Annotated in this window: 111 protein-coding genes, 1 tRNA gene and 1 pseudogene (1 of these 113 cut by a window edge); 53 read left to right on the forward strand and 60 right to left on the reverse strand. The window is 71.5% G+C overall.

Features of this window, described 5'->3' with window-relative positions; genetic code table 11:
* Positions 1-38: 38 nt before the first annotated feature.
* From PT931_RS19250 to recO, 3 genes are all read right to left on the reverse strand, one after another.
* Entirely contained in the window at positions 39-2447 is a 2409-nt protein-coding gene (locus PT931_RS19250) for a penicillin-binding protein (RefSeq protein ID WP_456247120.1), read from the reverse strand.
* Positions 2448-2527: 80 nt separating this feature from the next.
* Entirely contained in the window at positions 2528-3316 is a 789-nt protein-coding gene (locus PT931_RS19255; RefSeq protein WP_456247121.1) for an isoprenyl transferase, read from the reverse strand.
* Positions 3313-4224, reverse strand: a complete 912-nt coding sequence (gene recO, locus PT931_RS19260) for a DNA repair protein RecO (protein ID WP_456247122.1) — start codon at positions 4222-4224, stop codon at positions 3313-3315. Before recO ends, PT931_RS19255 begins: the two co-directional genes overlap by 4 nt.
* A gap of 133 nt (positions 4225-4357) precedes the next feature.
* Here recO and PT931_RS19265 point away from each other — a divergent pair, with 133 nt between their 5' ends.
* Entirely contained in the window at positions 4358-5050 is a 693-nt protein-coding gene (locus PT931_RS19265) for a hypothetical protein (RefSeq protein ID WP_456247123.1), read from the forward strand.
* A 132-nt stretch (positions 5051-5182) separates the two neighbouring features.
* Complete coding sequence (locus tag PT931_RS19270) at positions 5183-5860, forward strand: hypothetical protein (RefSeq protein WP_456247124.1); 678 nt, start codon at positions 5183-5185, stop codon at positions 5858-5860.
* 24 nt (positions 5861-5884) lie between these two features.
* On the opposite strand, the gene PT931_RS19275 is transcribed toward PT931_RS19270, so the two are convergent.
* Together PT931_RS19275 and PT931_RS19280 are read right to left on the reverse strand one after the other, a co-directional pair.
* Positions 5885-6373 (reverse strand): N-acetyltransferase family protein, encoded by a 489-nt coding sequence (locus PT931_RS19275; protein WP_456247125.1) that lies wholly within the window; start codon positions 6371-6373, stop codon positions 5885-5887.
* A 50-nt stretch (positions 6374-6423) separates the two neighbouring features.
* On the reverse strand, positions 6424-6867 hold the full coding sequence (locus PT931_RS19280; RefSeq protein WP_363728851.1) for an HNH endonuclease: 444 nt from the start codon (positions 6865-6867) through the stop codon (positions 6424-6426).
* A gap of 269 nt (positions 6868-7136) precedes the next feature.
* Here PT931_RS19280 and PT931_RS19285 point away from each other — a divergent pair, with 269 nt between their 5' ends.
* Entirely contained in the window at positions 7137-7331 is a 195-nt protein-coding gene (locus PT931_RS19285) for a hypothetical protein (protein WP_456247126.1), read from the forward strand.
* On the opposite strand, the gene PT931_RS19290 is transcribed toward PT931_RS19285, so the two are convergent.
* The 13 genes from PT931_RS19290 to hrcA all read right to left on the reverse strand — a co-directional run bounded on the left by PT931_RS19290 (position 7328) and on the right by hrcA (position 20687).
* Positions 7328-7861: an AAA family ATPase gene (locus tag PT931_RS19290; protein WP_456247127.1), complete on the reverse strand. Its 534-nt coding sequence runs from the start codon at positions 7859-7861 to the stop codon at positions 7328-7330. The two genes, PT931_RS19285 and PT931_RS19290, sit on opposite strands and share 4 nt — an antisense overlap.
* Positions 7862-7970: 109 nt before the next feature.
* Positions 7971-10490, reverse strand: coding sequence for a tetratricopeptide repeat protein (locus PT931_RS19295; protein WP_456247128.1), 2520 nt, complete (start codon positions 10488-10490; stop codon positions 7971-7973).
* Positions 10491-10672: 182 nt separating this feature from the next.
* Positions 10673-11146, reverse strand: coding sequence for a hypothetical protein (locus tag PT931_RS19300; RefSeq protein WP_456247129.1), 474 nt, complete (start codon positions 11144-11146; stop codon positions 10673-10675).
* A 154-nt stretch (positions 11147-11300) separates the two neighbouring features.
* Positions 11301-12194 carry a GTPase Era gene (gene era / locus PT931_RS19305; protein WP_456247391.1) on the reverse strand — a complete coding sequence of 298 codons (894 nt, stop codon included), beginning with the start codon at positions 12192-12194 and terminating at the stop codon, positions 11301-11303.
* Positions 12195-12598: 404 nt separating this feature from the next.
* Positions 12599-12931, reverse strand: coding sequence for a cytidine deaminase (locus PT931_RS19310; RefSeq protein ID WP_456247130.1), 333 nt, complete (start codon positions 12929-12931; stop codon positions 12599-12601).
* The gene (locus PT931_RS19315) at positions 12924-14210 is read right to left on the reverse strand and encodes a hemolysin family protein (protein ID WP_456247131.1); all 1287 of its coding nucleotides are present in this window, start codon (positions 14208-14210) and stop codon (positions 12924-12926) included. Before PT931_RS19315 ends, PT931_RS19310 begins: the two co-directional genes overlap by 8 nt.
* Positions 14189-14656 (reverse strand): rRNA maturation RNase YbeY, encoded by a 468-nt coding sequence (gene ybeY, locus PT931_RS19320; RefSeq protein ID WP_456247132.1) that lies wholly within the window; start codon positions 14654-14656, stop codon positions 14189-14191. The genes PT931_RS19315 and ybeY overlap by 22 nt, the downstream gene beginning before the upstream one ends.
* Before the next feature lie 22 nt (positions 14657-14678).
* Entirely contained in the window at positions 14679-15713 is a 1035-nt protein-coding gene (locus PT931_RS19325; protein ID WP_456247133.1) for a PhoH family protein, read from the reverse strand.
* 124 nt (positions 15714-15837) lie between these two features.
* The gene (locus tag PT931_RS19330) at positions 15838-17184 is read right to left on the reverse strand and encodes a serine hydrolase domain-containing protein (RefSeq protein WP_456247134.1); all 1347 of its coding nucleotides are present in this window, start codon (positions 17182-17184) and stop codon (positions 15838-15840) included.
* Positions 17185-17232: 48 nt separating this feature from the next.
* Positions 17233-17571, reverse strand: a complete 339-nt coding sequence (locus tag PT931_RS19335) for a histidine triad nucleotide-binding protein (RefSeq protein ID WP_456247135.1) — start codon at positions 17569-17571, stop codon at positions 17233-17235.
* A gap of 84 nt (positions 17572-17655) precedes the next feature.
* The gene (locus PT931_RS19340; protein WP_456247136.1) at positions 17656-18360 is read right to left on the reverse strand and encodes a 16S rRNA (uracil(1498)-N(3))-methyltransferase; all 705 of its coding nucleotides are present in this window, start codon (positions 18358-18360) and stop codon (positions 17656-17658) included.
* 164 nt (positions 18361-18524) lie between these two features.
* A complete protein-coding gene (gene dnaJ / locus PT931_RS19345) occupies positions 18525-19643 on the reverse strand; it encodes a molecular chaperone DnaJ (protein WP_363728863.1) in 1119 nt (372 codons plus the stop codon).
* Positions 19644-19655: 12 nt separating this feature from the next.
* Positions 19656-20687 (reverse strand): heat-inducible transcriptional repressor HrcA, encoded by a 1032-nt coding sequence (hrcA, locus tag PT931_RS19350; RefSeq protein WP_363728864.1) that lies wholly within the window; start codon positions 20685-20687, stop codon positions 19656-19658.
* A 131-nt stretch (positions 20688-20818) separates the two neighbouring features.
* Here hrcA and PT931_RS19355 point away from each other — a divergent pair, with 131 nt between their 5' ends.
* Together PT931_RS19355 and PT931_RS19360 are read left to right on the forward strand one after the other, a co-directional pair.
* On the forward strand, positions 20819-21250 hold the full coding sequence (locus PT931_RS19355; protein ID WP_456247137.1) for a DUF4870 domain-containing protein: 432 nt from the start codon (positions 20819-20821) through the stop codon (positions 21248-21250).
* A 53-nt stretch (positions 21251-21303) separates the two neighbouring features.
* Positions 21304-21843, forward strand: a complete 540-nt coding sequence (locus PT931_RS19360) for a DUF4870 domain-containing protein (RefSeq protein WP_456247138.1) — start codon at positions 21304-21306, stop codon at positions 21841-21843.
* Here PT931_RS19360 and PT931_RS19365 read toward each other — a convergent pair.
* Together PT931_RS19365 and PT931_RS19370 are read right to left on the reverse strand one after the other, a co-directional pair.
* On the reverse strand, positions 21833-22672 hold the full coding sequence (locus PT931_RS19365; RefSeq protein ID WP_456247139.1) for a hypothetical protein: 840 nt from the start codon (positions 22670-22672) through the stop codon (positions 21833-21835). The two genes, PT931_RS19360 and PT931_RS19365, sit on opposite strands and share 11 nt — an antisense overlap.
* A gap of 11 nt (positions 22673-22683) precedes the next feature.
* Positions 22684-23460, reverse strand: a complete 777-nt coding sequence (locus tag PT931_RS19370; RefSeq protein WP_456247140.1) for an enoyl-CoA hydratase-related protein — start codon at positions 23458-23460, stop codon at positions 22684-22686.
* 18 nt (positions 23461-23478) lie between these two features.
* On the opposite strand from PT931_RS19370, the gene hemW reads away from it, so the two are divergent.
* Positions 23479-24672, forward strand: a complete 1194-nt coding sequence (gene hemW / locus PT931_RS19375; protein ID WP_363728869.1) for a radical SAM family heme chaperone HemW — start codon at positions 23479-23481, stop codon at positions 24670-24672.
* Positions 24673-24801: 129 nt separating this feature from the next.
* On the opposite strand, the gene PT931_RS19380 is transcribed toward hemW, so the two are convergent.
* Positions 24802-25881, reverse strand: a complete 1080-nt coding sequence (locus PT931_RS19380; RefSeq protein WP_456247141.1) for an NADH:flavin oxidoreductase/NADH oxidase — start codon at positions 25879-25881, stop codon at positions 24802-24804.
* Between the two features lie 75 nt (positions 25882-25956).
* Between PT931_RS19380 and PT931_RS19385 the strand changes: the two genes are divergently transcribed.
* Positions 25957-26301, forward strand: coding sequence for an ArsR/SmtB family transcription factor (locus tag PT931_RS19385; protein ID WP_456247142.1), 345 nt, complete (start codon positions 25957-25959; stop codon positions 26299-26301).
* A gap of 111 nt (positions 26302-26412) precedes the next feature.
* Here the strand turns inward: PT931_RS19385 and PT931_RS19390 are convergent, their stop codons facing one another.
* Positions 26413-27405 carry a coiled-coil domain-containing protein gene (locus PT931_RS19390; protein WP_456247143.1) on the reverse strand — a complete coding sequence of 331 codons (993 nt, stop codon included), beginning with the start codon at positions 27403-27405 and terminating at the stop codon, positions 26413-26415.
* 3 nt (positions 27406-27408) lie between these two features.
* Positions 27409-29271 carry a translation elongation factor 4 gene (lepA, locus tag PT931_RS19395; RefSeq protein WP_456247144.1) on the reverse strand — a complete coding sequence of 621 codons (1863 nt, stop codon included), beginning with the start codon at positions 29269-29271 and terminating at the stop codon, positions 27409-27411.
* Between the two features lie 90 nt (positions 29272-29361).
* Between lepA and PT931_RS19400 the strand changes: the two genes are divergently transcribed.
* The 4 genes from PT931_RS19400 to PT931_RS19415 all read left to right on the forward strand — a co-directional run bounded on the left by PT931_RS19400 (position 29362) and on the right by PT931_RS19415 (position 32721).
* The gene (locus PT931_RS19400) at positions 29362-30333 is read left to right on the forward strand and encodes an aminoglycoside phosphotransferase family protein (protein ID WP_456247145.1); all 972 of its coding nucleotides are present in this window, start codon (positions 29362-29364) and stop codon (positions 30331-30333) included.
* Between the two features lie 255 nt (positions 30334-30588).
* Positions 30589-30855 carry a 30S ribosomal protein S20 gene (gene rpsT / locus PT931_RS19405; RefSeq protein ID WP_363728877.1) on the forward strand — a complete coding sequence of 89 codons (267 nt, stop codon included), beginning with the start codon at positions 30589-30591 and terminating at the stop codon, positions 30853-30855.
* Positions 30856-31957: 1102 nt separating this feature from the next.
* Positions 31958-32602 (forward strand): DUF3105 domain-containing protein, encoded by a 645-nt coding sequence (locus PT931_RS19410; protein WP_456247146.1) that lies wholly within the window; start codon positions 31958-31960, stop codon positions 32600-32602.
* 44 nt (positions 32603-32646) lie between these two features.
* A tRNA-Arg gene (locus PT931_RS19415) sits at positions 32647-32721 on the forward strand.
* A gap of 136 nt (positions 32722-32857) precedes the next feature.
* Here the strand turns inward: PT931_RS19415 and PT931_RS19420 are convergent.
* Entirely contained in the window at positions 32858-33376 is a 519-nt protein-coding gene (locus PT931_RS19420; protein ID WP_456247147.1) for a hypothetical protein, read from the reverse strand.
* Between the two features lie 988 nt (positions 33377-34364).
* Here PT931_RS19420 and PT931_RS19425 point away from each other — a divergent pair.
* Genes PT931_RS19425 through PT931_RS19435 form a run of 3 tightly spaced genes read left to right on the forward strand, consistent with a single transcriptional unit; the run spans position 34365 to position 37014 of the window.
* Positions 34365-35741: a hypothetical protein gene (locus PT931_RS19425; RefSeq protein ID WP_456247148.1), complete on the forward strand. Its 1377-nt coding sequence runs from the start codon at positions 34365-34367 to the stop codon at positions 35739-35741.
* Between the two features lie 32 nt (positions 35742-35773).
* Positions 35774-36028, forward strand: a complete 255-nt coding sequence (locus PT931_RS19430) for a hypothetical protein (RefSeq protein ID WP_456247149.1) — start codon at positions 35774-35776, stop codon at positions 36026-36028.
* A gap of 53 nt (positions 36029-36081) precedes the next feature.
* On the forward strand, positions 36082-37014 hold the full coding sequence (locus PT931_RS19435; RefSeq protein WP_456247150.1) for a phosphotransferase: 933 nt from the start codon (positions 36082-36084) through the stop codon (positions 37012-37014).
* A gap of 43 nt (positions 37015-37057) precedes the next feature.
* Here the strand turns inward: PT931_RS19435 and PT931_RS19440 are convergent, their stop codons facing one another.
* The 3 genes from PT931_RS19440 to PT931_RS19450 all read right to left on the reverse strand — a co-directional run bounded on the left by PT931_RS19440 (position 37058) and on the right by PT931_RS19450 (position 42433).
* Positions 37058-38011, reverse strand: coding sequence for a restriction endonuclease (locus tag PT931_RS19440; RefSeq protein WP_456247151.1), 954 nt, complete (start codon positions 38009-38011; stop codon positions 37058-37060).
* Between the two features lie 18 nt (positions 38012-38029).
* Entirely contained in the window at positions 38030-39565 is a 1536-nt protein-coding gene (locus PT931_RS19445) for an AlbA family DNA-binding domain-containing protein (protein ID WP_456247152.1), read from the reverse strand.
* A gap of 519 nt (positions 39566-40084) precedes the next feature.
* A complete protein-coding gene (locus PT931_RS19450) occupies positions 40085-42433 on the reverse strand; it encodes an ATP-binding protein (protein WP_456247153.1) in 2349 nt (782 codons plus the stop codon).
* Positions 42434-42598: 165 nt separating this feature from the next.
* On the opposite strand from PT931_RS19450, the gene PT931_RS19455 reads away from it, so the two are divergent.
* Complete coding sequence (locus tag PT931_RS19455) at positions 42599-43750, forward strand: epoxide hydrolase family protein (RefSeq protein ID WP_456247154.1); 1152 nt, start codon at positions 42599-42601, stop codon at positions 43748-43750.
* A gap of 107 nt (positions 43751-43857) precedes the next feature.
* On the opposite strand, the gene PT931_RS19460 is transcribed toward PT931_RS19455, so the two are convergent.
* The 4 genes from PT931_RS19460 to PT931_RS19475 form a co-directional block, all read right to left on the reverse strand.
* Positions 43858-46425, reverse strand: a complete 2568-nt coding sequence (locus tag PT931_RS19460) for an FtsX-like permease family protein (RefSeq protein ID WP_456247155.1) — start codon at positions 46423-46425, stop codon at positions 43858-43860.
* Positions 46422-47126, reverse strand: a complete 705-nt coding sequence (locus PT931_RS19465; protein ID WP_456247156.1) for an ABC transporter ATP-binding protein — start codon at positions 47124-47126, stop codon at positions 46422-46424. The genes PT931_RS19460 and PT931_RS19465 overlap by 4 nt, the downstream gene beginning before the upstream one ends.
* 114 nt (positions 47127-47240) lie before the next feature.
* On the reverse strand, positions 47241-47564 hold the full coding sequence (locus PT931_RS19470; RefSeq protein WP_456247157.1) for a hypothetical protein: 324 nt from the start codon (positions 47562-47564) through the stop codon (positions 47241-47243).
* 10 nt (positions 47565-47574) lie between these two features.
* Complete coding sequence (locus PT931_RS19475; RefSeq protein WP_456247158.1) at positions 47575-48042, reverse strand: helix-turn-helix domain-containing protein; 468 nt, start codon at positions 48040-48042, stop codon at positions 47575-47577.
* 347 nt (positions 48043-48389) lie between these two features.
* Between PT931_RS19475 and PT931_RS19480 the strand changes: the two genes are divergently transcribed.
* The 3 genes from PT931_RS19480 to PT931_RS19490 all read left to right on the forward strand — a co-directional run bounded on the left by PT931_RS19480 (position 48390) and on the right by PT931_RS19490 (position 50617).
* Positions 48390-48875 (forward strand): NUDIX domain-containing protein, encoded by a 486-nt coding sequence (locus tag PT931_RS19480; protein ID WP_456247159.1) that lies wholly within the window; start codon positions 48390-48392, stop codon positions 48873-48875.
* A gap of 328 nt (positions 48876-49203) precedes the next feature.
* On the forward strand, positions 49204-50160 hold the full coding sequence (locus PT931_RS19485; protein ID WP_456247160.1) for an inositol-3-phosphate synthase: 957 nt from the start codon (positions 49204-49206) through the stop codon (positions 50158-50160).
* A gap of 10 nt (positions 50161-50170) precedes the next feature.
* Entirely contained in the window at positions 50171-50617 is a 447-nt protein-coding gene (locus tag PT931_RS19490; RefSeq protein ID WP_456247161.1) for an immunity 22 family protein, read from the forward strand.
* A gap of 74 nt (positions 50618-50691) precedes the next feature.
* On the opposite strand, the gene PT931_RS19495 is transcribed toward PT931_RS19490, so the two are convergent.
* The 5 genes from PT931_RS19495 to PT931_RS19515 all read right to left on the reverse strand — a co-directional run bounded on the left by PT931_RS19495 (position 50692) and on the right by PT931_RS19515 (position 54151).
* On the reverse strand, positions 50692-51105 hold the full coding sequence (locus tag PT931_RS19495) for a hypothetical protein (RefSeq protein WP_456247162.1): 414 nt from the start codon (positions 51103-51105) through the stop codon (positions 50692-50694).
* An 85-nt stretch (positions 51106-51190) separates the two neighbouring features.
* Positions 51191-52036 (reverse strand): DUF4253 domain-containing protein, encoded by an 846-nt coding sequence (locus tag PT931_RS19500; protein ID WP_456247163.1) that lies wholly within the window; start codon positions 52034-52036, stop codon positions 51191-51193.
* A gap of 88 nt (positions 52037-52124) precedes the next feature.
* Positions 52125-52445: a hypothetical protein gene (locus PT931_RS19505; protein WP_456247164.1), complete on the reverse strand. Its 321-nt coding sequence runs from the start codon at positions 52443-52445 to the stop codon at positions 52125-52127.
* A 147-nt stretch (positions 52446-52592) separates the two neighbouring features.
* Positions 52593-53042, reverse strand: coding sequence for a MarR family transcriptional regulator (locus PT931_RS19510; RefSeq protein WP_456247165.1), 450 nt, complete (start codon positions 53040-53042; stop codon positions 52593-52595).
* A 143-nt stretch (positions 53043-53185) separates the two neighbouring features.
* Entirely contained in the window at positions 53186-54151 is a 966-nt protein-coding gene (locus PT931_RS19515; protein ID WP_456247166.1) for an NAD-dependent epimerase/dehydratase family protein, read from the reverse strand.
* Positions 54152-54221: 70 nt separating this feature from the next.
* Here PT931_RS19515 and PT931_RS19520 point away from each other — a divergent pair, with 70 nt between their 5' ends.
* Positions 54222-55169: a LysR family transcriptional regulator gene (locus PT931_RS19520; RefSeq protein ID WP_456247167.1), complete on the forward strand. Its 948-nt coding sequence runs from the start codon at positions 54222-54224 to the stop codon at positions 55167-55169.
* A gap of 24 nt (positions 55170-55193) precedes the next feature.
* Here the strand turns inward: PT931_RS19520 and PT931_RS19525 are convergent, their stop codons facing one another.
* Both PT931_RS19525 and PT931_RS19530 read right to left on the reverse strand, forming a co-directional pair.
* The gene (locus PT931_RS19525) at positions 55194-55640 is read right to left on the reverse strand and encodes a nuclear transport factor 2 family protein (protein ID WP_456247168.1); all 447 of its coding nucleotides are present in this window, start codon (positions 55638-55640) and stop codon (positions 55194-55196) included.
* A gap of 270 nt (positions 55641-55910) precedes the next feature.
* On the reverse strand, positions 55911-56804 hold the full coding sequence (locus PT931_RS19530) for a LysR family transcriptional regulator (protein ID WP_456247169.1): 894 nt from the start codon (positions 56802-56804) through the stop codon (positions 55911-55913).
* A 79-nt stretch (positions 56805-56883) separates the two neighbouring features.
* Between PT931_RS19530 and PT931_RS19535 the strand changes: the two genes are divergently transcribed.
* Both PT931_RS19535 and PT931_RS19540 read left to right on the forward strand, forming a co-directional pair.
* A complete protein-coding gene (locus tag PT931_RS19535) occupies positions 56884-57690 on the forward strand; it encodes an NAD(P)-dependent oxidoreductase (protein WP_456247170.1) in 807 nt (268 codons plus the stop codon).
* Positions 57691-57766: 76 nt separating this feature from the next.
* Positions 57767-58171 (forward strand): RidA family protein, encoded by a 405-nt coding sequence (locus PT931_RS19540; RefSeq protein ID WP_456247171.1) that lies wholly within the window; start codon positions 57767-57769, stop codon positions 58169-58171.
* A 25-nt stretch (positions 58172-58196) separates the two neighbouring features.
* Here the strand turns inward: PT931_RS19540 and PT931_RS19545 are convergent, their stop codons facing one another.
* From PT931_RS19545 to PT931_RS19555, 3 genes are all read right to left on the reverse strand, one after another.
* Complete coding sequence (locus PT931_RS19545; protein WP_456247172.1) at positions 58197-58571, reverse strand: YchJ family protein; 375 nt, start codon at positions 58569-58571, stop codon at positions 58197-58199.
* 33 nt (positions 58572-58604) lie between these two features.
* Positions 58605-58805 (reverse strand): hypothetical protein, encoded by a 201-nt coding sequence (locus tag PT931_RS19550; protein ID WP_456247173.1) that lies wholly within the window; start codon positions 58803-58805, stop codon positions 58605-58607.
* 761 nt (positions 58806-59566) lie between these two features.
* Positions 59567-60175 carry a TetR/AcrR family transcriptional regulator gene (locus PT931_RS19555; protein WP_456247174.1) on the reverse strand — a complete coding sequence of 203 codons (609 nt, stop codon included), beginning with the start codon at positions 60173-60175 and terminating at the stop codon, positions 59567-59569.
* A 112-nt stretch (positions 60176-60287) separates the two neighbouring features.
* Between PT931_RS19555 and PT931_RS19560 the strand changes: the two genes are divergently transcribed.
* Positions 60288-61115 (forward strand): SDR family oxidoreductase, encoded by an 828-nt coding sequence (locus PT931_RS19560; protein WP_456247175.1) that lies wholly within the window; start codon positions 60288-60290, stop codon positions 61113-61115.
* 159 nt (positions 61116-61274) lie between these two features.
* Here the strand turns inward: PT931_RS19560 and PT931_RS19565 are convergent, their stop codons facing one another.
* Positions 61275-62231 (reverse strand): SMP-30/gluconolactonase/LRE family protein, encoded by a 957-nt coding sequence (locus PT931_RS19565; protein WP_456247176.1) that lies wholly within the window; start codon positions 62229-62231, stop codon positions 61275-61277.
* 222 nt (positions 62232-62453) lie between these two features.
* On the opposite strand from PT931_RS19565, the gene PT931_RS19570 reads away from it, so the two are divergent.
* The 3 genes from PT931_RS19570 to PT931_RS19580 all read left to right on the forward strand — a co-directional run bounded on the left by PT931_RS19570 (position 62454) and on the right by PT931_RS19580 (position 65476).
* Entirely contained in the window at positions 62454-63410 is a 957-nt protein-coding gene (locus PT931_RS19570) for an ArsR/SmtB family transcription factor (protein ID WP_456247177.1), read from the forward strand.
* 165 nt (positions 63411-63575) lie between these two features.
* The gene (locus PT931_RS19575; protein WP_456247178.1) at positions 63576-64805 is read left to right on the forward strand and encodes a sensor histidine kinase; all 1230 of its coding nucleotides are present in this window, start codon (positions 63576-63578) and stop codon (positions 64803-64805) included.
* Positions 64802-65476, forward strand: coding sequence for a response regulator (locus PT931_RS19580; RefSeq protein ID WP_456247179.1), 675 nt, complete (start codon positions 64802-64804; stop codon positions 65474-65476). The genes PT931_RS19575 and PT931_RS19580 overlap by 4 nt, the downstream gene beginning before the upstream one ends.
* A gap of 122 nt (positions 65477-65598) precedes the next feature.
* On the opposite strand, the gene PT931_RS19585 is transcribed toward PT931_RS19580, so the two are convergent.
* From PT931_RS19585 to PT931_RS19605, 5 genes are read right to left on the reverse strand one after another with little or no spacing between them, the layout of a single operon-like run.
* The gene (locus PT931_RS19585) at positions 65599-66963 is read right to left on the reverse strand and encodes a M20/M25/M40 family metallo-hydrolase (protein WP_456247180.1); all 1365 of its coding nucleotides are present in this window, start codon (positions 66961-66963) and stop codon (positions 65599-65601) included.
* Positions 66964-66998: 35 nt separating this feature from the next.
* The gene (locus PT931_RS19590; RefSeq protein ID WP_456247181.1) at positions 66999-68342 is read right to left on the reverse strand and encodes an anaerobic C4-dicarboxylate transporter family protein; all 1344 of its coding nucleotides are present in this window, start codon (positions 68340-68342) and stop codon (positions 66999-67001) included.
* Position 68343: 1 nt separating this feature from the next.
* On the reverse strand, positions 68344-69981 hold the full coding sequence (locus tag PT931_RS19595; protein WP_456247182.1) for a bifunctional aspartate transaminase/aspartate 4-decarboxylase: 1638 nt from the start codon (positions 69979-69981) through the stop codon (positions 68344-68346).
* A gap of 4 nt (positions 69982-69985) precedes the next feature.
* A complete protein-coding gene (locus PT931_RS19600; RefSeq protein WP_456247183.1) occupies positions 69986-71314 on the reverse strand; it encodes an anaerobic C4-dicarboxylate transporter family protein in 1329 nt (442 codons plus the stop codon).
* A gap of 36 nt (positions 71315-71350) precedes the next feature.
* Positions 71351-72088 (reverse strand): Type 1 glutamine amidotransferase-like domain-containing protein, encoded by a 738-nt coding sequence (locus tag PT931_RS19605; RefSeq protein ID WP_456247184.1) that lies wholly within the window; start codon positions 72086-72088, stop codon positions 71351-71353.
* Positions 72089-72331: 243 nt separating this feature from the next.
* Here PT931_RS19605 and PT931_RS19610 point away from each other — a divergent pair, with 243 nt between their 5' ends.
* On the forward strand, positions 72332-72718 hold the full coding sequence (locus PT931_RS19610) for an MmcQ/YjbR family DNA-binding protein (protein ID WP_456247185.1): 387 nt from the start codon (positions 72332-72334) through the stop codon (positions 72716-72718).
* Here the strand turns inward: PT931_RS19610 and PT931_RS19615 are convergent.
* Positions 72715-73308, reverse strand: coding sequence for a pentapeptide repeat-containing protein (locus PT931_RS19615; RefSeq protein WP_456247186.1), 594 nt, complete (start codon positions 73306-73308; stop codon positions 72715-72717). The genes PT931_RS19610 and PT931_RS19615 overlap by 4 nt on opposite strands.
* A gap of 59 nt (positions 73309-73367) precedes the next feature.
* Here PT931_RS19615 and PT931_RS19620 point away from each other — a divergent pair, with 59 nt between their 5' ends.
* Complete coding sequence (locus PT931_RS19620; protein ID WP_456247187.1) at positions 73368-74480, forward strand: MBL fold metallo-hydrolase; 1113 nt, start codon at positions 73368-73370, stop codon at positions 74478-74480.
* A 278-nt stretch (positions 74481-74758) separates the two neighbouring features.
* Entirely contained in the window at positions 74759-76012 is a 1254-nt protein-coding gene (locus tag PT931_RS19625) for an APC family permease (protein ID WP_456247188.1), read from the forward strand.
* On the opposite strand, the gene PT931_RS19630 is transcribed toward PT931_RS19625, so the two are convergent.
* Positions 75953-76753 carry a PP2C family protein-serine/threonine phosphatase gene (locus PT931_RS19630; RefSeq protein ID WP_456247189.1) on the reverse strand — a complete coding sequence of 267 codons (801 nt, stop codon included), beginning with the start codon at positions 76751-76753 and terminating at the stop codon, positions 75953-75955. The genes PT931_RS19625 and PT931_RS19630 overlap by 60 nt on opposite strands.
* A gap of 65 nt (positions 76754-76818) precedes the next feature.
* On the opposite strand from PT931_RS19630, the gene PT931_RS19635 reads away from it, so the two are divergent.
* The 5 genes from PT931_RS19635 to PT931_RS19655 all read left to right on the forward strand — a co-directional run bounded on the left by PT931_RS19635 (position 76819) and on the right by PT931_RS19655 (position 84517).
* Positions 76819-78057, forward strand: coding sequence for an AAA family ATPase (locus PT931_RS19635; RefSeq protein ID WP_456247190.1), 1239 nt, complete (start codon positions 76819-76821; stop codon positions 78055-78057).
* Positions 78058-78196: 139 nt separating this feature from the next.
* Positions 78197-80377 carry an MMPL family transporter gene (locus PT931_RS19640; protein ID WP_456247191.1) on the forward strand — a complete coding sequence of 727 codons (2181 nt, stop codon included), beginning with the start codon at positions 78197-78199 and terminating at the stop codon, positions 80375-80377.
* A 142-nt stretch (positions 80378-80519) separates the two neighbouring features.
* The gene (locus PT931_RS19645; RefSeq protein ID WP_456247192.1) at positions 80520-80726 is read left to right on the forward strand and encodes an RNA-binding S4 domain-containing protein; all 207 of its coding nucleotides are present in this window, start codon (positions 80520-80522) and stop codon (positions 80724-80726) included.
* A 103-nt stretch (positions 80727-80829) separates the two neighbouring features.
* Positions 80830-83523, forward strand: coding sequence for an Hsp70 family protein (locus PT931_RS19650; protein ID WP_456247193.1), 2694 nt, complete (start codon positions 80830-80832; stop codon positions 83521-83523).
* Positions 83524-83662: 139 nt separating this feature from the next.
* Positions 83663-84517, forward strand: coding sequence for a DUF4253 domain-containing protein (locus tag PT931_RS19655; RefSeq protein WP_456247194.1), 855 nt, complete (start codon positions 83663-83665; stop codon positions 84515-84517).
* A gap of 72 nt (positions 84518-84589) precedes the next feature.
* On the opposite strand, the gene PT931_RS19660 is transcribed toward PT931_RS19655, so the two are convergent.
* From PT931_RS19660 to PT931_RS19670, 3 genes and pseudogenes are all read right to left on the reverse strand, one after another.
* Complete coding sequence (locus PT931_RS19660) at positions 84590-85519, reverse strand: DMT family transporter (protein ID WP_456247195.1); 930 nt, start codon at positions 85517-85519, stop codon at positions 84590-84592.
* A gap of 149 nt (positions 85520-85668) precedes the next feature.
* Positions 85669-86343, reverse strand: a pseudogene (locus PT931_RS19665) (ABC transporter ATP-binding protein); the annotation flags it as partial.
* 31 nt (positions 86344-86374) lie between these two features.
* Complete coding sequence (locus PT931_RS19670) at positions 86375-89113, reverse strand: FtsX-like permease family protein (RefSeq protein WP_456247196.1); 2739 nt, start codon at positions 89111-89113, stop codon at positions 86375-86377.
* A 153-nt stretch (positions 89114-89266) separates the two neighbouring features.
* On the opposite strand from PT931_RS19670, the gene PT931_RS19675 reads away from it, so the two are divergent.
* From PT931_RS19675 to PT931_RS19690, 4 genes are all read left to right on the forward strand, one after another.
* Positions 89267-90250 carry an NAD-dependent epimerase/dehydratase family protein gene (locus tag PT931_RS19675; RefSeq protein ID WP_456247197.1) on the forward strand — a complete coding sequence of 328 codons (984 nt, stop codon included), beginning with the start codon at positions 89267-89269 and terminating at the stop codon, positions 90248-90250.
* Positions 90251-90461: 211 nt separating this feature from the next.
* Positions 90462-90815, forward strand: coding sequence for a hypothetical protein (locus PT931_RS19680; RefSeq protein WP_456247198.1), 354 nt, complete (start codon positions 90462-90464; stop codon positions 90813-90815).
* 100 nt (positions 90816-90915) lie between these two features.
* Positions 90916-91275 (forward strand): hypothetical protein, encoded by a 360-nt coding sequence (locus PT931_RS19685; RefSeq protein ID WP_456247199.1) that lies wholly within the window; start codon positions 90916-90918, stop codon positions 91273-91275.
* A gap of 121 nt (positions 91276-91396) precedes the next feature.
* On the forward strand, positions 91397-93331 hold the full coding sequence (locus PT931_RS19690; protein WP_456247200.1) for an ABC1 kinase family protein: 1935 nt from the start codon (positions 91397-91399) through the stop codon (positions 93329-93331).
* Between the two features lie 47 nt (positions 93332-93378).
* Here the strand turns inward: PT931_RS19690 and PT931_RS19695 are convergent, their stop codons facing one another.
* Positions 93379-93939 carry a hypothetical protein gene (locus PT931_RS19695; protein ID WP_456247201.1) on the reverse strand — a complete coding sequence of 187 codons (561 nt, stop codon included), beginning with the start codon at positions 93937-93939 and terminating at the stop codon, positions 93379-93381.
* Positions 93940-94182: 243 nt separating this feature from the next.
* Here PT931_RS19695 and PT931_RS19700 point away from each other — a divergent pair, with 243 nt between their 5' ends.
* From PT931_RS19700 to PT931_RS19725, 6 genes are all read left to right on the forward strand, one after another.
* Complete coding sequence (locus PT931_RS19700; protein ID WP_456247202.1) at positions 94183-94707, forward strand: hypothetical protein; 525 nt, start codon at positions 94183-94185, stop codon at positions 94705-94707.
* 204 nt (positions 94708-94911) lie between these two features.
* A complete protein-coding gene (locus PT931_RS19705) occupies positions 94912-95115 on the forward strand; it encodes a hypothetical protein (protein ID WP_456247203.1) in 204 nt (67 codons plus the stop codon).
* A 62-nt stretch (positions 95116-95177) separates the two neighbouring features.
* Positions 95178-95711: a TlpA family protein disulfide reductase gene (locus tag PT931_RS19710; protein WP_456247204.1), complete on the forward strand. Its 534-nt coding sequence runs from the start codon at positions 95178-95180 to the stop codon at positions 95709-95711.
* Positions 95708-97543 (forward strand): ABC transporter ATP-binding protein, encoded by a 1836-nt coding sequence (locus tag PT931_RS19715; protein ID WP_456247205.1) that lies wholly within the window; start codon positions 95708-95710, stop codon positions 97541-97543. The genes PT931_RS19710 and PT931_RS19715 overlap by 4 nt, the downstream gene beginning before the upstream one ends.
* Positions 97540-97956: a signal peptidase I gene (gene lepB / locus PT931_RS19720; protein ID WP_456247206.1), complete on the forward strand. Its 417-nt coding sequence runs from the start codon at positions 97540-97542 to the stop codon at positions 97954-97956. Before PT931_RS19715 ends, lepB begins: the two co-directional genes overlap by 4 nt.
* Before the next feature lie 9 nt (positions 97957-97965).
* On the forward strand, positions 97966-98484 hold the full coding sequence (locus PT931_RS19725) for a MauE/DoxX family redox-associated membrane protein (RefSeq protein WP_456247207.1): 519 nt from the start codon (positions 97966-97968) through the stop codon (positions 98482-98484).
* A gap of 189 nt (positions 98485-98673) precedes the next feature.
* Here the strand turns inward: PT931_RS19725 and PT931_RS19730 are convergent, their stop codons facing one another.
* Positions 98674-99519 (reverse strand): 5'-3' exonuclease, encoded by an 846-nt coding sequence (locus PT931_RS19730; RefSeq protein WP_456247208.1) that lies wholly within the window; start codon positions 99517-99519, stop codon positions 98674-98676.
* Between the two features lie 253 nt (positions 99520-99772).
* Between PT931_RS19730 and PT931_RS19735 the strand changes: the two genes are divergently transcribed.
* On the forward strand, positions 99773-99916 hold the full coding sequence (locus PT931_RS19735; RefSeq protein WP_363719741.1) for a GPGG-motif small membrane protein: 144 nt from the start codon (positions 99773-99775) through the stop codon (positions 99914-99916).
* A 111-nt stretch (positions 99917-100027) separates the two neighbouring features.
* On the opposite strand, the gene PT931_RS19740 is transcribed toward PT931_RS19735, so the two are convergent.
* Complete coding sequence (locus PT931_RS19740) at positions 100028-100435, reverse strand: hypothetical protein (RefSeq protein ID WP_456247209.1); 408 nt, start codon at positions 100433-100435, stop codon at positions 100028-100030.
* A gap of 390 nt (positions 100436-100825) precedes the next feature.
* Between PT931_RS19740 and PT931_RS19745 the strand changes: the two genes are divergently transcribed.
* The gene (locus PT931_RS19745) at positions 100826-101803 is read left to right on the forward strand and encodes an alpha/beta fold hydrolase (RefSeq protein WP_456247210.1); all 978 of its coding nucleotides are present in this window, start codon (positions 100826-100828) and stop codon (positions 101801-101803) included.
* Here the strand turns inward: PT931_RS19745 and PT931_RS19750 are convergent.
* Together PT931_RS19750 and PT931_RS19755 are read right to left on the reverse strand one after the other, a co-directional pair.
* Positions 101797-102219: a toxin-antitoxin system YwqK family antitoxin gene (locus tag PT931_RS19750; RefSeq protein WP_456247211.1), complete on the reverse strand. Its 423-nt coding sequence runs from the start codon at positions 102217-102219 to the stop codon at positions 101797-101799. The two genes, PT931_RS19745 and PT931_RS19750, sit on opposite strands and share 7 nt — an antisense overlap.
* A gap of 88 nt (positions 102220-102307) precedes the next feature.
* Positions 102308-103090 (reverse strand): hypothetical protein, encoded by a 783-nt coding sequence (locus tag PT931_RS19755; RefSeq protein ID WP_456247212.1) that lies wholly within the window; start codon positions 103088-103090, stop codon positions 102308-102310.
* Positions 103091-103618: 528 nt separating this feature from the next.
* On the opposite strand from PT931_RS19755, the gene PT931_RS19760 reads away from it, so the two are divergent.
* From PT931_RS19760 to PT931_RS19795, 8 genes are all read left to right on the forward strand, one after another.
* Entirely contained in the window at positions 103619-103837 is a 219-nt protein-coding gene (locus PT931_RS19760) for a hypothetical protein (RefSeq protein ID WP_456247213.1), read from the forward strand.
* Between the two features lie 5 nt (positions 103838-103842).
* Positions 103843-103992: a hypothetical protein gene (locus PT931_RS19765; RefSeq protein WP_456247214.1), complete on the forward strand. Its 150-nt coding sequence runs from the start codon at positions 103843-103845 to the stop codon at positions 103990-103992.
* Positions 103993-104062: 70 nt separating this feature from the next.
* Entirely contained in the window at positions 104063-105154 is a 1092-nt protein-coding gene (locus PT931_RS19770) for a hypothetical protein (protein ID WP_456247215.1), read from the forward strand.
* A gap of 34 nt (positions 105155-105188) precedes the next feature.
* On the forward strand, positions 105189-106262 hold the full coding sequence (locus PT931_RS19775; protein ID WP_456247216.1) for a hypothetical protein: 1074 nt from the start codon (positions 105189-105191) through the stop codon (positions 106260-106262).
* Between the two features lie 8 nt (positions 106263-106270).
* Complete coding sequence (locus PT931_RS19780) at positions 106271-107128, forward strand: class I SAM-dependent methyltransferase (protein WP_456247217.1); 858 nt, start codon at positions 106271-106273, stop codon at positions 107126-107128.
* An 80-nt stretch (positions 107129-107208) separates the two neighbouring features.
* Positions 107209-108417 (forward strand): MFS transporter, encoded by a 1209-nt coding sequence (locus PT931_RS19785; RefSeq protein WP_456247218.1) that lies wholly within the window; start codon positions 107209-107211, stop codon positions 108415-108417.
* A gap of 1 nt (position 108418) precedes the next feature.
* Entirely contained in the window at positions 108419-109321 is a 903-nt protein-coding gene (locus tag PT931_RS19790) for an aldo/keto reductase (RefSeq protein ID WP_456247219.1), read from the forward strand.
* Positions 109318-110634: a serine hydrolase domain-containing protein gene (locus tag PT931_RS19795; RefSeq protein WP_456247220.1), complete on the forward strand. Its 1317-nt coding sequence runs from the start codon at positions 109318-109320 to the stop codon at positions 110632-110634. The genes PT931_RS19790 and PT931_RS19795 overlap by 4 nt, the downstream gene beginning before the upstream one ends.
* Positions 110635-110696: 62 nt before the next feature.
* Here the strand turns inward: PT931_RS19795 and PT931_RS19800 are convergent, their stop codons facing one another.
* The 3 genes from PT931_RS19800 to PT931_RS19810 all read right to left on the reverse strand — a co-directional run.
* Positions 110697-111893 carry an endonuclease gene (locus PT931_RS19800; RefSeq protein ID WP_456247221.1) on the reverse strand — a complete coding sequence of 399 codons (1197 nt, stop codon included), beginning with the start codon at positions 111891-111893 and terminating at the stop codon, positions 110697-110699.
* A gap of 208 nt (positions 111894-112101) precedes the next feature.
* Positions 112102-112722 carry a hypothetical protein gene (locus tag PT931_RS19805; RefSeq protein WP_456247222.1) on the reverse strand — a complete coding sequence of 207 codons (621 nt, stop codon included), beginning with the start codon at positions 112720-112722 and terminating at the stop codon, positions 112102-112104.
* A 64-nt stretch (positions 112723-112786) separates the two neighbouring features.
* Positions 112787-113512: the 3' portion of an LLM class flavin-dependent oxidoreductase gene (locus tag PT931_RS19810; RefSeq protein WP_456247223.1), read on the reverse strand. The gene runs 309 nt beyond the window's last position; 726 of the gene's 1035 nt are visible here — the last part of the coding sequence; its start codon lies off the right edge, out of view; the stop codon is at positions 112787-112789.

Genomic DNA, 113512 nt, shown 5'->3' on the forward strand with positions numbered 1-113512 from the left:
GGGGGCCGCGCTCCGCGCGGCCCCAGGCCGGACCACCCCTAGAACCGCCGCTTGGTAGGCGTGGGCACCGGTCGCCCGGTGGGCCGCCCCGTGGGCTCCGCGCTCGTCCCGGTACTCGGCGTGGGATCCACCGGCGGCACCGGCCCCTCGCTCACGTACAGGGTGATCGTGGACCCCTTCGGCGCGCTCCCGGTCGGGTACACGTCCCCGACCTGCCCCGCCGGGTACTCCGAGCTGATCCTGTTCGGCGCCACGGTCACGGAGAACCCGGCCCCGCGGAGCTGTGCCGTCGCCTCGGCCACGCTGCGGCCGCGCACGTCGGGGACCCGCACCTCGTCCCCGAAGGCCACCTTGCGGTCGGGGGCGACGAAGTCCTTGCCCGGCGCGTACCCGGCTCCGGCCTTGAGGGTCTTCGCCACGGCCATGTTGACGTTGTTGGCGAAGGAGGCCCCGATGGCGTTGCGCGGGCTGTCGGGGTCCCCGGCGATCCCGGCGGCGGCGAGCCCGGGCGTGAACCCGGCGAACGACTCGGTCTCGTTCCGCTCGGACGACCCGGTCTTGCCGGCCAGCGAACGGCCGACGACGTTGCGCAGCCCACCGGCGGTGCTCCCGTCACACCTGCCGAACGCCGACTTGTCCCCCACCGTGCACCGGGCGGCGTCGGTGGCCGCGCGGGCCACGTCGGGCTCGAAGACCCGCTTGCACTGCGGCTCGGCGACGTCGACGACCGCCCCGCCGGCGTCGGTGATCGAGTTGACCGGCAGCGGCTTGCAGTAGGTGCCCTCGGCCGCGATCGTCGCGTACGCGTTCGCCAGGTCCAGCGGCGACGTGGTCGCGACGCCCAGGGTGAACGCGCCCCAGTTGCTGGCCGCCTCCTGGTTGTCCGCGATCTTCTTGTCGTCGCCCCGGAACGTGATGCCCAGCTTCTTCGCCATCTCGACGGCCTTGTCGGCCCCGACCTGCTCCTCGAGCCAGACGAAGTACGTGTTCACCGAGCGCCCGAACGCGTCCCACATGGCGCGCCGGCCGGCCATCGACGGGTCGGCGTTGCTCGGGCAGTACTTCCCCTCGCAGGTCGCCGGCCCGGGCGCCGCCGGGTACTTGCTCTTGTACTTGTTGGGCGCGTCGAACGTCGTGTTCAGCGGCATCCCGGCCTCCAGGGCCGCGAGCATGGTGAACATCTTGAACGTCGAGCCGGCCTGGAAGCCCGGGGCGGCGTCGCCACCGGCGATCAGCGGCACCGTGGTGTTCGGGTAGCTGCCCTGACCGGGGCCGCCCGTGTTCTTCCCGTTCCGGGAGGCGTCGTTGGAGTAGTTGCGGTTGACGGCCATGGACCGGATCCGGCCGGTACCGGGCTCGACGGTCGCCACGCCCAGCGCGAACGGGCTGTCCTTCTTGATCTGCTCGGCGATGGCCTGCTCGGACGCCTTCTGCACGGCCGGGTCGAGCGAGGTGACGATCGTGTAGCCGCCGCGCTGGAGTTTCGCCTCGCGTTCCTGCGCGGTCGCACCGAAGGCGGGCTGTTCGAGCCACCACTTCTTGAAGTACCCGCAGAAGAAGCCCCAGCCGTTGGAGCCCTCGCCGCGCGACAGGCAGTCGTCGGGGGCCGGCTTGAGCTTCAGCGCGATCGGCGAGGCCTGGGCGGCGGCCCCGGCGGCCGGGTCGGCGTACTTCAGCTCGACCATCTTCTTCAGGATCCAGTTGCGCCGGTCGACGGCCGCGTCCTTGTTCCTCACCGGGTCGTAGTCACCGGGGGCCTGGACGAGGCCGGCGAGCAGGGCGGCCTGCTCGACGGTGAGATCCTTGGGTTCCTTGGAGAAGTACGCCTGGCTGGCCGAGTACACCCCGTACGCGCCGTTGCCGAAGTAGGCGATGTTCAGGTACCGGCGCAGGATCTCGTTCTTGTCGATCTCCTTCTCCAGGGCGAGCGCGTAGCTCATCTCCTTGATCTTGCGGTCGGTCGTCACCTCGGTGGCCGCCTTCTGGCCCTCCTTGGAGTCCGCCGTGTAGAGCAGAACATTCCGGATGTACTGCATCGTCAGCGTCGACGCGCCCTGCGCCACCCCGCCCGAGGTCACGTTGCTGACCAGGGCCCGGAGCACGCCCTTGGCGTCGACCCCGTGGTGCTCGTAGAACCGGTTGTCCTCGGCGGAGACGATCGCGTCCCGCATGACCTGCGGGATCTCGTCGAGGGTGACGTCGCGCCGGTTCTGGTCGTAGAACGACGTGATCAGCGTCTTGCCGTCGGAGGCGTAGACGTAGCTGCTCTGCGGGGTCGGCGGGTTCTTCAACGTCCCCGGCAGGTCGTTGTACTCGCCGCCCAGCACCTGGGTGGCCAGCCCCGCGACCAGGGCGGCCGGCAGCACGACCACCGTGAACACGGCGGCGGCGATCCCACCCACCATGAGCAGGGTCAATGCCTTCGAAAGCTTGCTGCGCGACTTCACCCACCGACATTTACACGGAAGTCCCGCCCCGGCGACCACGGAACCGGAAGCGGGACGACCATCACATGGTACAAAAGCCGCTAAAGGGTCGCAGGGGCCACGGGGTTCGGAATCGCCCCACCGAACCGGCGGTCACGCTGGGCGAACAGCTCACACGCGTACCACAGGTGGCGGCGGTCGAAGTCCGGCCAGAGGACGTCGAGGGAGACGAACTCCGCGTACGCCGCCTGCCAGATCATGAAGCCCGACAGCCGCTGCTCGCCCGAGGACCGCAGCACCAGGTCCACGTCGGGAATGTCCGGACAGTACAGGTACTTCTGAATCGTCTTCTCAGTGATCTTGTCGGGCTTGAGCCGGCCCGCCGCGACCTCCTGCGCGATCCGGGTCACCGCGTCGGTCACCTCCGGCTTGCCGCCGTAGTTCACGCAGAACTGGAGCGTGAGCTTGTCGTTCTTCTTCGACAGCTCCTCCGCGACCTCCAGCTCCTTGATGACGCTCGCCCACAGCTTCGGTCGCCGCCCGGCCCACCGGACCCGCACGCCCATCTCGTTCAGCTCGTCGCGGCGGCGGCGGATCACGTCCCGGTTGAAGCCCATCAGGAAGCGCACCTCCTCCGGCGACCGCTTCCAGTTCTCCGTCGAGAACGCCCACGCGCTGACGTTCTTCACGCCCAACTCCAGCGCGCCCTCGATCACGTCGAACAGCGAGGTCTCGCCCTGCTCGTGACCCGCCGTGCGGGGCAGCCCGCGCTGCTTGGCCCACCGACCGTTGCCGTCCATGATGACGGCGACGTGCTTGGGGACCGCGTCCTTGGGCAGGGCCGGCGGACGCACCCCGGACGGGTGCGGGGTGGGGGCGCGGTAGGTCACGCTCGCTCCTTCGTCAGGCTGTGGACGGGTTGGTCCGCGGCGGTCACGACGCGGACCGGGTCGGGCGCCGTGCGGCCCGCGGGGGTCGCGGCGCCCCGGACGGGGTCGGTCATGGCTTGGTCGGTCATGGCCCGGTCGGTCGTCGCGCGGTCGTTCGCGGTGCGGTCGACCAGCGGCAAGGAGCGTAACGCGCGCTCCAGGTGCCACTGCAGATGCGCCGCCACAAGTCCACTGGCCTCCCGCCGATTCGCCACATCGCTGGCGTCCGCGAGCTTCCAGTCACCGGTGTTCAACGCCGACATCAGGCCGAGGGTCGCCGGGGCCGGCCGGGCGGCCCCGGGCGGCTGGCACGACGAACACACCGACCCGCCGGAGGCCACACTGAACGCCCGGTGCGGCCCGGGCGTCGCGCACACCGCACACTCCACCAGCGCCGGAGCCCACCCCGCCGTCGTCATGGCCCGCAGGAAATAGGCGTCGAGTACGAGCGGGGAGGCGTGCTCCCGCCCCGCCAGCGCCCGCAGCGCCCCCAACGTCAACTGGAACAGCCGCAGCGCCACCTCGCCCTCCTCGGGCGTCAGCCGCTCGGCCGTCTCACACACCGCACTCGCCGCCGTGTACGCCGGATAGTCCTGGGCGATCTTCGCCGCGTACAGCTCCACGGCCTCCACCTGCGACACCGTGTGCAGCCCGTTGCGCCCCTCGGCGAACTGGAACTCCACATGCCCGAACGGCTCCAGCCGCGCCCCGAACTTCGAACTCGTCCGCCGCACCCCGCGCGCCACGGCCCGGATCCGCCCCGTCCGCCGGGTCAGCACCGTCACGATCCGATCGGACTCGCCGAGCTTCTGGACACGGAGCACAACCCCGTCATCCCGGAACAGCCGACTCCGATACCCCTGCGCCACGCCCCCATTGTGCCCGCCCCCTCCGACACGCCCCGGACCGGCGGTACCCAGATGCCGGGTCTGCTGGATCTTCCCGGGGTGGCGGTGGGCGGATAGGTTGGGCGCGGAAACCGGACAAGCCGTGGAGGTCAGTATGAAACTCACCCGACTCGCCGCAGTCGCCGTCATACTCGGCTGCGTGTTCGGCGCGTCCGGGTGCGGCGGCTCCGACAAGCCCCCGGCCAAGGCCGACCCGGGCACGTCGGCCAGCGCCGCCGCGGCCCGCGACCAGCAGGGCAAGCGCCTGGCCGCGATCCTGCTGCCGGAGGACGCCCCGGGCAAGGAGGGCGGACCGACGAAACTCCAGACGGGTACGGCGTTCACCGGCTCGCCGCTCAACGACTGCGACCCGGGCAAGGACCTGAAGTCCGACGCCCAGCTGACCAGCACCCTGCAACGCGGCTGGCAGGGCGGCGGCAGCGAACTGAGCCTGGACAACGGCGTCTTCGGCTACGAGAAGCTGACGGCCGCCGAGGTGCTGGCCGAGGTCAGGGCCCGGGTCAGCGGGGACTGCCGGAACGCGGCCGGGGCCAGCGTGAAGCACGAGTTCCTCCGGGAACGCCAGCTGGTGGAGCTGCCCGGCATCACGATGTCCTATTCGTACTGCACCAAGGTGACCTACGAGGGCTTCCCCACGCCCCAGGCCCAGTGCTCCGTGTACTTCGGGCGGGAGATGGGCTGGGGGGTGCTCACGTGCGTCGTGGTCCACGCGGGGACCGAGACCGCGGCGTGGCAACTCGCCTCCTCGGTCGCCCCGGCGGCGGCCGCCCGCCTGGTGGCCGCCTGAACGACCCGCTGCCGGGGTGGACTCCGCACGTTGCCGGCCACCCCGGGACGTGCCAAACTCATGGCCCGAACGACCCGGCCCCTCGGCCGGGCTCAACGAAACGGGCGGAACATGCGACTACGGTCGATCCTCGTGACAACGGCCGCTCTGGCGTGTCTGGCCGGGTGCGGCGGCCCGGCCGGGACCAAGGATCCGGCGCCCCGCCCGACCCACGGCAGCGGCGCCCCGGTGTCGTCGAGCCCCACACCGTCCCGCGCCGAGCAGCACGAACGCCTGGCCGCCGCCGTACTGCCGGAGAACGCCCCCAACGAGGCGGGCGTTCCGTCGAAGCTCTCGCCCAGCAACACGTTCGTGGGCTCACCGCTGGCGAACTGTGATCCCACCAAGGACATGAAGTCCAACTCCCGGCTCACCGCGACATTCCAACGCTCCTGGGAGGGAGACCTCGGTGGTGTGCACAGCGCCGTCTTCGGCTACGAGAAGCTGACCGCGGCGGAAGTGCTCGCCGAGATCCGCACCAAGGTGACCGGGCAGTGCCGCAATGTCGGCGGCCAGGGCATCGTCTACGACTTCCTGTCGGAACACCAGGTGGCGGCCTCTTCCGGCATCACGCAGTCGTTCGGATACTGCACCCGGTGGACGCTCGCGGACGATGACACCCCACTGGTCGACTGCACGATCTACTTCGGCCGGGAGACGAACTGGGGAGTCGTCGCCTGCGTCGGCGTCGTGAACCTCACCGAGGCGGACGCGTGGCGGCTCGTGTCGAGCCTCGCGCCGAAAGCGGCCGCGCAGCTGGCGAAGGTGTGACGGGCCCCGGCAACCAGGGCTGACCTACAGGGCCCGGTGCATGATGTGCAGCCCCACATAGCCGTGCGTCGGGTGCAGGAAGCCCTCCGGGAGGGTGCCCAGGATCTCGAAGCCGAGGGACTGCCACAGCCCCACCGCCCGGACGTTGGTGGAGACGACCGCGTTGAACTGCATCGCGCGGTACCCCTCGCCCCGGGCCCAGTCCAGCACGTACGCCCCGAGCGCCCGCCCCACCCCGCGACCGGAGAACGCCGGATCGACCATGAAGCTCGCGCTCGCGATGTGCGAGGCGCCGCCCATGTGGTTGGGGTTCATCTTCGCGGTACCCATGACGGTTCCGGTCTCGTCCACCGCCACCACCGTGCGGGCCGGCGCGCCCAGCATCCACATGGACCGGGCCCGGTCCTCGGGGGTGTCCCGGTCGTAGGTGTAGGTCTCCCCCGCCACGATGATCCCGCGCATGAAGGGCCAGATCGCCGGCCAGTCCCCGTCGTTCGCTTCCCTGATGATCATGTCCTCCAGAGTAAGGGGGCCGGCGGGGCCCCGTATCCCCGCCGGCCCGGTCAGCGCGCGTGGAACGATGCCCACAGCGGGACCCTCGGGGTCACCAGCAGGGGCATGCGCGCTTCGGAGGGAGTCCGGTCGCCCTTTCGGCCGTTGCACGCCGAGCAGGCGGCGACGGTGTTCTCCCAGTGGTTCTGCCCACCCCGGGACCGGGGCAGGATGTGGTCGATGGTGCTGGCGGCCTTCCCGCAGTACCCGCAGCGGCGGTTGTCGCGGGTGAGCACGCCCGCCCGGGACCAGGAGGGCCCGCGGCCCCGGCGCCAGCGGGTCACCACGTAGTGCACGAGCCGGACGACCTTCGGCACGGGGAAGACCCCGATCCGCTGGTCGGGCTCGGCCTCGTGGACCTCGGCCACTCTGCGGCAGAGCATCCGCACCGCGTGCTTGAGGGAGACACGGTGCAGGGGTCCGAGGTCGGCGTTGATGACGAGTACGGCGTTCACCGCGTCCTCCTTCGAGTGTTGTGGTGGGAACGAAAAAGCCGCCCGTCCCCGGTGGGGTGGGCGGCGGCGGGACCAGCGGAACGCTAGCCGTGCCACCGACCCGGCTCGGGGAGACCGTGGAGAGCCGCGACCGTCGCGCCGCACGCCATCGGGCGCCGGGCTTCCGTCGAGATACACCACATGTCGGTCTCCGTTGTGATCAGGTTGTCGGGGTGACGGACAGAACCCTACGGCGGGCGGAAACAGCGTCGCAATGCTTTTATGGGTACGTGGACCAGCGACTCTCCTTCGGCGCGGCCGCCGCCGACTACGACTCCCACCGCCCCTCCTACCCGGCGGAGGCCCTCCGCTGGCTGCTCGGCGACCGCCCGCTCCGGGTGGTGGACCTCGGGGCCGGCACGGGCCTGCTGACCCGGGTGCCGGGCCGGTGCACCTGCGGCGGGCCCGACCGGTCGTCCGGCTAGCGGTCAGGGGTGGCCGACTCCAGGAGGGCGCGGGCGTCGGCGTCCGTGGCGACCCGCACGAAACGGAGATCGCCCGGGTTGTCCGCCGCCGCCCGGTAGCGTTCGCGGTATTCGGCGTGTTTGACCCATGCCCAGGCGATCACCGAATGCTCCCGGTTGACGGGCAGCAGGCCCCGCAGCAGCTCCCGGTTGCCGTTCCACAACACCTCGCGGGTGACCGTCCGGCGCAGGCTTCGAAGAACCACCCGCCAGATGACCTGCCATTTCGGCCGGTCGAACCACACGACGGTGTCGGCGCGCGCCCAGACCAGTTCCCGCACCGCGCTGTAGTTCCCGTCGATCACCCAACCGTCCCCGGCGACCACCTCGGCGGCCCGGGCCCGCAGCTCGTCGGCCGGCAACGGTTCCCATCCGGCCTGGTGGAAAACGGAATCCAGCTCCAGGTACGGCACGCCGAGCCGTTCCGCGAGCGCCCTGCCCAGGGTCGTCTTCCCCGAGCCGGGGGTACCCACCATCGAGACTCTGCGCATCCGGCCGAGCCTAGGGCGACCCGCCTGCGGAAGCGACCCGGTTACCTGCTGGGGCCCGCCCGATCGCCGTCGCGGCCGTCACGCGAGTGGTCCCTTCGACAGCGGCCCCTCACTTCTTCCGCTTCTTCCGCTTACCCGGACCATGGGTGAGACTGCGTGCGCCAGACTCTGATGCCATCCTGCGGAACGCCTGGAGGTTCTTCTGGGCCCGCACCGTCTCCGGGTGCCTGCTTCCGAGAACCCGCTCCAGGATCGGAACCGTCCTCTGCGCCTGTCTGATCGCCAGGTCGAACGAGCCCATTTTCGCGTTGACCAACGCCTCGCTCATCCGCGAGGCCAGGGTGTACGGGTGTTCCTCGCCGATGAGCGTCCGACGGAGGGCGAGGACGGCTTGGTGCTCAACCAGCGCTTCTGCGTGACGACCTCCGTTGCTCAGGGCGATGGCGAAGTTGTTGCGGCTGGTCAAGGTGTCGGGATGCTCCTCGCCCAGAACCCGGCGGCAGATCTCCAAATCCACCCGGTGCTCGACGAGCGCCTCCGAATGCCGACCCACGTTGCCCAGGGCGCTGGCAACGTTGTTGCGGCTGATCAGCGTGTCGGGATGCTCCCCACCCAGAACCCGGCGGCGCAGTTCGAAAACAGCCCGGTGCTCGACGAGCGCCTCCGAATGCCGCCCCACGGCCCCCAGCGCGTTGGCGAAGTGCCCCAAGCTGATCAACGTGTCGGGATGCTCCTCACCCGACACCCGACGGCGCAGTTCCAGGACAGCCCGATGCTCGACGAACGCCTCCGCGTAGAGCCCCACCGCCCCGAGCGCATTGGCGAAGTGACCCCAGCTGGTCAACGTCTCAGGATGCTCGCCACCCGACACCCGACGGCGCAGTTCCAGGACGACTCGATGCTCGACCAGCGCCTCCGCATACCGCCCCAGGTTGCTCAGCGCACTGGCGACGTTGCTGCGGCTGATCAACGTTTCAGGATGTTCCTCACCGAACACCCGCCTGCGTATGTCGAAGACAGCCCGGTGCTCGATGAGCGCCTCCGCATACCGCCCCAGGAAATGGTGGGTGAGAGCCGCGTTCCCCCGGGTGGCCAGCGTGTCAGGATGCTCAGCGCCCAGCACACGGAGTCGTGTTTCCAGCGCGGCCTCGAACTCTTCCATCGCGGCCCGGTAGTTTCCCCGGTAGAGCTGGATCAGCGCGTTGCCGTGCAGGGCCGACAGCGTCGCGGGATGCTCGGCGCCCAGCGACGACCGGCAGACCGCCCACATGGAGCCGTACTGTTCCGCGGCCTCCTCGACCGTGCCGCGTACCAGGCTCTGTCGGGCACACAGGTCCACCACATGCGCCACCCGCGCAAGAAGTTCCCCGTCGACGGCCGCCTCTTCCGCGAGTTCCCGCAGCGACTGCAGAGCGTGCGGAGCCAGCGCGCGCCACAGGGGCCAGTTGCGCGGATCCTGAGGTGACTCGTCCGGCTCCTTCCGGACGGCATGGCACAGGAGGCGCGCGGCCAGGTCCCGGTACCCCCCGTCGTTGTTGTCATGGTCGTCATACCGCCGGCTGGCGTCGCGCATCAGTGGATGCAGCAGCAGGGTCGGCGGGTCCTCGTCGGTCGCGGGGCGCGGGAGTTCGAGAAGGTCCATCTGTGCGGCGCTCTTGAGCAGCCCACCGCCCTGGTTGGGGTCCAACAGGGCGAATATCGGCGACGCGGTCAGCAGTTCCCGGTCGAGCAGGAGCCGGTAGGGCACGGGTGCGTCGGCGAACTGGGCCAGCAGCTTCAGGAACGGGCGGGCCAGTGGCAGTCCCCGCTGTTCCAACCGGTGCAGGGACAGGTGCCAGATCCCGTCGATGAGGCGTTGTTCGTCGTCCGCGCCGGCGGCGAGCAGGTCCGCCCGGCCGTCGTCGAGGGCTGCCCGGAAACCGCTGAAGGTCTCCACCGCCTCCGGGCCGGGCCAGGGATCGGTGGCCGCGTCGGCCAGGTAGGAACCGGCAAGGCGCAGAGCCAACGGCAGGCCGCCCAGCCGCACGGACAGCGCCTCCGCCTCGGCCCGGTCGCCACACCGGTCGTCGGCGTGGTCGAGGAGCACGTGCGCGCCCTCCGCCGGACTGAGCTTCTCGACCCTGTGACACACCCACCACGGCCCCCACCTGCGGTGGTCGGCCTCCCGGCTGGTGACCAGGACCAGACCGGGGCCGCCGGCGAGCGGCCGCACCCAGCCCCGGCCTTCGGCGAGCGGCCGCCCCTCGACGTCCAGGATGCCGGGCTGGTCGGCGTTGTCGACGATCAGCAGCCAGGGTGTGGTCCGGGCGCTGAGTCGGCGCCAGAGCAGGTCGGAGGTGTCCTGCTGTCGGAGTTCCTCCTCCGCGATGCCGATCAGCCGGGCCACGAAGTGCATGCCGGAGGTCAGCGACGCGGTGTCGGTGGCCGATACCCACCAGACGTCCGTGCCCCTGGCCAGGCGGGCCAGTTCCAGAGCCAGGGCAGTCTTGCCGGTACCGCCCAGGCCGTGCAGCAGGCGGACCCGGTCACCGTGCTCCGGCCGCTCCAGCAGGTCGGCGAGCTCGGCGAGCAGGGCGTCCCGTCCGTGCAGTGGCCGCGAGGCGTCCCGGAGGGAGAGCGGCGGGGCCACGGCGGCGAGCAGGTCGGCGTCCAGATTGGCCCCGTGGTGGGGCGAAGGGGCCGCGTACCCGTCGGAGGAGCGCTGGAAGCCGCCCGAACCGTCGAGGTGCCCGGCCGCGACGCCCCCGTTCCACGCGAAGTGCGCGGGGCCGGTGACCGTGATCTGGGGCTGCGGGCTTGCGCCGGGTGCGGTCAGCCCTGAGCCGCCCCCGGCGACGGAGGGTTTCCGATGGTGACTCCACCGTGGATCACACCGGCGGCCACCCCGCCGTTCGAGGCCGACACCGATACGTTGCCGCCCGCTGCGAGGCCGTGGTCGCCCGCCGTGACCCCGGCCGTGCCCGGTCGGGCCTCGGCCAGTTCCTTGATGACGGCCCTCAGGTCCTCGGCGGCCTCCGGGTTCTCCTCCAGCAGGTCACGGAGCCGAGTGGTCCAGGTCTGGGCCGCGGCCCGCCGAGCCTGCTCCAGCTCCGGGCCGTCCAGCGGAACCAGCTCGGCGTCCGTCGCGGCCAACCGGCGCTCAGCCCGCTCGGCCTCGCCCGGACCGCCCCTGCCGAACGCCTTTCCGAAGCCGGCCTTCGCCACCGTCCACACGTCGGTGGCCACCGCTTCGGCGAGCGCGGTTCCCCCTGCGGCAGCCAGCGCGATGAGAGCTTGTTCGAGCACAGTTCCTCCTGGACCGGACGGTGCGATACCCGTTCAGGTGTATCGTGCCGATCGTCGCGGTGTCACCCGCCGAACAGTCCGATGTCCGTCTTTCGGGGCGGCGAGGGACGTCCGACGGGTCGGGGCCGCCGCCCGTGGGAGCGGCCCCGTCCGCTCAGAAGCCGAGTTTGCGCAACTGCTTCGGGTCGCGCTGCCACTCCTTGGCCACCCGGATATGCAGATCCAGGAATATCCGGGTACCGAGCAGCTTCTCGATCTCCGCCCGGGACCGCACCCCCACATCCCGCAGCCGGCTGCCCTTGTGCCCGATGATGATGGCCTTCTGCGAGGGCCGCTCGACGTACAGGTCGGCGAAGATCCGGGTCACCCCGTCCTCGACCTGCACCTCCTCGACCATCACCGCGATGGAGTGCGGCAGCTCGTCGCGGACGCCCTCGAGCGCGGCCTCGCGGATCAGCTCGGCGATCAGCACGTTCTCCGGCTCGTCGGTGAGCGCGTCGTCCGGGTAGAGCTGCGGGGACTTGGGCAGCAGCTTGGTCATGACCTGGAGCAGCACGTCGACCTGCTCCCCGGAAACCGCTGATACGGGTACGATCTCCGCGAACGCGCCCAGCTCCGCCACGGCCAGCAGCTGTTCGGCCAGCCGTTCCTTGGTGACCAGGTCCGTCTTGGTGACGACCGCGATGATGGTCGCCTTCAGTTCGCTGATCTCGCTGGTGATGAACGTGTCGCCCTTGCCGATGTCCTCGTCCGCCGGGATGCACAGGCCGATCACGTCGACCTCGCTCCACGTCTGGCGGACCAGGTCGTTGAGGCGCTCGCCCAGCAGGGTGCGCGGCCGGTGCAGGCCGGGGGTGTCGACCAGGATGAGCTGGCCGTCCGGCCGGTGCACGACGCCCCGGATGATGTGCCGGGTGGTCTGCGGCTTGTTGCTCGTGATCGCGATCTTGGCGCCGACCAGGGCGTTCGTCAGCGTGGACTTCCCGGCGTTGGGCCGGCCCACGAAGCAGGCGAACCCGGCCCGGAAGTCCTCGCGTTCCGTGCCGATGCCGGCGGAGCCACCCGCGCCCGTGCTGGGGGTGAGCAGCTGCTTGGCGCCGGCCCTGCGCTGCGGACCCGGATCGCGGGGCACCGGCTTGGCGGGGCCGGACGTGCGGCGCGGGTCACCCTGGGGCCTGCCGCCACTGCGGGCACCGGCCCCGTCGCGGCCACCGGTCGGCTTGCGCCCACCCTGGTCACGGGAGTCGGACGCCCCAGGCTTGGCCGGCCCCGCTGTCCGCCGGGCCCCGGAGTCGGCGCCCGCCGCCTGCGCGGCCGCGTTCCCGGCCGCCCGGGCCCCGGGCCCCCGCTTCCAGACCGGCTTGGTCGACGGGTACCAGTCCTTGCCCTCCTGCTTCGGCTTGTCGTCCTTCTCGGGCTTGTGCCGCCCGGACCCCTTCGAGCCGGCCCTGCTCACGCCGACCCCATCACGGCGCCGGACGGGTCCGCCACGTACAGCGGGGCGTCGGCGGACAGGTCGCGCACGGCTGCCAGCCCGGCACCGTCGACCACGGAGCCCTCGGTCACCACGGCGGCGGCCTCCAGCTTCGAGGCTCCGGCGGCCACGGCCTGGGCCACGGCGCCCTGGAGCGCGGTCAGGGAGAGGTTGGGCAGCGCGACGGTGGCCGCCGCGTACGTCCGGCCGTCGCCGTCGCGGACCGCCGCCCCCTCGGGGGCCCCGATCCGGGCCCTGGCCGACCTGGCCAGCGTCACCAGCTTGCCGTCCTCCGCGTCCAGCTCAGTCATCAGAACCCTCCCCATCTGTCACTTGGCGTACCACCACGGTATCGATCCTGTTCCGCCGGCCGGCGGTGCCCTCGGCGGTGAGCTCTAGCCCGGCCACCTCGGCCTGCGCTCCGGGGATCGGCACCCGGCCCAGCGCCTGGGCGAGCAGGCCGCCCACGGTCTCCACGTCCTCGGCCGGGATCTCCATCCCGAACATCTCGCCGAGGTCCTCGATCGAGAGCCGGGCGAGGACCCGCAGGGAGCCGTCGGGGAGCTTCTCGACCGGGGGGCGCTCGACGTCGTACTCGTCGGTGATCTCGCCCACGATCTCCTCGAGGATGTCCTCGATGGTGACCAGGCCGGCGGTGCCGCCGTACTCGTCCACGACGATCGCGATGTGGATCCTGGCGGCCTGCATCTCGCGGAGCAGGTCGTCCACGGGCTTGGACTCGGGCACGAACTCGGCCGAGCGCATCAGCTCGCGCACGGGCAGGTCCGGGCTCTCCAGCCGGCGGATGATGTCCTTGAGGTAGATCACACCGAGCACGTCGTCGATGCTCTCGCCGATCACCGGGATCCGGGAGAAGCCGCTGCGGATGGCCAGGGCCATGGCCTGGCGGAGCGCCTTGCGTTCCTCGATCCACACCATGTCGGTCCGGGGCACCATGACCTCGCGGGCGATGGTGTCGCCGAGTTCGATCACGGAGTAGATCATCGTGCGCTCGTCGTGGTCGACCGTGCCGCGTTCCTCGGCGAGGTCGACCATCTCGCGCAGTTCGGTGGCGGTGGAGAACGGGCCCTCGCGGAACCCCTTGCCGGGGGTGACCGCGTTGCCGATCAGGATCAGGAGCCGGGCCAGCGGGCCGAGCGCCCGGCCGATCCAGCGGACGAACGGGGCGACGGCCAGCGCCACCGGGTACGCGTGCTGGCGGCCCAGGGTCCTCGGCCCCACCCCGACGATCACGAAGCTGACCACGGTCATCGAGGCGGCCGTGACGGTGGCGGCCTGCCAGCCGGCGGACCACGTGTCGATCGCGACCAGCGCGACGAGGGTGGTGGCCGTCAGCTCGCAGGCGAGCCGGAGCAGGAGGAGCAGGTTGAGGTAGTGCGGCTTGTCGCCGGCGATGATCTCCAGTGAGCGCGCGCCCCGGACCCCGGCCCGGGCGAGCTCGCCGCTCCGGGCCGGTGAGGACACCGTGATGGCCGCGTCGACGGCCGCGAAGACTCCAGCGAAGAGCACCAGCGTGACCGCGACGGCCAGCAGGGTTGTGTCGGGCATCAGGCCGTGCTCGCCCGCCATCCGGTGAGCAGCTTGCCCTGGAGCCCGAACATCTCGCGCTCCTCGTCCGGCTCGGCGTGGTCGTAGCCCAGCAGGTGCAGCACGCCGTGCACGGTGAGCATGTGCAGCTCGTCGTCGGTGGAGTGCCCGGCGGTCTTGGCCTGGGTGGCCGCGACCTCCGGGCACAGCACGATGTCCCCGAGCAGTGCCGGCTCGTCGTGTTCGGTGCCGTTGCCGGGGCCGCGGTCGACGGTCATCTCGTCCATGGGGAACGCGAGCACGTCGGTCGGGCCGTCACCGCCCATCCACCGTTGGTTCAGTTCCGCCATGTACTCGACCTCGACGAGCAGGATCGACAGCTCCGCGAGCGGGTTGATCCCCATCTCGTCGAGGGCGTACCTGGCCACGGCGAGGATCGGGTCCGTGGCGGTCTCGACGCCGGACTCGTTCGCGATCTCGATGGACACGTGTGTTCTGACTCCTGCTTGTCTAGCGCCGACGCCCCTGCTGCCGGTTGGGCAGCGGGTGCGGCCGGGCTTCCTGTCGCGCGTCGTCCCACTTGGCGTACGCGTCGACGATGTCGCCGACCAGCCTATGGCGTACCACGTCGGAGCTCGCGAGCTGGGCGAAGTGCACGTCCTCCACGCCTTCCAGGATCTCCCGGACGACCCGCAGACCGCTGTTCGTCCCGTTGGGGAGGTCGACCTGGGTGACGTCGCCCGTGACCACGATCTTGGAGCCGAAGCCGAGCCGGGTGAGGAACATCTTCATCTGCTCGGGCGTGGTGTTCTGCGCCTCGTCGAGGACGACGAACGCGTCGTTGAGCGTCCGGCCGCGCATGTACGCCAGGGGGGCGACCTCGATCGTGCCGTTCGCCATCAGACGCGGGATCGACTCGGGGTCGATCATGTCGTGCAGCGCGTCGTACAGCGGGCGCAGGTAGGGGTCGATCTTGTCGTAGAGCGTGCCCGGCAGGAAGCCGAGGCGCTCACCGGCCTCGACGGCGGGGCGGGTCAGGATGATCCGGGTGACCTGCTTGGCCTGGAGCGCCTGGACGGCCTTGGCCATCGCCAGGTACGTCTTGCCCGTGCCGGCGGGGCCGATCCCGAACACGATGGTGTGCTCGTCGATCGCGTCCACGTACCGCTTCTGGTTCAGGGTCTTGGGGCGGATGGTCTTGCCGCGCCGGGACAGGATGTTGAGGGTCAGCACCTCCGCCGGCCGCTCCTCACCGCCGCCCTCGATCATGCCGACCGTGCGGCGGACAGCGTCTGCCGTCAAGGGCTCGCCTTTCTCGATGAGCTCCAGCAGCTCGGTGAAGACCCGTTCGGCGAGGGCGTTGTCGGCGGCCTCGCCGGTGAAGGTGATCTCGTTGCCCCGGACGAGCACGTCGCTCTTCAGGGACTTCTCCACGAGTTTGAGCATTTCGTCACGGGGACCCAGCAGCTGCACCATCCAGCTCGGGTCGCTCACGGTGATCTTGGATTGAACCCGCTGCGCCGCGGTAGGGGGTGTTCCGGACATACGTTGGCCCGTAGGGGCCTGTCCCACCTGCTCTCCCTGCCCTGGGCCGACACCGCCGGCCGCCTGCTGATGCACCCATGGTATCGGGAGAACCCCCGGGCGGCCCGCATGATTTTCGCGCCGGTCAGGAAAAAGAGCCCCCGTCGAAGGCCTGCTGGTCACGGCTGAACCGGTACGTCGCCCAGTGCAGGCCGACGACCGTGCCCGACGCGTCGCGGGTCAGGCGGAGCAGCTCGCCGACCTCGCGGCCCGACACGGTGCGCAGCACGTCCGCCGCCTGCGGCTCGAACACCGCCGGGGCGCGGTCCGCGGGCAGGCCGGCCGCGCGGGCGACCAGGTGGCCGTCCTCCCAGCGGAAGATGTGCTCGAAGCCCTCGCCCCACCAACGACCCAGGACAGAGCGGAACTCGTCGGGTACGGACCCGCCCGGCGCCCACGGCGTCACGTCGACCGGGTCGTGCTCCACCGACGCGCCGAGCAGGTCGTGGGTGAGGTCCAGCACCACGGCCCCGTTGCCCGAGGAGCCGAGCACGGCCGCGCCCATGCCCCGCGGGCTGCCCGGACCGCGCCGCCCGTACGCGGCGGCCAGGAAGCCCGGCATCGCCCCGTCGTGGCCCACGTGCACCACCCGGTCGGCCTGCGGCACCATGATCAGCCCGAGCCCGAACGCCGCGCCCCAGACCTCGGCGTCGTTGGTCGTGACCGGCCAGCGCGCCTCCTCCAGGGTCGCCTCGGCCAGCACCGCGCCCGTCGGGTCGACGCTCGCCGGGTCGGTCAGGAACGCCGCCCACCGGGCGAGGTCGCGGGCCGTACCCCACAGCTGGGCGGCCGGCGCGATCCCGCCGCACTCCAGGCGGGGCTCGACGCGGGCGTGGTCGGAGTACGCGTCGACCTGGTAGCCGGTCACCGCCACCTCCGTCGGCTCGCTGGTGACGGAGGTCAGGCCCAGGGGGGTGAGGACGAGGTCGGTGAGGACCTCCTCCCACGTACCGCCGCGCAGGGCCGCCACGGCCTGGCCGACCAGGGCGAGGCCCAGGTTCGAGTAGTGGAACCGGCGGGCGGACGGCAGCACCTGCTCGGCCCGGTGCAGCTCGGCGAGCAGGGCCGCGGTGCCGGGGACCCGCAGGCTGTCCCAGACGTCGCCGTCGGGTTCGCGCTGGATGCCGGAGGTGTGGCTGAGCAGCCGGCGGAACGTGTGCTCGCCGTGCGCGGCCAGCCGCAGGTGCTTGCCCACCGGGTCGTCGAGGTCGAGCAGGCCGGCGTCGCGGGCCTGCAACGCCAGGACGGCCGTGAACGTCTTGGTCACCGAGCCGATCCGGAACTGGCTCGCGTCGTCGAGCGGCCGGTCCGTCCCCGAACCGCCCACCGTGAACGCCCAGTCGGGACGGTCGGCGCGCACCACCGCCGCCTGCACCGCCGGAACCCGGCCCTCCGCCTGCGCACCGCGGACCCGCCGCTCCAGCTCCTTCATGCCGGCGACGCTATCAGCCGCCGGGCGCGCCCCGATAACGGTCAGATCTCAGCCGAGCCGGCCGAGCGCGCGCCCGCCGAGCACGTGCAGGTGGACGTGGAACACGGTCTGACCGGCCTCGGCGCCGATGTTGGTCACCAGCCGCACGGAGTCGCGCCCGTCGGTCTTCGCGACCTCCCCGGCGGCGGCGACCAGCTCGCCCATGAGGGCCGGGTCGGCGGCGGCCAGCTCGACGGCGTTGTCGTAGTGCGCCTTCGGCACGACCACCACGTGCGTGGGGGCCTGCGGGGAGATGTCGCGGAAGGCCAGCACGCGGGCGGTGTCGAGCACGACGGTGGCGGGCAGCTCACCCCGGACGATCCGACAGAACAGGCAGGTATCAGTCACGCGGACAGGATAGACCGGCCACTTGGCCGCGAGCGAAGGTCTAGAGCGTTCAACCGCTGACGGGTACGCGGCGGCTGTCCCCGGTTACCAGCGCCCGAGGCGCGCCGACAGCACCGAGAGCGCGGCCACCCCGGCCGTGGAGGTGCGCAGCACGTTCGGGCCGAGCCGGACGGGGATCGCGCCCCGGTCGGCGAAGTCGAGCACCTCGTTGGAGTCGATGCCGCCCTCCGGCCCGACCACCAGGGTGATGTCCCCGGCCGGCAGCGGCACCGTGGACAGCGCGACGTCGGCCTCCTCGTGCAGGACGAACGTGGGCGTCACCTGCGCCGTGGTCCTCAGCTCGGAGACCGTGGGGAACCAGGCCCGCCGGGACTGCTTGGCCGCCTCCCGGGCCACCGCCCGCCACTTCTCCAGGGACTTCTGGGCCCGCTCGCCCTTCCAGTGCGTGATCGACCGGGACGCCTGCCAGGGCACGATCTCGTCGACGCCGACCTCGGTCATCGCCTGGACGGCCAACTCGGCCCGCTCGCCCTTGGGCAGGCCCTGGACCACGACGAGCCGGGGGTCGGCGGGGGCGGTGTGGAACCGCTCCTCCAGCCGTACCCCGAGACTGCCCTTCGCGACGTCGACCACGACGCACTCGGCGGTGGCCCCCGCGCCGTCACCCAGCAGCAGCCGCTCGCCGACCCGGAGCCGCTGGACGTCGGCGGCGTGCCGGCCCTCGGGGCCGTCCAGGGTGAACCGGTCGCCGGCCGGCAGCTCCGCGACCCAGAACAAGGCCAGACTCACGCGCACTCCTCGCACTCGGGCCGGCCGCCCACCCGGGCGCCCGCGGGCCGTCCGGGGTGCCCCGCGACCACCCGCGAGAATAACCCGCCGGCCGCGCCCGCACCGACGCAACGGGCCCGGGTGCCCCCTGAGGGTCACCCGGGCCCGATCAGCCAGGTGGACGGCTACTTGAGCGCGTCCTTCACGCGGGAGAAGAACCCGCCGCCCTGCTTGGTCACCTCGACCAGTTCCTCGCCCCGGGACCGCGCGAACTCCCGTAGCAGCCGCTCGGAGTCGCCGTCGAGCTTGGTGGGCGTCTTCACGTCCAGGTGCACGTAGATGTCGCCCCGGCCGTTGCCGCGCAGGTGCGGGACGCCCTTGCCGCGCAGCCGCAGGTTGCTCCCCGGCTGGGTGCCGGGCCGGATGTCGATCAGCTCCTCGCTGTCCAGCGTCTTGATGGTCAGCTGGGTGCCGAGCGCCGCCGCCGTCATCGGCACGGACACGGTGCAGTGCAGGTCGTCGCCCTTGCGGGTGTACACCTCGTGCCGGCGCTCGTGGATCTCCACGTACAGGTCGCCGGCCGGACCGCCGCCGGGGCCGACCTCGCCCTGGCCGGAGAGCCGGATCCGCATGCCGTCCTCGACGCCGCCCGGGATCTTCACGGTCAGGTTGCGCCGGGACCGGACCCGGCCGTCGCCGTTGCAGGTGGCGCACGGGTTGGGGATGACGCTGCCGAAGCCCTGGCACGCGGCGCACGGGCGGGCGGTGACGACCTGGCCGAGGAACGTGCGCTGCACGCTCTGCACCTCGCCGCGGCCCTGGCAGACGTCGCAGGTCACCGGGGTGGTGCCGGCCGCGCAACCGCCGCCGTCGCACGTGGCGCAGACGATGGCCGTGTCGACGGTGAGCGGGGCCTCCAGGCCGAACGCGGTCTCGTGCAGGTCCAGTTCGAGGCGCAGGACCGCGTCCGCTCCCGCGCGCACGCGCGAGCGCGGGCCACGGCCGGCCGAGTTGCCGAAGAAGGCGTCCATGATGTCCTGGAAGCCGACGAAGGGGCTGCCGCCGGGGGGCATGCCGCCGCCGTTGGGCGCCAGGGGGTCGCCGCCGAGGTCGACCATCTGGCGCTTCTGCGGGTCGGACAGGACCTCGTACGCCGCGCTGATGTCCTTGAACTGCTCCTGCGCCTCTGGGGCCGGGTTGACGTCCGGGTGGAACTGGCGGGCCAGTTTCCGGTACGCCTTCTTCAACTCGTCCTGGCTGGCGTCCCGGCTCACGCCCAGGATCGCGTAGTAGTCCTTGGCCACTGTCGTCCTAACTCAGTTTTGGGAGTTCTGGGCGAGAATCTCGCCGACATAACGGGCCACCGCGCGGACGGTGGCCATGGTCGAGGGGTAGTCCATCCGGGTGGGGCCGAGGACCCCGAGGCCGCCGACGGCTGTCGTGCCGGGGCCGTAACCGGTGGAGACCACCGAGGTGGAGCGGAGATCGACGAACTCGTTCTCGTCGCCGATCAGGACGCGCACCATGCTGGAGGAGTCGGTCTCGCCGATCAGCTTGAGCAGCACGACCTCCTCCTCGATGGCTTCGAGAATCGGCATCAGCGAGCCGGGGAAGTCCAGCGCGCTGCGGGTCAGGTTCACGGTGCCGGCGAGGGCCAGGCGCTCCTCGCCACGTTCGACCAGGGTCTCCAGGAGAACGGTCGACAGACTGATCATCGCGGGGCGGAGGTCGAAACGCACCTCTTCCACCAGAGCCTGCACCAGGGTCGGCGTGTCGATCAGTTTCTTCCCGACGAGCTTCTCGTTGATCTGCCGGCGGAGCGCCATGATCGACTCTTCGTCGGTCGGGCCCGGCAGCTCGCACAGCCGCTGCTCGACCCGGCCGGTGTCCGTGATCATGACGAGCATGATCCGGGTGGTACTGACCGCGATGAGTTCCAGATGGCGCACGGAACTGCGGGTCAGCGACGGGTACTGCACGACGGCGACCTGCCGGGTCAGCTGCGCGAGCAGCCGCACGGACCGGTGGACCACGTCGTCCAGGTCGACGGAGCCGTCGAGGAAGCGCTGGATGGCCCGCTTCTCCGCCGGGCTCATCGGCTTGATCCGGCTGAGCTTGTCGACGAACAGCCGGTATCCCTTGTCGGTGGGCACCCGGCCGGCGCTGGTGTGCGGCTGGCGGATGTACCCCTCCTCCTCGAGGACGGCCATGTCGTTGCGCACGGTGGCGGAGGACACCCGCAGGTTGTGCCGTTCCACCAGCGCCTTGCTGCCCACCGGCTCCTGGGTGGCGACGTAGTCCTCGACAATCGCGCGCAGAACGTCCAGTTTCCGCTCGTCCATCGGCACGCCCATCACCTCCCTGGCACTCCCGTGGCGTGAGTGCCAGTCTACGACCGCTGACAAGTCATGTGCCGACTCTGCTGTCAGCTTGCTGTCAGCTGACAGACTTCCGTGATCAAGACCACTAGGTTGTCGGCATGACGCAACCCCCTCCCCCGCCTGGCTACGGGTATCCCCCGCCCCCACCAGCCAACTCCGACGAGAAGACCTGGGCACTCGTCGCCACCTTCGGCGCCGCGGTCGGCGCTTTCGTCTCCTGCGGCGTGCTCGGTTTCGTCGGCCCGCTGGTGGCGTTCCTGGCGAAGGGCAAGGAGTCCCCGGCCGTCCGGGCGCACGCGCTCGCCGCCCTGAACTTCCAGGCCCCGCTGAGCGCGGTGGCGTTCCTGTTCGTGATCGCCTACAACTGCTCGGGGATCATCCCCGGCGTCGGCTGGCTGGTCTCGCTCCTCGCGGGCGTCGTCTCCCTGGCCGTGTTCGTGGTCGCGATCCTGTTCGGCGTGCTCGCGGGTGTGAAGGCCAACGACGGGCAGTTCTACAAGTACCCGTTCAACTTCGACCTGATCAAGTAAGTAGGCCGGGCGCAGGGCTCCCCTACCGGGGTGCCCTGGCCTACCCTGACGTCGTGACTGACAACGATCACGACTTCCCTGTCACCGGCCCGCCGTGGAACCCGCCCCGGCCGGCCCCCGGTGGCTACCGGGTGCCCCCGCCCCCGCCGCGGTTCCAGGCCCGGCCGGGCTCCGGCTACGGGCACGGCGGCCCGGGCGACCCCGCGGACCCGGCGTACGCGGGCCCGGCCCCGCACCGCCTGGAGATGTCCGACGCCGCGATGACCCACTACCTGGGCCTGGCCGGCATCCTCGGCCCCATCCTGATGTACGTGATCAAGGGCCCCACCTCGGGCTGGGTCCGGGCGAACGCCGCCGAGGCCCTGAACTTCCACATCTCGATGATCTTCTGGTCCCTGGGCTGGATCCTGGTGTCGTTCGTCGCGGCCTGCGGGCTCGGCGCGATCACGAACGGGGTCGGCTTCTTCGCGGTCTTCCTGCTCGCGTTCGTGCCGCTGGTCGTGTCGATCACGTTCTCGGTGATCGCGGGGGCGGCGGCCAGCCGGGGCCGGTTCTACACGTACCCGTTGACGATCCGGATGATCAAGGGCTGACCTCGGCGGTGACGGTCTCCGTACCCGTCGCGCCCTTCTTCTTCTGCCAGGTGCCGTCGCCCGGGGTCCACTCCATGCCCGCGTAGCGCACGGCCCGGACCCCGTGCTCCTCGGCGTGCGCGACGAGCCAGTGCGCGTACTGCCAGCCGGCCTGGGCGTCGCGGGGCTTGAGGTCCATGGCCGTCGCCCGGGTCGCCCCCGCCTGCCCCCAGTCGAGCTTGAGCGCGGCGGCCAGCGCGGTGACGGCCGCGGAACCCTGCTGCTTCGGGTCGCCGGGCAGGGTGCACGCCACGGCCTGCCCCGCCGAGCCGCCGAGCGCCCGGGTGAGGATCTCGGACTTCTCGGCCCACTGCTCGTACAGCTCGGGGTGCGCGCTGATCTGCACGGCCTGGGCGGCGTCGGTGACCCGCATGTCCTGCCAGCCGGGGACCTTGACGAGCTTGTCGTAGAACTTGCCCGTCGCGTACCTCTGGTCGGCGATCTGTTCCGGGGTGCCCCAGCCCATGGAGGGCCGCTGCTGGAACAGGCCGATCGAGTCGCGGTCCCCGCCCGACAGGTTGCGGATCTTCGACTCCTGCCAGGCGGTCGCGAGCGCGATCACGACCGCCCGCTCGGGCAGCTTGCGCCGGATGCCGACGGCGGCGATGGTCGCGGCGTTGGACAGCTGGTCCGCGTCGAGGGTCACCGTGCCGCCGGCGGTCACCGTGCAGGACTTACCGGACACCGGGAGCTTCAGGTTCTCACCCAGGAAACGGGCCACGAAGTAGCCGCCGGTACAGACCAGCACGACTCCAACGGCCAACACGGTGAGTAACGTCCGGGTCCGCATGGGACACCACCCTACGCGCTAGTAGGGCGCTCCGGCACCCACGAGGGGACACGCTTCGCGGCGAACGCGGCCACACCCTCCCGACCCTCGGCGGACAGGAAATATCCGGCGGACAGATCGGCCAGTTCACGGAGCTTCTCGCGTACCGGGGCCCTGAGCAGGCCCTTCGCGCCGGCCAGCGCGCCAGGTGCGCCGAGAACGAGCGCGTCGAGGTACCGGCGGACCGCCGGATCGAGGTCGGATTCCGGTACGGCGGCTGTCACGAGTCCGACATGCTCGGCCCGGTGGCCGTCGAAGACCTCGCCCGTCAGGTACAACTCGGAGGCTGCACGCGGCGTGAGCCGGGGCAGGACTGTTGCGGAGATCACCGCCGGAATCACCCCGAGTCGGACCTCGGTGAAAGCGAACGTGGCGGCCGTCGAGCACACCGCGATGTCGGCGGCGGCGATCAGCCCGAGGCCACCGGCGCGGGCCGGGCCGGCGATCCGGGCGACGACCGGCTTGGGCGCCTCGACGAGGTCGGCGAGCAGGTCGACCAGCGCGGCGGCGGGCACCTCACCGGACTCGCGGGCGGCGGCGGTCTCCTTCAGGTCGGCCCCGGAGCAGAACACCGGGCCGGCGTGGTCGAGCAGGATCGCCCGGACCGCGTCGTCGGCCAGGGCCTGGCGGAGCGCGTCGGTGAACTGCCTGATCAGGGGCGTCGAGAGCGCGTTGCGGTTGCTCGGGCTGTCGAGAGTGAGAGTCGCCACGCCATCCGCGGCGGCGTACCTGACGAGTTCTTCGGCCATGACCGGCACACTAGTCGCATGCCAGGCGTACTCCCTTCCGGTGCACCCGTCCCCACGGACGGTTCGCTGCCCCCCTCCGCCCTCGCCGCCGCAGGTTCATCCGGTTTCGGGGTGTATGCCCATGTCCCCTTCTGCGCGTCCCGCTGCGGCTACTGCGACTTCAACACCTACACGCCGAGCGAGGGCGTGACCCAGACCGGCTACGTCAACCAGGTGCTGGCCGAGCTCAAACTCGCCTCCCGGGTACTCCGCGGCCCCCGCCCCGTCTCCGCCGTGTTCGTCGGGGGCGGCACCCCCACCCTGCTGCCGCCGTCCGAGCTGGGCCGGCTGCTGGAGAGGATCGACGCGACCTGGGGCTTCACCGACGACGTGGAGATCACCACCGAGGCGAACCCGGAGACCGTCAGCCCGACGATGCTCAAGGAGCTCAGGTCGGCCGGCTTCAACCGGATCTCGCTGGGCATGCAGTCGGCGGCCCCGCACGTGCTGGCCGTCCTCGACCGCAAACACAGCCCCGGCCGCGCCGTCCAGGCCGCGCAGGAGGCCCGGGACGCCGGCTTCGACCACGTCAACCTCGACCTGATCTACGGTACGCCGGGCGAGCGGCCCGAGGACTTCGCCGCGTCCCTCGACGCCGTCCTCGACGCGGGGGTCGACCACGTCAGCGCGTACGCCCTGATCATCGAGGACGGCACCCGGCTGGCCGCGCGGATGCGGCGGGGCGAGCTGCCGTACCCGGACGACGACGTGGCCGCCGACCGGTACCTGGCCGCGTCGTCCACTCTGGAGGCCGCCGGCCTGAACTGGTACGAGGTCTCCAACTGGGCCCGCCCCGGCGGCGAGTGCCGGCACAACCTGCTCTACTGGCGCGGCGGGGACTGGTGGGGTCTCGGGCCGGGCGCGCACAGCCACGTGGGCGGCGTGCGCTGGTGGAACGTGAAGCACCCCAACGCCTACGCGGCCCGGGCGGCCGACAAGGTGTCCCCCGGGGTCGGGCGGGAGCTGCTCACCGCCGAGGAGCGCCGGATCGAGGAGATCATGCTGCGGCTGCGGCTGGCCGAGGGGCTGCCGTTGGCGCTGCTCGACGGGGCCGGGTTGGCGGCGGCACACCGGGCCGTGGCGGACGGGTTGTTGACGCTGGTCGAGGACCGGGCGGTGCTGACGCTGCGCGGGCGGCTGCTCGCCGACGCGGTGATCCGCGACCTGACCTGAGGCCAGGCACGGCCGGCTAGACCAGGCACGGCCCGGCGAGGCGCGAGCCCCGATCGGGTCGGGGCGGGCCGCATCAGGCCATGTCGGGCCGGGGCCGGGCAGCGCGGGACCCGCTGCCCGGCGGATCCGTCAGAGCGCCCACGCGTACTGGACCGGCCACCCCGGCCGCGCCCCCAGCTCCACCGCCGCGCGCCGCGCCCACGACGGATCCCGGAGCAGCTCACGCCCGAGCAGTACCGCGTCGGCCTGCCCGGTCGCCACGATGTCCTCGGCCTGCTTCGGCTCGGTGATCAGCCCGACGGCGCCCACCGCCACCCCGGCCTCGGCGCGCACCCGGGCCGCGAACGGCACCTGGTAGCCGGGCCCGGTGACGACCTTCGCGTCCCGGGCGATGCCGCCGGAGGACGTGTCGACCAGGTCCACGCCGTGCTCGCGGAGCAGCCCGGCCAGCCGGACGGTGTCGTCCACGGTCCACCCGTCGCGCGGGTCGGCGGGGTTCTCCGTCAGCCAGTCGGTGGCCGAGGTGCGGTAGAAGACGGGCAGGTCCGCCGGCCACACGGCACGGACGGCGTCCACGACCTCCAGCGCGAACCGGGCCCGGTTCTCGAACGACCCGCCGTAGGCGTCGGTGCGGTGGTTGGCGTGCGGGGAGAGGAACTCGTGGATCAGGTACCCGTGCGCGCCGTGCACCTCCACCACCTGGAACCCGGCGTCGAGTGCCCGGCGGGCGGCCGCGGCGAAGTCGGCGACGATGCCCCGAATCTCCTCGACGGTCAGCTCGGCGGGGTCACGCAGGCCGTCGAAGGCCTCGGCGCTGGGCGCGACCGGGGTCCAGCCGCCGTCCGCGTCGGACACGGTCGCCGCCTCGGCCCACGGGGCGGTCGCGGAGGCCTTGCGGCCGGCGTGCGCGAGCTGGATGCCGGGGACCGTGCCCTGGGTCTTGAGGAAGTCGGTCACCCGGACGAACGCGTCGCGCTGGGTGTCGTTCCACAGCCCCAGGTCGCCGGGCGTGATCCGGCCGGCGGGGTTCACGGCCGTCGCCTCGACCAGGATCAGGCCCGCGCCGCCGGCCGCCCGGGCCGCCAGGTGGGTGAGATGCCAGTCGTTGGGTACGCCGTCGACCGCGCTGTACATGCACAGCGGGGCCATCCAGATCCGGTTCGGGATGGTGAGCGATCGCAGGGTCAGGGGCTCGAACAGGGCGCTCACGGCCACTCCTTTAGTACGACAGGCTTCGTAGTACGGCAGATGTGAAACTACCACGCCTGTCGTACTATGGAAACCATGTCGCCGAGAGCCCTGCCACACCCCGCCACGGACGAGATCACGCTCGCCGCGGTGCTGCACGCCCTGTCCGACCCGGTGCGGCTGCGGATCGCGACGATGCTGGCCGACGGGCACGGCGACATGGCCTGCATCGCCTTCGATCTGCCGGTGACGAAGTCCACGACCACCCACCATTTCCGGGTACTGCGGGAGGCGGGTGTCATCGCGCAGCACTACCAGGGCACGTCGAAGATGAGCACGCTGCGCCGCGAGGACCTGGAGGCGCTGTTCCCGGGGGTGCTGACGAGCGTGCTGAACGCGGCGCGCGGCGCGCAGGCCGAGGAAGCGGCGCACGCGGGCTGAGGAAGCGGCGCACGCGGGCTGAGCGGGCGCGGCCAGCACCGACGGCGGGCGCGGGCCGGCCCCGGGCGCGCCGAGGGGCGCCGTGGGAGATCCAGTACCCGGAAGAGGTTCTTAGCGGATCGACAGGTGCACGTGGTTGGTGTGCGCGGCGGCCGGACCGCCACCGCCCGAGTAGGACCGCCACCCGGTGCCGGGCATCCAGATCTGCCGGTACCAGATCACGTAGAGCACCGCGAGCCGGTCCGCGTTGGAGATGTACCAGGCCGCGAGCCGGTTGCCGTACTCCCGGTCGGCGCCGCTGGCGTCCACGTCCTGGAAGCCCGACGTGTTGGCCGCCCAGTCGCAGGCCCGGCCGCGCGGGTGCTCGCCACCGTCCTCACCGGACCGGTAGCACGAGACGAAGTGGTTGAACCCGGCCTTCTTCGTCTCGTTGTACGCGTGCAGGGTCCGGGGCGAGATGCAGCCGCCGGTCGTCGGGTCCTTCACGGAACAGCCCTCGGACGGCCAGCTGCCGTCGGGGTTGCGCGGGGCCGGCGAGGCGCCCGCCGGCAGCTCGCCGAACCCGAGGGTCGGGTCGCCGCCGCCGGCGTTCCGCAGCGCCTTGAGGGCGTCCTCCTGGCGCTTCTTCAGCTCCTTGAGCTGGGCTTCCTGCTCGTTGATCGCCGCGTCGAGGTCCTTGCGCTGCTGGGTCAGCGCCGCCTGGGCCTTCTTCAGGTCGGTGATCGAGCGCGCGTCCCGTTCGGACATGTACCGCATGGTGGACGCCGACTGCAGGTACGAGTCGGCGGAGGTGCTGTTCAACAGGACGTTGAGCTCGCTCGTCGTGCCGCCCCGGTACTGCGCCGCCGCCAACCGCCCGACCGCCACGACCAGGTCCTTGACCTTGGCCTCGCTGTTCGTCACCTCGACGGACAGCTCACCCTGGCGCTTCTTGGCGTTGGCGATGGCGGTCTTCGCGTCCTGGTACCCCTTGGAGGCGGCCTCCAGGGCGTCGCGCAGCGCCTTCGTGCCGCCCTCGGGGTCGGCCTGGGCCGGAGCCCCGGCCAGGAGGGTGGCCGCCATCACAACGGCCATCAATGCGGCGACACGACGACGTAATGACATGGGTTACTTCTTACCACCCGGCTTCTCGGGGCCGTCACTGGTGCTCAGCGCTGCGATGAACGCCTCCTGCGGGACCTCCACCCGGCCGACCATCTTCATGCGCTTCTTGCCCTCTTTCTGCTTCTCCAGCAGCTTGCGCTTACGGGTGATGTCACCGCCGTAGCACTTCGCGAGGACGTCCTTGCGGATGGCCCGGATGTTCTCCCGGGCGATGACCCGCGAACCGATGGCCGCCTGGATCGGCACCTCGAACTGCTGGCGCGGGATCAGCTTCTGCAACTTCGAGGTCATCGAGACCCCGTAGGTGTAGGCCTTGTCCTTGTGGACGATCGCGGAGAACGCGTCGACCGGCTCGCCCTGCAGCAGGATGTCCACCTTGACCAGGTCGGCGACCTGCTCGCCCGAGGGCTCGTAGTCCAGCGAGGCGTAGCCCTTCGTCCGACTCTTGAGCTGGTCGAAGAAGTCGAAGATGATCTCGCCGAGCGGCAGCAGGTAGCGGAGTTCGACCCGGTCGGCCGACAGGTAGTCCATGCCCTGGAGCACGCCGCGCCGCCCCTGGCAGAGCTCCATGATCGCGCCGACGTAGTCGTTGGGCGCCAGCACCGTGACCCGCGCCACCGGCTCGGAGACGGAGGCGACCTTGCCCGTCGGGTACTCGCTCGGGTTGGTGACGACGATCTCCTCGCCGTCGTCCGTGGTGACCCGGTAGACCACGTTCGGGGCGGTCGCGATCAGGTCGAGGCCGAACTCGCGCTCCAGCCGCTCCTGGATGATCTCCAGGTGCAGCAGCCCGAGGAAGCCGCACCGGAACCCGAAGCCGAGCGCCGCGGAGGTCTCCGGCTCGTACACCAGGGACGCGTCGTTCAGCTTCAGCTTGTCGAGGGCCTCGCGCAGCTCCGGGTAGTCGGAGCCGTCGAGCGGGTAGAGCCCGGAGAAGACCATCGGCTTCGGGTCCTTGTACCCGCCCAGGGCCTCGGTGGCCGGCCGCGAGTTCAGCGTGACCGTGTCGCCGACCCGGGACTGGCGGACGTCCTTCACGCCGGTGATCAGGTAACCGACCTCGCCGACGCCCAGCCCGGGGTGCTTCTGCGGCTCCGGGGAGCTGACCCCGATCTCCAGCAGCTCGTGCACGGCGCCGGTGGACATCATCTTGATCCGGTCCCGGGCCGTGATGTGGCCGTCGATGACCCGGATGTAGGTGATCACGCCCCGGTACACGTCGTAGACCGAGTCGAAGATCATGGCGCGGGCGGGCGCGTCGGCGTCCCCGACCGGCGGGGTCATCTGCCGGACGACCTCGTCCAGGAGGTGCTCGACGCCGGCGCCGGTCTTGCCGGAGACCCGCAGGCAGTCCTCGGGCTCGCAGCCGATCAGGTGGGCGAGCTCCTCCGCGTACTTCTCCGGCTGGGCGGCCGGCAGGTCGATCTTGTTCAGCACCGGAATGATCTTGAGGTTGTTCTCCATCGCCAGGTACAGGTTGGCGAGAGTCTGCGCCTCGATGCCCTGCGCGGCGTCCACCAGCAGCACGGCGCCCTCACAGGCGGCGAGCGACCGGGACACCTCGTAGGTGAAGTCCACGTGCCCCGGGGTGTCGATCATGTTGAGCACGGCCTGGTACCCGGCCTGCTCGCCCTCCTTGATCGTCCACGGCATCCGGACGGCCTGGCTCTTGATCGTGATGCCGCGCTCACGCTCGATGTCCATCCGGTCCAGGTACTGCGCCCGCATCTGCCGAGGGTCGACCACACCGGTCAACTGCAGCATCCGGTCGGCAAGGGTCGACTTGCCGTGGTCGATGTGGGCAATGATGCAGAAGTTCCGGATGTATCCGGGTTCCGTCGCGCCTGGGTCGAGCTTCACTGGCACGGTGTCCTCGGGTCGATGGGCGTGGGCTGCCTCCGATGATCCCACAAACCGCGTGGCGGGCCGGCTGGTGGCTGGGGCACGATCGTGACCATGCGTAACCCAGGGGTCGACTACACCTCCACCGCCGTCCGCCCCGACTGGAATTCCCTGCCCGCGGCCGTGCGCGCCCTGGTCGCCGACCGCCTCGGCGGCCCGGTCACCGCGGGCCCCCCGGCCGGCGGCGGCTTCTCCGGCGGTTTCGCCTCCGTGGTGCGCGGCCCGGCCGGCGCCCTCTTCGTCAAAGCGGTCAGCGGCACGGACAATCCGGTCATCGCCGACTGCTACCGCAGAGAAGCAAAGATCAACCAGGCTCTTCCCCCGGGGGTACCGGTCCCCCGCGTGCACTGGCTCGCCGACACCGACGACTGGGTCATCCTCGCGCTGGACGCCATCGAGGGCGCCCGGATGCCCGGCCTCGACGACCTGGACCGGGTCCTCGCCGCCTGGCACGACGTGATCGACGCTCTGGCCACTCCTCCGCGGGCGCTCCTCGACGTGGGCCTGCACACAGCGGAGGAGGACAACGGCCCCGCCTTCGCCGGCTGGCGCCGGATCGCGGCCGGCGAGATCCCCGACCGGATCCTCGGCGACTGGTTCCCCCGCGACCTGATCGTCCCCCTCGCACACCTCGAGAACGACTGGGCCACGGCCACGGCCGGCACCGCGGTGGTCCACCACGACCTGCGGATGGACAACGTCGTCCTCGACGCGGCCGGCGCCCCGTGGTTCTGCGACTGGAACTGGCCGTCCCTCGCGGCGAGCTGGTTCGACCTGCCGGCCCTCCTGGTGCCCGCGTACGCCGCCGGGCGGGACACCTCCGCACTCCTGGCCCGGCAGCCCGCCCTGTCCGGGGTGGCGCCCGAGCAGGTGGACGCGCTGCTCGCCGCCGTCGCCGGGTACTGGGTGGTCGCCGGGTCGCACGAGTACATCCCGGGGTCACCGTGGCTGCGGCAGCACCAGACGTGGTCGGGGGAGGCCACGGTGCGGTGGATCGCCTCCCGGCGCGGCTGGAAAGTCGACTGACCGGCACGGGCGAGCTCCCGGCAGGCGGGCCAGCGGCCTGTTCGGCGCCCTGGCCCCGACTCCGCGCACCCAGCTTGCAGGCGGGCTGAGCTGGGGTGGAGCATGGTGGGGACCGGTTCGGAGCTGGGCTCATTTTGGTCGGGCCGGCGCGGGCTGGTAACCTTGCAATTCGCGCGTGCCCATTCGTGGATCTGATCCGTGGAGACGGCGTGCGTTTGGTAAATGACCCGACTCACAAGACCGAGGCTGTGTCGCGTGGCGAATATCAAGTCCCAGATCAAGCGCAACCGGCAGAACGAGAAGGCTCGCCTGCGCAACAAGGCGGTCAAGTCTTCGCTGAAGACCGCCATCCGTAAGTACCGCGAGGCGGTTACGGGCGGCAACGTCGAGGCTGCTGGTGAGCTCCTGAAGGACGCCACCCGCAAGCTGGACAAGGCTGCGAGCAAGGGCGTCATCCACAAGAACCAGGCCGCGAACCGGAAGTCGTCGATCGCTTCCGACTTCGTCAAGCTGTCTGCCTAGTCAGACCACACACTGAGCCGCCCCAGCCTGGCTGGGGCGGCTCAGTGTCGTTCCCTGCCCCGCCAGCCCGGTGCCGTGGTCGGCTCTGCCGGCTCGGCGCTGCGGTCCATCCTCGCCAGCCGCGCACCTTCACCTGGCCGTCGAGCCGGTCGACCTGGCTGGTCAGGCGCCAAGCCATAGCGCTGGGCAGGCCAGGCGGGTCCCGCCTCTCCGTTTCCTGGTCGTGCGGGCGCCGGGCGGGTGTCGTTTGCGTCACGTTGTGCGCTTAGGGTCACGCTAGGATGCGTCCGTGACGACGCCTTCGCAGGACCAGCCGCAACCTGACCCGCCCGCCGTCCCGGCTCCCGCCGAGGGCGGCCTGCCATTGTGGCCGGACAACCAGGCGGAGAACCCGTCGGCGGTTCCCGCGCAGTCCGGGCCGCCCGCGGATTCCCGCGACCTGCCGCTGTGGCCTGCCGAAGACGCGCGCACTCCCGTGCCCCCCGCTCCGGCCAGCGCGCCGGATGGGGCGACCACGCCGATCGCCCCCGCCGGCCAGCCCGGCCCCGGACATGGTTCGGCACCGCACCAGCCGGGTCCGGCCGCGCATTCTTCCGCGCCTGGGCAGGCCGACCAACTTGGTCAGTCCGGCCAGTGGGGTCAGCCCGGGTCGGGTTCCGCGGATCAGGGGCAGCTGGGGGGCGGCCATGCGCCGCAGGTACCTGGCCAGGTCTGGTCCGGGGGTTCTTCGCCTTCGGGGGTCACGCCCGGGCAGGGGCCGTCCGGAACACCGGGGGCTCCGGCCGAGGCGGCTTGGCAGGGGGCTCCGCACCAGGCCGGTCCCGGTGCGCCCAGCGGTCCTTACGGCGCGACGCCCGGGGGTCAGCCTGGGCCCTACAGCCAGGCTCCCGGCGTGCCCACCTACAGTCCTGACGGTCCTTACAACGCTGGTCCGGGCGCGCAGCCCGGTCCTTACGGGGCCGCTACCGGGGTGCAGACCGGTCCTTACCCGCCCGGGCAGCCCGGGGCCTACGGGGTCGAGGCCGGCCCTTACGCGCCCGGGGCCCAGCCTGGGCAGTACGGACCCTACGGTGCCCAGCCTGGGCCTTACGGGGCCGGGCAGGTGCCGCCGTATGGGCAGCCGGCCTACGGGACGCCCGGGTACGCGGTGCCGTCGACGGGCAAGTCCGGGGTCAACGTGGGGCTCATCGTCGGGCTGGTGGCCGTGACGCTCGTCATCGTGCTGGTCGGGGTCGGGGCGCTCGTCTGGGTGCTGAACGGCGAGGACGACGCGGCGACCAGTACCTCCGGGAAGGGTATTTCGGGGTTGGTCGACTATCGGGCCACCACGCCCGGAGGGCTCGCGGCGACACACACGCCCGGGGAGGTCACCTACCCGATGACGCCGCCGGCCGGCGGGCCGCACAACCCGCAGTGGCAGAACTGCATGGGCGACGTGTACCCCCGCAAGATCACTTCGGAGAAGGCCGTGCACAGCCTGGAGCACGGGGCCGTGTGGATCACCTATGACCCGCAGCGGGTCGTGGCCTCGGACGTGGAGAAGCTCGCCGCCAAGGTGCGCGGGGTGGACTACATGATGATGAGCCCGTTCCCGGGGCAGGGGGCGAAGATCTCACTGCAGGCCTGGGGGTACCAGCTGGCGGTGGACAGTCCGACGGACAAGCGGATCGGGCAGTTCATCCAGAAGTACCGGCTGACCGCGTCGCTGGAGCCCGGGGCGGTGTGCTCGGGCGGGGCTACCGAATAGTGGGGGCAGGGGGTGGTCTGCTAATCTTTCCGAGGTTCGCAAGGGCCCCCGTAGCTCAGGGGATAGAGCGCTGCCCTCCGGAGGCAGAAGCGCAGGTTCGAATCCTGCCGGGGGCACCACAGATTTCCGGGTAGTACACAGAAGCCTCTGACCAGCCAATATGGCAGTCAGGGGCTTCTTTCGTCGCATCCGGCTAGCCACGGCTGTATCCGGCCCCGCCTACGGGTTTCTACGTCAAATGGACGTCCAAGTTTTTCAGGCCCACCCGAGTGCCGAGTCGACCCGCTGACACAGAAGCCCGATCCCTCCGTCCAGGCACTTGGCGCAGATCCGGTACAGGATCTCTACCGACTGGCCCGCCCACTCGGCAGCATCAGTCGGCGGAACCCCGCCGTTGAGCCATGTCGAGATCGCGGCGTGCCGCAGGTCATACGGCACCGCCGCCAGCGGCCCGGCGGCCACTTCTCCCACGAACACCTCGCGACGCGCTCTTCTCCAGGCTCGGAGGATGGTTCCAGTGGGCAGTTCGGTGCCGTTGCGCTCCCCCACGAACACCGGCCCGTCAGCGGCGGTGCCGAACAGGAACCAGCGGGATACCTGCCGGTGGTTCTTCTCGTAGTGACTGGCGAGGCCGAACCTTTGGTGCTCGTCAGGTCGCGGTATGCCACCCAGCCCGGGGATATCCTCCATACCGAAAGGCGGGTGCACGTACGGCTGTCGACAACTGACACACCAAACCGGGTGGATCCACAGCAGTAGCCGCTTGAACTTCACCGACCCCCCAACCACCCGAAGGGCGATGGCTGGGCCGTCCTGTTCAACGTGCGACCGGGCGTTCGCTTGGGGAGCTGGCGCATCCTCGCGAACGTCTCCATAGCCTCCGAACGTAGGTCGCACGGTTCAAGCTGCCCGCACGTCGTGCACGTGCCTGAAGGTGAAGTCGTCAGGTGCTCGTCGATCAGCGCCTGCGCCTTGTCGAGCTGGTCAAGCGCGGCGGTACCGAGGTAGATGGTCACGGCTGCTTCACTCCCGCACTCCCCGCACATGCCACCCGTTGCCCACCGGACACTCAAACGGGATAGCCACGTAGTCCTGCCCGATCCGGTCCTCGAACGTCTTGGCTTCCCGCTCGCTCAGGATCGTGCGGTGATCGCAGCTCCGACAGGGCGTCGGCCGCGGAACCGATCGGTTACCAGCAGCCCGGCTATCCACAGCGCACCCCACGAGCCGGAGCGGCGATCTGAGCGCCCTTCTCCTTCTCCAGCCTTCGCTCTACTGCCAGGCGGTGCGCGCAGGGAGCCCTGACGTAGCGCAGCCACATCTCCACACAGCCGAAGCACCAGCCACTATCTCCGCGCAGTCGGCTGTGGTAACTAGTGACGTCCTCCGTGGTCATGTTCGCCCGCACCCACGATTCCCACTCGGCCTGTTCTTGTGCGCCCATCGCCACGGCGGCTCCTCAGGGTTGGAAGGCACCGAGATGAGCGGGGTCGGACATCGGGTCTGGCGGCCTCGGGGAAGGAGCCGCTGACATCTGTCCGGAGCCCAGCACCCATCCCGGTGCCAGATCTGGGAGACCCGGGCAGAGGAGCCCGCTGTGCAGGTTCGGGAACGCGGTGCCCGGATCTCTCGGAGATCATCCGGCCATGGGGCCTGACCAGGGCAGATCGCACGGGGGTCACACAGAATCACGGTGCGTTTCCGTCCGTGTGACCCCTGATACACTCCGTTTCGTCCCGCCATATTCCGTTGGGGGTCGATCATGGAACGTCAACCAAATCGATCTCTGGAATCGTTGTTGACGGCCGCTGGGTGGAGCAATGCCGGCCTTGCCAAGCGCGTCAACGCGGCCTGCCAGGCGTCGGGATTCTCGCGCTCGTATGCACCGACCTCGGTGGCAAACTGGCTGCGCGGCATGGTGCCGACCGACCCGGTCCCGCAGATTCTGACCCAACTCTTCAGCCAGCAACTGGGCCGCGGCATCTCGCTCCACGCCCTGGGTCTTCCCGAAGACGTGCCGCTCGACCTCGGCCTCCGCTGGGAACCAACCGCAACGGCCGCCGTCAGCACGGTGATGGACTTGTGGACCGTCGATGCCAAGCCCGACTCGCCGCTGCTCGGCACGGAGTGGATCGCCAGCGCGTTCGCGGCGCCTTCACGCGAATGGCTCCTAGGTTGGTTCGACGAGAACCTGGCCCACCACGGCGACCGGCGAGTCGGAGCGCCAGAGGTAGAAGTTGTGGCCTCGATGTGCGACGCCTTCTCCTCCGCCGATCACCGACTCGGCGGCGGCTACGCCCGCGCCACCCTCATCCACTATTTCAACGAGATCGTGCAGCCGCTACTCAAGGGCAGCTATAGCCACGCGATCGGTAGCCGGCTCCTCAGCGCCGCTGCCCGGCTATGCGACCTCGGCGGCTTTATGGCTTTCGACTCCGGCTACCAGGGGCTCGGCCAGCGCTACTACATCCAGGCCCTGCGGCTCGCCCGTGCCAGTGGTGACCACGCCCTCGGTGCCCACATCCTGACCGACATGGCCATGCAGGCCCACTACCTGGGGGACGCACTCGAGGCGGTCTCGCTAGCCAGAGCTGGCCACCGAGCAGCGCTCGACGCCGGTTCGCATGGATCTGCGGCGCGCTGTTTGGCGATCGAGGCGCGGGCCCATGCCCGCCTCGGGGACTCCCGGCGCTGCGCCGCAGCCATGAATCAGGCCGAGACCGCTATGGAAGGTCTCGTCCTCGACGACGAGCCGCTCTGGATTCGGTTCTTTACCCACATCCAGTTGCACGCCGAGTTCACCTACGCGATGGCCGACCTGGGCAGAACCGCCGACGTGCAGCGGTTCGCCGGCGTCGTTGCCAGCGATGTGAGCGGTGGCATGGATCGCCGCAAGGTGCTGGTGACGGCGACGCTCGCTTCATCGTTCTTGACTGCCGCCGGTAGTTCGAGCCAGAGCGACGTCGACCAGGCGTGCGCCGCACTGCGGAGCACGGCACCTCTCCTCCAGGCGCTTACGACTAGGCGGGGAGTTGAGGCGGTCAACGCCACCCGGCGGCAGCTCCAGCCGTTCGGTCACCTCGGAGCTGTCCAGGAGCTCGAAGCCGAGTTGCGGCCGTTGATCGGGGCGGCAGCGTAGGGGCGCCAAACGCTCCCGCATAAGCTAGCAAAGTGCAGCAATACGGTCAGGTCATCTCGGCCATTGGCCAGTCAGTCGAGCTTGTCGGCGCCCTCGTGCTGTTTGGTAGAGCTTGGTGGACCTTCCGGAACAAGGGGGAGCACGCCGGCGAGAGCAGTTTTGGAGATGTCGCCCGACTTCGTCAGCTCATCGCCGAGATGATCGCGGGGAGCGGCATCGGCTGGGGTGCGGGCATCATCGTGGCCGGACTCGTCCTGGCGACCGTGGGCGGCTGGCTACAGGTCTAGCGCCGAGGCTTCGAACGCGCCGAGATCGTGTACGGCAGAGGTAACCTCGGCCAGTGACCAGCTCACCGCACAACCCGGTCAAGGAAGCAGCGGAGACACCGGTGCTACGTCACGCACTGGAGTCGGCCTGCGCAACTCGCGGCCTGTCGGTCGCGGGCGCGAAGCTCATCCACCACTACAGCAACGCCGTCTACCTGCTTCCCGGGGAAGACGCCGTCGCCCGGATCACCCACGGCGGCGACCTCGACCGGACCCGCTGCATCCAGGGCGTTGTTCACTGGTTGGAGTACGGAGGGGTTGCCGCAACGGCACCGCGCCTTGACGCCGAGGCGGTAGCCGTTGACGAGACGACCACCGTCAGCTTCTGGAGCTACTACCCCCAGCCCGAGGATGGGCGGGAGTTCAGCTCGGCTCACCTTGCCCGCATCCTCAAGGATCTCCACGAAGCCGAGCCGCCGCCTGTGCTGTTGGAGCACTGGAAGCCGCTGACCTCGCTCTCCGCAGTGCTCGACGCCCCGGAGCATGCGGAAGCCCTCGCGCCTGACGACCTGGCCTGGCTCCGTGACCTGGTGATTGACGTCCAAGCTCGCGTCCAGGCCCTCGATTCGCCACTCGGTCACGGCCTGATCCACGGCGACGCCTGGGCGGGCAACCTCTTGTGGAACACCACCGCCGGGCCAGATGCAGCTGTGCTCGGTGACTGGGACTGGGTGTCGATCGGGCCGCGCGAAGTCGATCTGGTGCCGACGTGGCACGCCGCCCGTCGCTACGGCAAGGGCCCAGAGTGGACCGCCACCTTCGCCACGGTGTATGGCTACGACCTCGCGCGGTGGGATGGGATCGAGACGCTGCTGCTCATGCGCGACCTTATGCAGATAACGGGGCCGCTGAGGCGGGCAGGAGACAGCCCGGTGTTTGGGGAGGTGTTGAGGGAGCGGCTTGCGGGCGTGAAGAACGGGTCGGGCGGGAGTTGGCGGGGGTTGTAGTGACGCCCTGCAGGCCAGCGAACGTCCGGAGGTGGCAACGTTGCTAATCCCTGTTTGGGTTTGGCCCAAGGTAGCGAATATCGAGCTGCTCCACTTTTCCATCACTCACAAGCTTGATCTGTGCCGTCGTCACGACGGTTCCGCGCGTGGTGATTGCGAGGCGGTCAACGGCGTCGACTTCCTCCCACTCGTCGCTTCGCTGGGCTGGAATCTCGGCTAACGGCAGGTATGAAGCCGTGAACGCTTGCCCATCAAGATAATCGACGAGGCCTCGACATTCCGCAGGACGGAACTGGCCAAGCCAGACTTTGCGGTCAATGGTGTAGGCAATAGTCAATGCCTGAACGGGTCGTAGCTGAACTTGCCCGTTAGAGTCTTGGACGATCGCCTGTACCGGCTGGTCGGATAGCAGGTGATGTATCTGTCCAAGCGTCCTGATGGCATCGGGGCCGCCCCAATATCTTTCAAAGGTCGACATCGGATTGATCCGTGTTTTCCCTCCGTCCGTCGTCATCGGCGGTCCGAGTGGATCCTTGTCAGGAAAACTGTCACCAGCTTCAAAATACGCGGACCATTCGACACGCACCCTCGGCGTAAGTTCGATCCAGACGATGGGAATCGTGAGTTCCAACGACCAGTTTATCGATTGTGCGTCATGCAGATTCAACAACGAGACACCGCTATTGCGGGCATAGGTATGGGCCGCCTTAGTAAAGCCCGATCGGCATATCAGGATACCCGAGCTCGCCTTTACGTCCCTAATTACAGACAGGAACTCGTCTACGACTTTGATGTCGGCAGGCCTGCCGTGGTCTTTTGCTTGCACGATGGTTAAATATTCATCGTCGCCCGACGTCCATCGAATCGAAACATCAACCTGACGCTTGGCCTCAGTAATGTGTCCGTCGATAAGATCGTTCCACTTCACTGCCGCATCTGGCTGAAGTTCTGCAAGTATCCGCTCGGCTAGTAGCTCAAACTCTCGCCAGCGCGCCATGAGACCTCCCTCCAGCAACTATTTTGATGCTCGATTCGCGGCGATAAACTCATTCACCGCTTGGTCATTGATCCCGTCGTAGCCATAGCGGAAGCCCTCGCTCGTAGCGAGCTTGTCGACGGCGGAAATTGCTTCGGCCAATTGCTTGTCGGTTCCACTGAAAATGGCTGCCCTCATTTCCTCGTCACGGATGATTCGAGAAAAGATGGGTTGCGTCCTGTGCTCATAGTATCGGGCAAAGTTTGTATAGAAATCCGATGAGCTAATTCTGCTGGCCTCATCGATAACCGAAAGAGCCACTAGGGCATCGAATTGACAAAGGCTATCAAGCACCTTCTCAGACTCTGAATCCACATCGATACGAAGGGCTGCAACTTCGCGCACAACGTTGCGCGCTCCGTCGATAAGTCCATTCTGCCCTTCATTGATGATTTGAGCACGCGATGCCATGGTGATCGCGTGACGCGACCAACTCCGATAGTACGAGAACTCGGGCCCTTCTGCTTGTTGGACCGCCAACTGACGTACGGCTTTCCAGTTCTTGAGCCGCACAGAAAGGCCACCCAACCCGTAGGCTCGCGTCATCGTCATCATCCACGCGCGTGCGGCTTCAGACCCAGAGACATTTTCGACGCGACTGTAAGCTTGCACGAGCGCTTCCACTGCTCGCGAGAACCATTCGTGCTGTTCGTATGTCAACGCGAGGGCGCCAAGGCTCGCAATGCGGTCAAGTAACGTTGCGAAATCACCCGGCGAAGAAAGTGCTCCCGGAACGTCAGCTATCGAACGCAGAAGCATTTGCCGAAGCGGAATGGCATCGTTGCGGCGCATAAGCTCCGTAGCAAGCTGATCAAACGCTTCCGCATCGAGCCGCCAACTCATCAGGGATGCGGGCCCGCGTTCCAACTCTGCTGCCGCGATGCCAGTAGTGAGGAGGCTCGCAAACTCTTTGCGCTGCTCCATTCTCCAGGCTTCTTTTCGACGTTCCACAATTCGCCCAATGAGGCGTTGCTGATCGGTCGCATTCCAACGCTCACTAGAGGTTCCATGTCTGACGAATACGTCCCCTGGCGTAAAAACCGTCTTTTGGACTTTGCCATCGAGATAGTTTCCGATTGCCCTGAAGACACACCAGCCGTCGCGGTGAGGGGCGACGTACAATAGGACGAGGTTACAGCCCTGAATTGTATGCCGAGCGGTACGGACTTCGAACGGTGCATCAATGTATTTGGCAAGCTTTGGCCGTACCGTTGCTTCATCAAATAGCTTTGCCAGAGTGTCAGTGAGGTCGGCGACGGGCTTACCTGCGTCGTCGGCCCCGAAAACGATGTACCCACCCAACTCCTCAGACATCATTGCCGCAGCGTCTTTTGCCAACTCCACAACGTCGCGAGTTTCGGCCAGATTGAGCTGTCGCTTATAATCCAGGCCAGATTGCTCATGAGCCTCATTCAGCAAGCTATTGAGCTTTTCGGCTGTCAGAACTGGCTCCACTACAATCATTTGCGGCTCATTCCAGCTCCAATTTTCAACCAAGAGAAATTGATACTCCACATGCTCAGCACGCTACGCCTGGACCGTGAAGCATCTCGGGCGACACGCTGATCAGAATGCGGAGCCCACGTGCAACTATTAAATAGTGCCTCTTTACCCAAAAAGTACAAGAAATATTAAACTCTGCATATAGATGCTAACGGTCAAGTAGACGCCACGCCTCCCAGTCTGGGCTCGAAAGACCCCCGATCAGGCGCACCACAGATTTCCGGGCAGTACACAGAAGCCTCTGACCAGCCGGTATGGCAGTCAGGGGCTTCTTTCGTCGCACCCAACCCTGTCGGGGCGGTCGGGGCCGCGCGGCACCGGGGGAACGTACCCATCGAGGGTTTCGCATGTTTCGCCTCCCGCTCGGTCAGGACCGCGCGGTGGCGCAACTCCGGCACGGCAACGGACGCCGGGCCGGCTCGCGGTGAGTCACGACGCGCCTCCCGGACAGCGATCCGTCCGGCGCTCTCCCGCTCCAGCCTGCGCCGCGCCGCCGAACGGTGCGGACATGGAGCACCGTTCGCTGACGGGTCACTCGGCGTCCAGTGCCGCCAGTTCGGCGCGTACCCAGGTGAGGATGTCCGGGCGGTCGCCGGCCGCGTAGTGCACGATCGCCTCCTCGTAGCAGGCGCGCGCCTCGGCCCGGCGGTCGAAGTGCCGGAGCGTCTCGGCGCGCGACAGGATCATGGCGGCCATGGCCGTACCCATCCGGAGGTCCTTCGCCAGTGACTCCGTCGCGTCGTGGTAGCCGAGGGACGTGGGCAGGTCGCCGAGCCCCCGGTGGCTGACGGCCAGGCCGAAGACGGCGTTGAGTTCGATGAGCTGGTGGTCGAGTTCGCGGGCGCGGGTGAACGCCTCCTCGAAGTGCCCGAGGGCCTCGGCGGGCTGTTTCCTGGCGAGTGCGACCCGGCCGAAGGTCAGCTGGGCGACGGCCGTGACGTAGGGGTAGTCACCGGCCTCGGCGAGGGTGACGGCCTCGGCGGCGACCGCGTCGGCCTCGTCGAGCCGGCCGAGTCCGAGAAGGGCGCGGCTGAGGGTGGCCAGCGGGATGGGGCCGTTGTCGGCGGAGTCGAGGGCACGGTACAGGTCGACGGCCTCCTGGAGCGGGACGAGGGCGGCCTCGAAGTCTTCGGTCGTCTCGATGGCGTAGCCGATCAGGTGCAGGATGTACAGCTCGGCGCGGCGGTCGTCGGTGGTGCGGACCAGGTCGAGCGCCTCCCGGGCCAGGGCGACCGCGTGGGCGGTGGCGAACGTGTTGACCTGCCCGCCGGCCCGGTGCCGCATCAGGGTCGCGCGGGCGGACGCGTCGCCGAGCCGGCGGGCGGCGGCCTCGCCGGCCAGGGTGACCGTCACGATGTCGTGGTGGTGCTGGACCCGGGCCCGGAAGTACGGCACCAGGGCCTGGGCCAGGGTGCACGCGTGCCGGTCGGGGCCCGTGGTGATCGCGGCGACGAGGTTGGCGCGTTCGGTGTCCAGCCAGCGCAGGGCCGTCTGCGGGGAGTTCAGGGTGGGGAGGGTCGCCGGGGGCCGGTCGACCGGGAACGCCATGCGCCAGTCGCGGTTCGGGAGCCGGTTCGCGGCGGCGGTGGTGGCGGCGGCGTAGTAGTCGAGCAGGCGGTGGACCGCGCCGTCGCGGTCGGCCTGGGACAGGTTGGCCTCCGCGGCGGCCCGGGTGTGCTGCCGGACCAGGTCGTGCAGCTGGTAACGGCCCCGGGTGCGCTGTTCGACCAGGTGCGCGTCGGTCAGGTCCTCCAGCGCGCTGGCCGCCCGGTGCAGGGGCAGGTCCGCGAGGGCCGCCACGGCGTGGGCGTCGACGTCGTCGCCGGGGATCAGACCGAGGAGTCCGAACACCCGGCGCTGGTCGGTGGCCAGCCGCTGCTGGGAGACCGCGAACGCGCCGGCCACGCTCCGGTCTCCGACATCGAGGACCGCGAGCCCGAGGTGCTCGTCGCGCAGCAGGTCCGCGAGGTAGGCGACGTCCCAGGTGGTGCGGTGCCGGAGCCGCGCGGCGGCGAGCCGGATCGCCAGCGGCAGCCGCCCGCACAGCCGGAGCACCTCGGCGGTGGCCTCCGGTTCGGCGGCGGCACGGCCCGCGCCGAGTGACCGGTCGAACAGTTCCACCGCCTCCACGTCGGACAGTGGCTCCAGGGACACCGGGCGGACCCCGTCCAGGCCGGCCAGGCGGCGGCGGCTCGTGATCAGCGTGCGGCAGCTGGGCGTGCCGACCAGCAGGGGCCTGACCTGGGCCTCGTCGGCGGCGTTGTCGAGCACGACCACGGCCCGCCGGTCGGCGAGCCGGGCCCGCCACAGGCCCGCGACCATCGTGGGGTCCTCCGGGATCGCCGCGTCGGGCACGCCGGCCTGCCGCAGGAGCGTGCCCAGGGCGCCGGTCGGGTCCACCAACGCCCGGCCGGGGGTGAAACCGTGCAGGTCAACATAGAACTGACCATCCGGGTACTTCTCGGCCAGCCGGTGCCCGAGGTGCACGGCGAGGGTGGTCTTGCCCATTCCGGCCATCCCGTCGATGACGTCGACCGTGCCCGCCCTGCCTGCGGTGAGGGCCTTGACGAGGGCCGCCCGACCGGTGAAGTCGGCGGCCGCCGCCGGCAGGTGGTTGAGCGCGGTCGCGCCGGCCGGCCGGGTGCGGCGCTCCTGGTCGGCGCGCTCCCACAGGGGACGCAGCTCCAGCGGATCGCGGTCGCTGAGCCGGCACAGCGTCTCCACGAGCGGCCAGGGCGGCAGGAGTTTGCCCGCCAGGTAGCGGGCCAGGGAGGAGTCGCTGGCGTGGGTGTGCCGTTCGAGCTGCTTGAGGGTCAGCCCGGCCCGGCTCCGCGCCTGCCGCAACTCCTCGGCGAGCGCGACCACCGCCGACTGTGTCATCCAACCCCCCGGTTGTCCCACCGTCATCCCACGTTCCGCGTGACCTCGCAGGTCAGAGGCAGGGTCGTCCCGAAACTACCCGAACAGTCCGACGGATCTTGTGGGCCGAACGGCCAGGAACCAGGCTGACGGCAGAAGAGATCCACGAACAGCCGGAGGGTACCCGTGAGCGACAACATTTTCCCGTTCAAGATCGCGATCGACGAGGCCAAACTGGTCGACCTGCGCGAACGGCTGGCCGCCACCCACTGGCCGGCCCAGCTGCCCGGCGCGGAATGGACCAAGGGCGCACCGACGAGCTACCTGAGGGAACTCGCCGAGTACTGGCGCACCAGCTACGACTGGCGCGAACACGAGGCCCTGCTGAACAGCTACCCCCAGTTCACCACGGACGTCGACGGCGTCACCCTGCACTTCCTGCACGTCCGCTCGCCGGAGCCCGACGCGCTGCCCCTGGTCCTCGCGCACGGCTGGCCCGGCTCGATCATCGAGTTCCTCGACGTGATCGGCCCCCTGACCGACCCGCGCAACCACGGCGGCGACCCGGCCGACGCGTTCCACCTGGTCATCCCGTGCCTGCCCGGATTCGGCTTCTCCTCCGCCCCGACCGAGCCGGGCTGGGACAGCCAGCGGATGGCCGGCGCCATCGCGGAGGTGATGACCCGGCTGGGCTACGACCGGTACGGCGCCCAGGGCGGCGACTTCGGCGCCTTCGTGGCCCCGGACCTGGCCCGGGTCGCCCCGGAGCGGGTGGTCGGCGTGCACGTCAACGCGGCCAGCGCCGGGTTCATCCCGTTCGGTGGCGTGGACGAGGCGACCCTGGCCGGCTTCACCGAGGCCGAACGGGTCCGCTACGAGCGGATGCAGGGGTTCATGTCCACGGGCAACGCGTACTTCCAGATCCAGGCCACCCGGCCACAGACGATCAGCTACGCCCTGACCGACTCGCCGGTGGGGCTGCTGGCCTGGATCGTGGAGAAGTTCCAGGAGTGGACGTTCGGCGACGGGCTGCCCGAGACCGCCGTCGACCGGGACCGGATGCTCACCAACATCATGCTGTACTGGCTGACCGGCTCCGCCGGCACGGCCGCGAACCTCTACTACGAGTCCGTCAACTCCCACAACTGGCCCACGCCGTCCGGCGTACCCACCGGGGTGGCGGTGTTCGCCGAGGACATCGCGATCCGGCAGTACGGCGACCAGGTGAACACGATCACGCACTGGGCGGAGTACGACCGGGGCGGGCACTTCGCCGCGATGGAGGTGCCCGACCTCCTGGCCGAGGACGTGCGGACGTTCTTCCGGACCGTGCGGTAGCGGGCGGGCCCGACCCGAGTGAATCCCCGAGCGGGGCCCGCCTCCGAATCCCGCCGACGCCGGACGCGCGGTGTCCGTGGCCAGGGTGAACCCGCCCCCGACCGGGGTCAGTCCACCCGCCGCACGAGGCTCGACGGCCGGGGACTGGTCAGCCAGCCCCCGGCCACGGAGACCACGATCGCGGCCGCCCCCGTCCCCAGCAGCAACAGCCACGCCAGACCACTCGACGGCACCGCCATCGCCCGGGTCTGGGCGGGACTGACCGCGGCCAGCACCACCAGCCCCAGCAGGACACCGAGGGTGGCGGTGACCGCGGAGTACGCCGCGCTCAGGCCCCTCCGGAACCCCGCCGTGGCGCCCACCGAGGCGAGGGTGGCGAACTCCGGGGCCAGCTCTCCGGCCGCGAGCGCGACCGCCAGCACGGCGACCACGGCGGCGAGCGCCAGCAGCACCCCGGCGCAGATCATCAGGATGGTCCACAGCTGCCGGCTCCCGGGGTTGCCCCGTTCCACGTACAGCCGACCGTAGCCGCCGCTGTCGGCGGTGAGCAGGGCGCGGGCGGCGTCCTCACCCGTCTCCGGAGGGGTGCCCGCACTCCGGATGAAGTACTGCACCTGGGGGTGGTTCTGGTACCCGGCGGCACGGGCGCCCTCGGGCGAGATGTAGGCGAAGGGGACCTCGCCGTAGACCCGGGCACCGGCGGCGACGATGGCCGGGTGCGGAGGAAGCTGCCGGGCCGGTGTGCCTTCGACGCCCCGGTACGACGTCCGGACCAGGCCGTTCGAGACGACCCGGTCGGTGAGGGCGATGACCTTGCCCTCGCGGTACGCGGTGTCCTCGTCAGCGGTCAGGGGTCGACCGAGGATCACGGCCATCTGCTCCGGGCCCACGATGCCGAGCTGCCAGAAGGTGGTGTCCGCGAAGCCTGCTCGCCGGGCACACACCTGCGGGTCCTCCCGTGGACGGTCGTAACAGTCGGTTGCCGGGTTGTCGACCACGACGAAATAGGTGTTCGGCCTCTTGGCTTCCGGCGGCATGGCGAGGTTGATCCGGGCGGTCCCGGTCGCGTTGAGACGGCGCGTCATGTCGGAGACCGTGCTGGCCGGGAGCGTGTCATGGGTGTCCACGATCGTCGCGCCAGCCGGCGCCTTCGGCCGATAGGCGGCAGCCGACTTCTCCGTGAGTCCGCCGACCCCGAGCATCACCAGGCCGGCGACCGTGACCACCGCGCCCACCGCCGCGATCAACGCCGCGCCACGGCCGGGGGCGGCAGCGTGCGACCGCAGGGCCACCCGGGTCCCCGGGCGGGCTGACTCCGCCCTGCGGGCCAGCCAGGGCACCGCCAGTCGGATCGCCCCTGCCACCGCGACCACCGCCAGGAGCGCACCCAGCGCGGTCAGGGCCAGGCTGGCGCCGAGAGTCGCCAGTCCGAGCACAGCCGCCGCCGTGCCCGCCGCCACCGCGACCCAGCGGTGCGTCCGCCGGGTGACCGACCGTCCGGTGACCGAGGCCCGCTCGTGTAGTGCGAGCCAGGGGTCCATGGTGGCGGTGTGTCGGCCCGCCAGCCAGGCCGCGAGGACCGGGCCGCCGAGGCCGACGAGGCCGAACACCAGCATCATCGGCACGTCGAGCCGGAGCCCGGTCCACACCTGGTCGAGGCTGGCCCCGACCCGCGGATAGCCCACGGCCGCCAGCCCCACCCCGCACCCCAGGCCGATCACGGTGGCGACCACCCCGAGCACGAGGCCGTTGCAGGTCAGCACCAGCCGCCGCTGGGCCGGACTGGCCCCGGAGACCGCGAGCAGCCCGATCTCCCGGCGACTGGAACTGGCGGCGACGGCGAACCCGGCCCCCACCAGCAGGGTCGCCAGCGCCAGCATCAGCAGGGTCAGGCCCAGGATCAGTGCGGGCAGCTCACCGCTCTGCTCCTCGCCCTTGCTGGCGAAGTCGTCCCTGTCGAGCGTGCGCCAGCCGGCACCCTGGAGGCTGCGACTGGTGGCCTCCGGGTCCACGCCGGTCAGATGCCAGGCGTAGGCGACGGTGGACGGCTGGGCACCACCGGCCGCCCGGGTCGCGATGGCGCTCGCCGCCGACACGGTGGTGAGGGCGAACGTGCGGGTGGTGTCGGCCCGGTCCACCACCAGGCCGGTCACGGTCAGCTCCGTGCCGCCGACGGTGACCCGGTCCCCGGGCTGGGCGGAGAGTCTGCGGGCCACCGCGGTCGACAGGGCCGTCTCCCCTGCCGCCCCGGGCAGCGCACCGCGCTCGACGGTGAACCGTCCGGCGTGCACGGCGCTGGCGGCGTCGAGGCCGAACGCGGTGCCGGCCACCTCCCGCTCTCCCCTGCTCAGGCGGGTGTCCTGGCTGATCACCGGTTGGATGTCAGCGGCACCGGGGACCAGACCCCTGATCGTCGCGGTGCCCTCGCTCAGCGCCTCGGCTGGCGGCTTCGCGTTGAGGTCGGGCAGTTCGGCCCGCAGGTCCGCTGCGCCCAGCGCGCGGCTGGCGTACTCCTCCGGGCTGGGCACGGCCGTGGCGGAGAGGGTGCTCACGAAGGTGGCGGCGGCCAGCGGGACCGCGACGAAGACGGCGAGCAGCAGACTGCGGCGCGGCGAACGACGGAGCGAACGGTGGGCGATGCGCAGGGCCAGCGCCAGGGGGCGCAGCGCGCTCACTGGCCGGCACCCGACGGCCGCTCGCGGATCAGGCCGTCACGCATGTGGATCACCCGGTCCGCGCGGGCCGCGACGGCCGGGTCGTGGGTCACGAGCACGCAGCCGGCGCCGGCGTCGACCAGTCCCCGCAGCAGCTCCAGTACCCCCGTGGCGGTGTTCGAGTCCAGGGCGCCGGTGGGTTCGTCGGCGAGGATCAGTTGGCGGTCCCCCGAGATCGCGCGCGCGAGGGCGACCCGTTGCTGCTGCCCGCCGGACAGCTGGTCCGGGAACCGGGTCGCCTGCCCGGCCATGCCCACGGACTCCAACGCGACGAGGGCCCGCCGCCGGGCTTCGGCGCGGCGCATGCCGGACAGCTCGTCGGGCAGCGCCACGTTCTCGGCGGCGGTGAGGGTCCGCATCAGGTTGTAGTCCTGGAAGACGTAGCCGATGTACCTGCGGCGATGACGGTGCAGCGCCCCGCCCTTCAGCCGACCCAGCGAGGATCCGGCGACGGCCACGTCCCCACCGCCCGGCCGGAGCAGGCCGCCGGCGATCGCCAGCAGGGTGGACTTCCCACAGCCGCTCGGCCCCATCACCGCGACCAGCTCGCGCGGCCCCACCCGCAGGGAGACACCGCCGAGGGCCGGCACTCTCAGCGAGCCGGCGTGATAGGACTTCTCGATCGCGGTCATCTCCAGGATGGCCGGCCTGCTGGCTGTCATGGCGGAATCCTCATCGAGTCGAAGCAACGAGCGTGGGACATCGGAGGGGGCGAGCCCCGGACCCGAAGAGTCCAAGTGCTCGCCCGCCCATATTACGCTTTCTTCACAATCAGGTCAGACCCAGGCGATGAAGGCGGACTCGATGCCGTTCGAGCAGGAACCGTTGGTCTTGCGGTACTCCAGGTTGGAGTTGAACGCGTTGGAGGAGATGCTCCACGGCGACCAGTCGCACTCCGCCTTGACCTTCACCTGCCGACCGTAGCTCTGACACGTCGCCGCGGCCCGGGTGCCATTGTCCGTCGTGTACGGACCGGACGAGCAGTAGTAGTCGGCGTTCACGCCGGCGACGCTCGCCTGCGCCGAAGACACGCCGCCCAGCAGGCTCGCCGCCCCGACCGCCGTCGCCACCATCACCGTGGCGAATCTCTTCTTCGTCATCAGTCACTCCTCAGTTTCCTCGGGAGTCGATCTCCGTGCCAGCAAGTCTCGTCCGCGGGGACCTTTGGTCGCTATTGGCACTTTCGCCATGGCCGTTCTGCCTCTGACGCCGTACGGCATAGCCCACGATGCCCGCCTGCGACCGGCTGGCCACGCTCAACTTCAACAACACCCGCTCGACATGCGCCCTGGCCGTGCGCTCACCCACAGTCAGTGCGTTGGCGATCTCGCGATTGGACAGACCCGACCCGAGCAGCTCCAGGACCTCGCGCTCCCGGTCGGACAGCCCCGGGACCCGTTCGATCGCGTCGCCGACATTGAAAGCACCGCCCCTGCCCGCGAACCCCTCCCCATAGCGCCCCAATTTGCACCCTCCCCGTGAACTGGATCCACCTCGGACTCGCTCCGGCCCCGAACTCGGGCCATCCCCATGGCGATGCCCGATCGAGGACCATCCCCAATGGACCATTGGCATCATATGTCGTCGATCGATGGCGGGAGCGCCCGTCAGCGAGGGGTCCAGCGACTTGCGCCTGAAATCGTGACTCGTCCCCGTCCGGACGCTTGACCACTATGGACACTCCTCTACGCCCGGGCCGGGTACCGGCGGCCAGCTCATCCGGCGGGTCGGCCATGTCGTAGTGGTCGCGCGGATGCAACATCAGCACCAGCGGCACGCCGACCCGCCCGATCCGCGCCAGGCGCCAGCGGTCGTGGAACCAGATCCCCTCGTCCTGTGGCCCGCGCGCACACCGTGACCACCTGGAAGCGGCGAGCCGCGGCGGCCGACGCGGACGCTGCCCGGCCGTGGCTATGCTCGGGTGCATGAGCTGGGCGGAGTCATACCACGGCAGGTTGCGCGCGCTCGCGGGTGACGAGGAGGTGCTGATCTTCGTTGGTGCACGTTGCCTGCTGCGTGACGATGAGGGCCGCATCCTGCTGATCAGGCGCAGCGACAACGGCCTGTGGGCGGTGCCGGCCGGCGGGATGGAGTTGGGCGACTCGGTGCGCCAGTGCGCGGTCCGCGAGTGGGAGGAAACCGGCCTGACCCCGACCGAACTGGCCCCGATCGCGATCCTGAGCGGCGCCGACTCCGCGGTCACCAACCAGTGGGGGCACACCTACCAGTCCCACATCACCGTCTTCCTCGCCACCGCGTGGACCGGGGACCTGGTGACGCAGACCGACGAGACCACCGACGCCGGCTGGTTCCACCCCGACCAACTACCCACCCCGCACGCCACCAGCCTGCCGGCGTTGCTGCGGCTGCTGGAACACTACGACCGCACCGGCGAGTTCGTCGCAGCATGAGGGCACAAGCACGGCCCAGGCCCGCGTCGAGCACGTCGACCACTCAGCGTGGTGGTGGACGATGAGCATTCTCTGGCAGCGGCATTCGAGCGGGCCGCGCGACAGATCGTCACCTGGACTCTCGGGCCGAGCGATCCCACCGCCTGGAGAGCACAGGCGGGACTGCCCGGTCTTACCGCATGACTGACGGGTACGCGGGACGCGGTGCTCGCGCGGGCGTCCACGCCCCAAGTGGCGCCGGAACGCCGATCGGCTCTGGTTCCACGCCGAGCCTGGCCGCGACTGGCTGCACGCCATCAGAGGCTGAGGTGGCTGTAACCTCGCCTTCATGATCAACAGAGTCAGGGTCGCCGTTGTCGGGGTGGGTAACAACACGTCAGCGCTGGTGCAGGGGATCGCGTTCTACCGCGCCTCCGGCAGCCTGGTCGGCATCCACCGCCCAGAGATCGACGGCCTCGGCGTCGGCGACATCGACTTCGTGGCGGCATTCGCCCTGTCCACCGGCAAGGTCGGCAAGGACCTGGCCGAAGCGATCTTCGCGGCCCCCAACAACTTCCCGCGCCTGGAAACCGAAATACCACCTTCAGGGGTACTGGTGCAGCGCGGCCTGACCGACGCGACCGGGATCGACCGGATCGCGCAGGCGTTGGCCGGCGCCGAGGTCGTGCTCTACTCGGCGCCGTCCGGGCTGCCCGAGGTGGCCCGGGCCTACGCCGAGGCCGCCCTGCGCGCCGGGGCCGCGTTCATCAACACCACCTCCGACGTGGTGGCCCGCGATCCGGAGCTGGTCGAGCGGTTCGAGGCGGCCGGCCTGCCGCTGCTCGGTGACGATCTGACCAGCCAGTTCGGCACCTCGATCGTGCACCGCACACTGCTGGGCCTGCTGGAGGAGCGCGGACTGACCCTGGCCAGTTCGTACCAGGTCAATCTGGGTGGCACCGAGGACTTCCGCAACCTCGCCGAGAACGGCGGCAGCAAGAAGCAGTCCAAGGTGAACGCCCTGAACACCGATCAGTCCACTGCGGACAAGGTGCAGATGGCTCCGATCGGCTACCTGTCACAACTGGGGTCGGAGAAGGTGGCGTACCTCAATATCGAGGCGCGGGGCTGGGGTGGGACCTCGGTCAGCCTCGATCTGAAGCTGAAGGTCCACGACCCGAGCGGTGGTGCGGGTGTCACGATCGATCTGGTCCGGATGGCGGCCAGCGCCCTGCGAGCGGGGCGCGGCGGTTATGCCACGGAGGCGGGAACCCTGCTCAAGTCCCCACCCGGAACGGCCCGCTAGCACGGTCGACGTGCGGTGCGGGTGGGGTGACGTAACCCCGAAGACCGCGACGACAGCCGACAAGGACAGGGACAGGACGGCGAAGACAGGCCGGCAGGTCAGGACGATCCACGTCTGGATCGGCGTCCGGGAAGGAACGGACGACGACTGGTTCCGCTACTTCGACGTGGAGGGTTCCGGCGCCGCGTGCGGCTTCTGTCAGGACGCCGGGGTGCCGTGGTTCGACTTCGACTTCTTCTCTGCGTACTTCGCGGGCGAGATCGTGGACGTGGCACAGGTCATGGACGAGGTCGCGTACTCGGAACAGTTCGACGCCGCGCTCCGGGCCGCGTGCGAGCAGCACGGCATCCGCAAGGCCAACGCGTGCTTCACGATGATCGACTTCGACGGCGCGACGCACGTTGGCCGGCGCTACGACGAGTTGACGCTGGTCGGCGTGTTCGAGTTCTCGGCCTGACCGCGGCGCGCCAGGCCCCGCACGCGCCTGGCCCGCCCGGGCGGGACGGTGACAGGCGGCCGCTGCGGCAGGTGTTACGGAACCCGCACCAGGTCCGTGTCGACCCCGGGCCGGGCCGGAACAAGGCTGAAGCCCTGTTCGGTGGCCGGGTCGTAGCTCACGACCAGTCCGTGGGCGCGGAGCCGGGTGCCCCAGTCGCGTACCCGCGAAAGGGTTTCCAGGTCCAGCTTTTCGCCGGCCCGGCGGCGCTCCTCGTCCCGCAGGCGGGTGAGGATCAGGTGGAACTGGTGGATCGGCTCCACCTGCCACGGGACCAGGTTCGTCAGGATGTGCGGCAGGTCATGGGACTCGCGGTAGGCGGCCCAGCCCGCCGGGGGGACCCGGACGCCGGTCTGGTGGTGGAAGCGGGTGGTCATCGTGTCGTAGGGGAGGCCGTCGGTGAACCAGGTGTGGATCTCCTCCGCCATGGTCAGCGTGTCGTTGTTCATCGTTTTCCTCGTGTCATGCATCTTCGGACAACGGTAGGTGGACACCCATCCGCTTGTCACCGGGTTTTGGCTGCTCAGGCATTGGTCAGTCCCACCAGAAGTGCCAAGTGTCGGTACCCGTGAGCCGCCCCGCGTAGTCCCGCAGGTCCTTCGCGTTCTGCCACACGTTGTCGGGGCAGAACGCGAAGTGCTCGGCGGCCACGTGCAGCGCGTGTTCGGGCGTGGTCGGTGGGGCGGCGACGCTGAGGTGCAGGGTGGCGAATCCGACGGCCACGACGCGCGCGCCGAACCGGTCCTCCCAGTCGCGCAGCACGGCGGCGTGCCTCGCGGTGTCGTTCTCGTGGTTCACCGGGCCGGTCCAGCCGAGCGCGGCGATCGTGTCGGCGCTCCGGGTGGCGGGCACCAGGCCGAGGCGGACCCCGTTGAGGCCGAAGGTGTCGGGGTCCGCGATCACGAATCGGGCGAGCTCGTCGGCGGCGGTGTCCGGGGCGGCCGACGGCGTGCCGGCCGGTGCCAGCCCGGGCCAGGAGGCACCGTAGGGCGCGGTGACCTTCAGGCGGTCGTCGCGGTCGAGGTGGTCGTGTTCCTCGCCCGGGGCGGCGGCGTCGGACCACCACCCGGCCAGGAGTTCCGCCGCGTCGAACACCGAGGGTGCCGACATCTCGCCGGGCGTGATCTCGCCGTCGACCCAGGGCCGGTTCTCGTCACCGTGGTAGCCGCCCAGCAGCACCGGCCACAGTCCGGAGCCGCGGAGCCGGGTGAACAGGTCGGAGTCCGGGACGGCGTCGCTCAGCCAGTAGGCCGGGCCCTCCCAGTCTTCGTCCATCCCCGGTTCGGGGGCCACGAGCCGCCCCGGGGGCAGGGACACACCGAGCTGGGCGCCGGTGGGATCGGCCCGCAGCGACGTCAACATCTGATACCCGTCCGTCATGCCCGGCACCATAGCGGCCCCCACCGACAAGACTCACCCCACTTCGACGGGTACGGGCACCCGCGCGTCGATGCCCGGGTCCTTCGACTCACAGCTCCAGGGTCGCCTGGATCTCCTCGTCGACAGGACTGTTGTACCTGGTCAGGGTGAATTCGGCGGGTCGCTCCGTCGAACGCACGACGACGGTCCACGTACTCTCGTCGCTCAATCTCAGCTCGAAGACGGGATCCAGCTCGCAGAGGAACAGGAACCCTTCGAGCTCGTCCGGGTCCGCCGCGTGGACCAGCCGGGCTGTCGCCGTCAGCTCGGGGAGGTCCAACCGGGCCTCGAGGGTCACTTCCGCCGAGCCGAGGCAGGTGGACGGGTTGGCCCACCAGTCGAGCCAACCGGTCCCCTGCCACACGTCCACGGCCGCGCTCCTGTTCCTTTCGACGGGCGCAACCGTCCGCCGGAAAGCCAGATCATGCCAGGTCACGGGCGCCAGAAGCCAAGGGATTCACCGCATCCGACGGGTACGGGAGTCCCTGTTGCCGGTTCGGGACCGGCCCCGGGCGGGCTAGGGCAGGTCCGGGTTGCCGTCGAGGTTGGCGATCATGCGGCGGAGGACGTTGAGGGCCGCGACGTAGTCGGCCGGGTCGATGCCGGCGTGGATCTGTTCGTGGGCGGCGTCGAGCCGGTCCTTGGCGCGCAGCCGGGTGGCCTCGCCGGCTTCCGTGGTGTGCAGGGTGCCGGCGTCCTCGCGGAGCAGGCCCCGGGCGAGGAGGTCGTCGTGCATCTTCTCGAAGTCGACGCCGAGGTTGTCGAACGGGGCCAGGCGCTCGATGAGGGCCGCCCGGGTCCAGGTGCCGGGGGTGCCGGCGACGTGGTTGAGGGTCCACCAGTGGGGCTGGGTGAGGTCGTCGAGGGCGAGTTCGGCGCGGATCCGGGCGAGGACGAGGCGGGAGGTCTCGGTGCTCCAGTACCCGATGGGCTGGGTGGCCAGTGTCTCTTGTGGGTAGTTTTCCATGCCGCCAACGTAGGAGTTCAACCTCGGTTGAGATCAAGCGTGGTGGGCCGCGAGGAAGGTCACAGACACGGGCCTGGGGTCAGGGCCGCTCGGGATCGGATCCGAGGTCGGGGCCGCAGGGCAAGACAACGGGGCGCCCGGGGTCAGGTCTCCTTGAGGATGGTCGGGAGCCAGTCGGCGGTGTGGGAGAAGTGGTAGCCCAGGGACTCGGCGCGGGCGTTGGACATGCCGTAGTAGTGCGCGAACGAGTAGGGGGACGCCTCCTCGCCCGGGGACACCTCGCGGTACACCGGGGCGGGGGTGAGGTGGGCGCACAGGTCGGTGACGGTGAGTTCGCCGTGGGAACGGGCGTTGACGGGGCCCGTGAAGTCCGCGAGGGCCGTGAAGTGCAGGAAGTCGGCGATCTCGTCCGGGTGGGTGAACGAGGACGGTCGCGGGTCGCGGTGGATGAGGATCGGGGTACCGGTCCGGGCGCGGTCGACGTAGTGCGCCAGGCGGCCGGTGAAGTCGGCGCCGCCGAGGACGTGGGCGGAGCGGACGGCCACGAAGGGGAACGGCGGGTCCGTGGCGAACACCGCCTCGGCCTGGCGTTTGCCCTCGGCGTAGTGGGCGTCGCGGAAGGTCGGGTCGCGCCAGGGCAGGGTGAAATCGACCGGCCAGGTGGTGGGGTCGAAGGCGGCCTCGGGGAGGGGCACGGGCACGCCCGTTTCCAGGGACGTGGCGTTGCCGGGCTCACGGAGGGCGGGCGGCCTGGTCGTGTGCGGCGACCCGGGGGCGGCCTCGGGGGCTGTGGGCTGGGCGTACACCTCGATGGTGGAGGTCATCACGTAGCGGGCCGTGCGGCCGGTGAGGACCCGGCGCGCGACGGCGGCCTGGGTCGGGGTGGAGCAGACCTGGTCGAGGACGACGTCGAAGGTCCGGTCGGCCAGGGCCGCGCGGAGCGCCTGCTCGTCGTCGCGGTCGGCGCGGACGTGGTCGACGCCCGGCGGTGGCGGGGTGGAGCCCCGGTTGACGAGCGTGACCTGCGCGCCGGACGTGCGGAGCCGGTCGACGAGGAGCCGGCCGAAGTAGCGGCTGCCGCCGATCACGGCGACCCGGAGTGGTGTCATGCCCCGAGCCTGCCGGATTATGATCATTAGCAGAAGTAATGAAAAGCTTAAGGCGCTGTTAGGGGTACTGATGATCGACGTCCAGCGGCTCCGGGTACTCCGCGAGGTCGCCCAGCACGGCAGCTTCAGTCGGGCCGCCGCCGCGCTGCTGTGCACGCCGTCCGCCGTCTCCCAGCAGATCGCCGCCCTGGAACGCACGCTCGGTACGCCGGTGGTGGAACGCAGTACCCGGGGCGTGGTGCTCACCGGGGCCGGGGTGCTGCTCGTCGAGGCCGCCGACGCGGTGTCCGCCGAGCTGCGGCACGCGCAGGAGCAGATCGACCGGCTCGGTTCGGGGCGCGCCGCGCTGACCGTGGCGACGTTCACCAGCGGCGGGCGGAGGCTGCTGCCGGCCGCGTTGGGGCAGTTCGTGGCGGCGTATCCCGAGGTGGAGCTGACCGTGTTGGAGGGGGAGCCCGAGGTCGCGGTGCCGTGGGTGCGGGAGGGGCGGGCGGACCTGGCTCTGGCGTACCACTTCGGGGGGCCGCCGCCCGTGCGGCTCGGGGACCGGTCGGGGTTGGCGTGGACCCCGGTACTCGAGGATCCGATGTGGATCGTCCTCCCCGCCGGGCATCGGCTCGCCGGGCGCGGGTCGGTGCATCTGACCGAGCTGGCCGGGGAGGCCTGGGTGCTGGGGTGCTCGAAGACGAGGGCGGTGGTGGAGCAGTACGCGGGGCTGGCCGGGTTCGAGCCCCGGATCCTGGCGGGTACGACCGACTACTTCTTCGCGCAGGCGTTGGTGGCGGCGGGGGTCGGGGTGGCGTTGATTCCGGAGATCGGGCTGGTGGCGGGCGCGCGGCCCGGGGCCCCGGGGCGGGCCGGAGCCGGGGACCTGGTCGGGGACCTGGTGGCGGTCGCGGTGGAGCAGCCCCGGCCGGTGCGGTACGTCGGGGTGGTGACGGCGCGGCGGAAGGCCGGCCATCCGTTGGCGGAGGCGCTGGTCGAGGCGTTGCGCGCGTCGGCGGCCGGCGTCGGCTGAGCCCACGCGGCCCCGGTACCCCGCTCAGGTGGTCTTGGCGTAGCCGAGGCCTTCCACGATCCGGCCGTCGCGGACCAGCATCAGGTTGACGCCGCGGGTGGAGCCGCCGTCGTACACGTACCGCCAGCGGATCACGGCCCGGTCGCCCGCGATGTGCACGTCCTCCAGGTCGAAGTGCGCGGCCCGGTTCTCGGCGATGGCCCGCCACCACGCGATGGCGGCGGCGCGGCCCTCGACGCGCTGGCCGTCGGTGTTCTCGATGACGCAGCCCTCGCCGATCAGGTCGTCGAGCGCGTCGACGTCGCCCTTCTGGAACACGTCGTTGTAGCGGCGGATGACGTCGGCGGTGATCTCCTCGGACAGGCGTTCCTGCCGGCCGACGAGGCGACGGCGACCCTGCTCGGAAACCGCAACCCTCCGACGGGTACGGATTCCCGCGCGCCCTGACCGGGTTCCGCGTGGGGAGGCCACCAGTCACCGGGAAACTGAGGTGACCGCCTGACCGGTGCGCGCCCGACAGGACGGGAACCGGCCCTCAGCCGGGCCAGCACGGAACTCGGGCACGACGCGGCGCGCAACGGCGTCCGAGGACTGCGCGTCCCGCACGGAGCCCGTCACGACGGGATCCGTCCCTTGCCGGGCGACATCGTTGCCGGCGGCAAGCCTGCGCCCAGGCCGGACACGGCGGAAACCGCGCCGACCGAGCCTGTGCCCCGCCCCTGGCCGGGCGCGGTGGCACGTTCACAGGGTCGTCGCGACCTCGGCGAGCAGGTCCACGAAGCGGGTGACCGCGGTCGGTCGGGTGCGCCCGGCGAGGGTGGCCGCGAAGACCCGGCGGACCGAGGTGTCGTCCCGGTGCAGCCGGAGGAGCGCGATGTCGGGCGGCGTGGCCCGGACGGCGAGCGCCGGGATCAGCGCCACCCCGAGCCCGGCGGCCACGCAGCCCAGCTTGCCCGTCCACTCGGCGGCCACGATGTCCACCCGGGGTTCGAACCCGTGCGGCAGGCTGGCCCGGAGCAGGGTGTTCTCGGCGGTCGCGGAGCCGGCGATGAAGGCCTCGGAGGCCAGTTCCGCATACCGGACCGTGCGGCGGCGGGCCAGCCGGTGGGTGCGCGGCACGGCCACCAGCAGGTGCTCGTCGAGCAGGTGGCGCAGGTCGTACCGGTCCGTGTCGAGGGGCTGGTCGGGGGCCGCGCTGACCACGGCCACGTCCGCGTCGCCGGACTCCAGGCGCTCCAGCAGGCCGGGCGTCAGGCCCTCCACCAGGGAGGACGCGACGTCGGGGTGCGCGGCACGGAACGTGGCCAGCGCGCGGGGCACCAGGGCCGCGACGGCCGTGGGGAAAGCGCCGACCCGGAGCCGGCCGCCCGTCCCGTCACGGAGCGCGGCCAGGTCCCGGCGGGCGGCGGCCAGCCGGTCGAGCACGGCCTCGGCGTGGGCGAGCAGGCAGCGGCCCTCGTCCGTGAGCGCGACGCCCCGGGGCAGCCGGTCGAACAGGGTCGCGCCGGTGTCGGCCTCCAGCGCCGCGATCTGCCGGGACACGGCCGACTGGGTGAACCGCAGGGCCCGGGCGGCGGCCGTGATCGAGCCGGACGCGGCGACGGCGCGGAGGACCTCGAGCGACTGGAGCTGCACGTACCCATGCTAGGACAACATGGCGGGGATGCCGAAGAGTCGTTGGTCGCATGGCAGATCCGCGCCTAGCGTGGTGATCATGACAGTCATCGCCGTCCTCGGCACCGGACACATGGGCGCGCCGATCGCCCGCCGCCTGCTCGCCGCCGGCCACCAGGTCACCGTCTGGAACCGCACCGCCGCCCGCACCGCCGACCTCGTCGCCCTCGGCGCGCGCCCGGCCGCCACCCCCGCCGGAGCCGTCCGGGACGCGGAGCTCGTGATCACGATGCTCACCGACGCGGCGGCCGTCGACGCGGTGCTGTTCGGGGCGGAGGGCGCGGTGGGGGCGCTGCCGGCCGGTACCCCCCTGGTGGACATGTCCACGATCGGCCCGGACGCGGTCCGCGACCTGGCCCGGCGCCTGCCCGCCGGGATCGACCTGGTCGACGCGCCCGTCGGCGGCAGCGTCGGGGCCACCGAGGCCGGTGAGCTGCGGGTCCTGGTCGGCGGGCCCGACGCGGCGGTCGACCGGGTCAGCCCGGTCCTGGGGGTACTGGGCACCGTCCGGCGCTGCGGGCCCACCGGCAGCGGGGCGGCGCTCAAGCTCGTACTGAACACCGCGCTGGTCACCGGGCTGGCCGCGCTCGCCGACACCCTCGCCGTGGCCGGGGCGGTCGGGGTCGACCGGGACGCGGCGCTGGAGGTGCTGGCCGCGAGTCCGCTGGGTGCGGCGATCGCGCGCGGCACGGCGGGTGGGGCCTCGTTCGCGGTCGCCCTGGCCGCCAAGGACATCGACCTCGCCCTCGACGCCCTCGGCGCCACCCCGGCCCCGGTGGCCCGGGCTGCGGCGGCCACCCTGCACGCGGCCCCGGACCCGTCCGCCGACCTGGCCACCCTCGTCTGACCCCCGCCACGGCCGTCCGTGGTGCCGCCCAGGGCCGCCTGCCCGAGGGCACATCTGAGTTCCGAAGGAGAAACCCGTGCGACTGACCCTCGACAACCCTGCCGGCGTCTCCGCGCCCTACGGCGACCGCTTCGCCCACGTCGCCCGGATCGACCCCGGCCCCGGCGCGCTGCTCATCACCTCCGGCCAGATCGCCGCCGACGACGCCGGTGACGTGGTCGGCCCCGGCGACATCACCGCGCAGTCCGAACGGATCTTCGAGCTGATCGGGGAGATCCTCGCCGCGCACGGCGCGAGCCTCGCGGACGTCGCGCACATCCGCACGTTCATGACCTCGCTCGACGACCTGCCCGGCTACGGGGCGGTCCGCCGGCGGCTGTTCCCGGGCACGCCGCCGACGAGTACCACGGTGGAGGTGGGGCGGTTGTTCCACCCGGACGCGCTGCTGGAGGTGGAGGTCACGGCCGTGGTCCCGGGCTAGATCCGGCCGGTTGGCCGACGTGCGCCTAGATCGGGCCGACGTAGACCCAGTCGCCGTTGTCGCGGAGGAAGCGGCTGTGCTCGTGCATCGCGCCGGGCCGGCCGCCCTCCCGGTAGTGCGCGCGGAACTCGACCGTGCCCTCGGTGTCGAACAGTCCGCCACCGGCCTTCGCGAGCACCTCGAGGCGTACCCATCGCAGGTCCGTGTCGAGGTCCAGCTCCGCCGGCCGGGTGCTCGGGTGCCACGACCGCAGCAGGTAGGCGGTGTCCCCGACCGCGAACGCGCTGAACCGGGACCGCATCAGGGTCTCGGCGGTCGGCGCGCTCTGCCCGGCGTGGAACCGGCCGCAGCAGGCGGGGTAGGGCTCGCCGAGCCCGCAGGGACAGAAGTCAGTTGCCATCCCCTCATTCTGCCGACCACCCAACTCGCGCTGTCACACCAGTCGCATGATCACCTCGAGCCCGTCGTCGGGGTGGTAGGTCCACGAGGCGTGGATGTTGTCCCAGTCACCGGTCTGGCGGCCGTCGAGTGCCCGGGTCGAGTTCATCTCCGCGATCACCGAATCGGGCGTCTTCAACGCCACGAGGAAGCAAGCGAGTTCCGTGAGCGTGAGGCCGGCCGACTTCTTGCCCACGCTCTGGATGGTGAGTGATCGTCCCCCGTCCCCCGTCCTCGCGTGCGGAGAGGAAGGCGCGCAGGTGCGTCGGGCAGCCAGAAACGGTGACTCTGACGCCGTGGTGGCGGACCCCGAGGTGGACGTGCCCCCGCTCCAGATCGCCGCGCCCACACTGAGGAGGAACACGGCCAACACGGCGCCGAGGACTATCCACAGCTTCCGCTGCGATCCCTGTCCCGCGGGTCCGGGTTCCACCGCCTCGGGGGCGTCGCCGGCCGAAGGTCCCTCGCCGACTCGATAGACCTCACCTGTCGGGGTCGGGTCCAGCTCAGGAAAGACAAAGTCGGGGCCGGGATCGGCGGGGCGGGTCGGCTGGGTGTCCGGGCTGGTCACGAGTGTCTCCCTGTACGGGGCATGGGAAGGGTGCCGCCTGAGCGGGCGGTGACTACCCGGTCACGCTAGAACCACGCTCCTCATGGGACATCAGGTAACGAGTCGTGTTCGCCCACTGACAGTTCCGAACAACCTGGCCGTGTCTCTCCCCGCGCCGCCGATCATGCCTGTCCCGACAACTTCGGCGGCCTCCCCGCGAACCGGCGGCGTCACAGACGAGACCCGACACAGACCATTCGAGGGGTACTGGGCGGCCAGGGCCCCCTTCCCGGGTAGCAAGTGGCTCGCCCCCGATTCGACCAAGGCCGATCTGGGCGCGGTCCAGCTCACGACGCCCCGTCCGGGAGCCGCGCGCTGGCCGGCTGACCTGGTACCCGTCGGAGGGGTTAGCGGGGTTCGGAGAGTTTCTGGGTGATCAGGCGGAGCTGGTCGCCGTAGCGGGACTCGAATTCCGGGGAGCCCGGTTCGACGCCGAAGAGCTGGCGGACGATGTGCGGGAGGGTGATCGGGGCCATCACCATGCCCATCATGGCGAGCATGAAGGACGCCGGGTCGATGTCGGCGGCCAGCTCGCCGGTCTCGCGGCGGCGGTACAGGTCGGAGAGGTCCTCGGGCGGCTCGGGCGGGGTCTCCCCGTCGGCGGCGAGCCCGTGCCACAGGACGAGCCGGATGGACGCCGGGTTGGCCAGCACCTCGTGCAGGTAGCGGGCGGTGAGTTCCGGGATCGACAGGTCCGGCGTCGCGAACTCGGCCTCCCTGCGCTGCCACTCGCTCTGCAGCGCGCGGTAGAGGCCCTCCTTGCCGCCGAAGTAGTAGTTGATCAGGCGTTTGTTGACCCCGGCCCGGTCGGCGATGTCCTGGACGCGCGCGCCCGCGTACCCCTTGGCGGCGAACACCTCCAGGGCCGCGGTGAGCAGCTGGCGGCGCGAGCGTTCGGCGTCGCGCTGCCGTTCCTCGGGGGCCGGGGTGCGCCGGCTGCCGGTGGGTGCCTCCATCGGCTCAGGCTACTTCACCTGCGGATGAGCTCAATTCCCCAGTTGGTGCATTGACGTTAATTCCCCAACTGGTTAACATCGCCGGGAGACCCCTGCGAAAGGTGCGATCGTCATGATTCTGGTAACCGGAGCCACCGGGAACGTCGGCCGGCACGTCGTCACCCTGCTCCTGGAGGCCGGCGAGAAGGTCCGTGCGATCAGCCGCGACCCGGCCACCGCCGGCCTGCCCGACGGCGTCGAGGTCCTCGAAGGGGACCTGCGCCGGCCCGAGACCCTGCCCGCCGCCCTGAACGGCGTCGACCGGGCCTACCTGTTCCCCGTGCACGACTCCCTCGGCGACTTCCTCGCCGGGGCCCGCGAGGTCGGGGTCGGCCGGATCGTGCTGCTGTCCTCGATGGCCGTGAACTTCGGGGTCGGCAACGAGATCGCCCGCTGGCACGCCGAGTCCGAGCAGGCGGTGCTCGACTCCGGGCTGCCGTGGACGTTCCTGCGGCCCGGCGCGTTCATGGTCAACGACCTCGGGTGGGCGCACTCGATCAAGGCCGACGGCGTGGTCCGCGCGGCGTACGGGGACTCGGCCAGCGCGCCCATCGACGAGCGGGACATCGCCGAGGTGGCGGTGCGCGCGCTGCTGGACGACGGGCACGAGGGGCAGGCGTACACGTTGACGGGGCCCGCCTCGCACACCCAGGTGGAGCGGGTCCGGATCCTCGGTGAGGTGCTCGGCCGGGAGCTGCGGTTCGAGGAGCTGACCCGGGAGGCGGCCCGGCGGGAGATGGAGCGGTTCATGCCGCCGGAGATCTCCGAGGTGCTGGTGGAGCTGCTGGCGTCGACCGTCGGGACGACCGCGGAGATCGAGCCGGCCGTGCAGCGGATCCTGGGACGGGCCGGGCGGTCGTACGCGGAGTGGGCGGGGCGGTGGGCCGGGGAGTTCCGCTGAGTCGACGCCGGAGGCTCCCCCGGTCCGGTGGCCCGCGTGGGGCCTCCCCGCCGAAACCGGCAAGCCTGGATGGAGCAGGACCTGGGCCCTGGGCCCGGCTCGCCCCGGCCGGTCCGGGTGGGGCCGCTCCTCCCCCGGGCGAGGAGCGGCCCGCTGCGGTCAGCGCAGGCCCGGCACCTCGGTGACCAGGTACGGCGGGGTGCCGGCGCCCGACGGGAGCTGGCTGTTCACCCAGAGCAGCCGGCCCCGGTCCCGGGCGAGCGTCGTCGGCCCGACGGTCCCGGCCACGGCGTTCGAGTCGCCGAGGACCCGCGCGGCCGTGTGGTCCCGGTTCAGCTCGACCAGCCGGGTGAGGAACTCCCACTCGCCGGCCGCGTTCAGCCTGTTCCAGACGCCGTAGAGCCGGCGGCCCTCCAGGACGAGGCCGTCGCCGGAGAACGCCTGGCCGTCGGCGATCCGGAGCGCGCTGACGGCCCGGGTCGCGAGGTCGATCCGGTAGGTGACGTCCACGCCCTGCTCGGCGACGAGGAGTACCCGGCCGTCGGCACTGGTCACGATGCCGTTGAGGAACGAGGGCACCGGGTCGAACGCGTCGATCGTCAGCCACGGGGTGAGGGGCCCGACCCGGTCGCCGGTGAGGGAGGCCCGCCAGACGGTCTGGTTGACGGAGTCCGTGACATGGACGGCGTCGGCGGTGAAGGCCATGTCGTTGAGGAACGAGGCGGACGCGTCCACGGTGCGCCGGGCCAGCGGGCGGCCGGAGCGGTCGTACACGAAGAGGGTGCCGGTGGCCGCGCCCGCGACGAACAGCCGGCCGCGCCGGTCCAGCTTGACGCCGGTCGCGGAGGTCCGGCCGTCGACACCGGGGGCGAGGAACGGGCGCAGGGCGCGGTCGCACACGTGGCCCCGGTAGACGGCGCCGGTCGCGACGCTGGTCACGTACATCGTGCCGTCGCGGGTGACCTCGATGCCCTCGGGGGAGGCGCCGGGCTCGCGGGTGACGACGTACTCGCGGATCGGGTCCTGGTGGGCCGAGGCCGGGGAGCCGGGGGTGGTGGCGCCGGCGGTGGCGGCGAGGGCGGCCACGCCGGTCCTGAGGAGGGTTCGTCTGTCCATGGCACCGAGGATGCTGCGGTCGACCCCGTGGCCACCACGCCTTTCAGCCGTGCCTGAAAGGGGCTCACCCCGGACACGACAACGATCCGACGGGTACCGGTGGGACCGTGCCGTTCCCGCGCGTCGCCCTGGTCCACGGCGGGCCGCCCCCGGAGCCCGACCGGGCGGGCCGGCACCCGGCGGTGTGACGGAACGGTGACCTGGGCCGCTCATGCTGGACGGGTGCTGCGTATCCACTTCACGCCCGCCGACCTGGGCCGGGTCACCCTCGCCACCGGCCCCGACGTGATGCTGGAGCTGCAGCACAGCGTCCTGATGCTCGACCGGGCCTGGGGCGGCGGCTGGACGGGCCGCTGGCGGCGCTCCGTGCTCCCGAAGCTGTCCCCCCGGCTCCGCCCCGTCCTCGACCTGATGCCCGTCCTGGGCTACTCGCCGGACTTCCTCTCCCCGGTCGGTGCCCGCGACTTCCGGTCCGCGCTCGCCACCGTCGTCGAGGCCCCGACCGACCAGGTCCGCGCCGAACTGGCCGCGCTCGACCGGCCGCTCACGCCCTGGGCGCGGGCCCTCGCGGCCGGGGACACGTCGGCGCGCCGGGAGCTGGGGGCGGTGCTGACGGCGTACCACGATGTGGGGGTCGCACCACAGTGGAGCACCGTCGCGGCCCGGGTGACGGCGGACCGGGCGGTGCGCGGCCAGGTGCTCCTCGACGGCGGCCTCGACCGGCTCCTCGACACCCTGCACCCGGACATCCGGTGGACCGCGCCGACCCTGACGATCCGCTGCCCGGCCGCCCCGCCGCAGAGCATGGAGTTCCACCTGGGCGGGCGGGGCCTGACCCTCGTGCCGCTGTTCTTCGGCGGGGTGTCCACCTACGCGGAGCCGCCGACCGGGCCGGCCGTGCTGGCGTACCCGATCCCGCACGACCCCTCCCCCGCGGTACCCGGCGACCGGCTCGTGTCCCTGCTCGGCCGGACCCGGGCCGCCGTCCTGGTGACCCTGCTGAACGCGGGGTCCACGACGCAGATCGCCCAGCGGGTGGGCACGTCGGTGGCCTCGGCGAGCCAGCACGCGACGGTGCTGCGCGAGGCGGGGCTGATCACGACGACCCGGCTGGGCGGGGCGGTGCTGCACGCGCTGACCCCGCTGGGCGAGGAACTGGTCCGCGACACCGCGCGCTGACCGGACCGACGAGTCGCGCGGTGACCCGCACCGCTCGCTGACCGACCCGCGCGCTGGACGGGTGCAACTCGTGCGGTAGTGGGGCCGGTCCGTACACCTTCTGCGGTACGGCCCGTGCTACCGCCAGGGGACGACAGCGGTTGCCAGGTCAACTATGTTGCGTCAATGTCGCCGATACTGCCCCGGGTCAGGCGGCTGGCCTCGGAGAACCCGCTCGCGGTGGACGTGCTGTACACGGGGCTGGTCACCGCTGTCAGTGTGCCGCTGAGCCACGAGCACGCCCCGGGTTCCTGGGGCGACATCGACGGGCTGGGCGACGTCCTGGTCATCGCGATGAGCCTGCCGCTCGTGGCGCGCCGGCGTGCGCCCGTCGCTGTGCTGGCCGCGTGCCTGGGGCTGTGGACGGTCTACATCGCACTGAACTACTGGCCGGTGGTGGGCACGTACCCGGCGCTGTTCGCGTTGTACACCCTCGCCTCGCTCCGCCCGGCCCGGGTGGTGGCCCCGTGGATGGCCGCCACCGCCGGGGTGTGGGTGTTCGCGGGGGCGCTCACCGAGGGCGGTTCGATGGTGACCGTGTTCGCGCAGGCCGTGGCCCTGCCGTGCCTGATCTGGCGGTTCGGGGACGCCAGCCGGCAGACGTCGCTGCGCAACCAGCAGCTCGCCGACCTGGCCGAACGGCTCCGGGTGGAGCAGGAGGACCGGGCCCGGCGGGCGGTGTTCGACGAGCGGGTCCGGATCGCCCGGGAACTGCACGACGTCGTCGCCCACCACATCTCCGTCATCTCCGTGCACTCGGGGCTGGCCCGGTACGTGTTCGACACCGATCCCGACACCGCCCGGCGCGCGCTGGGCACGATCCGGGACACCAGCGCGGAGGTACTCGACGAGATGCGCCGGCTCCTCGCCCTGCTGCGGGTCGAGCCGGACTCCGACTCCTACGATCCGGCGCCCGGGGTCGCCCGGCTCGGTGAGCTGGCCGAACGGCTCCGGGAGGCCGGCATGCCCGTGGAGCTGCGGGTGACCGGCGAGCCGCGCGCGCTGGCCCCGGGCATCGACCAGTGCGTGTACCGGATCGTGCAGGAGTGCCTGACCAACGCGCTCCGGCACGCGATGCCGGCGACGGCGGTGGTGGAGCTGGCGTACCAGCCGGAGCTGCTCACGGTCTCCGTCACGGACGACGGGGCGAACGCGGCCGGGTCGGGCACAGCCGGGGCGGGCGGCACCAAGCCGGGCGCTGCCGGGCCTGGCGTTCCGGGGCCGGACGGAACAGGCCATGGCCTGGTGGGCATGCGCGAACGGGCCGTCCTCTACGGCGGCACCCTCGTCGCCGGCCCGCGCCCCGAGGGCGGCTTCGCGGTCACCCTGACCCTGCCGCTGGCCAGGCTGGGATGACAGACCCCAGGAACGTCATCCGGGTACTCGTCGTGGACGACCAGCCCCTGATCCGCGCCGGCCTGGCGTCCCTGATCCGCGCGGCCCCCGGCCTGGACGTGGTGGCGGAGGCGTCCGACGGGGTGGAGGCGGTGGCGCTGGCCGCCCGGACCCGCCCCGACGTGGTGCTGATGGACATCCGGATGCCCGGGATGAGCGGCGTGACCGCCACGGAGCACATCCTGGCCGCCCCGGTCCGCCCCAAGCCCCGGGTGCTGATCCTGACGACCCTCGACCTCGACGAGTACGTGTACACCGCGTTGCAGGCCGGCGCGTGCGGGTTCCTGCTCAAGGACACCCCGCCGGAGCGCCTGATCGCGGCCATCGCCACGGTCTCCGCGGAGGACGTGCTCCTCGCGCCGGCCGTGACCCGCCGGCTGATCGAGACGTACGCGCGCCGGTCGCCGGCCCCGGCCGCCACCGCCGGACTGACCGCCCGGGAGAACGAGGTGCTGCGCCTGGTCGCGCGGGGGCTGTCGAACGGGGCCATCGCCGCCGGGCTGGTGCTCAGCGAGGCGACGGTGAAGACGCACGTCAGCCGGATCATGGCGAAGCTGGGCCTGGGCAGCCGCGCCCAGGTGGTGGTGTTCGCCTACGAGTCCCGCCTGGTCACCCCGCGCGAACCGCGGTAGCCGCACGGCCCCCGGACCGGGCCCCGGGCCTGTCACCGCTCCCCCGGTGGCACCCGGAGCCGCCCCGACCCTGCCGACCCCGCTCCCCCGGCGGATCCGGAGCCTCCCCCCGCCGGCCGCGCTCAGCCCACCGCCCCCGGATCCGCCCGCGCCTCGCCCAGCGCCGACAGCATCAGGACCTGCGCCAGGATGATCCGCTCGATCTCCCCCGGATCCACGCTCTCGTCGGGGGCGTGGATCGCCGCCCGGGCCAGGTCCTCGGCCCCCCACAGGATCACGTCGGCGTTCGGCGCGGCCTTCTTCAGGTACGCGACGAGCGGGATGGAGCCGCCCGACCCGATCACCGAGGCCGGCTTCCCGAACGCCTCGCTGAGCCCGGCGCGCGCGGCCCCGATCGCCGGCCCGGTCAGGTCCACCTCGAACGGGTGCCCCACCTTGACGCGCTTCGTCTCCACCTCCACGTTGCCGGGGGCGTGGGATTCCAGGTGGTCCATCAGGAGCTGGAGTTCGCGTTCGGGGTCGCAGCCCGGTACCACCCGCATGGAGATCTTCGCGGTGGCGGTGGGGATCAGGATGTTCGCGGCCTCGGCGGTGTTCGGGGCGTCCAGGCCGATCGCGGTGACCGAGGGCCGCGCCCACAGCCGGGACGCGACGGTGCCGGTGCCGACCAGGTCGACCCCGTCGAGGACGCCGGCGGCGGTCCGGAAGTCGGCCTCGGGGAAGTCCGCGCCGGACCAGTCGTGCGCGTGCAGGCCCTCGATGGCCACGTCGCCGTCCGGGGTGTGCAGGGTGGCCAGGATCCGGGCGAGGGCGATCAGCGCGTCGGGGGCCGCGCCGCCGAACAGGCCGGAGTGCACCGGGGCGGCCAGGGTGCGCACGGTGACGGTGCAGGACACGTCGCCGCGCAGGTGGGTGGTGAGCGCGGGCTCGCCGACCCGCACGTTGCCCATGTCGGCGATGACGAACGCGTCGCAGGCGAACAGCGCGGGATGCGCCTCGACGTACGCCTCCAGGTGGCTGATCGTCTCCTCCTCGCCCTCGACGAGGATCTTGACCCCGACGGGCGGCGTACCCCCGAAGGCTCGCAGGGTTGCCAGGTGCGCGACGACCCCGCTCTTGTCGTCGGCGGCGCCCCGGCCGTGGATCCGGCCGTCGGGGCCGTCGGTGGCCGTCCACGGGTCGCTGGTCCAGCCCTGGTTCGGAGCAGGCTGCACGTCGTAGTGCGCGTACAGCAGGACGGTGGGCGCGCCGGGCGGGGCGGGGATCTCGCCGTAGACGGACGGGTAGCCGGCACCCAGGTCGAGGAGGCGCGCGTCCGTGACCCCGGCGGCCCGGAACAGGTCGAGGACGTCGGCGGCCATCGCGTGCACCGGCTCGGGCGGGAAGCCGGGGAACGCGACGGAGGCGTGCCCGACGAGGCGGCGCAGGTCGGTGAGCACCCCCGGCATCAGCTGCCCGACGGTGGTTCGCGCGGTGGCGGTGTCCATGGCGACTCCTTCTCGACAGTGGTCTGTTTCCCTTGCTACGCCACGAATCTGGACAGCACCAGCCCCACGCCGACGACGCTCACCCAGGACACGAGCATCGGGATGGTGAACGAGTGCCAGACGATCAGGTGGCTGAGCCGGGTGGTGCCGGTCCGGTCGATCTGCACGGCGGCGATCTGGGTGCCGTTGGCCGGGAACAGCCACACCCCGACCAGCGACGGCCACATCGCGGTGACCGTGGCCGCCGGCAGCGCGGCGAGCCCGATCGGCACGATGGCCCGGGTGGTCGCCGACTGGCTGGTGGTCAGGCCGCACATGACGAACAGGGCCACGGCCAGGAACAGCGAGTGTTCCTTGGCGATGTCGGCGAGCGGGTCGATGATCTGCTTCGCGTTGCCGGAGATGAACGTGTCGGCCATCCACGCCACCCCGAACAGCGCGACGGCCGCGATGATCCCCGAGGACATCAGGGGCTGGCGGACCACGTCGGCGGCCGGCACCCGGTTGGCGAGCAGGATCGCCAGGGCGACGGTGAACATGACCAGCTCGATGCAGATGGTCATGCCGAGCCGTTCGGACTTCCCGCCGACGGTGACCAGGGGCCGGAGGCGGTCGAAGAGGCCCATCGCGACGATGACGGCGACCCCGGACAGGAATATCCCGGTACTGCGCGCCGCGCCGGCCCGCAACGGCGCCTCCGGTTCGGCCTCCCCGGTGCTCGACGCGGCCACCGGCACCGGCTCGCACTCCCCCGCCGCCACCCGCCGCCGGAACTCCGGATCGTCGGCCAGCTCCTTCCCGACCCGGTTCTGCACGAGCGAGGTCACGACCGTGGCGACCAGCCCGGCCGGCAGCGTGATCAGCAGTACCTTGCTGAGGGTGAACCCGCCGGGCATCAGGGTCAGGTACGCGGCCATCGCCGCCGACACCGGGCTCGCCGTGATGCCCAGCCCGGAGCACACGGTCGACGCGGCGAGGGGGCGTTCGGGGCGGACCCCGTTGCGGAACGCCGTCTCGTAGATGACCGGGATCAGGGCGAAGAAGATGTTGGACGTGCCCGCGCCGACCGTGAACACGAACGACACCAGCGGCGCGATGACCGTGATCCGGCGCGGGTTGCGCCGGATGATCCGGGAGGCCACGGAGACCAGGTAGTCGATGCCGCCGGCCGCCTGCATGGCCGAGGACGCGGTGATGACGGCGATGATGATGAAGAACGCGTCCACGGGCGGGGAGCCGGGGTCCAGTCCGAAGCCGAAGACGAGGAGCGCGGTGCCGAACGCGCCCCACAGGCCGAGGCCGATGCCGCCGGTGCGGACGCCCATCGCGATCGCGCCGAGGACGACCAGGGCTTCGAGGACCAGTTTCGCGGTACCCATCTCAGTCGGCCTTTCCCGTGCTCGCCCGCCACTCGGCGAGGTAGCCGTCGAGCACGGCGCGCAGGTGGTGCCCGATCTTGAGATAGTCGAGGTCGTTGAGGTTGGCCAGCGACACCCGCACCGACCAGGCCGGCCCGTCGAACCCGCTGCCGTTGAGCAGCACCACGGAGTACTGGTCGGCGAGCCGGAACAGCAGGTCGGCCGGCTCGTAGGAGGCCTGGAGGTACTCGGCGAACGCGGGGTCCACGTGCCGGTGCGCCTCGTCGAGGATGTCGATCTCGACGTAGTACGCGGCGCGTTTGGCGTCGGGCGGGAAGGTGACCTCCGCGCCCTCGGCGAGCAGTTCGAGCCGGCGGTGCACGGTGTCGCGGAGCAGCTGCTTGTAGTCCTGGCCCTCGGGCAGCTGGTTGAACAGCGAGAACAGCATCAGCTGGGCCTGCTGCGGCCCGGACAGCCCGGAGGTGTGCCGCAGCGCGACCTGCCGGGAGTCGGCGACGAGCCGGTCGACGAACTTCACCGCGCCCGGGTCCAGGGACAGCGTCCGGTACCGGGCGGCCAGCGCGGCGGTGTCGGCGGCGGGCAGCTCGGCGATCAGCCGGTCGACCACGTTGTCCTCGTGCAGCGCGATCACGCCGAGCCGCTGGCCGGTGGCCCCGTAGTGCTTGGAGTAGGAGTAGACGAGCGCCGTGTTGTACGGGGCGGCGGCGGCCAGCGAGGTGAACCCGGGGACGAACGTCGCGTACACGTCGTCGGTGATGATGACCAGGCCCGGGTTGCTGGTCGCCACGATGTCGACGATCCGGTCCCGGGTCCGCCCGGACAGCTCGATGGAGGCCGGGTTCGCCGGGTTGACCAGGAACAGCGCCTTCACGGCCGGGTCGGCGAGCTTGTCGATCTCGGCGTCCGGATAGAACCAGGTGTGCAGCCCGGCGGGGTCCTCGGGCGTGGCGGCCACCCGCACGACATCGAAGTCGTACCGGGCGAGCTGCGGGATCTCCACGTACGGCGGGAACAGCGGGGTCATCAGCGCGATCCGGTCCCCCTCGCGCAGCACCCGGTTCACCATCAGCGAGTCGAACAGGTAGCACATCGCGGCCGTGCCGCCCTCGGTGGCGAACACGTCGAACGTCCCGGCGGGCGGCCGGCCCGCGCACAGCTCGGCGGCCAGGTAGTCGCGGACCACCCGCTCGCAGTGCCGGAGGATCCGGTTCGGCTCGGGGTAGTTGTCCCCGATGACGGCGTCGACGAGTTCGTGCACCCACTCGTCGGGGCCGAAGTCGAGTTCGCGGATGCCGTAGTCGACGCAGGCCCGCAGGAGCACGATGCCGGGCAGGCCGGGGTGCGCGTCGGCGAACGCCCCGAACCGGGCCGCCGCGCCCTTCGCCGTGGGCATGCCGCCCAGGTTGTCGGCCGTCCACACCCGGCGGCTCTCGGTCAGCGCGAACTGGCCGAGGGCGAAGTACGCCTCGCGGGGGCCGGTCGCGATCCAGTTCGGGTTGCCCCGGCCGGCGTCGAGCACCGGGCGGCCCGAGGTGACCTGGGCGGAGAGGGCGCGGGCGATCTGTTCGCGTTCCAGTTCGAAGGGGCTCAGTTCGCTCAGGCGGCGCAGCTGGGCCCGGCTGAGGGCGGCGTCGGTCATAGCGCTACCCCACGATCGTCGACATGAGCAGGCCGACAGCGGTGCCGACCAGGATGAACACCACGGTGGGTACGAGGAAGGAGTGGTTGAGCACGTACTTGCCGATCCGGGTCGTACCCGTCTGGTCGAAGTTGACCGTGGCGATCTGCGACCCGTTGGCCGGGAGCAGGTACATGCCCATCACGGCCGGCCACATGCCCGTGATCGACGCGGCGGACAGCCCCAGGTTCAGCCCGATCGGCACGATCGCGTTGGTGGCGCTGGACTGGCTGGTGGTCAGCATCGCCACCAGGGCCAGGGCCAGCGCGAACAGCAGCGAGAACCGGCCGACCACCCCGCCGAGCGCGCTGGTGATGTCCGCGCTGTTGCCGGCGACGAACGTGCCCGCGAGCCAGGCCAGCCCGAACAGCGCGATGGCGCCGACGATGCCGGCGGGGAACGTGGACTGCTTCGGCACGTCGCCGGCCTTCACCTTGCAGGCCAGGAAGATCACCGCGGCCACCAGGCCCATGACCAGCTCGATCGTGACCGTGACGCTGACCCGCTCGGACTTGCCGGCCACGGCGACGATCGGCCGGAGCCGCTCGAACAGGCCGAACGCCACGATCACGGCGACGCCCGCCAGGAAGATCAGCGCGGAGTTGCGGGACGCGGCCGGCAGCGGCTGGGTGAGGTCCACCTTCGGCGGCGGCTGGATCCGGCCGTCGGCGAGCCTGCGCTGGTACTCGGCGTCCTCTTCGAGGGGTTTGCCGATCTTGCTCATCACGAACGCGGCCACCAGCAGGCCGGCGACGCTGGCCGGCCACATGATCAGCAGGATCTTGCCGAGGGTGAAGCCGTGCGGCTGGAGCAGCGCGGTCAGCGACGCCGTGGCCGCCGACACCGGGCTGGCCAGGATGCCCACCTGGGACGCGACGGCCGAGATCGCCAGCGGCCGCTCGGGGCGGAGCTTCTGGCTGTAGGAGGCCTCGTAGATGACCGGGAGCAGCGGGTAGAAGATGTTGCCGGTACCGGCGCCCACGGTGAAGATGAACGAGCTGAACGGCGCCAGGTACACGATCCGCTTCGGGTTGCGTTGGATCGCCTTGCCGGCCTGGCGGACCATCCAGTCGATGCCCCCGGCCGCCTGCATCACCGACGCGGCCGTGATCACGGTCAGCACGATGAACACGGCGTCGGTCGGCACCGGCCCGGGGGCCATCCGGAAGCCGAAGACCAGCACCAGCAGGCCGACCAGGCCCCAGACGCCCAGCCCGATGCCGCCGGTCCGGGTACCCATCACGATCGCCCCGACGACGACCAGCCCCTGCGCGATGATCGCTAGTGTGTGCACCCGATCCCCCGTGATCTGCGTGCGTGCGTCGACCCGTCAGGCGCTCGGACCGCCGTAGTCGCCGTCCCCGTTCGCGGGCAACACCCGGACCGGCAGCCTCGTCTCCACGATCCGGCCGTCGACGGCCTCGACGCGCACCGCCTCGCCGTCCGGCCGGGCGCTGAACGCCTCCACGAGCGTGTCGCCGTGGAAGTGCACGGAGACCAGGTTGCCGACCCCGTACCCGACGGGCAGTTCGCCCTTGAGCAGCGCGTCGTGGAACAACGGCCGGCGCTGGTCCTCGGCGTCGTAGTGCGGGCAGAAGCTGCCGTCGATGATGCCCAGCCCCTCGGGCAGCACCCGCAGCTCCGGCCCGTACGAGTCCGTCGTGCCGCCGTGGAACCAGCAGATCCCGCCCGCGCTCCCGCCGGTCAGCACCGCGCCGCCCGCCCAGGCCTCGCGCAGGATCTCGTCCACACCCTGGCGCCGCCACACGTCGAGCATGTTGGCCGTGTTGCCGCCGCCGACGTGCACCACGTCCATCGACAGCACGAAGGCGCGCAGGTCGCGGACGGTGCGGTGGAAGAGGCGCAGGTGGAAGGGGGTGCACCGGTCGGAGTGGTACGTCTCGTAGAAGCTCACCGCGTAACTGGCGTCGTCGCCGGTGGCCGTGCCGAGGAAGAGCACCCGGGGGCGGTCCTTGCCGGTGAGGGCGAGGACGTGGTCGTGGGTGGGGTCGTCGCGACGGTCCATCATCGCCCGGCCCGCGCCCGTCGCCACCACATGACCGGTCACCCCGATGACGATATCCAAGGGGAAGGTTCGATTTCCGGATATAGCCGAATTGACTGTCCGGCTCCAGCTGGCCCGGCTCGCTGGCTCGGGCCGCCCCGCCCGGCTCGCTGGCTCCGGCTGCCCCGCCCGGCTCGCTGGCTCCGGCTGCCCCGCCCGGCTGGCTGGCTGGCTCGGCTCACCGCCTGGCGCGGAGCTTCCGCACTCCCCACCGGCCAGGCGGTTCTGTCAGGGGTTGCCGGCAGAATGGGGACCGTGCCTGTCACCGCTGACGATGTGCGCGCCATCGCGCTGTCCCTGCCGCGCACCACCGAGCACCTGGTCCGCGACCGGGTCAAGTTCCGGATCCGGAGCATCGTGTATCTGTCGCTGTCCCCCGACGAGACCCTGATGGGCTTCGGGTTCCCGAAGGAGGAACGCGAGGCCCTGGTCGCCGCCGAGCCGGACAAGTTCCTGATGCCGGTCCCGTCCGACGAGCGCTACAACTGGGTCCGGGCCCGGATGGCGGCGCTCGACCCCGCCGAGCTGCGGGAGCTCGTGGTGGACGCGTGGAAGATGTGCGTGCCGAAGAAGGTCGCGCTGGAGTACATGACCAGGCTGGACGTCCGGCACGCCGAGGAGGACGAGGGCTAGCCGATCTCGAAGCCCATCGCCTGGGCCACCACCACCGCCTGCTCCGCGTTGATCACCGCCCCGTCGACCGGCGTCACCGTCGGATCCAGCGCGCTCAGGTCACTGCCGCGCAGGTCGGCCCGGGAGAACCGGGCGCTGTGCAGCTGGGCGGCGGACAGGTCGACCCCGGTCAGGACCGCGTCCTCGCAGTTCGCGCCGGTCAGGTCGACCTCGCGCATGCGTACCCCCTGGAAGGTCGTGCCTCTCAGGTCCGCGCCCGGCAGCGCGACGAACGACCAGTCACCGCCCGTCACCCGCAGCGGCCGCAGCTCGCACTGCGCGAACTGACTCCCGGTCACCTTGCACCCGGTGAACTCGGCCTCGAAGAAGTTGCACCGGTTGAACGTGCAGCGCAGGAAGGCCGCGTCGGTGTGCCGGGAGGCGTTGAACCGGACATTTCCGAAGACGCACTCCTCGAAAACGGCGCCCTGGCTGGTCGCCTCGGTCAGGTCGACGTGCAGGAACGTACAGCGCAGGTAGTGCCGTTCGGCGAACTCCTCGCCGTACCAGTCGACGTTCCTGAAGGTCTGGTCCTCGATCAACTCCGTCACGCGCCCACGCTACCCGGGCCGCTCGGGAACAATGGGAGTGACAACCGCAGGGAGGCCACATGTCCGATTCCACGACCGTGCCGGCGACCCGACTGGAGACCACCTCGTGGTGGTCCGGCCTCCTGGGCTCCGTGAGCCGGGCACTGCGCCCGGTCTCCTTCGGCGCCGAACCGACCGGGGAGCGCCTCGAACGCGTCCTGCGGTCGCCGAACTTCCGCGACGGCTCGTTCCGCAACTCCGAACCGGCCCGGATGATCGTCCAGAAGGGCATGGTCCGGGAGTACTTCCTGGGCGCCGACCGCCGCCAGCGCTACCCCCGCACCCCGATCCAGGTGTACGCCGACACGGCCGCCGACCTGGCCCGCCCCTCCGACACCGGCCTGCGCAGCACCTGGATGGGCCACGCGACCGTGTTCGTGGAGATCGACGGGCACCGGGTGCTGTTCGACCCGGTGTGGGGGAAGCGGTGCTCGCCGTTCACGTTCGCCGGCCCGGGCCGGTTCCATCCGACACCCGTACCCCTCGACCAGCTCGACCCGGACGTGGTGCTGATCTCCCACGACCACTACGACCACCTGGACATGCCGTCGATCCGGGCCCTCGTGGCGTCCCGGGCCGTGTTCGGCGTGCCCCTGGGGGTCGGCGCGCACCTGGAGCACTGGGGCGTCCCGGCGCACCGCATCGTCGAACTGGACTGGGACGAGTCCGCCGAGGTCGGCGGCCTGCGGATCACGGCGACCCCCGCGCGGCACTTCTGCGGCCGGAGCATCCGGAACGGCACCCGCACCCTGTGGGCGTCGTGGGTGGTCGCGGGCGACGGGCACCGGGTGTTCCACAGCGGCGACACGGGGTACTTCGCCGGGTTCGGCACCATCGGCGCGCAGCACGGCCCGTTCGACCTGACGATGATCCAGATCGGGGCGTACAGCGAGTTCTGGCCGGACATCCACATGACCCCCGAGGAGGGCGTGCAGGCGCACGGCGACCTGACCGGGGCGGCGCTGCTGCCGATCCACTGGGGCACGTTCAACCTGGCCCTGCACCCGTGGAACGAGCCGGCGGACCGGACCCTGTCGGCCGCGCGCCAGTCGGGGGCGCGGGTGGCGATCCCCCGACCGGGCGAACCGTTCGAGCCGACCCTGACCGCCCCGACCACCGCCTGGTGGCGCTGAGAAAACCGTCATACGGGTACTGAAGAACGCCCAGCGGTGCCCGACGCATCCCGCCTCCGTGCCACGGCGTCACCCGACCGGGTGCCCGCCGGGTGCCCGACCCGACGTCGGCCGGCCCGGTGCCCGGGGACGCACGCCGCCGATCGGGGCACCGGACGACCGCCGAGGCCCGGGTCGGCTGCCGGCACGCGGCCCGGCCATCGGGGAATGTCACAGGGTGTGGGTAGATTCTCCGGCGGTGCGGGGTGGCCGTACCCGGAAGATGTCAGGGGTTCGACGTGGCTCTGGTCCGGCGGCTCGGCACGGCCGACGCGGTGGTGGTGGGGCTCGGCGCGATGCTCGGCGCGGGCGTGTTCGCGGCCCTGGCCCCGGCCGCGCGGGCCGCCGGGGGCTGGCTGCTCGTCGGGCTGGCGGTCGCGGCCGTCGTCGCCGGGTGCAACGCGATGTCCTCGGCCCGGCTCGCGGCGCTGTACCCGGAGTCGGGCGGCACCTACGTCTACGGCCGCCGCCGGCTCGGCCCGTTCTGGGGCCACCTGGCCGGCTGGGCGTTCGTGGTCGGCAAGACGGCGTCGTGCGCGGCGATGGCGCTGACGTTCGCGGCGTACGCGTTCCCCGGCTGGGAGCGCCCGGCCGCCGTGGCCGCGGTGGCGGCCCTGACCGCGCTGAACTGGCGGGGCGTGCACAAGTCCGCCCTGGCCACCCGGGTGATCGTGGCCGTGGTGCTGGCCGTGCTCGCCGCCGTGGTGGTCGCGGGGCTGTCCGGGCCGGCGCGGCTAGACCTGGCCCCGGGTGGGCCGTTCCCGCTGTCCGGGGTGCTCCAGGCCGCCGGGCTGCTGTTCTTCGCCTTCGCCGGGTACGCCCGGATCGCCACCCTCGGCGAGGAGGTCCGCGACCCGGCCCGCACGATCCCGCGCGCCATCGCGGTCAGCCTGGCCGTCGCCCTCGTCGTGTACGCGGCCGTCGCCGGCACCGCCCTGTCCGTCCTCGGCCCCGGGACCCTCGCGGCGAGCACCATGCCCCTGGCCGACGCGGCGACGGCCGCCGGGGCGGGGTGGCTGGTGCCCGTGGTCCGGGTCGGTGCGGCCGTGGCGGCGCTGGGTTCGCTGCTGGCGCTGATCCTCGGGGTGTCCCGGACGTCGTTCGCGATGGCCCGCGACGGGCACCTGCCCGGGTTCCTGACCGCGACGCATCCCCGGTTCCACGTGCCGCACCGGGCGGAGCTGGCGGTGGGGATCGTGGTGGCGGTGCTGGCCGCGACGGTGGATCTGCGGGGCGCGATCGGCTTCTCGTCGTTCGGGGTCCTGGTGTACTACGCGGTGGCGAACGCGGCGGCGCTCACCCTGGGCAGGGGTAGGGCCGTGGCGGTCCTCGGCCTCCTCGGCTGCCTGGTCCTGGCCGCCACCCTCCCCCGGACCAGCGTCCTCACCGGCCTCGGCGTCCTCGCCCTCGGCGCTGTGTCCTATCTGCTCACGTCACGGGCGCAGGACCCACCACACCAGCGCCACGAGGCCGGCCAGCCCGGCGGCCAGTAGCGCCCGGAACCAGCGGCGCGGCCGGCCCACCACGTCGGCGACCACCACGCTCACGTTGTCCGGGCCGCCACCCTCCAGGGCGAGCTGGATCAGCCGGGCCGCGCACCGGTCCGGGTCCGGTTCCGTGCGCAGGGTCATCGCGATGTCCGCCGTGGACACCGCGTCGGACAGACCATCACTGCACAACAGATAACGGTCGCCGGGTACGGCGCGCCGCCGGATCACCGTCGCGTCGAACGGCTCGCCCTGCAGCACCCGGGTCACGACGGACTTCTGCGGGTGCACGCTGGCCTCGGCGGGACTGATCCGGCCCTCGTCGACCAGGAGCTGGACATACGTGTCATCCCGGGTGAGCTGCGCGAACTCCCCGCCGTGCAGCACGTACGCCCGGGAGTCGCCGGCGTGCGCCAGGATCAGCCGGTTCCCCGAGAGCAGCAGGGTGGTCAGCGTGGTGGCCATGCCGGACAGCGCCGGGTCGGCGGCCACGGCCTCCCGGATCCGCCGGTTCGCGGTGTCGTACGCGGTCCGCAGCGCCGTGACCGGGTCGCGCGGCTCCGGGGTGTCCAGCGGGGCCAGCGCGCCGATCGCCAGGTCGCTGGCCACCTCCCCGGCGGCCTCGCCCCCGACCCCGTCGGCGATGGCCACGAGCTGGGCGCCGGAGTACAGGCTGTCCTCGTTGATCGGCCGGCGGAGTCCGAGGTGACTCGCGGCCCCGCGACGCAGCGTGAGGGATGTACTCATGATGCGATGATGCCTCGGCCGGCAGACTGGTGTCTGTACGCACTAGTACGTAGAGGGGGTCGCGCGTGACCGCGTTGCCGATGGCCGGTCGGGGCGAGGAGCTCGCCGCGATCCTCGGCGCCTGGAAACAGGTGGGCGACCAGTCACAGATCGTGGTGGTCACCGGGGAGGCCGGGGTCGGCAAGAGCCGGCTGGTCGCGGAGGCCCTCGCGGCGCTGCGGCCCCGTCCGACGCGCGTTCTTGCTGGTCAGGCCCGTAGTCACGCGCCGTCCCCGTACGACTGGACGGCCTCGGCGCTCAGCGGGCACCCGCTCGGGGACCTGCCGGTGCCGCCCGAGGCGCTCGCCTGGCTCACCCAGCGTCCCGACGCGCCGCCGCGCGAGTTCACTCCCGACCTGCTGCTGCGGGTGGCCGTGGACGTGACCCGGGCCGTCCTCGGCGACGGGCCCGGCGTACTCGTCGTGGAGGATCTGCACGATCTCGACCCGGCGAGCCTGGCCCTGGTGGCCGAGCTGGCGACCACCCCGCTGCCGGCGCTGGTCCTCGTCACCAGCCGGGCCCCGGACGCGCTCGCCGGCCGGGTACTGGCCCGGCTCGGCGGCACCCCGCGCACCGTCCGCCGGCATCTGGGCCCGCTGTCCCCGGAGGAGGTGGCCGAGGTCCTCGAAGCGGCGTTCGGGACCGCCGCTACGACCGGGACCCACGCGCCCGCCACCCTGGCGGCTGCCGTCCACCACCGCACCGGCGGCAACCCCTACTGGCTCACCGAGCTGATCGCCGCGTTCCGCTCCGCCGGCCCGGAGGCCCTCGGCGGCGCCCCGCTCCCCGCCCACCTGGCCTCGATGGTCACCGACCGGCTGGCCGGCGAGGCACCGGATACGGTCCGGTTCGCGCACGCGGCGGCCCTGCTGGGCGGGACGGCGGCCCTGGCGACGGCGGAGGCCACCGACGCGGCCGTGCACCGGCTCGTCGGCCTGGGCCTCCTGGTTCTGGGCCCGGACGGCGAGCCGGGGTTCCGGTACCCGCTGCTGCGCGAGGCCGTCGCCGACAGCGTGCTGCCGGCGGAGCGGGCCGCACTCCTGGCCCGGGAAACGACCCAGGAACCCGAGGCACACCTCACCGGCCGGGAGCGCGAGGTGCTGGGCTGCGTGGCCGCCGGCATGACCAACCAGCAGGCCGCCACCGCGCTCGGCATCTCGATCCGCACAGTCACCGTGCACGTGTCGAACCTGCTGCGCAAGACCGGCTCCGCGTCGCGCACCGAGGCGGCGCTGTGGGCCGTGCGCAACGGCTACACGGAGTGACACTGTCCGGTTGGCTACCGGCCCCCTAGGGGGGTTAACCCCCCACTGGGATCGGGGGGCCTCCGGATGGTTCCAGAGTGGTCCGTCGATCAGGCTTATGCCCGTGGAAACCCGGACTCACTCTGGAAGGAACGTCGCGATGTCGAAGAGCCCATGGACGGTACGGGTAGCGCGGTTCAGCGCCACCCACCCGTGGCGCGTCATCGGACTCTGGGTGGTATTCGTCGCCCTGTGCTTCACGGTCGGCCAGTTCGCCGGCACCAAGGAGATGAGCGACTCGGACCAGAACATCGGCGAGACCAGCCGGGCCGAGAAGATCATCAAGGATGGACACTTCGACAACCCCTCCGTCGAGAACGTCCTGATCACCCCGCTGTCGGGTGACCTCGACAAGGGCCTCGCGGACAAGGCCGCGGCAGCCGCGACGACCCGGATGCGCGCCCTGACGAAGGACGTGGCGGAGGTGGGTGACCCGGTCACCGCGCCCAACGGCAGAGCGGTGATCGTGCGCGTGACGCTCAAGGGTGAGCGTCAGGGTGCCAGCGACCGGATCCAGCCGCTGCTGGACGCGACGGCCGCGACCCAGAAGGAGTTCCCGGGCCTGCGGGTCGAGGAGGTCGGCGGCGCGTCGATCGGCAAGGCCCTCGACGAGACCCTGGGCAAGGACTTCCAGAAGGCGGAGCTGTTCAGCATCCCCGTGACGCTGCTCATCCTGCTCCTGGCGTTCGGCGCGCTGATCGCGGCCGGTATCCCCCTGATCCTGGCCCTGACCTCGGTGGCGGCGGCGATCGGCCTCTCGGCCGCGGCGTCGCACCTGGTACCGGCCGTGGACGCGGTCGGCAGCGTGATCCTCCTGATCGGCATGGCGGTGGGTGTCGACTACTCCCTGTTCTACCTGCGCAGGGAACGCGAGGAGCGCGCCAAGGGCGCCAGCCACATCGACGCGATCGAACTGGCGGCCAAGACGTCCGGCCACGCGGTCGTGGTGTCCGGCATCGCGGTGATCGTGTCCATGGCGGGGCTGTTCCTGGCCCAGGACGGCGTCTTCTCCTCCTTCGCGGTCGGTTCGATCCTGGTGGTGGCGATCGCGGTCACCGGTTCGCTGACGGTGCTGCCGGCGGTGCTCGGCAAGCTCGGCCGCTGGGTCGACCGGCCCCGCGTCCCGCTGCTCTGGCGGCTCACCGCCCGCAAGGGTGGACAACCGAAGTTCTGGCCGCTGGTACTGCGCCCCGCGCTCAAGCACCCCCTGGTCACGTTCGTCCTCGCCGCGGTCGCCCTGCTCGCCCTCGCCGCCCCGGCGCTGGACATGAAGCTGAAGCTCCCCGGCGAGTCCGACCTGCCGCGCAACACGACGGTGATGCAGGCCTACGACCGGCTGACCGCCGCGTTCCCGAGCACCGGCACGAGCCACGAGGTGGCCATCCGGGGCGACGGCCCGGCCGTGCAGAAGGCCATCGACGCCCTGGTGGCGAAGACGAAGGGCGACCCGCTGTTCGCCCAGGACGGCCTGGAGGAGCCGATGGTGTCGAAGGACGGGAAGATCACCGTCCTGTCCATCGCCACGCCGTACTCCAGCGGCAGCGAGGAGGCGCACAGGTCGCTGGTGAAGCTGCGCACGGAGATCGTGCCGGCGACCCTGGGCACGCTGTCCACGGTGGAGTACGCGGTCGGCGGCTCGGTCGCCGGTGACGTGGACTACGCGGCGCACGTCAAGGAGAAGCTGCCGATCGTCATCGGGTTCGTGCTGCTGCTGACGTTCGTGATGATGACCGTGGTGTTCCGTTCGGTCGTGGTCGCCCTGACCGCCATCGTGCTGAACATGCTCTCGGTCGGCGCCGCGTACGGACTGCTGGTCCTCGTCTTCCAGCACGACTGGGCGGAGAAGCTGCTGGACTTCCGCTCCAACCACGCGGTGGTGTCCTGGCTCCCGCTGTTCCTGTTCGTGATCCTGTTCGGCCTGTCGATGGACTACCACGTGTTCGTGGTGAGCCGGATCCGCGAGGCCGTCCTGCGCGGCGTGCCCAACCGGCAGGCGGTGGCGGAGGGCATCACCGGCTCGGCGGGCGTGGTGACCAGCGCGGCGGCGGTCATGGTCGCGGTGTTCGCGATCTTCGCGACGCTCAGCACCGTCGACATGAAGCAGCTCGGGGTCGGGCTGGCCGCGGCCATCCTGATCGACGCGACGATCATCCGGGCCGTGGTGCTGCCCAGCCTGATGACGCTGCTCGGCAGGGCCAACTGGTGGGCGCCGAAGTTCCTCCGGCCGAAGGCGGCCCCGGCCGCGCCGGCCCCGGAGCGGGAGCTGTCCCCGGTCGGCTAGCACGCGGTCGGGCCGGCGCCGAGGTGCCGGCCCGACCCGGATCGGCCCGGGCCGGTCGATCCGGACGGGGGTAGAGCGGCGGTGATCCCGAGGGGGGGTCACCGCCGCCTCGTCGTCTCCCCGGTTACGGGATGATGACCTCATGATTGACGTGGAGATCCGGGATGACATGGTGCGGCTCGGCCAGTTTCTGAAGCTCGCCGGCGTGCTGGACAGCGGCGGCGAGATCAAGTCCCTGATCGCCTCCGGGGACGTGGACGTGAACGACGAGGTGGAGACCCGCCGCGGCCGCCAGCTGTACCGTGGTGACGTCGTCGCGCTGGGTAGCCACCGGTGGCGGGTGGCGTGATCAAGGGCTGACCAGCCCGAACAGTGTCCTTCGATACGTTGTCGCAATACCGCTTCCCCGGGTGGTTACGATCCCTCTTTCGGGTCTCGTAGGGGAGTGGAAAGTGCGGCTGGCAGTCGACCTCGGCACGTCGCACACGGTCGCCGTCGTGCGCCGCGACGGCCAACCGGTGCGGGCTCTCCTGTTCGATGGTTCGCCGATGTTGCCGTCGGGGGTGTTCATCGACCCGGCTGGTGAGTTACTCACCGGCAAGGACGCCGAACGCCTCGCGCGGACGGCGCCGGACCGGTTCGAGCCGCATCCCAAGCGGGGTGTGGACGAGGGTTTCGCGCTGCTCGGCCAGACCGAGGTGGCTGTCCCGGATCTGTTGGCCGCGATCCTGCGTCGGGTGTCGGTGGAGGCCCGCCATGCCGGGGTCGACCCTGCCGGGGGCCTGATCCTGACGTGTCCGGCGGACTGGGGCAAGCCGCGCCGGGACGTGCTGCGCGAGGCGGCGCGGCGTGCGGGTTTGCATGATGTGCGCCTGGTGGAGGAGCCGGTCGCCGCCGCCACGTACTGCCTGGACGTCTCGGGCCAGCAGGTCTCCGTCGGCCAGGTCCTCGCGGTCTTCGACTTCGGCGGCGGCACCCTGGACGTGACCGTGGTCCGCCGCGACCAGGTGGGCCTGTCCGTGCTGGCCACCGGCGGTCTGGACGACCTCGGCGGCCTGGACGTGGACGCCGCGCTCGTCGGGCACGTGGGCCAGCTCCTGGCCCTGCACGACCCGGACGCGTGGCGGCGGCTGGCGGCCCCGGACACCACCGCCGAGCAGCGCGACCGCCGGGCGTTCTGGTCGGAGGTCCGCTCCGCCAAGGAGATGCTGTCACGCGCCTCGTCCGCGCCGGTGCAGGTCCCCGGCCGCGAGGAGGCCCTGCACCTGACCCGCGAGGAACTCAACCGGGTCGCCGGGCCGCTGATCGACCGGGCCGTGGACGAGACCCGACGGGTATTGCAACGCGCCGGCGTCGGCCCCGGCGCCCTGGCCGGGATCTTCCTCGTCGGCGGCTCCAGCCGCATCCCGCTGGTCGCCAGCCGCCTGCACGCCCGCTTCGGCGTCGCCCCGATGGTCCCCGAACAGCCGGAACTCCCCGTCGCACACGGCGGCCTACTCTGCGCGGACACCACCGACGCCCAAATGGCGGCCAACCCGCTCCAAGGCGGCCTCAGGGCCGTACCGGGTGCGCCCATCGTTGGCGGACTCGCGGAGAATCCCGCGACCGGCTCCGCGCCGACGGGACTCCCGGACAGGCCGGCCACCGGCCTCGTCCCCGCGCCGCCAGCGGGACAGGTCTCCGCGCCCCGGTCCGGAGGCCAGCCCCTCCCGCCGCCTGGTCACGGCGCGACGCCCGAACCGGTCACGCCCGGCCCGCCGACGCGCCGCGGGAGCTTGTGGAAGAGCCCGTTCCGCCTTCTCCTTCCGATCGGCCTGGTGATCGTGATCGCGGCCGGTTTCGTTCCGGTGAGGAACCTGCTCGCGGGTCCAGGGAAGGCTGACGCGGGCACGTACGGTCCCGGCGGCCAGGCGGTGTCGGGCAAGCTGACCGAGACCCAGAACATCGCACTGGTCAACGCGGGTGGAGCTGCGGTCACGGTCTCCGGGGACACGGCCTACTACGCCTCGGTGAAGCCCGGTGGCACCGATGTCGTCGCCCTGCCCACGAAGGGCGGCGCGGAACTGTGGAAGCAGACCGTGAAGGTGGCCGACGCCGACACCACCATCAAGGTGGTGGGCGGAATCGTGCTGGTCGGCGGCAGCGGGACCAGGGCCGGGCTGAACGCGCCCGACGGCACGGTGCTGTGGGACAGCAAGCCGTGGCCGGGCCGGCGCGACCTGGCGTACATCGGGACCGACGTGCTCGTCGAGAGCACCGGGGGCCCGGGGCCGGCGGTGAGTCGGGTGGACCTCGGGACGGGCACGGACCGGTGGTCGCGCCCGCTGCCCGGCGGGGGTCAGCCGAGTACGAACGCCCGGTTCGCGTACGTGGACCGGACCTGGGGTGCCGGGGCCGAGGGCGTCACCGCCGGCTACACGGAGTTCGTGGAGTCACTCGGGGCGCAGGCCGACACCGTGCTGCTGGACGGGGCCAAGGGGACGGGCCACGTGATCGACGCGGCGGGCAAGGACAAGGTCGTCCAGCCGCTGCCGTTGGACCCCGAACACTGGACCGTGTTCAACGGGATGGTCGTCGGGGTGCGGAAGAACACGGACACGATCGTCGCGTACCAGATGGCGAACCTGTCCAAGGTCTGGGAACACCAGTTCCCGTCGGGAACGACGTTCGGTCCGGTCAGCCCGTGCGGACCGACCGCGGTCTGCGTCGGGGTCCAGAACGCCGGCCGGTCAGGGAGCACGATCACCGCCTTCGGCACCGCCGACGGGGCACAGGGCTGGGCGCGGGAGGGCGGCCGGATCGGCATGTCGGCGATGGGCTGCCTGGTGCTCGGCGGCACACTGGTGTGCGGTGCGCGGACCTACGGCTACATCGACAACGGCGTGGTGCTCGACCCCGCGAAGGGCGACAGTCAAGGCTGGGTCCTGCGCGACGCGGCGGTCCGGGCCGCGAGTGCCCAGCGCCTCGTGATCCAGTCCTACGGGAACAGCAGGTGGGCGGTATCCGTCGGGGACCTCGGCAGGAACAGGGTGACGAAGCCGGTGGAGATCGGCACGGAACAGCTGGTCAGCGCCTCGATCTTCGGCGACACGGTGGCGGTGGTCGACGGCGCGCGGCACGTCCGGGTCCTGCGGATCTCGCCCTGACCTTTCGGGGCATACTCGTTGAGCCCACAGGGTCCGGGGCCAGCCGAGGGTGCCGGCCCGGTGCCGGCCAGGTCTGCCGCCCGGGCCGGGGCCTCAAGGTCGCCCCCACGGCGCGGCGGCGATCGGGGACACTGGCCCGGTGCGAAACGATCTGGAACACATCCAAGCGGCCTTCGTCGGCACGCCCCTGGCCGGCCTGCCGATCGGGCACGGCCCGTCGGGCACCATCCTCGTCGCCGGCATCGATCCTCGCCGCCTGCACGAGGCCTGGCAGGCCGCCGACGCCCTGGTGCCGGTCACCGGACGACTGCCCATCCTGATCACCGACGACTTCACCGGCACGCTGGCGATGCTGCCCGAGTCCGAGCCGGGCCCGTCGGAGTCGCAACTGAGGGAGTTCGCCAAGGCGGCGGAGTCCTCCGAACCCTGGTCGACCTACTACGACTACGAGGCGGAGGAGGAGGTCAACGAGGACAACGTCGAGGACTACGCGCATGGCCTGGCCGGCGTCGACCTCGCGGCCCTGGCGTCGGACCTGGTGCTGCCGAGTTCAAGCCATGCGTTCGAGCGTCAGCTCTACGATCGGCTGCTCGTCGACGCGGAACTCTACGACCAGGTGCTGGACAGCGTGCGGTTCGAGACGCGGACCGACAACTGGTACACCCCTGAGAGCGTTCTGCTCATGTTGCTGCCCACCAGGGACGTCCGCAGTTCGGGGTACTGGGTGGACTTCTTCGGTGCGCTCACCTCGGACCACCAGGTCATGCTCGCCGAGGTGCTGGCGCAGTGGAGGCACCGGTGGGACGCCCGCCTGGTCGCGGCGTGGGGCACCATGTTGCAGTTCCAGGTGGGTCGCGCCCCGGCCCCGGGTGACGAGGCGTGGAGCGCGGCCTGCCAGCTCAAGGGGCTCGGTCCGAACCTCGACCTGAGCCGGTGGGAGGTCGCCGCGGCCCTGTCCGTGGGCGACGCGTGGTTCGTGCACAACCGCCCCTGACTTCCGGGCCGGACCGCGCGCCGGGACCGGCCTGCTGCGGCGCGCCCTGTCGCTGGGCGGTCGAGCGCAGGGTCATTCCGTCCCGGTGTCAGGGACAGCCGCCGCCCGCCGCGTGGACCCGCGCCGCGCCACGGCGACCCCGGCCAGGCACAACAGGCCGCCCGCGACCGTCCACCAGCCCGGGACCTCCGACAGGAACAGCCACGACATGGCAACCACGATCGCGGGTACGACATACGTCGTGGCGCCCATCTTCCCCGCCGTCGTGCGCGCCAACGCGTACGCCCAGGTGGTGAAGGCCAGCGCCGTGGGGACCAGCCCGAGGTAGACCATGTTCGCGGTGGCCGACGCGGGCGCGCTGCCCAGCCCGTCGAGCAGCTGTCCGGAGAAGGGCAGGCAGGCGACCGTGGCCACCAGGCAACTGAACGCGGTGACCTGCAACGCCGACGCGTGCCGCAGGGCGGGTTTCTGCACCACCACCCCGCACGCGTAGGTGACGGCGGCGACGACGCACAACAGGACGCCGAGGACGGGGGCGTTGCCGCCCTGCGACTGCGAGTACCCGACGACGACCGCGCCCGCGAAGGACACCGCCATGCCGAGCATCAGCGGGCGGGGGAAACCCTCCCGGAGCAGGAGCCCGCTCATCAGGGCGATGATGATCGGGCCGATGTTGACCACCATCGCGGCGGTACCGGCGTCGACCTTCTGCTCGGCCCAGTTGAGCGCGACCATGTACACGCCGAACCACAGCAGGCCGCCGATGACGATGCCCGGCCACGCGCCCCGGGCCGGCCAGCCCTCGCGCCGGACCAGCAGCAACGCCATGACCGCCACCGTGGCCACCAGCATGCGGCCCAGGGCCAGCGCGCCCGGGGTGAAGTAGTGCCCGGCGCTGCGGATCGAGATGAACGCCGACGCCCACGCCAGCACCGTCACCACCACCGCCGCCCCGGTGCGCCAGTCCGCCGTGGTCCTGGGCTCCGCCGCCGTGTCCGCCATGTGTTCCTCCCCGTTCGGTGGGCCCACGCTACCCCGGGGTGGTCGCCGTTCGCGCCCGGCTCCGTCCGACCGCCGTGCTCGGGGGGCGGGGGAGTGGGAACCAGGGCGGGCCCGTGGGAGGAGAGGGGGCGCGCCGGGCACCTACGGCCGAGGAGTGCGCCGTCGCGCAGCCGGGCCAGGTGGTCGCACCGTCGGGCCACGGCGTCCTCGTGGGTGGCGATCACGAGGGTCATGCCGTGTTCGGCGCGCAGTTCCCAGAGGAGATCCATGATCGACGAGCCGGTGTCGGAGTCGAGGGCGCCGGTGGGCTCGTCGGCCAGCAGGAGGGTGGGCCGCCCGATCAGCGCCCGCGCGATGGCCACCCGCTGCTGCTGGCCGCCGGACAACTGGGCGGGGAGCGCGTCGTGCCGGCCGGTCAGTCCCACCCTGTCCAGGAGTTCGCGGGCGCGGGCGGCGCGGTCGAAGTCGACCCGGAAGGGCAGCACCGGTGCGAGGACGTTGTCGAGGGCGGTGAGGGCCGGGAGCAGATGGAAGCGCTGGAAGACGAACCCGATCCGCCGCCGGTAGGCCGTGAGGCTCCTGCGGTTCATGGCGGTGATGTCGTCCCCGTCGACCAGGATCCGGCCGGAGTCGGCCCGTTCGATGCCGCCGATGAGGTGCAGGAGCGTCGACTTGCCGGACCCGGACGGACCGGTCAACGCCGTGACGCTGGCAGACGGCAGTCGCAGGCTCACCCCGGCCACGGCCGCGAGGTCCGTCCCGCCGGTGCGGAACCGTTTGACCACCGCGTCGACGTCGATCTCAGCTCCGGTGGAGACTGTCATGCTGTCGGATTCCATTCCTTGACGGGTACTGTCATTCCTCGGCGATGAGCTGGGCCAGTGGCAGCCGACGCAGTACCAGCGGGGCCATCGCCGCGACCACGGCGGTCAGGAGCACGCCCAGCCCGACGGTGCCGAGCGCCGCGCCCCAGATCTCCCCGGTCACCCCGGTGCCCAGGGCCGCCAGCAGCGCCAGGGCGAGCGCCGCGCCGGGCACCGTGCCGAGTACGCCGAGGAGGAGCCCCTCGCCGAGCACCAGCCTGCCGACCTGCGCCTCGGACCAGCCGCACGCCCGGAGCACCGCGAACTGGCCCGCCCTCTCCCGGACGCCCAGGTAGAGCACATCGGTGACCGAGGCGACGGCGAGCACGGCGGTGACGGACATCGCGATCAGGTCCACGGCCCGGACCTGCACGGACACCACCTCACCCAGCAGGCTGCCGACCACCCGGCCCTGGAAGGCCCCGTTGATCGCCGTGATCATGGTGAACCCGAACGTCGCCACGGTCAGCCCGCCGGCAGCCAGGGACGTCCGCCCGGGGGTCCGCGCCAGGTTGTTCACCGAGAGCCCGAACAGGCCGCGCACCCTGGCCCGGCCGCCCCGGGCGCTGGCCGCGGGGTGCACGGCCGCCGCGGGATGCGCGCGCGAGGCCCGCACCGCCGGCACCACCGCCGCGACCAGTGCCAGCACGACGGCGACGGGGACCGCCAGCAGGGCGTGGCGGTAGTCGATGTCCACGCCGGTCAGTCGCGCCACGGGAACGGCGGCGAGCATGCTCAGCACCCCGCCGGCGCCGCCGAGGAGGAGGACCTCGACGAGGATGAGGCCGGCCAGCCGGCGCCGGGGCCAGCCCAGGCACGACAGGATGGCCAGTTCCCGGCGGCGTTCGCGGACGGCGGCCGAGACCGCGTTGACCAGGAAGAGGGCGCAGACGGCCAGCACCAGCGCGTACAGGGCGACGCTCCGCTGGTCCACCGCCCTGATGATGCTCATCGCCACCCCCTTGTGGGACCAGCCCTCGACGAGGCTGAGGTCCGGCCGGCCGAACCGGCCCCCGGGCAGGGTCACCGTCTGGGGGGCCGGGGACGAGCCGATGGTGATGTCGACGTCCGCGCCGGCGCGGCGGGCGATGTCCTCCGCCACCAGGCGGATGCGCTCCTGGGACAGCGCGTCGACGCCGGTGACCCCGTCGACCCGGACCCGGACGGCGGAGATCGGGGCGGCGGCGATCGGACTGCCGGGTTCCAGCAGGGCCGGCAACGCGCCGAGAGTGGCGAGCATCAGGGGCGGCGTGGCCAGGTACCCGGCTGGGTTGCTGTTGGGTCTCAGCGGTTGGTCTCCGAGCAGGTCACGGCTGCGCTGGTCCGCTCCGGTCGCGCGCGGCGGGTGGTAGGTCTCCAGGGGCACCGTCGCGAGCTCGGAGAACCCGACGAGGCGTTGCGGATCGAACGTGCCGACGGCGAGGGCGGCGGGCTGATCCGTGGCCCCGGTCTGATGGCGCTGCTGGGCGGACACGGGGCGGGTGGCGTCATCGGCGGCGAACCGGGGCACCGATCCGTGCCTGTGGACCACCGGCGCCCAGATCCCCGCGTCGGCGGGTCGGGACGTGGGCCGCAGGCTCCCGTCCGGCGCGGTCTCGTACACCGGCGGCCCACCGCGCACGATGACATAGGTGTTCGCGTGCAACCCGCCGCGCACCTGCCGCCCGTAGGCGTCCTCGGCGTTCTCGCTGTGCCGGAACAGCGACCGGCCCGCCGTCGCCGACAGGCGCGCGTCCAGGGCCCCGGCCGGGGTGCCGCCGAGCATGGACGCCGCGTCGGAGCCGAGCCGCTCGACATCCATGGTCAGCTGCTCGTCCAGGTAGGGCCGTGACGTGGCCAGCACACCCACGGTGGGGATGTTCGGATGGCCCGGCAGCGGTCGGACCGTGCCGTCGGCGGCGTCCAGGTTCCGGCCCGACACCAGCGCGCCGCCCAGTCCGACGAGTTTGTCCTCCTCCACCGGGTCGATCGCCGCGAGCATCAGTGCCATCGGCCAGGGCTTCCACACCGTCAGGCGCCTCGTCGTCGGCCCGCCGAACTGGTTCCCGCCGAGGTCGAAGTCCCCGTCGGCCCGCAGGTGCGCCACGACCAGCGCCGGACGGGCTCCGGAGCCCCCAACCTCGCGGCATACCGAGGTCGCCGAGCCGTCGGCCCCGATCTCGACTGCGTGCCTGGACAGGTCCGCGCCGCAGGTGGCCAGGACCGCCGCGCTGTGGTCGCGGCCGTCGGTGTAGCGGCCGGGCTGATCCGTGGGCCAGGCCAGCTCGTTGCGGGTGACGTACACGTGGACGGGGCTGTCGTCGGTCCGCGTGCTCAGCCCACGGTCGGCCCGCCACGTCGGCCGGGCCCGCAGAACCTGGCGGGTCAGGGACCGGTCCACGGCGTCGGTCACGTCGACCTCGCCCTGCGACCACGCCAGCACGTACCCCACCATCGCCACCGGGGCCGCCACCTGCACCCCGAGCGTCGACCTGACCTGCTCGTACTGGTCCAGGGTCAGGCCGCCGTAGAGCCCCGACAGGTAGTTGGGCCGCACCAGCCCCCGCTGCCGCTCCAGCTCCGTGCGGGCACCCGTGGGGCGGACGAGAATGTCGTAGGCGGCGCGGTAGTTGCGGTCGACGGTGCCGGTCGTCCGCGCCCTCGCGGTCGTGGTGGTTCCCGTCAGCACCGTGAACCCGGTGGTCGCGAACACGATCGCGGCGAACAGCGCCACCGCCCGCCAGGGTCGCATCCGGATCTGCCTGACCGCGAGCCGCACCATGCCGTGTCTCCAGGATCTCGCTCGTCTTCTCGTGCGGTGGAACGAGATTCAACCCGGATCCTACGGATGTTCCGGGTACCGCGTTGCCCCGCCGGACCCGTGGCCGGGGCATACGATCGGCCGATGCGCATCCTCATCATCGGCGGGACCCGGTTCGTCGGCCGCCACCTCGCGGCGACAGCCCTGGCCGCCGGACACGAGGTCACCCTCCTGCACCGGGGCCGCACCGGCGCCGACCTGTTCGACGGCGCCGCCCGGCACCTGCTCGCCGACCGCGACGACCCCGACGCGCTCGCGGCGACGCTGGCCCGGGGCGAGTGGGACGCGACGATCGACGTCTGCGCGTACCTCCCGGGCCAGGTGACCAGGCTCGCCGACGCGCTCGGTACCCGCGGCGGCAGGTACGTCCTGATCTCCACGGTGTCCGTCTACGACCCCGAGGGCCCGGGATTCACCGAGGACAGCCGGCTCCAGGTGCTCGACGGCCCCACGCCGACGGAGGTGACCTACGCCAACTACGGCGGGCTGAAGGTCCTGTGCGAGCAGGTCGCGGCCGACCGGTTCGGGGACGACGTCCTCGTGCTGCGGCCGTCGTACGTGTTCGGGCCGTGGGACCACTTCGGCCACGTCGACTACTGGGCGCACCGGATCGCGCGCGGTGGCGAGATCCTCGCTCCCTCCGCTCCGGGTACCCCGTTGCAGGTCATCGACGCGCGCGACATCGCGGACTTCACGTTCACCGCGCTGGCCGAGGGCCGGTCCGGGACGCTGCACCTGGTCGGCGCGTCCGCGACGTACACCTATGCTGAATTTCTCGACGAGGTGCGCGTCGGCATCGGCGCCGCGGAGAGCACCGTCACCTGGGTCGATGACGGGTTCCTGCTCGCCGAGGGGGAGACCGTCGCGTCCCTGCCGATGTGGGCGCGGGGCGACCGTACCGAGGAGCTGATCAACACGGCGGATCCGGCGGCCTCGCTGCGGGCCGGGTTGCGGCTGCGGCCCGTCGCGGAGGCCGCGCGTGCAGCGCTCGCCAGCGGGGCCCCGTCGGCGAGGTCGCTGTCCGCCGGGCGGGAGGCCGAGCTGCTGGCCCGGTGGCACGCGCGTTGAGGACCGACCGGGCGTTCCGGCACCCGGTCCAGTTGTCGACGGAGTCAGCGGTGGCCGGTCCGCCGATCGGAGGCGGCACCGCGGCGGTCGAGTCCGGGGAAGATGAGTAGGAGTACTCAGGACGCACGGAGGGTGCCCGCGTAGGTTGGCCGTCGTGACCTCACTTCGTACCCGTCCGGGGCTTCAGGTAGTAGGCGTTGTTCTCGTCGCAGTGCTGTCCGTGCTCGTGTGGTTCGGATGGCTCGGGTGGGACACCGGGTACCAGGTGGACCCCGCCACGAACGAGACGACCGGGCCCTACGAGGCGTGGCAGGTGGTCGGTTGCGCGGCTTCGCTGCTGGTTCTGCTGGTGGGCGCCGTGCTGGTGGGAGTGCGTCCGCTGCCCGCCTCCGCCGCGCTCACGCTCGCCTTCACCGCGACGTGGACGGTCCAGGCGGCCGCCACCGACGACACCGGTCTGTTCGTGGTCGGCGCGCTGATGCTCCTGGTCGGGCTGGCGGTGTCCAGCACGGTGGTCTCCCTTGTGACGGCGAGACTGCGTTCCCGCCCCGCACGCCGGCCATGATTAGTGTTGAGAAATATCAAACGTTGGTCCAGTATTGAATTCGCCCGGCCCGGCGCTCCCCGGCCGGGTACCGCACGCCCCGACGAAGGGACAGCCCCTCATGAACCTGCACCGCACCCTCCTCCGAACCGCCGTCGTGCTCGCGGCCCCTCTCGCGCTCGCCGGGGCGGTCGCGGCCCCGGCCGGCGCCCACGCCCTCAGCGGGCCGGCCTTCGGCGTGCAGTGCGGCAACGGAGGGAACCAGAACCAGAGCTGCTTCGTCTACCACTCCTCACCGGACGCTCCGACAATCCGCTGGAGCCACGACGGATACGCACTGCCCTGGCTCGACGACGCCACGTACGTCACCATCCCGTGCCAACTGGACAGGCGCGGCGTCATCCGCGTCGACTTCACCAACAGCCAGGGGACGAGCTCGGTGTCGCGCCTCTACTTCTGCTCCGGTACGGCCGACGTCTGACGGATCCGCCGGGTGGTGGGCCGGATCAGGTGAGATCATGATCGTCACGCACTAGCCGAGCCTGGCTGTGTCCCCGAGCCGTGCTCGGCTGATCCCGCCCCCGCGCACCTGGAAGTACACAATGGAATTCTTCTTCGTGGCCGCCGGAACCGCCGTGATCGTGACCCTGATCGCACTGGTCGCCCGGCGGCTGCTGGGGGTCCGGTTCGGCCGGGTCCGGCTGCTCCTCGCCGGGCTGTTCGCACTGATGGTGGCCTCGCCGATGGCCACCGCCATGGTGTCGACGGCACCCGTGGACGGCGGGCCGGCCACCGCGGTGTGGTTCCTGCTGCTCGCCGCGCTGTGTTCGATACTCGTGGCGCTCGTCGCCCTGGTGATCGCCGAGGCGCTGGTGCCGACCGGGACGGTGACGCCGATCCTCTGGCTGCGCGGGCTGCGGGCCCGACTGTCCCGGACCAGGCGGTACTCCCGGATCACCGCGATCATCGTCCGGCACGGCCTCGGCCCCTACCTCCGGGGCCGCCGCGACCCCGACGCGCGGGTCGCCCGGTCGCTGCGGGCGGCGCTCAGCGAGGGCGGGGTCACGTTCGTCAAGCTCGGCCAGGTCCTGTCCACCCGGCGGGACATGCTGCCCGCAGAGGTCGTCGACGAGCTGGCGACCCTCCGCGACCGGGCCGAGCCGGTGCCCTGGGAGGTGATCGCCGGGCGGCTGCGGGAGGAGTTCGGCGTGCCGCTCGAGGAGGTGTTCGCCGAGTTCGACCAGGAACCGTTGGCGGCGGCGTCGGTCGCGCAGGTGCACACCGCGCGGCTGCTGTCGGGCGCCGAGGTCGTGGTGAAGGTGCAGCGGCCCGGCATCCAGGCCGTGGTCGAGCGGGATCTCGACATCGTCCGCCGGCTCGCGGTGGGTCTGGAGAAACACACCTCCTGGGCCCGGGGTACGGGCGCGGTGCACCTCGCCGACGGATTCGCCGCCGCGGTGCGCGAGGAGCTCGACTTCCGGATCGAGGCCCGCAACATGGCGGCCGTCGCGGCCAACGCCGACCCGGAGGTGCGTTCGCCGGTGCCGCACGACGGGCTGTGCACGGCCAGGGTGCTGGTGATGGAGCGGCTGCACGGCACCCCGCTGACCGCCGCGGGTCCGCTGCTGGCGGCGCGCGGCCTGGACCGCGACGAGCTGGCCCGGACCCTGCTGCGCTGCGTGCTCCGCCAGGTCATGATCGGCGGGGTGTTCCACGCCGACCCGCACCCAGGCAACGTCCTGCTGCTCACCGACGACCGGCTGGGGCTCCTCGACTACGGCTCGGTCGGCCGGCTCGACTCGGCGGCCCGGGGCGCGCTCCAGCAGCTGATGCTCGCGATCGACAGCGGCGACCCGGCGGCGATGACCGACGCGCTGCTCGACCTGGTCGCCCGGCCCGAGGCGATCGACACGGTCCGGCTGGAGCGGTCGCTGGGCCAGTTCATGGCCCGCCATCTCGGGCCGGGGGCGAGCGTGGACGCCCGGGTGTTCACCGACCTGTTCCGGATCATCGCCGACTACGGCCTGGCGGTACCCCCGGAGGTCGCCGCGGTATTCCGGGCGCTCGGCACCCTGGAGGGCGGGCTGGCCGAGCTCGCGCCGGGCTTCGACCTGGTCGGCGCGGCGCGGAGCTTCGCGACCACCTACCTCACCGAGCGGCTCACCCCCGAGACGGTCCGCAAGACCGCGCTCGAGGAGGTCGCGGCGCTGCTGCCGACGCTGCGCCGGCTGCCCCGCAGGCTGGACCGGATCACCGGCGCGCTCGAGCAGGGCCGGCTGGGGGTGAACGTGCGGCTGTTCGCCGACGAGCGCGACCGACGGCACGTGACCGGCCTGCTGCACCAGGCGATCCTCACGGTACTGGGCGCGACGTCGGGGATCATGGGCGTGCTGCTGCTCGGCACGAAGGGCGGGCCGGCCGTGACGGAGACCGTGACGCTGCACGCGCTGCTGGGTTACCACCTGCTGGTCGTCGCGGCGATCCTGGTGCTGCGGGTGCTCGTGGTGGTGTTCCGGGCCGACCGGTCACTGCGGTGACCCGGATCCGCGCCGCACCGACCGGGACGCCAGGCTGCCGCTGCCGCTCAGCGCGGCCCCCGCCCGGGGTCGTACAGCTCGCCGCCGTACTTCCTCAGCGCCTCGGCGACCTGCTCGTCGCTGGTGTCCAGCGTGGCCAGGTCGCAGATCCGGACCGCGCCCAGCCGGGCGTGCCACGACGGCAGGTGCATCCGGGGCTCCGGTGGCGCCACGTCCGGTGCCAGCCAGGCGACGACCCACCCGTTCGTCCCGGCCCGGCGGCGCGCCAGCCGGGCGCGGACCACCGGGGTCGAGCGCACCCCGGGCGGCAGCGGTCGGTCGATGATCCGGACCTGCGCGATCTGCTTCCACGACAGCCGGGTACTCAACAGGCCCGCCTCGACCATCAGCCCGCCGTCGTCCACGGTCAGCCGCTGCCGCGTCCCCAGCACCGGCCCGAGTGCGCTGACCGCCGCCCCGGACCCGAGCAGCACCACCAGCAGCGGCACGATCAGCAGGTACTCCCGCCGCGCGGCGGAGAACGCCAGCCCTGCCAGCGCCAGGACGAACACCGCCGCCAGCACCCATCGGGTCCTCCTGAACCATCCGGGCTCGGCGTCGAAGCTCATCACGTCCCCTTCCGCTGACGTCCGGCAATCTAGCGGCAGCGGAGGGTGCGGGGGAAGGGGTGTTCGGGCAGCGGGAAAAGTGGTCGCGGTGGACGATCACGGGGCCCGACACCGTGGTTCCGGACGAAGGCGTGGATACCTGTCCGGCGAATACCCGACATGCGCCCGGGGCCGATCGGTGACAGGCTCGCAGCTGAATGGCCGGACCCCGACACCGGCCGCCAGCCTGGGGGGACACCACCGATGTCCCGTGCCGCAGTTCGTGCCTGCCGTCTCCTCCTGAACGCCCTCGCCGTCTACGCGGTCGGTGCGGCTCTGTTGTCGGGGGCGTTCCTCACCGCCTCCTGGTGCGTCGGGCAGGCCCGGATCGTCGCCGGGTTCACGAACACCTGGCCCGAGGACGACAGGGCCGTACTGGCCATCTTCGGCGTGTGCTACTCGACAGCCGTCACCTTGTGGGCGCTCCTGCTGGGGCTGGTCTTCCTCTATCTGGGAACCTCCGTCGTGACCACCCGTCGCGACGACAGAGCGCGCTCCGGACGGTTCCCGGTGCGCCCGGTCCTCGCGGTCGTGGCGAGCGCGCCGGTCCTGGCGCTGAGCACGGCGTGTGGCACGGCGCTCCTCATCTCACTCGGCGGCGTCGCCGCGCCCTTCGCGGTGTGGATGGCGGCCGTGCTGGCGTCGGCCTTCGGACTCCTCTGTGGAGTGGCGACCTTCGACGCGGTCGCGTCCGGGGATCCGCGAATGCCCCGCCTGATCGACCTCTGACCTGCGGGGGAGCCGGCGTGACGGTCCTCCTGTGAAGCGGAGGACCAGCCGGGCCGGGCCGGCGGAATCGTCCACGGTGAGGATCGCTCGGAACGCTCACAACTCGCTAACAACCCACCTGGTGTGCCATTGACGATCATCGTGGTCAGGCCTAGCTTTTCCACGGTCGGTGTCGTCCACGGCACCCGAGGGAAGGAGCGAAGCATGCGCGCGATGCTGGGAACGCTCAGCGACCGCCTGCTGGGCGCGTTCGTACCGAAGGCCAACGTCGGTGCGGGCTGTCCGCCGGACCCGTTCTACAAGTACTGCTACTGCAGCGGCAACTACCAGTACGAGAAGCACTGCTCCACGAACGGGGCGTGCATCACGTTCTGCGGGTCCTGTTACCGGACCACGCGCCACTGCTAGTGATCCCCGCGGCGGCCGGCACCCGGTGGCGGCCGCCGCTCCCGGAGCAAAGGAGTACTGACATGGCGTTTCTGGCAGCGGCCGTCATCCTCGTCGGCGTCCTGGCCGCGCTCAACCTGTTCCTCACCTTCGGCGTGATCCGCCGGCTACGGGAACACACCCGGACCCTCGAGGAGCTGGCGGGCGGTGGGCACGGCGACATCATGCTGGCGGCCGGCGGCGCGATCGGCGCGTTCACGGCGACGACCACCACCGGCACGACGGTCTCGGACACCGCGCTGAGCGGGCCGACGCTGGTCGGCTTCTTCTCGCCGACGTGCGAGCCGTGCAAGGAGCGGTTGCCGCAGTTCGTGGAGTACACCCGGAGTTTCGACGGTCGGGTGCTGGCCGTGGCGGTCGGCCCAGACGCCGAGGTGACGGACCTCGTCGCCAGCCTGCGCCAGGTGGCCGACGTGGTCGTGGAGACCGACGACGGGCCCGTGAACAAGGCCTTCGGGGTCAGCGGTTACCCGGCGCTGTGCCTGGTGGAGGACGGCGTGGTGGTGGCGAGCGGGTACCAGATCGACGCGCTCCCGGTTCCGGTCCCGGCCGGATGACGGTGGCCGTCGGGGGCGGGCGCGTCCTCGGTGATCTCGCCGCCGCGGCCCGGCTCACCTGGGAGTCCGGGCGCGGCGTCGTGCTCGGGTACGCGGCCGTGACCGCCGTCGCGGGTCTGCTCCCGGTCGCCGCCGCCTGGTGCACCAAGGTCCTGCTCGACCGGCTCGACGGCGGGGCGGCGGGGGGCTGGCGGTCGCTGCTCCCGGTGGCGGTCGGGCTCGCCGGGGTCGGCCTGCTCGGCGGGTTGCTGCCGGTGGCCGGGCAGTACCTGCGGGCCCGGCTGGACCGGGTCGTGGGCGTACTGTCCATGGACCGGCTGTACCGGGCGATGAACCGGTTGTCCGGCATCGGCCGGTTGGAGGACCCGGCCTTCCGCGACCGGCTCCGGATGGCCCAGCAGGCCGGCAGGTCGGGCCCGAGCCGCCTCGTCGACGACGGTCTCGGTGTCACGCAGTCGGCGCTGACCCTGGTCGGCTTCCTCGGCACGCTCCTGGTGGTGAACCCGTGGATGGCCGCGGTCGTCGTCGCCTCGGCCGCCCCCGCCCTGTGGGCCCAGCTCCGGCTCAGCCGGTCACGGGCCGACGTGTTGTGGAGCATCTCGCCCCACGAGCGCCGGGAGTACTTCTACGCGGAGCTGCTCGGCAGCCTGGCCGCCGCCCAGGAGATCCGGCTCCTCGGGCTGGGCGACCTGTTCCGCCGCCGGATGCTCGTGGAGATGTCCGCGGCGAACGCGGCCGTCGCCGGGCAGGACCGGCGTGTGGCCCGTACCGAGGGGCTGCTCGCGGGCCTCACGGCGGTCGTCGCGGGCGGCGGGCTGGTCTGGGCCGTGCTGCTGGCCGCCGCCGGTCGCCAGTCGATCGGGGACGTCTCGGTGTTCCTCGCCGCCGTCGCCGGAGTGCAGATCGCGTCGCGGGGCATCGAGCACCGGATCGGCACGGCCCACCACGCGCTGCTGCTGTTCCAGCACTACCGCGAGGTCGAGGCCACGGGCCCCGACCTGGTCGTAGCCGCCGGGTCCCGTCCGGTGCCCCGGTTGCGGACCGGGATCGAGCTGCGCGACGTGTGGTTCCGCTACGGTGAGGACCAGCCGTGGGTGCTGCGCGGCGTGGACCTGCACATCCCGCGCGGTCGGGCGACGGCGCTCGTCGGGCTCAACGGGGCGGGCAAGAGTACCCTGGTGAAGCTGTTGTGCCGGTTCTACGACCCGACCCGGGGCGCTGTCCTCTGGGACGGCGTCGACCTGCGGGAACTGCCGGTGGCCGACCTGCGCGAACACATCGGCGCGGTCTTCCAGGACTATATGGAGTACGACCTGAGCGTCGCCGAGAACATCGGCGTCGGGGACGTCACCGCCATGGCCGACCGGCCCCGCATCGTGGCGGCGGCCGACCGCGCGGGAATGCACCCGACGATCGACGCCCTGCCGCACGGCTACGACACGTGGCTCTCCCGGATGTTCGTCGACGAGGCCGACCGGGAGAACCCCGACACGGGGGTACTGCTGTCCGGCGGCCAGTGGCAGCGGCTCGCCCTCGCCCGGGCGTTCCTGCGCGACCAGCGCGACCTGATGATCCTCGACGAGCCGAGCTCCGGGCTCGACGCGCAGGCCGAACACGAGGTGCACCGCCGGCTGCGCGAGTACCGCGCGCACGGCACGAGTGTGCTGATCTCCCACCGGCTCGGCACGGTCCGCGACGCGGACGCGATCGTCGTCCTCGCCGGGGGCAGGGTGGTCGAGCACGGCAGCCACGACGAACTGGTCGCCGCCGACGCGGGCTACGCGCGGCTGTTCCGGACCCAGGCCGCCGGCTACCAGGACGCGGTGCCGTGATCCCCGCCCTCGTGTCGGCCCTCCTGGCGGTCGTCGTCGTCGCCTGGGTGCTGCGCGGCCGGCTCCTCGTCGTCACCGTGTACGGCCCGAGCATGCGTCCCACCTACGACCAGGGCGACCGCCTCCTCGTCCGGCGCACCGGACTGGGCCGGGTCCGCCGGGGCGACGTCGTCGTGTTCGCCACGGCGGCCTCGGCCGATCCGGCGGACCCGACCGGTGGACTGCTGGTCAAACGCGCCGTCGCCGTGCCGGGAGATCCGGTGCCGCCGGACATCCCGGTCGGCGAACGGGTCGTGCCGCCCGGCCGGCTGATCGTGCTCGGCGACAACCCCGGGCGCAGCCACGACTCCCGGAGCCTGGGCTACGTCGCGGCCGACGCGCTCGTCGGCGTCGTGGTCCGACCGGTCCGATAGGGGGAGACGATGGAGTACGTGGCCGTGGCGGCCCGGGTGTTCGTCGGGCTCGTGCTGCTGGTGTCCGTGGCGGGCAAGGTCCGCAGCCGGGCGGAGTTCCGGCGGTTCGCGGCGACCATTCCGGCGTTCGGCCTGGTCCGCGGCGGATGGGTCCGCGGGGCGGCGGCCGCGACGGTCACCGTGGAGGCCGCCGTCCCGGTGCTGCTGGCGGTGCCGGCGACCGTCGTGGTCGGCCAGACGCTCGCGGTGACGCTGTTCGCCGTGCTGACCCTGGCCGTGTGGCGGGCGGTGCGGGCGCGGACCGGCGCCGTGTGCCGGTGCTTCGGCGCGGCGGACACGCCCCTGGGGACCCGGCACGTGGTCCGCAACCTGCTCCTGGTGGTGGTCGCGGGGGTCGGCCTCGGCGCGGCCGCGCTCGGCGACGGTCCGACGCCCCTCGGCGGGGTGCTGGTCGCGGCCGGCGCGGGGCTGGTCGGGGCGCTGTTCGTCGTGCGCTACGAGGACCTGGTGGATCTGTTCGCCGGCTGAGTACGGCCAGGTGGGCCGGCCCACCCGTCGGGCAGACTTGACCGCACGAATCTCCCCAGGAGGGTCGTACCCGAGGTCAGGGGACCGGTCGAGCGCGGCGACCTGCCGAAGAACGGGGACGGCGCGGCGGTCGACCCGCCCCAGGAGGGCGGCTGACCCGGCCCGGGTGCGGGGGCGCGGCCAGGGGCGTTACCGCTGCCCCAGCACGGTGGGCAACTGGTGGACGTCGGGCAGTTCGGGGCTCGGGAGGCCGGTGCTGACGTGTCCGACGTCGAGGTCGCGGCGCAGGCGGATGACGTCGCGGCACAGTTTGACCTCGGTCCACTGTTCGAAGACCTTGCGGGCCCGGCCGACGCACCGGCCGGAGTTCGGCAGGTCCTCCAGCAGGTAGCCGCCGGCCAGGATCCGCGCGGCTGTGTCCTTGCCGATGCCGACCACGCCGGGGATGCCGTCGGAGGAGTCGCCCACCAGGGCCCGGTAGTCGGTCCACTGGGCCGGGGTGACGCCGTACTCGTCCCGCACGACGCGGGCCGTGACGAACCGTTCGCCCCGGGGCCGTTTGGCGTCGAGGACCAGGACCCGGTCGGTGATGAGCGCGTACAGGTCACGGTCACGCGACCAGACCGCGATCCGCCGGTCGGGCTTCTCCCCGGCCACGATCGAGGCGATCTGGTCGTCGCCCTCCGCCCCGGCCACGGCGTACACGGCGATCCCGGTGGCCTCCAGCACCCGGCGGATCACCGGCAGCGCCGCCAGCAGGACGTCGTCGCCCGGGCGGGGCGTGCGGTGGGCCTTGTACCGCGGGTAGAGGGCCTGACGGGCGGCGCGGGAGTCCGGGCCGTCGAAGACCACGACCAGCTCCGGCGCGGTCGGCAGGTCGCCGTGGATCGAGGCGCGCAGCATGTCGAAGAACCCGTAGGTGCCGATCATCGGCCCGCCCCGCGGCGTGCGGGTGTCGCCGTAGCCGAGGGTCGCGTACAGCATGCTCATGCCGTCGACGAGCAGGAGCGGCGCCGGGACGGTGGCGGCGGTCACGGGGCCGGCGTGCCCGCGCCCGGCCGGTGGCGGGTGTCGCGACCGGGTTCGGCGACGAAAGGCATGCCAGGAAGCTACAACGGACGGGCCGTAGATCCTCGACCGGGGCCGCGGGGCGGACCGGGCGCGCTCCTGGACAGCTCGCGACCGTGCGCCGGAGTGATCCACGAGGTTCCGGAAACGCGCCCGCGCCCGGCCGCCCCGCCACTGTTAGCCATGTTTACCGCCGCCGGGATCCGGGAAGAGGACAGCCATGACATTCATCCTGTGGCTGTTGGCTGTAGTGCTCGTGGTCTCCGGCATCGTCGCGCTGTTCCGGCGCCAGCTGCTGTGGGGCGTGGTTCTGATCGTGGTCGGCCTGCTCGTGGGTCCCGGCGGTGTCAGCATCTTCACCTGACCGGTCCGACGACGCCGACCTCAGGAGGGAGACCCGAACCGGGTCTCCCTCCTGTCGTTTCGGTGCGGCCCGCGGCTCCGCCGAAATGCGCCACCAGGACGGGTACGCGGATCAGCGCGACCGTTTCCCGTCCGCGCTGGCCAGGGACCGCAGAAGGCTGTCGGGGTCCGCGACGGTGACCGTGACGCTGGTCGGTCGCCAGGGCACCCAGCGGGCGTGGACGGGGGAGTGGAAGGCGACGCAGATCCCGGCTTCGGCGTTCGTGCCCATGGTCAGGCCGCGGTCGGTCAGCGAACCGCGGATGCCGAACACCCGCCACGGGCGGTAGGGGCCGGTGCGCTGGACGGAGGCGATGTTCGCCAGCGGGGTCCGCAGCGCGCACCAGCCCAGCCGGGCCCGGAAGGTGTGCCCGTCGAGGGTCACCGCGCCGCGTCGTGGTCCGAGTCCCACCAGGCCCAGGACGGGCCGCCATCGTGCCGCGTACAGGAACCGCCACGAGGACGGCGGGTCGCGGTGCACCGGGTCAGCCGGACGCGGGCGTGGGCAGCGACGCGCCGCCGGGCTCGCGGGTGCTGGTCGCGGCCCCGACAACGGCTGCGTCACCCGGGTCGCGGACATGTTCCGTCATCAGGCACTCCTCACTCAGCGTCGCCCCCTGCGTACCGCGGATGCCGTTTGGCTAAACACGCGGCTCCGGGCGACCCGGGTGCGCGGGAACGGGAGCGCCCGCGGGCCTGGGGCGCGCGGGAGCGGGAGCGCCCGCGGACCTGGGGCTGCCCGCAGGCCTGGGGCTGGGGGCCGGGGCCAGAGCGGGCAGCTGTTCGGTGGTGTCGTTCCCGGCCTGGTCGGGTACCCAGGAGCCCAGAGGACGCCGGCCGGCCCCGTGGCCCGCGCGGAGAGGGGCTGGGGATGTTCGAGGGGTTCGTCGAGGACCGGATCGAGTTGGGGGAGTCCTCGATCTTCGTCCGGCACGGTGGCACGGGTCCGCCCGTGCTGCTCCTGCACGGTCACCCCCGCACGTCGGCGACGTGGCACCGGGTCGCCCCGCTGCTGGTCGCTGGGGGGTTCTCCGTGGTCTGTCCCGACCTGCGCGGCTACGGCCGCTCCCGCGGCCCGGCCCCGACAGCCGACCACGCCGGGTACTCCAAGCGGGCGGTCGCCGCCGACATGGCCGCCGTGATGGCGGCGCTGGGACATGGGACCTTCGCGCTCGCCGGCCACGACCGGGGCGGGGCCGTCGCGTTCAGGCTCGTCCTGGACCATCCCGCGGCCGTGACCCGGGTGGCGTTCCTCGACGCGCTGCCGATCAGCGAACGGTTGGCGCGGATCAACGTGATGTTCGCGACCCGCTGGTGGCACTGGTTCTTCCTCGCCCAGCCCGACACCCCCGAACGGGTCATCAACGCCGACCCCGACCGGTGGTACGCCGGAACCCCCGAAGCGATGGGCGAGGAGAACCACCGGGAGTTCCGCCGGGCGACCCGTGACCCGGCCGTCGTGCGGGCCATGCTGGAGGACTACCGGGCGGGCCTCACCGTCGACCTCGCACACGAGGAGGCCGACCGTGCCGCGGGTACCCGGATCGGTTGCCCCGTCACGATGTTGTGGTCGTCGCGGGACGACACCGAGGACCTCTACGGAGACCCGCTGCCCATCTGGCGGAACTGGGCCGACGACGTCTCAGGCCGCCCCATCGCCTCCGGGCACCACATGGCCGAGGAAGCACCGCGCGAGCTGGCGTCCGCACTCCTCCGGTTCTTCGCGCACCGACGTCCGCCGGGTGCCCGTCGTGGTGCCGACCAACCCGCCACGCGACCGCCCGGCTCGGCGGCGCCGCCGGGAAGTCCTGACCACGCAGATGCCGGGGAGGCCGCGACGGGTCAGTAGTCGGTGATGGGCCCGTAGCGCGCACGCAGCTTGAGCAGCAGGTCGTGCTGGGGCGTCCCCGGCTCCAGGGCTCGCTCGCACACCAGGGTGCCGTCCGCGCCCCACTCCCGGTAGGAGAGCTCGACCCCGAACTCGTGCAGCCTGGTCGCCTCGCGTGAACCGTCAGGCCGCCACGTGGTGTGACTACTCGTGCCGTGCCCGTATCGGGCGGTCCACTCCGCGCTCAGCACGCCGTTGGGGTGCCACGAGCGGCACAGGCCCTTCGGAAGCCCCTGGTGGTACGTCAGCTCGTCACTCAGGACGCCGTCCGGGTAGGTGCAGTACATGACTCCGGTGAAGAGTCCGCCCTGGTACTCCAGTGTGTCCCCTTCACCGCCGTCGAGGTCGTCCTCGTGGACGCGCCGGATGTCCGTCACCACGGTCTCCGATCTCCTGCGGCCCAGCCCGCCGTCGTTCGTCCAGGACGTACGCCACCATGCTTCCCCGGAGCCGCGACCCCGCTGCTCACAGCTCCTTTCCTCCGGTCTGGTCAGGCCACGTGATCGGCTCGCCATGGGTGAGATCGAGTGCCCGGAAGTAGTCGCTGGCGCGCAGCGGCGCATCGCCGACGCCGAGTGGGATGTAGCAGGTTCCGGTACGCCGACCGACCTGCAAGCAGGGTAGCGGGTAGCCGGCGAACGGGTCGCCGAGAAATACCTCGGCGACGCCCGGGAGGAACCGGCGGACCGCGTCGGGCCCACAGACCAGGCCGTTGTAGGTGTCGAACCCGAACCGCGGGTGGCCGATGTCGAAGTCATCGATCGCGACGACCCCCCGCCGGACCGCGGTGAGCTCCCGGCCCAAGGGCCACGCGGGGCGGCAGTGCGCGTCGAGGTAGACCAGCGGACAGTCCGCCCCGTTCAGCATCACGTCGATCAGGTCCGCGGAATCACCGGTGTGGACGGAGACGTTGGGCAGGTCGCGGCAGCGCCACCGGGTGAACTCCGCGTGCTCCGCGTCGATGTCGCAGGTGACGACCTCCAGGTCGGGCCATGCGCGGGCGGCGAACTCCGTCGTGTCGCCGCGGCAGCAGCCGGTCTCCACGAAACGGTCGATCGCGTAGCTGTCGACGAGGTGGGCGATCTGGAGCGCGACCTGGATATCGAAGCCGAACGGCCCACCACCGTCCGAGAGCAGGTCGGCGCTCACCCGGGCGGTGCTGTAGAAGTCGACCATCAGGTCGCGCGGCGCTGTACCCAGGTCGCGGTGTCGCTGTTCGGCTTCCGCCCGCGAGAGTCTCGTCTGCATCTGCGCTCGTCACTCCTGTGGTCGTGTGGCCCTCATTCGACGCATGTGGCGTGCGCCCCCGCCGCCTGGCCCCCGCCCTGCCCGACGTCTCCTGAGCCACATCTGGGGAGACATTTCGGGGCGGAATGCTTGTGTGGGAAGGCTGCAACGCTAACGCACGCTGGTACGGCGGACAAGCCTCAGTGGCCGTCGACCATCCTCTCCCCGCCGGCGCGACAGTCCGGTATCACAGCCTTTGGTGCATCGTCAAGATCTTTTCGGATGGATACAGATCGGGCCAAACCACATCGACGGGTATTGCGGTGACTTGCGGGTCTCGGTACCGTTCGTCGAACTGAGCCATCGACAGGATTGCGTGACCTGGTCACAACTGTCCACTGTGCTCACACGGGGGTTCGACAGCGCACCTGGCTGAATGGCGTCTCCGTGTGTCCGTGGACCCGTCGGAGAGGTAGCGGTGTGAGTATTCGTCGACACGACAACCACTGGATCGGTGGGCTCCACGATCTGAGTGGAGCCTTCGCTTTCGTGACTCGCCCGCCCGGGGTGGTGCTGCTGGATCAGCAGACCTGGCTGGTGCTCGAGTCCTGCGACGGGACGACCAGGGACGGCGTCGTGGACGCGCTCATGCCGGACAACACCGACCGCGTGTCGCGGGCGGACATCGAGAACCTCGTCGACCAGAGTCTGGAACTCCTGAGGCAGCGGGGCCTCATCGAGTACACACACCGCTCAACAGAAGGGTGAGTCCCATGACCACAGACAACCTGAAAGCCGCATTCCTGGAGCGCGTCGAGGCCCTCGGGGTCGGCGTCGCCCCGCAGGCCACCGCAGTGTCGCCCGAGGACAGCGCGCAGTACCCGACGGCCGCCGGCCTGCTGCCCGACGACGAGGACGAGTAGTCCGGACCTCTTCCGGAGCACCACCGAACGGATTGACCTGAACTAAGCCCCGCAGCTTCAGGAGTTCCTTGTGACCACCAACCAGGCAGTCGTACTCTCCGCCACCGAACTGCTGCTGGCGCCTCCCTATGGAGACGAGAAAGGCGCGATCAGCGACACCCGGACGCTGTACTCCGGCGCGGTCGAACTGTTCGGCCAGGTCACCGGCACCCCGGTGCCAGTGCCGGACTTCGACAGCCAGCCAGTGCTCGCCTGTGTTCGGCGCGGCGTCCTCGACCAGGCACTCGCGGAGATCAACCGGAACCCGGAGGCGGATCTCGACCTCGGTGCCGCCCGATCGATCTCCACGACGACCACCCGGCAACGGGTCGGTCCCGACGGCCCCCTGGTCATGTCCGACTGGGAGAGCGACCCCGCGGCCCGCTGGATCGCGGACAAGGTCCGGTTCGCGTTCCAACGGGACGCCGGCATCGAGAACGGGATCGGGTTCGTCGAGCCGACGGACACTGTCGTCGCCCGGATCACCGACAGCCTCGCCCTGTTGCGCGCGGTGGTCCCCGAGATAACAGCAAGCGCGATGGCGCACGTCGGGGCGGTCGCCGTCCTGCGGGCGCCCTTCGAGAGCGCGCACCTCTTCGAGACCCCGCACGTGATCTACGTCGACCGACGCATGCTGCGACATCCGCTGGTCGGCGCCGACAGCATCCTGCACGAGAGTCTGCACCAGAAGCTCGTCGACCTCCGCGTCGCCCGGTTCTACACGAAGGCGGAGTTCAGTACGGCGGGGGAAGGCGATGTTGTGATCCCCTGGGGGCAGTCCGCGCCGGGCACGGTCCGGACCTGGCCCGTCGGCCGGGTGGTCTCCGCCTGCCACGTCTACGTGCACCTCACCCTCCTGCACCTGGCCGCACTGTCTCCCGAACACGAACGCCTGGGGCTCGACGCCGACCAGGTCATCGACCGGCTCGTGACGCGATACGCCAGGGGCCGCCACCTCTCCGACCAACTCGCGGTGTCGGAGTTCCGTGACCAGTTGGGCTCGGACGGGGTCGGTCTGGCCAGGGACTTCGAGGCGGCCCTGGACATCCTCGGGTCGGCACGGATCGGCGACCGTCGACTCGACACGTACGGCACCCACTACGACGGCGTCAACACCCGCTGATCCCCGCCCAACCGCCAGGAAGGAGAGCCACCCAGTGACGACCACGACTCCCGCCGTGACCGGCGCGCCGGGCGACCTCGCGACGGCGCAACGCTGGCTGGCCGCCGGCGTCTACGGCGCCATGCCGGGCATGGTCAGTGACCTGCACACCTACTACGACGGCGTCGTGGAACTCTGCACGCGGATGTGCGGGGTGACACTGCCCCGACCGGACCGGGTCGTCGACCCTGTGCAGGCCGTCCTGGTACGGGCGCGGATCGACGCCCTGCTGCGGCTGCTGCTCCGCGCTCCCGCCGAGGCTCCCGCCGAGGCCCGAGCAGTTGCCGGCGAACTCGCCGCGGTGCCGCTCGCCGACGCCCCCGTCAGCGGTGCCGACGATCCTGTGCTGCTCGACACCTGGACCAGTGCGGCCGCGCGGCACGTGGCCGACGTCATCCGGGCCGCCGAAGCCGACCCCGGCCAGCCCGTGCTGCGTCCGGCGACGCCCGTCGAACGCGACAACCTAGCCCGGGCCATGGACCTCCTCCATAGCGTCGTCCCCGACATCGCGTCCCACACCCTGCCGATGGTGCGGGTCGTCACCCTCGCGGAGGACGTGGCGATCGGCGGTGCGTACTACGGGGATACCCCGTGGGCGGTGCACCTCAACGCCACGCACTTTCGCTCCGCCACCCACCTCGCGGCCAGCGTCCTGCACGAGTCCCTGCACGAGAAGTTCGCGACGCTGAGGACGACACGGCAACTGTTCGCGGCCGGGTACACCGACGAGAACAGCCCGCCGGTGGTACTGCCGTGGACCCTCGACGGATCCAGAGGCGCCAGGGAGTTCAACGTGGGCAGGGCGGTGGCGACCACACACGTGTACGTCCACCTCGCGGTGTTCTACGCCGGACTCGCCGAAGCGGAGCCCTCCCGCGCGGGTGGCCACCTGGCGGAGTCCCGACGGGCCTTCCAGCGCGCCGACCTGCTCGTCCGGGCACTGTGCAACCCGCGCCAGCGGGACGTCCTCGCCGGCGAGGGTCGGCAACTGTTGGACTGGCTGACCCAGGGTCTGGACCTACTGTCGCTCGCCGTCCCATCCGACTTCGTTCCGATCATGTACCGCTAGGGGTTCCCGTGACGACACGACAGACCACCGAGGCTCCGGCCGTGCCCGAACTCCTCCCACCGTTCGACCGGCTGCGGCAACGCCTGGGCGACCGGCTGGAAATCGGCCCCTACTACAGCGGCCCGTTCCAGAAGTACCACCACTCCATGTCCCACGACTCACAGTGGGATCTCGACGCTCTCGGAGAAGCCGCCCGGCGGGCGTCCGGCCGGATCCTGGACCTCGGCTGCGGCAGCGGACGGGTGAGCCTGTACCTCGCGGGCCACGGCCACACCGTCACCGGCGTCGACCGGTCACCCGACGCGGTGGCGGGACTGCGCACACTGGCCGACGAACGGGGGCTGGGCGACCTGGTGGACGCCCGGGTCGTCGACGTGGCGGCCGATGGTCCCGCCCGCGCGGGGGAGAGCTTCGGCCTGGCGGTCATGGGCGACGTCACGGTGAACTCGTTCGCCCCGGCCGAGCTGGCCGCGGCGGTGCGGAACGTGGCCCCCGGGCTCGACCCGGCGGGCGGATTCTGCCTGACTGTGTTCGGCGACGAGGCGTTGGCGTCGATGACCCGGTTCTCCACCCCGATCCCGGTCGAGCCAAGCCACTTCGAGGACGACCACCGAACCGTTCTGGTATGGACGGCCATCCGGTTCGCCGAGGAGACCCGGACACTGACCCGGCAGTTCCTGCTCCAGGAACCAGGTGACGGCACCGTTCGACTGGCGGTGCTCACCGACACCATCTGGACCCGTTCGAGCCTGACCGAGGCGATGGCCGCGGAAGGGTATGGTGAGCGCGGAGCCGTGCTGTGCTCGGTGGGCTCCGGGGGAGCCTCCGGCTGGCCGGTGTGGGCGGTGGAATACGGACCCGTCTGAGTCGTGGTGGACACCCGCCGGACTTCGGGCGCGGTGCCACGTACCCGCGTAGTCGTTAGCCGTGAAGTGAATGGGATCCCGTGAGATTCGACCGCAATCTGGTACTGATCATCGGCGGCGCCGCCGTGTCGGTGTTCGGCAGCACGTTGACCTCGATCGTCATCTTGTTCGCCCTGCGCGAGCACGGGCCGTTCGTGGTCGCCGGCGCTCTGCTGTCGGAACTGCTTCCGGTGGCGTTGGGCGCTCCCTTGGCCGGGTGGCTGGTGGACCGGTTCCCCAACCGGCGGTTGATGATCCTGGCGCAGGTGACACAGGCGTGCGCGGTGGCGGCGCTGGCCTTCTCACTGTCCTCCGTCGCGGTGGTGTACGTCCTGCTGTTCCTCGTCGGTTGCGGGACCGCTGTCGCGGGGCCGGCGGCCTCCGCCCTGATCCCTCGGGCCGCCGGCGAGGAGCGGTCCACAGCGGCGTACGCGAAGCTGGGAATCGCGCGCACCGCGAGCATGCTGCTCGGCGCGACGGCCGGTGGTCTGCTGGTGGCCGGCCCCGGCGGCCGGTTCGCGCTGCTGGTGGACGCCGCCACGTTCGTCGTGCACGCGGTCGCGATGACGCTGGTGACCGTGGAACGCGATCCCGCCCGCGAAGGTACGGGCACGAAGACCTCCAAGGGAAGGGTCGCCGGTTTCCGTCATCTGGGTGCGCGCCGGGTCCTGTTGGTGGCGACCGTCGGCCTGGCCCTGATGATCGTCGCGACGGTGCTGGTCAACGTCGCGGAGGTCTTCTTCCTCACCGACGTGCTGCACGTGGGGGCGGCCGTACTCGGCGCGTTGACCGCGTGCTGGGGAGTCGGTGTCATCGTGGGCGCCAAGATCGCCGGCAGGCTGTCGAGCGGGCGCGCGCTCCTCCTCGGTCTCGGGGCCGGCGGGTTGGCGATGGCCGCCGGTCTCGTGGCGCCGAGCCTCGCGCCGTATGTGGCCGTCAATGCCGTGGGCTGGGTTGTCGCGGGGATCGGCAACGGCATGCAGAACGTGACCCTGCAGGCCCTGACCAGGTTGTACACCCCCGACGAGTTGCGCGGTCGGGTGTTCGCCGCGATCGGATCCGTGCTGATGACGGCCAACATCGCGGGCACCGTCTCGGCTGGCCTGGTCGTGGCGGTGCTGGGGGCGAGGTGGGTGCTGCTGGCCGCCGGACTGGGCACGGCCGTCGCCGCGGTCGCGGTGCTCGGCTACGCGGCCGTCACCCGGGCCGGGGACACCGGGGCGCCGGTCGACGCCCTGGCCAAGTCGTAGCGTGCGCGCCCCCACCGAGTTCAGGGGTGCCGCCCGGCTCGGCCTGGGGACGTTCGCGCTCACCGGCGGGTACGGGACGCTGCGCGACGTGGACCCGGCCCGGACCGTGCTGCGTGCCTTCGAGGCCGGCTGGCGGGTCTTCGACGCGGCGGATTCCTACCGGGGTTCAGAGGACCTGCTCGGGGCCACCCTGCGGCCCGTGCGCGACGACGTGTTTCTGGCGACGAAGGTGTTCCCCCGCGGGCGGTACACCGCCGCGCGGTTGACCGCGGCCGTCGACCGGTCACTGCGCCGGTTGCGGACGGACCGGATTGACCTGTTCCAGCTGCACGCGCCTGAGAACGCGGTCGACCGGACCGTGGTGCCCACCCCGGCGGTGGAACTCGCTGCGTCGTTGAACGCGCTCCTGGCCAGCGGCAAGGTCCTCCGCGTCGGTGTGTCGAACCACCCTTCGGTCCGCATCACGGAGTTGCACCGGCACGTGCCGCTGTTCTCCAGTCAGGAGATCGTCAATCTCTACGACCGGCACACCGGAACGGTCGTCGAGCACTGCGCGGCCATGGGCCTGGGCGTGCTCGCCTACAGCCCCCTGGCACGCGGGCTACTCACCGACGGCACGCGGACGGTTCCGGCCAGCGACGACCTCCGTGCCCGGCTGCCCGGATTCGGCACCGCTTCGCATCCGAGGCACGACGCGACGACCCGGCTGGCGGCGTGGGCCGCCGACCACGGGCGGTCCGTCACCGAGCTGGCGCTGGCCTGGGTTCTCGGCCGGCCCGGGGTGACCGTGGCGCTCACCGGGGCCAAGACCCCCGAACATGTCGACCTCGCCGCCCGCGCGGCGGACTGGACACTGACCGGGGCGCAGCGCGCGGAGGTCGAGAACCTGACGGGGGACACGTGACCCTCGACGTGGGCTGGCTGGCGGACCGGCTCGCGGACGCCTGCCAGCGGGACGGGGTACCGGGCGCCGCGTGCTCAGTCCTCGACGAGTCCGGCACCCACGACGTGGCGTACGGCACGGCCGGCGCGGGTGGGGCCGAGGTCCGGCCGGACACCCCCTTCGGGATCGCTTCCGTGAGCAAGGCCGTCACGGCCACGCTGTTCCTGCGGATGCTGGCCAACGGCGCGCTGTCGCCTGAAACCCTTCTGGGCCAGCTGTGCCCCACCTTCGAGGGCCCGGCGGCGGCGATACCGGTGCGCCGGCTGCTGAGTCACACCTCGGGCCTGGCGGGCGACCACTTCGCCGCGCCGGCCTGGTCGGGGGACCCGTTCGGCGCCTACAGCCGGGAGCTCCTGGCCCTGGGAATCGATGACTATCCGGACGACGGGATCTGCTCCTACGGCAACGGCGCGTACGTCGCGCTCGCCCATGTCGTGGAACACCGGCTCGGCCAACGCTACGACGACCTGGTGCGGGCGAGTTCCCTGTTCCCTGCCCGGCCCGACGATGCCGCCCGGGGACACCGCAGGACGGGCCCGACCGCCCGGGTGCCGTGGGACCGCGCGTCGCTGCCGACCTGTCTGCTACCGGCCGGCGGGCTGTTCGCCAGCGCCCCCGCTCTGGCCCGCTTCGGCCACGCGACCCTGTGCGACCCGGCAACCCGACTGTCGGAACCGCTGCGGGCCGCCGCTCTCCGCCCGCACTCCCGGGTGCCGCACCGGCGCACGGTGGTCGAGGGATGGGGGCTCGGTTGGATGGTCTACGCCGGCTACGCGGGCCGCGTCGTGGGCCATGACGGGCAGGGCGACGGCTACAGCGCTCACTTGAGGATCGCCCCCGGCGCGGGGGTGACGGTGGCGGTCACGACGAACCGGTACGAGGCCGGCCCCACCATCGGCCGCGTCATCGCCGACGTGTTCAGCCGGTACGGCATCGCCCGGTCAGCGGCCCCTCCGTCGCCGGTCGCCACCGAGCGGGAACCGCACCGGATAGTCGGACGCTACCGTCGGCACGGCGTGACGTGCGACGTGACCACGGAAGGGGACGGGCTGTGGATCGCCGAGACCACGGACGCCGCCCTCGTGCCGTTCGTGGGAGGCAGCGCCAGTCGGGGACCGCTGGACGCCGAGACCGACGGGACCTTCACCTGGGTCCGGGGCGGGAGCCGGACCGTGGTCGCGTTCCCGGTGGGGTCCCAGGTGCCCACGATGTACATGAACGACCGCAGGCTGCGGAGAATCGGGGATCCGCCCAGGCGGTCCGAAGGCACGTGACCCCGTTCCGCCCCTCCTATGACCTCCGGTTGACCCCGAACGTCGCGAAGTCCGATCGTGGTTCAGCTGCCCCAGATCGCGCCGGCCCATTCCGGATGGTCGATGAACGGGTTGCGGTTGCCCTGCCAGCTGTCGTAGATCACCTGGTTGCGGTTCTTCTCGAACGCCGACGGCGGGTCGGACAGGTTCCACTGCAACAGCACCGACAGCCTGCCGATGTACGGCGCGGAGCCGTTGGCGGTGGACTGGTTCATCTCCAGGTCGGGCCAGCCGTCCTCGCTCTCGTACCGGATGGCCATGTACATGATCATGCGGGCGACGTCGCCCTTGTCGGCGTCGCGCGGTTCCCACGAGTCCGCGTCGGTGTAGTTGCCGGGCGCCTCGCCGACCGGGCCGCCGCCGGTGTCGAAGTCCTTGTTGCCCCGGGTGGAGTTGACCGAGACATCGCAGGGGCGCAGGTGGTGGACGTCGGTGCCGGGCCCGGTCGCGGTGCCGAAGTCGCCGTGCGACTTGGCCCAGACGTGTTCGCGGTTCCAGTCGTCGACGCCGCCGCCGTTCTGCGACTTGCTCTTGCTCTGTCCGGTGTAGAGCAGGATGACGTTGTCGGGGTTGGCCGGGTCCTGGTCGGTCGACCGGAGCGCGTCCCAGGCCTGGTCGTAGGTGAGCCTGGTCTGCACCTTGATGATGGTGTGCAGGGCGCTGCGCAGGGCGGGGCCGGTCTTCCCGGTGGCGTCGCGGTAGTAGGTCGTGTCGTAGGGCCCGCCGCTCGACGTCGGCGTGGGCGTGGGCGTCGATGTGGGTGTGGGCGGCCGGGTCGGCGGCGCGCCGGTCGGGACCATCGAGGTCGGGTTCTTGAGCCCGCCGTGGGAGAAGTACGCCGTGAGGGTGCCGGTGACCGTGACCGACCGTCCCATCAGGCCCGGATTCGTCCGCAGGCCGAACGTACTCCGGAAGCCCGCCGTCACCTGGACGTAGAGCATGCGCGGGGTACCGGTCTCCGACGCCGCGTCGGCGATCGCGATGGCGGTGTCGCCGGTGAAGTCGGACCGCAGCACGGTGTTCGTGGAAGTCGGTTCCCCCACGACGTAGCCGGCGACGGTGGCCGTCTGACCGTTCTGCGTGGCGAGCGCGGTCGTGACGGTCATGGTCGGCGCGGCCGAGGCGGTGCCCGCGGTCACGGCGAGGCCGACGGTGACCACGAAAGCCAGGAACGCCGCCGTCCACCGGGGGCCCGGCCGTCCCAAGTGATTGACTGTCATAGATGCGCATGGTACCTGGGTGGATGCCGGGTCCGGGGCACCCGGCGCACCACGGGCCGGCGAACATCAGGGCAATTCTCGATCTCGGAGGCGCACCCGGTGCCGGAGCGTCGACAGCGACGCGCACCCCGGCTTCGTCCCGTCCTCGCGGAGCACAGGCGTGCGCGGCGGTTCCCGGCGGGCGGCCGCGGGTGCCGGGCGGGGCGACCTAGGCCAGCACCGCCGGGTCCACGAAGGCCGGGTCGCGCGGGATGTCGGTGCCCGGGTCCCCGTCGGCGTCCCAGGACTCCTCGTCCTCCGCGAGCCGTTCGGCCTGCTCGAAGAAGGCCTCCTCGACCGGCCGCAGCCCCGCCACCGTGGCGGTCAGGTCCCGGTCGGCCACGAACCGGGCGCCGCCGTCGGGCCCGATGGCCAGCACCGCCAGCCAGGCGCCGGAGTCGGCGTCGAGCAGGTTGCCGGCGGTCTCGGCCCAGAACAGCGCCAGCGACGCGCTCTCCGGCGGGCCGGCCGCGGCCAGCAGCGACAACGCGGTGTGCACCGTGCCGGGCCGGTGCCCGGCGTCGAAGAGGTACGCCTCCAGCGCGCCGTCGCGGTGCCGCAGGACCGTGATCGTGGACCGGCCGTCGCAGGAGTCGGCGACCCGCCCGGCGAAGAACTCCCGTGCGGTCACGGTCGGGTCGGGCGACCAGTCGGGGGTGTCCCCGTCCCAGTACCAGCCGGCGTACATCCGGTCGGGGTCGGCGATGGGCGCGCCGGTTCCGTCGAGCCAGCGGTCGAAGCCCTCGCGGCTGATCGGGATGCGGGCGGCGATCAGGAAACTGTCCGACATGAGGTGCGAGCATAGCGCCGGCCCCGGGGGCGTCGGGCGTCGCTGTTCGTCGACGTCCTGCCGTTCAGGTGAGGAGGTTCGCCAGTCGGGCCATCTCCGCAGGTGGGTCGATCACCGGTTGGATGAGCAGTTCGTCGACGCCGGCCTGTTCCAGGGTGGTGATGCGGGCGAGGAGGTCGTCACGGGTGCCGACGAGGGCCAGGGTGCTCATCAGCGAGGGCAGAACCAGGTCCCGGTCCCGCGGTGCGACGCGGCCGAGGTAGTTCGGGTAGAGCCTGGTGTAGCGGTCCGGGGCGGTGGCGGTGGTGCCGCGCCGGTCGAGCAGCCGCCGGACCGCCTCGCGCTCGTCAGCGCCGAGCCGCTCGGCGAAGGTGGGTGTGTCGGCGGCGTATGCCAGCAGCGACAGGGCGAGGTGGCCGGTCGCGTCGCGGGCTGCGTCGCCGTGCGGGTCCTCGTCCCCGGCGAGGACGTGCAGCGCGGTGACCAGGTACGAATCGGGTTCGCCGCCCCGAGCGGCGTGACGGCGGGTGTCGTGCAACGCGTGCCAGGCAGTCGGGTCCAGCAGGCCGAAGGAGATGAGGCCGGTGCCGCGGCGGCCGGCGACGGCGGCGGCCTTCGGTCCGAGGGCCGCCACGACGAACTCGATCGGGTCGGCGGTGTTCACGTACCCGCCGGTGTGCAGGAACCGGATGTCGCGGGTCCGGTCACCTTCGCGGTGCTCGGTCACGCGTCCGGCGCACAGGTCCTGCAGCGCGGCGGTGAAGTTCTCCAGCGTGGCCGTCGTGGTCGG

The organism is Longispora urticae, from assembly GCF_053902585.1.

What these genes read in the sequence shown, in the direction of transcription:
- PT931_RS19265 (WP_456247123.1), top strand. Translation starts at nt 4,358, where the DNA reads ATGAAACTCACCCGACTCGCCGCAGTCGCCGTCATACTCGGCTGCGTG.
- PT931_RS19275 (WP_456247125.1), bottom strand. Translation starts at nt 6,373, where the DNA reads ATGATCATCAGGGAAGCGAACGACGGGGACTGGCCGGCGATCTGGCCC.
- PT931_RS19290 (WP_456247127.1), bottom strand. Translation starts at nt 7,861, where the DNA reads ATGCGCAGAGTCTCGATGGTGGGTACCCCCGGCTCGGGGAAGACGACC.
- PT931_RS19310 (WP_456247130.1), bottom strand. Translation starts at nt 12,931, where the DNA reads ATGACTGAGCTGGACGCGGAGGACGGCAAGCTGGTGACGCTGGCCAGG.
- PT931_RS19315 (WP_456247131.1), bottom strand. Translation starts at nt 14,210, where the DNA reads ATGGCGGGCGAGCACGGCCTGATGCCCGACACAACCCTGCTGGCCGTC.
- PT931_RS19325 (WP_456247133.1), bottom strand. Translation starts at nt 15,713, where the DNA reads ATGTCCGGAACACCCCCTACCGCGGCGCAGCGGGTTCAATCCAAGATC.
- PT931_RS19330 (WP_456247134.1), bottom strand. Translation starts at nt 17,184, where the DNA reads ATGAAGGAGCTGGAGCGGCGGGTCCGCGGTGCGCAGGCGGAGGGCCGG.
- PT931_RS19355 (WP_456247137.1), top strand. Translation starts at nt 20,819, where the DNA reads ATGACGCAACCCCCTCCCCCGCCTGGCTACGGGTATCCCCCGCCCCCA.
- PT931_RS19365 (WP_456247139.1), bottom strand. Translation starts at nt 22,672, where the DNA reads ATGCGGACCCGGACGTTACTCACCGTGTTGGCCGTTGGAGTCGTGCTG.
- PT931_RS19370 (WP_456247140.1), bottom strand. Translation starts at nt 23,460, where the DNA reads ATGGCCGAAGAACTCGTCAGGTACGCCGCCGCGGATGGCGTGGCGACT.
- hemW (WP_363728869.1), top strand. Translation starts at nt 23,479, where the DNA reads ATGCCAGGCGTACTCCCTTCCGGTGCACCCGTCCCCACGGACGGTTCG.
- PT931_RS19385 (WP_456247142.1), top strand. Translation starts at nt 25,957, where the DNA reads ATGTCGCCGAGAGCCCTGCCACACCCCGCCACGGACGAGATCACGCTC.
- PT931_RS19390 (WP_456247143.1), bottom strand. Translation starts at nt 27,405, where the DNA reads ATGTCATTACGTCGTCGTGTCGCCGCATTGATGGCCGTTGTGATGGCG.
- PT931_RS19400 (WP_456247145.1), top strand. Translation starts at nt 29,362, where the DNA reads ATGCGTAACCCAGGGGTCGACTACACCTCCACCGCCGTCCGCCCCGAC.
- PT931_RS19425 (WP_456247148.1), top strand. Translation starts at nt 34,365, where the DNA reads ATGGAACGTCAACCAAATCGATCTCTGGAATCGTTGTTGACGGCCGCT.
- PT931_RS19440 (WP_456247151.1), bottom strand. Translation starts at nt 38,011, where the DNA reads ATGGCGCGCTGGCGAGAGTTTGAGCTACTAGCCGAGCGGATACTTGCA.
- PT931_RS19450 (WP_456247153.1), bottom strand. Translation starts at nt 42,433, where the DNA reads ATGACACAGTCGGCGGTGGTCGCGCTCGCCGAGGAGTTGCGGCAGGCG.
- PT931_RS19465 (WP_456247156.1), bottom strand. Translation starts at nt 47,126, where the DNA reads ATGACAGCCAGCAGGCCGGCCATCCTGGAGATGACCGCGATCGAGAAG.
- PT931_RS19470 (WP_456247157.1), bottom strand. Translation starts at nt 47,564, where the DNA reads ATGACGAAGAAGAGATTCGCCACGGTGATGGTGGCGACGGCGGTCGGG.
- PT931_RS19475 (WP_456247158.1), bottom strand. Translation starts at nt 48,042, where the DNA reads ATGATGCCAATGGTCCATTGGGGATGGTCCTCGATCGGGCATCGCCAT.
- PT931_RS19480 (WP_456247159.1), top strand. Translation starts at nt 48,390, where the DNA reads ATGAGCTGGGCGGAGTCATACCACGGCAGGTTGCGCGCGCTCGCGGGT.
- PT931_RS19485 (WP_456247160.1), top strand. Translation starts at nt 49,204, where the DNA reads ATGATCAACAGAGTCAGGGTCGCCGTTGTCGGGGTGGGTAACAACACG.
- PT931_RS19495 (WP_456247162.1), bottom strand. Translation starts at nt 51,105, where the DNA reads ATGAACAACGACACGCTGACCATGGCGGAGGAGATCCACACCTGGTTC.
- PT931_RS19500 (WP_456247163.1), bottom strand. Translation starts at nt 52,036, where the DNA reads ATGACGGACGGGTATCAGATGTTGACGTCGCTGCGGGCCGATCCCACC.
- PT931_RS19510 (WP_456247165.1), bottom strand. Translation starts at nt 53,042, where the DNA reads ATGGAAAACTACCCACAAGAGACACTGGCCACCCAGCCCATCGGGTAC.
- PT931_RS19515 (WP_456247166.1), bottom strand. Translation starts at nt 54,151, where the DNA reads ATGACACCACTCCGGGTCGCCGTGATCGGCGGCAGCCGCTACTTCGGC.
- PT931_RS19520 (WP_456247167.1), top strand. Translation starts at nt 54,222, where the DNA reads ATGATCGACGTCCAGCGGCTCCGGGTACTCCGCGAGGTCGCCCAGCAC.
- PT931_RS19535 (WP_456247170.1), top strand. Translation starts at nt 56,884, where the DNA reads ATGACAGTCATCGCCGTCCTCGGCACCGGACACATGGGCGCGCCGATC.
- PT931_RS19545 (WP_456247172.1), bottom strand. Translation starts at nt 58,571, where the DNA reads ATGGCAACTGACTTCTGTCCCTGCGGGCTCGGCGAGCCCTACCCCGCC.
- PT931_RS19555 (WP_456247174.1), bottom strand. Translation starts at nt 60,175, where the DNA reads ATGGAGGCACCCACCGGCAGCCGGCGCACCCCGGCCCCCGAGGAACGG.
- PT931_RS19560 (WP_456247175.1), top strand. Translation starts at nt 60,288, where the DNA reads ATGATTCTGGTAACCGGAGCCACCGGGAACGTCGGCCGGCACGTCGTC.
- PT931_RS19565 (WP_456247176.1), bottom strand. Translation starts at nt 62,231, where the DNA reads ATGGACAGACGAACCCTCCTCAGGACCGGCGTGGCCGCCCTCGCCGCC.
- PT931_RS19575 (WP_456247178.1), top strand. Translation starts at nt 63,576, where the DNA reads ATGTCGCCGATACTGCCCCGGGTCAGGCGGCTGGCCTCGGAGAACCCG.
- PT931_RS19580 (WP_456247179.1), top strand. Translation starts at nt 64,802, where the DNA reads ATGACAGACCCCAGGAACGTCATCCGGGTACTCGTCGTGGACGACCAG.
- PT931_RS19585 (WP_456247180.1), bottom strand. Translation starts at nt 66,963, where the DNA reads ATGGACACCGCCACCGCGCGAACCACCGTCGGGCAGCTGATGCCGGGG.
- PT931_RS19590 (WP_456247181.1), bottom strand. Translation starts at nt 68,342, where the DNA reads ATGGGTACCGCGAAACTGGTCCTCGAAGCCCTGGTCGTCCTCGGCGCG.
- PT931_RS19595 (WP_456247182.1), bottom strand. Translation starts at nt 69,981, where the DNA reads ATGACCGACGCCGCCCTCAGCCGGGCCCAGCTGCGCCGCCTGAGCGAA.
- PT931_RS19610 (WP_456247185.1), top strand. Translation starts at nt 72,332, where the DNA reads ATGGGGACCGTGCCTGTCACCGCTGACGATGTGCGCGCCATCGCGCTG.
- PT931_RS19620 (WP_456247187.1), top strand. Translation starts at nt 73,368, where the DNA reads ATGTCCGATTCCACGACCGTGCCGGCGACCCGACTGGAGACCACCTCG.
- PT931_RS19630 (WP_456247189.1), bottom strand. Translation starts at nt 76,753, where the DNA reads ATGAGTACATCCCTCACGCTGCGTCGCGGGGCCGCGAGTCACCTCGGA.
- PT931_RS19640 (WP_456247191.1), top strand. Translation starts at nt 78,197, where the DNA reads ATGTCGAAGAGCCCATGGACGGTACGGGTAGCGCGGTTCAGCGCCACC.
- PT931_RS19645 (WP_456247192.1), top strand. Translation starts at nt 80,520, where the DNA reads ATGATTGACGTGGAGATCCGGGATGACATGGTGCGGCTCGGCCAGTTT.
- PT931_RS19660 (WP_456247195.1), bottom strand. Translation starts at nt 85,519, where the DNA reads ATGGCGGACACGGCGGCGGAGCCCAGGACCACGGCGGACTGGCGCACC.
- PT931_RS19670 (WP_456247196.1), bottom strand. Translation starts at nt 89,113, where the DNA reads ATGCGACCCTGGCGGGCGGTGGCGCTGTTCGCCGCGATCGTGTTCGCG.
- PT931_RS19675 (WP_456247197.1), top strand. Translation starts at nt 89,267, where the DNA reads ATGCGCATCCTCATCATCGGCGGGACCCGGTTCGTCGGCCGCCACCTC.
- PT931_RS19685 (WP_456247199.1), top strand. Translation starts at nt 90,916, where the DNA reads ATGAACCTGCACCGCACCCTCCTCCGAACCGCCGTCGTGCTCGCGGCC.
- PT931_RS19690 (WP_456247200.1), top strand. Translation starts at nt 91,397, where the DNA reads ATGGAATTCTTCTTCGTGGCCGCCGGAACCGCCGTGATCGTGACCCTG.
- PT931_RS19695 (WP_456247201.1), bottom strand. Translation starts at nt 93,939, where the DNA reads ATGAGCTTCGACGCCGAGCCCGGATGGTTCAGGAGGACCCGATGGGTG.
- PT931_RS19700 (WP_456247202.1), top strand. Translation starts at nt 94,183, where the DNA reads ATGTCCCGTGCCGCAGTTCGTGCCTGCCGTCTCCTCCTGAACGCCCTC.
- PT931_RS19705 (WP_456247203.1), top strand. Translation starts at nt 94,912, where the DNA reads ATGCGCGCGATGCTGGGAACGCTCAGCGACCGCCTGCTGGGCGCGTTC.
- PT931_RS19710 (WP_456247204.1), top strand. Translation starts at nt 95,178, where the DNA reads ATGGCGTTTCTGGCAGCGGCCGTCATCCTCGTCGGCGTCCTGGCCGCG.
- PT931_RS19715 (WP_456247205.1), top strand. Translation starts at nt 95,708, where the DNA reads ATGACGGTGGCCGTCGGGGGCGGGCGCGTCCTCGGTGATCTCGCCGCC.
- PT931_RS19725 (WP_456247207.1), top strand. Translation starts at nt 97,966, where the DNA reads ATGGAGTACGTGGCCGTGGCGGCCCGGGTGTTCGTCGGGCTCGTGCTG.
- PT931_RS19735 (WP_363719741.1), top strand. Translation starts at nt 99,773, where the DNA reads ATGACATTCATCCTGTGGCTGTTGGCTGTAGTGCTCGTGGTCTCCGGC.
- PT931_RS19745 (WP_456247210.1), top strand. Translation starts at nt 100,826, where the DNA reads ATGTTCGAGGGGTTCGTCGAGGACCGGATCGAGTTGGGGGAGTCCTCG.
- PT931_RS19755 (WP_456247212.1), bottom strand. Translation starts at nt 103,090, where the DNA reads ATGCAGACGAGACTCTCGCGGGCGGAAGCCGAACAGCGACACCGCGAC.
- PT931_RS19765 (WP_456247214.1), top strand. Translation starts at nt 103,843, where the DNA reads ATGACCACAGACAACCTGAAAGCCGCATTCCTGGAGCGCGTCGAGGCC.
- PT931_RS19800 (WP_456247221.1), bottom strand. Translation starts at nt 111,893, where the DNA reads ATGACAGTCAATCACTTGGGACGGCCGGGCCCCCGGTGGACGGCGGCG.
- PT931_RS19805 (WP_456247222.1), bottom strand. Translation starts at nt 112,722, where the DNA reads ATGTCGGACAGTTTCCTGATCGCCGCCCGCATCCCGATCAGCCGCGAG.